Annotated in this window: 87 protein-coding genes and 1 pseudogene (1 of these 88 cut by a window edge); 43 read left to right on the top strand and 45 right to left on the bottom strand. The window is 70.1% G+C overall.

All coding sequences use genetic code 11. The features are described 5' to 3' along the window. Positions 1–208: 208 nt before the first annotated feature. Entirely contained in the window at positions 209–775 is a 567-nt protein-coding gene (locus AC068D_RS27550; protein WP_478825769.1) for a DUF3152 domain-containing protein, read from the bottom strand. A gap of 839 nt (positions 776–1,614) precedes the next feature. Here AC068D_RS27550 and AC068D_RS27545 point away from each other — a divergent pair. Beyond that, positions 1,615–2,304, top strand: coding sequence for an HAD family hydrolase (locus tag AC068D_RS27545; protein ID WP_478825768.1), 690 nt, complete (start codon positions 1,615–1,617; stop codon positions 2,302–2,304). A 215-nt stretch (positions 2,305–2,519) separates the two neighbouring features. On the opposite strand, the gene AC068D_RS27540 is transcribed toward AC068D_RS27545, so the two are convergent. Next, positions 2,520–3,029, bottom strand: a complete 510-nt coding sequence (locus AC068D_RS27540) for a DUF5954 family protein (protein WP_478825767.1) — start codon at positions 3,027–3,029, stop codon at positions 2,520–2,522. A gap of 357 nt (positions 3,030–3,386) precedes the next feature. Between AC068D_RS27540 and AC068D_RS27535 the strand changes: the two genes are divergently transcribed. After that, positions 3,387–3,845 carry a transglycosylase SLT domain-containing protein gene (locus AC068D_RS27535; protein WP_478825766.1) on the top strand — a complete coding sequence of 153 codons (459 nt, stop codon included), beginning with the start codon at positions 3,387–3,389 and terminating at the stop codon, positions 3,843–3,845. Positions 3,846–3,932: 87 nt separating this feature from the next. Here the strand turns inward: AC068D_RS27535 and AC068D_RS27530 are convergent, their stop codons facing one another. Next, the gene (locus AC068D_RS27530; protein WP_478825765.1) at positions 3,933–5,627 is read right to left on the bottom strand and encodes a ricin-type beta-trefoil lectin domain protein; all 1,695 of its coding nucleotides are present in this window, start codon (positions 5,625–5,627) and stop codon (positions 3,933–3,935) included. 299 nt (positions 5,628–5,926) lie between these two features. Between AC068D_RS27530 and AC068D_RS27525 the strand changes: the two genes are divergently transcribed. Together AC068D_RS27525 and AC068D_RS27520 are read left to right on the top strand one after the other, a co-directional pair. Further along, a complete protein-coding gene (locus tag AC068D_RS27525; RefSeq protein ID WP_478825764.1) occupies positions 5,927–7,135 on the top strand; it encodes an MFS transporter in 1,209 nt (402 codons plus the stop codon). Between the two features lie 246 nt (positions 7,136–7,381). After that, positions 7,382–9,469 (top strand): neutral/alkaline ceramidase, encoded by a 2,088-nt coding sequence (locus AC068D_RS27520; RefSeq protein ID WP_478825763.1) that lies wholly within the window; start codon positions 7,382–7,384, stop codon positions 9,467–9,469. Positions 9,470–9,552: 83 nt separating this feature from the next. Here the strand turns inward: AC068D_RS27520 and AC068D_RS27515 are convergent, their stop codons facing one another. Continuing rightward, on the bottom strand, positions 9,553–10,332 hold the full coding sequence (locus tag AC068D_RS27515) for a DUF817 domain-containing protein (protein WP_478825762.1): 780 nt from the start codon (positions 10,330–10,332) through the stop codon (positions 9,553–9,555). Between the two features lie 159 nt (positions 10,333–10,491). On the opposite strand from AC068D_RS27515, the gene AC068D_RS27510 reads away from it, so the two are divergent. Beyond that, entirely contained in the window at positions 10,492–11,400 is a 909-nt protein-coding gene (locus tag AC068D_RS27510; RefSeq protein WP_478825761.1) for an oxidoreductase, read from the top strand. 94 nt (positions 11,401–11,494) lie between these two features. Here AC068D_RS27510 and AC068D_RS27505 read toward each other — a convergent pair whose 3' ends face one another. The 3 genes from AC068D_RS27505 to AC068D_RS27495 form a co-directional block, all read right to left on the bottom strand. Further along, the gene (locus AC068D_RS27505; protein ID WP_478825760.1) at positions 11,495–12,106 is read right to left on the bottom strand and encodes a gamma carbonic anhydrase family protein; all 612 of its coding nucleotides are present in this window, start codon (positions 12,104–12,106) and stop codon (positions 11,495–11,497) included. A gap of 79 nt (positions 12,107–12,185) precedes the next feature. Further along, positions 12,186–13,076, bottom strand: coding sequence for an endonuclease/exonuclease/phosphatase family protein (locus AC068D_RS27500; protein WP_478825759.1), 891 nt, complete (start codon positions 13,074–13,076; stop codon positions 12,186–12,188). 439 nt (positions 13,077–13,515) lie between these two features. Further along, positions 13,516–13,683: a hypothetical protein gene (locus AC068D_RS27495; protein WP_478825758.1), complete on the bottom strand. Its 168-nt coding sequence runs from the start codon at positions 13,681–13,683 to the stop codon at positions 13,516–13,518. On the opposite strand from AC068D_RS27495, the gene AC068D_RS27490 reads away from it, so the two are divergent. After that, positions 13,676–14,020: a hypothetical protein gene (locus tag AC068D_RS27490; RefSeq protein WP_478825757.1), complete on the top strand. Its 345-nt coding sequence runs from the start codon at positions 13,676–13,678 to the stop codon at positions 14,018–14,020. The genes AC068D_RS27495 and AC068D_RS27490 overlap by 8 nt on opposite strands. Positions 14,021–14,078: 58 nt before the next feature. Here the strand turns inward: AC068D_RS27490 and AC068D_RS27485 are convergent, their stop codons facing one another. Beyond that, positions 14,079–15,062: an ArsR/SmtB family transcription factor gene (locus tag AC068D_RS27485; RefSeq protein ID WP_478825756.1), complete on the bottom strand. Its 984-nt coding sequence runs from the start codon at positions 15,060–15,062 to the stop codon at positions 14,079–14,081. Positions 15,063–15,217: 155 nt separating this feature from the next. Here AC068D_RS27485 and AC068D_RS27480 point away from each other — a divergent pair, with 155 nt between their 5' ends. Further along, positions 15,218–16,555: an alpha/beta hydrolase family protein gene (locus AC068D_RS27480; protein ID WP_478825755.1), complete on the top strand. Its 1,338-nt coding sequence runs from the start codon at positions 15,218–15,220 to the stop codon at positions 16,553–16,555. 183 nt (positions 16,556–16,738) lie between these two features. On the opposite strand, the gene AC068D_RS27475 is transcribed toward AC068D_RS27480, so the two are convergent. The 3 genes from AC068D_RS27475 to AC068D_RS27465 form a co-directional block, all read right to left on the bottom strand. Further along, positions 16,739–19,174: a SpoIIE family protein phosphatase gene (locus AC068D_RS27475; protein WP_478825754.1), complete on the bottom strand. Its 2,436-nt coding sequence runs from the start codon at positions 19,172–19,174 to the stop codon at positions 16,739–16,741. 85 nt (positions 19,175–19,259) lie between these two features. Continuing rightward, positions 19,260–20,483: a PP2C family protein-serine/threonine phosphatase gene (locus AC068D_RS27470; protein WP_478825753.1), complete on the bottom strand. Its 1,224-nt coding sequence runs from the start codon at positions 20,481–20,483 to the stop codon at positions 19,260–19,262. A 328-nt stretch (positions 20,484–20,811) separates the two neighbouring features. Continuing rightward, positions 20,812–22,056: a saccharopine dehydrogenase family protein gene (locus tag AC068D_RS27465; protein WP_478825752.1), complete on the bottom strand. Its 1,245-nt coding sequence runs from the start codon at positions 22,054–22,056 to the stop codon at positions 20,812–20,814. A gap of 135 nt (positions 22,057–22,191) precedes the next feature. Here AC068D_RS27465 and AC068D_RS27460 point away from each other — a divergent pair, with 135 nt between their 5' ends. Next, positions 22,192–22,893 carry a TetR/AcrR family transcriptional regulator gene (locus tag AC068D_RS27460; RefSeq protein WP_478825751.1) on the top strand — a complete coding sequence of 234 codons (702 nt, stop codon included), beginning with the start codon at positions 22,192–22,194 and terminating at the stop codon, positions 22,891–22,893. Here the strand turns inward: AC068D_RS27460 and AC068D_RS27455 are convergent. After that, positions 22,880–23,251, bottom strand: a complete 372-nt coding sequence (locus AC068D_RS27455; protein WP_478825750.1) for an HGxxPAAW family protein — start codon at positions 23,249–23,251, stop codon at positions 22,880–22,882. The genes AC068D_RS27460 and AC068D_RS27455 overlap by 14 nt on opposite strands. A gap of 90 nt (positions 23,252–23,341) precedes the next feature. Here AC068D_RS27455 and AC068D_RS27450 point away from each other — a divergent pair, with 90 nt between their 5' ends. From AC068D_RS27450 to AC068D_RS27440, 3 genes are all read left to right on the top strand, one after another. Further along, entirely contained in the window at positions 23,342–23,830 is a 489-nt protein-coding gene (locus tag AC068D_RS27450; RefSeq protein ID WP_478825749.1) for a MarR family transcriptional regulator, read from the top strand. Between the two features lie 76 nt (positions 23,831–23,906). Continuing rightward, a complete protein-coding gene (locus tag AC068D_RS27445; protein ID WP_478825748.1) occupies positions 23,907–24,737 on the top strand; it encodes an SDR family NAD(P)-dependent oxidoreductase in 831 nt (276 codons plus the stop codon). A gap of 80 nt (positions 24,738–24,817) precedes the next feature. Beyond that, positions 24,818–25,387 (top strand): DUF3574 domain-containing protein, encoded by a 570-nt coding sequence (locus AC068D_RS27440; protein ID WP_478825747.1) that lies wholly within the window; start codon positions 24,818–24,820, stop codon positions 25,385–25,387. A 406-nt stretch (positions 25,388–25,793) separates the two neighbouring features. On the opposite strand, the gene AC068D_RS27435 is transcribed toward AC068D_RS27440, so the two are convergent. Together AC068D_RS27435 and AC068D_RS27430 are read right to left on the bottom strand one after the other, a co-directional pair. Further along, complete coding sequence (locus AC068D_RS27435; protein ID WP_478825746.1) at positions 25,794–27,341, bottom strand: ATP-dependent DNA ligase; 1,548 nt, start codon at positions 27,339–27,341, stop codon at positions 25,794–25,796. Between the two features lie 720 nt (positions 27,342–28,061). Then, positions 28,062–28,679 (bottom strand): TetR/AcrR family transcriptional regulator, encoded by a 618-nt coding sequence (locus AC068D_RS27430; RefSeq protein ID WP_478825745.1) that lies wholly within the window; start codon positions 28,677–28,679, stop codon positions 28,062–28,064. Between the two features lie 95 nt (positions 28,680–28,774). Here AC068D_RS27430 and AC068D_RS27425 point away from each other — a divergent pair, with 95 nt between their 5' ends. The 3 genes and pseudogenes from AC068D_RS27425 to AC068D_RS27415 all read left to right on the top strand — a co-directional run. Continuing rightward, on the top strand, positions 28,775–29,293 hold the full coding sequence (locus AC068D_RS27425) for a PH domain-containing protein (RefSeq protein ID WP_478825744.1): 519 nt from the start codon (positions 28,775–28,777) through the stop codon (positions 29,291–29,293). Continuing rightward, on the top strand, positions 29,290–30,801 hold the full coding sequence (locus AC068D_RS27420) for a PH domain-containing protein (RefSeq protein WP_478825743.1): 1,512 nt from the start codon (positions 29,290–29,292) through the stop codon (positions 30,799–30,801). Before AC068D_RS27425 ends, AC068D_RS27420 begins: the two co-directional genes overlap by 4 nt. 150 nt (positions 30,802–30,951) lie before the next feature. Further along, a pseudogene (locus AC068D_RS27415) lies at positions 30,952–31,503 on the top strand (PI-PLC domain-containing protein); the annotation flags it as partial. A gap of 152 nt (positions 31,504–31,655) precedes the next feature. Here the strand turns inward: AC068D_RS27415 and AC068D_RS27410 are convergent. The 3 genes from AC068D_RS27410 to AC068D_RS27400 all read right to left on the bottom strand — a co-directional run bounded on the left by AC068D_RS27410 (position 31,656) and on the right by AC068D_RS27400 (position 35,871). Further along, complete coding sequence (locus AC068D_RS27410; RefSeq protein ID WP_478825742.1) at positions 31,656–34,118, bottom strand: SpoIIE family protein phosphatase; 2,463 nt, start codon at positions 34,116–34,118, stop codon at positions 31,656–31,658. A 13-nt stretch (positions 34,119–34,131) separates the two neighbouring features. After that, positions 34,132–35,238 carry a DUF6397 family protein gene (locus AC068D_RS27405; RefSeq protein WP_478825741.1) on the bottom strand — a complete coding sequence of 369 codons (1,107 nt, stop codon included), beginning with the start codon at positions 35,236–35,238 and terminating at the stop codon, positions 34,132–34,134. A 219-nt stretch (positions 35,239–35,457) separates the two neighbouring features. Then, positions 35,458–35,871, bottom strand: coding sequence for a roadblock/LC7 domain-containing protein (locus tag AC068D_RS27400; protein WP_478825740.1), 414 nt, complete (start codon positions 35,869–35,871; stop codon positions 35,458–35,460). A gap of 148 nt (positions 35,872–36,019) precedes the next feature. Here AC068D_RS27400 and AC068D_RS27395 point away from each other — a divergent pair, with 148 nt between their 5' ends. From AC068D_RS27395 to AC068D_RS27385, 3 genes are all read left to right on the top strand, one after another. Next, positions 36,020–36,448 (top strand): PPOX class F420-dependent oxidoreductase, encoded by a 429-nt coding sequence (locus tag AC068D_RS27395; protein ID WP_478825739.1) that lies wholly within the window; start codon positions 36,020–36,022, stop codon positions 36,446–36,448. Positions 36,449–36,930: 482 nt separating this feature from the next. Next, positions 36,931–37,281 (top strand): DoxX family protein, encoded by a 351-nt coding sequence (locus AC068D_RS27390; RefSeq protein WP_478825738.1) that lies wholly within the window; start codon positions 36,931–36,933, stop codon positions 37,279–37,281. Between the two features lie 125 nt (positions 37,282–37,406). Continuing rightward, positions 37,407–38,546 carry a winged helix DNA-binding domain-containing protein gene (locus tag AC068D_RS27385; protein ID WP_478825737.1) on the top strand — a complete coding sequence of 380 codons (1,140 nt, stop codon included), beginning with the start codon at positions 37,407–37,409 and terminating at the stop codon, positions 38,544–38,546. A gap of 191 nt (positions 38,547–38,737) precedes the next feature. Here AC068D_RS27385 and AC068D_RS27380 read toward each other — a convergent pair whose 3' ends face one another. The 3 genes from AC068D_RS27380 to AC068D_RS27370 form a co-directional block, all read right to left on the bottom strand. Next, positions 38,738–39,256, bottom strand: coding sequence for a DUF2716 domain-containing protein (locus AC068D_RS27380; RefSeq protein ID WP_478825736.1), 519 nt, complete (start codon positions 39,254–39,256; stop codon positions 38,738–38,740). A gap of 216 nt (positions 39,257–39,472) precedes the next feature. Further along, positions 39,473–42,166: a WD40 repeat domain-containing protein gene (locus AC068D_RS27375; protein WP_478825735.1), complete on the bottom strand. Its 2,694-nt coding sequence runs from the start codon at positions 42,164–42,166 to the stop codon at positions 39,473–39,475. Positions 42,167–42,267: 101 nt separating this feature from the next. After that, positions 42,268–42,876 (bottom strand): GTP-binding protein, encoded by a 609-nt coding sequence (locus AC068D_RS27370; protein ID WP_478825734.1) that lies wholly within the window; start codon positions 42,874–42,876, stop codon positions 42,268–42,270. Between the two features lie 389 nt (positions 42,877–43,265). Here AC068D_RS27370 and AC068D_RS27365 point away from each other — a divergent pair, with 389 nt between their 5' ends. Both AC068D_RS27365 and AC068D_RS27360 read left to right on the top strand, forming a co-directional pair. Continuing rightward, entirely contained in the window at positions 43,266–44,708 is a 1,443-nt protein-coding gene (locus AC068D_RS27365; protein ID WP_478825733.1) for an NAD(P)/FAD-dependent oxidoreductase, read from the top strand. A gap of 1 nt (position 44,709) precedes the next feature. Beyond that, positions 44,710–46,551 carry a transketolase gene (locus tag AC068D_RS27360; RefSeq protein WP_478825732.1) on the top strand — a complete coding sequence of 614 codons (1,842 nt, stop codon included), beginning with the start codon at positions 44,710–44,712 and terminating at the stop codon, positions 46,549–46,551. Between the two features lie 255 nt (positions 46,552–46,806). On the opposite strand, the gene AC068D_RS27355 is transcribed toward AC068D_RS27360, so the two are convergent. From AC068D_RS27355 to AC068D_RS27325, 7 genes are all read right to left on the bottom strand, one after another. Next, the gene (locus AC068D_RS27355) at positions 46,807–47,364 is read right to left on the bottom strand and encodes a type 1 glutamine amidotransferase domain-containing protein (RefSeq protein WP_478825731.1); all 558 of its coding nucleotides are present in this window, start codon (positions 47,362–47,364) and stop codon (positions 46,807–46,809) included. 369 nt (positions 47,365–47,733) lie between these two features. After that, complete coding sequence (locus AC068D_RS27350) at positions 47,734–48,525, bottom strand: pentapeptide repeat-containing protein (RefSeq protein WP_478825787.1); 792 nt, start codon at positions 48,523–48,525, stop codon at positions 47,734–47,736. Positions 48,526–48,780: 255 nt separating this feature from the next. Further along, positions 48,781–49,725 carry a nucleoside hydrolase gene (locus tag AC068D_RS27345; RefSeq protein WP_478825730.1) on the bottom strand — a complete coding sequence of 315 codons (945 nt, stop codon included), beginning with the start codon at positions 49,723–49,725 and terminating at the stop codon, positions 48,781–48,783. 99 nt (positions 49,726–49,824) lie between these two features. Next, positions 49,825–50,238 (bottom strand): DUF742 domain-containing protein, encoded by a 414-nt coding sequence (locus tag AC068D_RS27340; RefSeq protein ID WP_478825729.1) that lies wholly within the window; start codon positions 50,236–50,238, stop codon positions 49,825–49,827. Between the two features lie 22 nt (positions 50,239–50,260). Further along, entirely contained in the window at positions 50,261–50,698 is a 438-nt protein-coding gene (locus tag AC068D_RS27335) for a roadblock/LC7 domain-containing protein (protein WP_478825728.1), read from the bottom strand. Next, positions 50,695–53,394, bottom strand: a complete 2,700-nt coding sequence (locus AC068D_RS27330; protein ID WP_478825727.1) for a sensor histidine kinase — start codon at positions 53,392–53,394, stop codon at positions 50,695–50,697. Before AC068D_RS27330 ends, AC068D_RS27335 begins: the two co-directional genes overlap by 4 nt. Positions 53,395–53,446: 52 nt before the next feature. Then, positions 53,447–54,232 (bottom strand): MHYT domain-containing protein, encoded by a 786-nt coding sequence (locus AC068D_RS27325; RefSeq protein ID WP_478825726.1) that lies wholly within the window; start codon positions 54,230–54,232, stop codon positions 53,447–53,449. A gap of 147 nt (positions 54,233–54,379) precedes the next feature. Between AC068D_RS27325 and AC068D_RS27320 the strand changes: the two genes are divergently transcribed. The 4 genes from AC068D_RS27320 to AC068D_RS27305 all read left to right on the top strand — a co-directional run bounded on the left by AC068D_RS27320 (position 54,380) and on the right by AC068D_RS27305 (position 56,511). Beyond that, positions 54,380–54,979, top strand: coding sequence for a class I SAM-dependent methyltransferase (locus AC068D_RS27320; protein WP_478825725.1), 600 nt, complete (start codon positions 54,380–54,382; stop codon positions 54,977–54,979). An 83-nt stretch (positions 54,980–55,062) separates the two neighbouring features. Next, positions 55,063–55,230 (top strand): hypothetical protein, encoded by a 168-nt coding sequence (locus tag AC068D_RS27315; RefSeq protein ID WP_478825724.1) that lies wholly within the window; start codon positions 55,063–55,065, stop codon positions 55,228–55,230. 36 nt (positions 55,231–55,266) lie between these two features. Beyond that, complete coding sequence (locus AC068D_RS27310; RefSeq protein WP_478825786.1) at positions 55,267–55,566, top strand: hypothetical protein; 300 nt, start codon at positions 55,267–55,269, stop codon at positions 55,564–55,566. Between the two features lie 132 nt (positions 55,567–55,698). Next, the gene (locus tag AC068D_RS27305) at positions 55,699–56,511 is read left to right on the top strand and encodes a hypothetical protein (RefSeq protein ID WP_478825723.1); all 813 of its coding nucleotides are present in this window, start codon (positions 55,699–55,701) and stop codon (positions 56,509–56,511) included. 162 nt (positions 56,512–56,673) lie between these two features. Here the strand turns inward: AC068D_RS27305 and AC068D_RS27300 are convergent, their stop codons facing one another. Further along, entirely contained in the window at positions 56,674–56,856 is a 183-nt protein-coding gene (locus AC068D_RS27300) for a hypothetical protein (protein ID WP_478825722.1), read from the bottom strand. Between the two features lie 87 nt (positions 56,857–56,943). Next, positions 56,944–58,044 (bottom strand): acyl-CoA desaturase, encoded by a 1,101-nt coding sequence (locus AC068D_RS27295; protein ID WP_478825721.1) that lies wholly within the window; start codon positions 58,042–58,044, stop codon positions 56,944–56,946. A 274-nt stretch (positions 58,045–58,318) separates the two neighbouring features. Between AC068D_RS27295 and AC068D_RS27290 the strand changes: the two genes are divergently transcribed. After that, positions 58,319–61,264, top strand: coding sequence for a DEAD/DEAH box helicase (locus AC068D_RS27290; protein WP_478825720.1), 2,946 nt, complete (start codon positions 58,319–58,321; stop codon positions 61,262–61,264). After that, the gene (locus AC068D_RS27285) at positions 61,261–62,571 is read left to right on the top strand and encodes an SWIM zinc finger family protein (protein ID WP_478825719.1); all 1,311 of its coding nucleotides are present in this window, start codon (positions 61,261–61,263) and stop codon (positions 62,569–62,571) included. Before AC068D_RS27290 ends, AC068D_RS27285 begins: the two co-directional genes overlap by 4 nt. A 342-nt stretch (positions 62,572–62,913) precedes the next feature. On the opposite strand, the gene xylA is transcribed toward AC068D_RS27285, so the two are convergent. After that, positions 62,914–64,080, bottom strand: a complete 1,167-nt coding sequence (gene xylA, locus AC068D_RS27280) for a xylose isomerase (protein WP_478825718.1) — start codon at positions 64,078–64,080, stop codon at positions 62,914–62,916. 174 nt (positions 64,081–64,254) lie between these two features. On the opposite strand from xylA, the gene xylB reads away from it, so the two are divergent. The 5 genes from xylB to exaC all read left to right on the top strand — a co-directional run bounded on the left by xylB (position 64,255) and on the right by exaC (position 70,424). After that, positions 64,255–65,700 (top strand): xylulokinase, encoded by a 1,446-nt coding sequence (gene xylB, locus AC068D_RS27275; protein WP_478825717.1) that lies wholly within the window; start codon positions 64,255–64,257, stop codon positions 65,698–65,700. Beyond that, positions 65,697–66,899, top strand: coding sequence for an ROK family protein (locus AC068D_RS27270; RefSeq protein ID WP_478825716.1), 1,203 nt, complete (start codon positions 65,697–65,699; stop codon positions 66,897–66,899). Before xylB ends, AC068D_RS27270 begins: the two co-directional genes overlap by 4 nt. A 69-nt stretch (positions 66,900–66,968) precedes the next feature. Then, positions 66,969–67,472 carry a metallophosphoesterase family protein gene (locus AC068D_RS27265; protein ID WP_478825715.1) on the top strand — a complete coding sequence of 168 codons (504 nt, stop codon included), beginning with the start codon at positions 66,969–66,971 and terminating at the stop codon, positions 67,470–67,472. A 93-nt stretch (positions 67,473–67,565) separates the two neighbouring features. Next, entirely contained in the window at positions 67,566–68,846 is a 1,281-nt protein-coding gene (locus tag AC068D_RS27260; protein WP_478825714.1) for a GAF domain-containing protein, read from the top strand. A 54-nt stretch (positions 68,847–68,900) separates the two neighbouring features. Beyond that, on the top strand, positions 68,901–70,424 hold the full coding sequence (exaC, locus tag AC068D_RS27255) for an acetaldehyde dehydrogenase ExaC (RefSeq protein WP_478825713.1): 1,524 nt from the start codon (positions 68,901–68,903) through the stop codon (positions 70,422–70,424). A gap of 807 nt (positions 70,425–71,231) precedes the next feature. On the opposite strand, the gene AC068D_RS27250 is transcribed toward exaC, so the two are convergent. After that, positions 71,232–71,375 carry a hypothetical protein gene (locus AC068D_RS27250; protein WP_478825712.1) on the bottom strand — a complete coding sequence of 48 codons (144 nt, stop codon included), beginning with the start codon at positions 71,373–71,375 and terminating at the stop codon, positions 71,232–71,234. A 231-nt stretch (positions 71,376–71,606) separates the two neighbouring features. Between AC068D_RS27250 and AC068D_RS27245 the strand changes: the two genes are divergently transcribed. Then, the gene (locus AC068D_RS27245) at positions 71,607–72,449 is read left to right on the top strand and encodes a crotonase/enoyl-CoA hydratase family protein (RefSeq protein ID WP_478825711.1); all 843 of its coding nucleotides are present in this window, start codon (positions 71,607–71,609) and stop codon (positions 72,447–72,449) included. Between the two features lie 142 nt (positions 72,450–72,591). Here AC068D_RS27245 and AC068D_RS27240 read toward each other — a convergent pair whose 3' ends face one another. From AC068D_RS27240 to AC068D_RS27215, 6 genes are all read right to left on the bottom strand, one after another. Beyond that, positions 72,592–73,602 carry an ABC transporter substrate-binding protein gene (locus tag AC068D_RS27240; RefSeq protein WP_478825710.1) on the bottom strand — a complete coding sequence of 337 codons (1,011 nt, stop codon included), beginning with the start codon at positions 73,600–73,602 and terminating at the stop codon, positions 72,592–72,594. Positions 73,603–73,618: 16 nt separating this feature from the next. After that, positions 73,619–74,392 carry an ABC transporter ATP-binding protein gene (locus AC068D_RS27235; RefSeq protein ID WP_478825709.1) on the bottom strand — a complete coding sequence of 258 codons (774 nt, stop codon included), beginning with the start codon at positions 74,390–74,392 and terminating at the stop codon, positions 73,619–73,621. Position 74,393: 1 nt separating this feature from the next. Continuing rightward, positions 74,394–75,413: a FecCD family ABC transporter permease gene (locus AC068D_RS27230; protein ID WP_478825785.1), complete on the bottom strand. Its 1,020-nt coding sequence runs from the start codon at positions 75,411–75,413 to the stop codon at positions 74,394–74,396. 232 nt (positions 75,414–75,645) lie between these two features. Next, entirely contained in the window at positions 75,646–76,923 is a 1,278-nt protein-coding gene (locus AC068D_RS27225; RefSeq protein ID WP_478825708.1) for an MFS transporter, read from the bottom strand. Then, complete coding sequence (locus tag AC068D_RS27220) at positions 76,920–77,765, bottom strand: Rossmann-like domain-containing protein (RefSeq protein ID WP_478825707.1); 846 nt, start codon at positions 77,763–77,765, stop codon at positions 76,920–76,922. Before AC068D_RS27220 ends, AC068D_RS27225 begins: the two co-directional genes overlap by 4 nt. Positions 77,766–77,852: 87 nt before the next feature. Continuing rightward, on the bottom strand, positions 77,853–78,860 hold the full coding sequence (locus AC068D_RS27215; protein WP_478825706.1) for a pyridoxal-phosphate dependent enzyme: 1,008 nt from the start codon (positions 78,858–78,860) through the stop codon (positions 77,853–77,855). Between the two features lie 466 nt (positions 78,861–79,326). On the opposite strand from AC068D_RS27215, the gene AC068D_RS27210 reads away from it, so the two are divergent. From AC068D_RS27210 to AC068D_RS27180, 7 genes are all read left to right on the top strand, one after another. Next, positions 79,327–80,286, top strand: a complete 960-nt coding sequence (locus AC068D_RS27210; protein ID WP_478825705.1) for a GHMP family kinase ATP-binding protein — start codon at positions 79,327–79,329, stop codon at positions 80,284–80,286. Between the two features lie 340 nt (positions 80,287–80,626). Further along, positions 80,627–81,271, top strand: a complete 645-nt coding sequence (locus AC068D_RS27205) for a DNA alkylation repair protein (RefSeq protein ID WP_478825784.1) — start codon at positions 80,627–80,629, stop codon at positions 81,269–81,271. A gap of 460 nt (positions 81,272–81,731) precedes the next feature. Continuing rightward, entirely contained in the window at positions 81,732–82,127 is a 396-nt protein-coding gene (locus AC068D_RS27200) for a TOBE domain-containing protein (RefSeq protein ID WP_478825704.1), read from the top strand. 102 nt (positions 82,128–82,229) lie between these two features. Next, a complete protein-coding gene (modA, locus tag AC068D_RS27195; RefSeq protein ID WP_478825703.1) occupies positions 82,230–83,039 on the top strand; it encodes a molybdate ABC transporter substrate-binding protein in 810 nt (269 codons plus the stop codon). A gap of 87 nt (positions 83,040–83,126) precedes the next feature. Then, complete coding sequence (locus tag AC068D_RS27190) at positions 83,127–85,067, top strand: ABC transporter permease (protein ID WP_478825702.1); 1,941 nt, start codon at positions 83,127–83,129, stop codon at positions 85,065–85,067. Between the two features lie 336 nt (positions 85,068–85,403). Next, complete coding sequence (locus AC068D_RS27185) at positions 85,404–85,595, top strand: hypothetical protein (RefSeq protein ID WP_478825701.1); 192 nt, start codon at positions 85,404–85,406, stop codon at positions 85,593–85,595. A 78-nt stretch (positions 85,596–85,673) separates the two neighbouring features. Continuing rightward, positions 85,674–86,729 carry a DUF4344 domain-containing metallopeptidase gene (locus AC068D_RS27180; RefSeq protein WP_478825700.1) on the top strand — a complete coding sequence of 352 codons (1,056 nt, stop codon included), beginning with the start codon at positions 85,674–85,676 and terminating at the stop codon, positions 86,727–86,729. A gap of 245 nt (positions 86,730–86,974) precedes the next feature. Here the strand turns inward: AC068D_RS27180 and AC068D_RS27175 are convergent, their stop codons facing one another. Further along, positions 86,975–87,742: an NPP1 family protein gene (locus tag AC068D_RS27175; RefSeq protein WP_478825699.1), complete on the bottom strand. Its 768-nt coding sequence runs from the start codon at positions 87,740–87,742 to the stop codon at positions 86,975–86,977. A 704-nt stretch (positions 87,743–88,446) separates the two neighbouring features. Here AC068D_RS27175 and AC068D_RS27170 point away from each other — a divergent pair. Beyond that, positions 88,447–89,094 (top strand): GOLPH3/VPS74 family protein, encoded by a 648-nt coding sequence (locus tag AC068D_RS27170; protein ID WP_478825698.1) that lies wholly within the window; start codon positions 88,447–88,449, stop codon positions 89,092–89,094. A gap of 216 nt (positions 89,095–89,310) precedes the next feature. Here the strand turns inward: AC068D_RS27170 and AC068D_RS27165 are convergent, their stop codons facing one another. Beyond that, positions 89,311–90,084 (bottom strand): hypothetical protein, encoded by a 774-nt coding sequence (locus tag AC068D_RS27165; protein WP_478825697.1) that lies wholly within the window; start codon positions 90,082–90,084, stop codon positions 89,311–89,313. A 147-nt stretch (positions 90,085–90,231) separates the two neighbouring features. On the opposite strand from AC068D_RS27165, the gene AC068D_RS27160 reads away from it, so the two are divergent. The 4 genes from AC068D_RS27160 to AC068D_RS27145 all read left to right on the top strand — a co-directional run bounded on the left by AC068D_RS27160 (position 90,232) and on the right by AC068D_RS27145 (position 103,198). After that, positions 90,232–92,175: a CHAT domain-containing protein gene (locus AC068D_RS27160; RefSeq protein WP_478825696.1), complete on the top strand. Its 1,944-nt coding sequence runs from the start codon at positions 90,232–90,234 to the stop codon at positions 92,173–92,175. 94 nt (positions 92,176–92,269) lie between these two features. Further along, positions 92,270–96,265, top strand: coding sequence for a hypothetical protein (locus AC068D_RS27155; RefSeq protein WP_478825695.1), 3,996 nt, complete (start codon positions 92,270–92,272; stop codon positions 96,263–96,265). Between the two features lie 265 nt (positions 96,266–96,530). Then, the gene (locus AC068D_RS27150) at positions 96,531–98,333 is read left to right on the top strand and encodes a hypothetical protein (RefSeq protein ID WP_478825694.1); all 1,803 of its coding nucleotides are present in this window, start codon (positions 96,531–96,533) and stop codon (positions 98,331–98,333) included. Further along, complete coding sequence (locus AC068D_RS27145) at positions 98,330–103,198, top strand: hypothetical protein (RefSeq protein ID WP_478825693.1); 4,869 nt, start codon at positions 98,330–98,332, stop codon at positions 103,196–103,198. Before AC068D_RS27150 ends, AC068D_RS27145 begins: the two co-directional genes overlap by 4 nt. Position 103,199: 1 nt before the next feature. Here AC068D_RS27145 and AC068D_RS27140 read toward each other — a convergent pair whose 3' ends face one another. From AC068D_RS27140 to AC068D_RS27115, 6 genes are all read right to left on the bottom strand, one after another. Then, the gene (locus AC068D_RS27140; RefSeq protein ID WP_478825692.1) at positions 103,200–105,638 is read right to left on the bottom strand and encodes a hypothetical protein; all 2,439 of its coding nucleotides are present in this window, start codon (positions 105,636–105,638) and stop codon (positions 103,200–103,202) included. A gap of 9 nt (positions 105,639–105,647) precedes the next feature. Further along, on the bottom strand, positions 105,648–106,802 hold the full coding sequence (locus AC068D_RS27135; RefSeq protein WP_478825691.1) for a TRAFAC clade GTPase domain-containing protein: 1,155 nt from the start codon (positions 106,800–106,802) through the stop codon (positions 105,648–105,650). Between the two features lie 3 nt (positions 106,803–106,805). After that, entirely contained in the window at positions 106,806–107,840 is a 1,035-nt protein-coding gene (locus AC068D_RS27130) for a protein kinase domain-containing protein (protein ID WP_478825690.1), read from the bottom strand. 29 nt (positions 107,841–107,869) lie between these two features. After that, entirely contained in the window at positions 107,870–110,434 is a 2,565-nt protein-coding gene (locus AC068D_RS27125; protein ID WP_478825689.1) for a hypothetical protein, read from the bottom strand. 5 nt (positions 110,435–110,439) lie between these two features. Further along, a complete protein-coding gene (locus AC068D_RS27120; protein ID WP_478825688.1) occupies positions 110,440–113,688 on the bottom strand; it encodes a tubulin-like doman-containing protein in 3,249 nt (1,082 codons plus the stop codon). A gap of 81 nt (positions 113,689–113,769) precedes the next feature. After that, positions 113,770–115,343, bottom strand: partial view of a VWA domain-containing protein gene (locus AC068D_RS27115; RefSeq protein WP_478825687.1) — the 3' portion only. 844 nt of this gene lie beyond the right edge of the window; 1,574 of the gene's 2,418 nt are visible here — the last part of the coding sequence; the start codon falls outside the window, past its right edge; the stop codon is at positions 113,770–113,772.

The following is a 115,343-nucleotide window of genomic DNA, read 5'->3' as shown; positions in this document are numbered from 1 at the left end:
GGCAAGTGCGCCCGCCCCGCGGGCGGCTCCGCGACCACTCCTGCGCCGACAGCGCCGCCCGTCCCGGCCGGGGTGATCACCGGCCGTGCGGGTTCGGCCGGGTCGCCACCCGGCGTGCGACAGGTACGCCGGAACAGCAGCGGATCCGGCCTTTCCATGTGGTGCTCGCAGGCGCGCGCCCGCGGAGAGGCAGCCGTCCACACACATCTCACCCCACGTTCGGGCCCGTGATGTAGGTTCCCTTCCTGTCATACGGCCAGGCGTTGGACAGACAGCCCTTCAGGCCCTTGATCTGCTGCATCATGACCGGTGCGGGCCGTCCTCGGCCCACACAGCCCATGTGCGTGCGGATACCGATTGCGTGGCCGATCTCATGATTGATGATCAGATGCCGGTACTCGGCGGTCGTCCCGGCGAACTTCGGTGAACCCAGCATCCAGCGCCGCAGGTTCACCACGACGCCCTCGGAGGTCTCGCAGTTGAGCTCGCCGCGGGTGTCGAGGCCCTGGGTGAGACAGAGCTGGTCGGCGGTGGCAGGGGTGGCGATTCGGATGACGAAGTCGGCTCCGGAGGAGACCAGTTGGAAGGAGCCGCGTCCATGGGCCGCCCAACTGCGCTCATCCGCGAGTATCGTTTGGATCTCGGAAGCCGCGTCCTCGGCCTTGATGTCGATGCCGTCCTCGATCTGGACACTGAAGCGACGCAGCGGCCCGGAACCGACCGCACGGCCGGATGCCTTGGCCGTGACGAACCTACCCGTCCCGGCTGCAGGCACTTTGGGCTGCTTCGCGGACTCGGAGGGCTTCGCGGGTTCAGGCGATTCCGGCGATTCCGGCGGCGGGGCCGCCGGGTGCCTGGGACTCTGCGCAGGTGCCGGACGATCAGGGTCGGGAGTGGTCGCTTCCGACGGCGCCGCCGGCCGAACACCCTCGCCCGCCGTGCCGGACGCACGCCCCTCGTCCCCGTACCAGCGGACGAGGACAGTACCACCGAGGATCGAGCCTGCAAGCGCCACGCCAAGTGTGAAGCGGGTGAGCCTTTCGTGGCTGAAGACTCCCCGATGCCTTCTGCGCCTTCCCCGGCCGGCGGCACGTCTACCCATGACAGAGCCCCTTGCTGCAGGGGGGAATCGGCAAGGAGCACCGGGCAGGCACAACGCGGGCCGTCTGCAGGTCCCATTGCCTGCGTCTCCTGCGCACAGAGGCGTGCGAGGAGCCGCTGCGGCTGCGGTGCGGGGGCGTCGAAGGCGTCGGATGGTGCACGGTCATGGGCGCCGATGCTGCGTTTGCCATGTGATCGCACCTGGCCCGAACTGTCACAAAACAGTAACCACCGACGGTCTGCGACACATCGATCCGGGCACCTGCCGTCGCCGCAGCGGGTGGACTGCCGCAGTGCCGCCGGCGCTGTCACCACGGCTGCACACCGCTCCTCCCTCCCTGTCCACGCATGTCAACGGGAGGCAGCCTCTGCCGCACTCCACCTGCCCGCCTCGGCCAACCGGTGAAGCCCTGCGTTTACAGGAGTGGGATGGGGCATCGAAGTTCTGATCGTCGACTGGGGAGCGGACCGACGGGGCGCCGGCAAGGGAACGGGGGCTGGCATGATCGCCGTGTGACGAGACACGGTGTTACGAAACGACCCGTTCGCCCCGGCGCGAGGCGGTGCGTCCTCTTCGACGTCGACGGCACTTTGATCGACGCTCTGGACAATCAACGCCGGGTCTGGGGAACGTGGGCGGAGCGGTACGGGCTGGATCCGCATGCCGTCTACCAGGTGGCGCTGCGGACGAGGCCGATGGAGACTTTCGCCGCGGTCGCTCCGCATCACGATCCGCAGGAGTGCCTGGCCGCTCTGCACGAGTTGGAGGACGAGGACGTCCAGTCCGGTGTGTACGGGGCCTACGAGGGCGCGAAGGAACTGCTCGAGGCGCTGGCACCCGAGTCGTGGGCGCTGGTGACCTCGAACTACGAGCACCGCGTTCGCGGTCGCTTCGCTCGGACCGGCCTGCCCGTCCCCCCACTCGTCGTGGATGCCGGCGCGGTGGAGGAGGGCAAGCCGTCGCCGGTGCCCTATCTGCTGGCCGCGCAGCGGCTCGGCGCCGAGCCGGAGGACTGTCTCGTCATCGAGGACGCCCCGGCCGGCGTGGAGTCGGGCCTGAGAGCCGGCATGACGGTGTGGGGCGTGAACGGGCCGACCGCGGTGGGTGGCGTGCATCGTCACTTCGAGAGCCTCCGTGCCGCCGTGCCCCACATCCTCGCCTTCGCCGGCCGGTTTCGAACGGAGAGGGCTGCGGTCCACTGAGCGCCGGTCCCGGCCGGTGCACGGAAACGGAATCCGTTGCCGGGAAGACCCGTTCCGGAATTCAGGGGCCAGGAGATGGCCAAGGCAGCGGCGCTCAGGGCGGCATGCGGCACCGTGCGGGCGGACCGCCGATGCTCACGGGCGGATGCCGGGACGAACGCCCCGGCATCCGCGGCCACTTGTACGCCCCGGGCGGCTCGCCCGCGAGGCTCGCGTCAGGCCCAGTAGCGATTGTCGAGCGCGGCGTCGAAGAAACGGTCGTCCGGGCAGGGCGGGCGCGGACCGGTTTCCTGCATGTCGATGACCTGCTCGATCCGTACCACGCGGTACAGACAGCCTCCGTGCATGATCTGGAGCTCGCCCGCCTCCGCTCTCGCCGCGAGCCTGCTGAGCTCCGCGACGGTATGGGGTCTCCCGTCGATGTCGGCGGATTCGGCACGGGCTCCTGCCCGGAAGACGTCGGCGAGACCGGCGCAGGCTTCCTCGACGGTCCGCACTGCGGGGAAGAGCTGCCGCCAGCCCCCGTGCTCGCACACCATCGCGGAATACGCCACGCACAGTGTTTGGTACATCGACCCGAACGGAGCCCCCTGCACCAAGGGGTAGCGGCGGCGCAGCATCTCCTCGCGCTCGCCCAGTCTCAGCATCCGGGTCAGTTCCTCATCCCCAGGCTCCGTGCCGCTCGTCGACTCGTCGTGTCCGCCGCTCTGCCCTTCTTCCACCATGGACCGGAGCCTTGCGCGTGCGTGCGGGCTCGCGCAGCAGAACGTTCAACACCGGCTCGATATCGACCGGTTGCGATGGAAGGCGATCGCCTGCGCGATGGTTTCCGTTCACCACGGGCCGGCCACACGATCCGACACGGCCCATCCGACGGGAGTATCGACCTTCAGACAGGGTTCCGTATATACCTGGCAAATCGGGCACGACCTATTTGATGCACTTGTGGTGGCAATCACAAAAAAGACACTTGCCGCAGAAGCGCCCCACTCGGATCCTGGGAAACCCCGGCGGAAATTCCCATTCCCTGATGAACCGCCTTGCATGGGATCACCATCAAAATTCACAGGAAAGGGCGACTCATGCGAGTTTCCATCCTCCCGAAGCAGGCGAAGTCGAAGATCTTCAGGCGGCTCGCCGGCGGCACCGCCACCGCGGCCGTCCTGCTCGGAGTGACGACGGCGGCCCTCCCCACCCCGGCCGCGGCGGCTCCGGCCAGCCCGCAGCGACTCGACGTCTGGATCAAGCACGCACTGCTGGTGATGAAGGCCGAGGGGATCCCCGGAAGCTACGACGGCATCCACCGGAACCTCATGCGCGAGTCGAGCGGTGATGTGTTCGCCATCAACCTGTGGGACTCGAACGCGAAGGCAGGCATTCCGTCGAAGGGGCTCATGCAGGTCATTGACCCCACATTTCGGACATACCACGTGGACGGCACATCATGGGACATCTATGACCCAATTGCCAACATCACGGCAGCCTGCAATTACGCAGCCAAGCGCTACGGATCCATCGACAACGTCAACGGACCCTATTAAATAGATACGGGCACTAAACCATAAAACGGACATAAACCGTTTTCCTGTCTTGCGCGTCAGTGGCCGCGGGATCACCGGCCGGGCCAGTCAGCCCCGCGTTCCGGTGCCCGCCGTCCAGCGTTGGTCCCTGTCCCCGTCGGCCGGGTCGAAGTCGAGAGAACTGCCTTCGGAGCGTCCTCGGGGTTCGAGGGCGAAGTCCGGCGCGATCCTCGGACGGATGACGCCCGATGCATCGACCGTGAAGAGCAGGTTCAGACCGTTCCTGCCGTTCACGGAGTCGCAGGTCCAGATGCCGACACCACGGTCGGTGTCACCCCGCGAGTCCAGGCAGTAGTCGGGATCGGCGTCACTGCGCAGAAGGCCGATGGCATCCAGGCTCCACTGCTGGGTCCGGGCGCCGGTGCAGAGGGCTGTGATGACGTCGGTCCGGTTCTCCATCACCCCGTTCTCGATGTCCAGACACAATCCGGACTCCGAGTTGACGACCGGGGCGAAACCGCCTCCCGCGACGATGGGCACGGGCCTGGGCGGTTCGCTCTTCGACGGAGTGGGCGCCGGCGCGCTGGAGGGCGGAGGCGATGGTTCCCGGCTCGGCGACCGGGAGGGCCGTTGCGACGGCGTTCCGGTGGGGCTCGGCGATGGGGTGGGAACGGTCGCGGATACGGTCGCGGTGGGCCGGACGGCCTGGGACGGCGACGACTCGATGCGCTCACGGGCCGGGGCCGGGTCTCCGGACGCGGTTGCCAGCGCAGTGGCCGCGACGACGGTGCCCGCGACGGCCGTGGCGACCAGGACGACGGACCGCGACGACCGCAGCCTTCCCTTCAGTGGCCCCTCCCCCTTCGACGGACCGCCGTGGGCGAAGAACCCCGACATCCGGGCCGTTCGCGTCGGCCGGTCGGGCTCGGCCGGTGGGGGCTCGAGAGGCGCCCGCCCCGCATCACGGGTCGCATAGGCTCTTCCGCCCCACCCGAGCAGGCCCTCGGCGAACACCGGCCGGGGGTTGTCGGCCATGCGCGTGAGCTCTGCCACCAGTCGTGCGCATCCCGGACACTCCGCCAGATGGAACGTCAGGTCCGCGCTGCTGCGCCGGTCCCCCGGACGCGCCGCCGCCTCGATGATGCGGCGGTACCCCAGGCACTTCGGGTCCCCTGCACGCTCCAGAAAGGCCTGGAGATAGGCCTGGCGCATGGCGTTCTGCGCCTTGTCCCGCAGCTCGGGGACGAGGGCGGGATGGATGTCGAGGAAAACGGCGACCGTGTCGTCGGGCTCCTCGTCCACCACGGAGTACCACAGGACGCCCCGAGTCAGGGCCGGCAGCCGGTAGAAGCCCGTGAGCATGGCGGACGAATCCTCGAACCGATGGCGCCGGGGTTCGGACAGGCCGGGTGCGCGGAAGTCGTCGGTGTCGTCGATCCAGGCGACGAAGTCGGGCTGGAGCCGATCACGGCGGCTGCCGGCTGCCCAGGTGAGCGCCACCCGCTGAACGAGCATCAGCAGATGATGCCGCCAGTTTCCCCGGGGCTCGATGCCCCGGCACGCCTCCTGGGCCGCCAGGCCGAAAGCCTGGACGGCCAGTTGGTTCCCGGCGACCTGATTGCGTCCGCAGAGCCGGGCATAGGACAGCACGGCAGGCAGATGGCGGCGCTTGAGCTCCTGGGTGGCGGGATACGCCGGTGGGGCGCCGGCCCGGATGCGTTCGGTGAGCTCCGCGTCCGACAACGCGGCGTGGACCGCTGTCTCGTCCGAGGGATCCGGACCGACATGGTGGAGCTCTGGCACCCTCTTGACTCCTCATTCACTGCGGCACGGACGGCACGACGGCACGACCGACGTGCCCGTCGTCGCAGACGCGCCGGGAGTTACCTGCTGGAAACAAGAGCCCATGGTGAAGCAGCGGGACCTGCGGGGAAAGATGTTTCCGTGGGTAAGTCGTCAACTGACTCCATCCACTCGCGGAGTAGGGCTTCCCTGTGGTCCGCCGGGACGGGTCAGGAGCCGCACACACCTGCACCTTCGACGCGGCGCGCCCCACTCGTGCCGGGCGGTACCCACGGCCCTGCGCTCATAGGGTGACCTGTGTGACTGTTCGCAAGTGCACGGCGAGTGCCGGCGGAGTCCGGCGTCCGGGCTATCCGGCAGCAGCCGTGGTGTTCGCCATCGGGATGGCCGGGACGACCCTGCCTACACCGCTGTACGGCCTCTACCAGGAACAGATCGGCTTCTCCGAACTGATGGTGACCGTCGTCTTCGCCGTCTATGCCGTCGCGGTCATCACCGTACTGCTGGTGGCGGGAAACTATTCCGACGAAGTCGGGCGCAGACCGGTGCTGATGTGCGCGATGGCCTCGTCGGCCGCCAGTGCCGGGTGTTTCCTGCTGCAGCACGGTCTGCCCCTGCTCTTCGCGGGGCGGCTGCTGTCGGGCTTCGCCGCCGGTCTGCTGAGCGGCACGGCGACAGCAGCCATCATCGAACTGGCCGGTCCTGGGCAGAAGGCTCGGGCCGCTTTCGCCGCGACCGCCGCGAACATGGGAGGCCTGGGGTGCGGACCACTGCTCTCCGGGCTGCTCGCACAGTACGGGAACGCACCGCTGCTACTGCCTTTCTGGGTCCATCTGGGGCTGGTGGTCGTGGCCGGCGGCATCGTCTGGTTGCTGCCGGAAACGGTGGACAAACCCAAGCGGTGGCCGCCTCTGCAGCCGCAGGGTGTCACGGTGCCGCCGGAGGTGAAGGGGGTGTTCGCGCCCGCCGCGGTGGCCGCCTTCGCCGGATTCGCGCTACTGGGGCTGTTCACCGCGGTCGCGCCGAGTTTCGCCTCGCAGACACTGGGCGTGCACAATCTGGCGGTCTCGGGTGCGGTGGCATTCTCGGTGTTCCTCGCCTCGACGGCAGGGCAGTCACTGACGCAACGCATCGGCGCGCGCCGATCGCTCCCCGTGGGATGCGCCGTTCTGGTCCTGGGTCTGCTGTTCGTCGCCTCGTCGCTGATCGCCGAGTCACTGCTGCTGCTCGTCATCGGCGCCCTGTGCGGGGGTACCGGTCAGGGACTGTCCTTCCGCGCGGCACTCACCCTGGTCAGCAACGCCGCCCCGGAACGACAACGGGGCGGCACCATCTCGGCGTTCTTCGTGGTCGCCTACACCGGAATCTCGTTGCCGGTCGTCGGCGTGGGCGCTATGGCCATGTGGCTGGGTCTGCGCGAAGCCGGACTGGTGTTCACCGGGTGCGTGATGCTGTTGGCGGCGTGCGCGGGGACCTACTCCGCGCTCAGGCCCCCCGTGGAGACGTAGGACCTCTCGTTTGGATATTGCCGGGCGCGCGTGCCCGGCACGCCGATCCAGCCCGATCCAAACGAAAGACCCCAGGGCAGGGCGTCCGTGAACCTCACCGGGAACGTTGCTCTTACGGATTTGACTACTCATCGGTAAGAACCATTGCGGCCTGCGCTTCCCGGCCCTACCTTCGGGACACCCCCGGGAGGTGAGCCGCCGACCGGGACCGGACCTCGTGCTTTCATCCCCCACACAGGAGGTTCCATGGCTCCCGCCCGCCGAAGGTACCCACGTGGACTCCGCCTCGTCCCGATCATCACGGTTCTGGGTCTGGCGTCGACCGGCGTACCGTCCTCCGCCTTCGCCTCGGAGCCCGCCGCCGTGTCCGCCGCAGCCGGGGCCGACGGCGCGGGCAACTACCTCGTCGGGCTCGGCATCTCGGACGTGACCGGTGAGGCCGCGGAAACCGGCATGATGGGCTACTCCAGCTTCGACCAGAAGACTTCCGGCATCCACCAGCGGCAGCGGTCCCGCGCCTTCGTCGTCGTCGACCGGGCGAGCGGCAGACGCGTGGTGTACGTCAACGCCGATCTCGCCATGATCTTCCAGTCCGTGCAGCAGGGCGTCGTCTCCCGTCTCAAGGCACGGTACGGCGCTCTGTACGACGACGAGAACGTGCTGCTCTCTGCCACGCACACGCACTCCGGGCCGGGCGGCTACTCGCACCATCTCGCCTACAACCTCTCCGTCCTCGGTTTCCAGAACGGCACCTACCAGGCGATCATCGACGGAATCGTCGAGTCCGTGGTCAAGGCCCACGAGGACCTCAAGCCCGGCACCATCAGCCTCGGCACCGGCACGCTCGGCGACGCCAGCGTGAACCGGTCCCGTACGGCGTTCGACAGGAACCCCGTTGCGGACCGTGCTGCGTTCCCCGGTGCGATCGACCCGGCGATGACCGTACTGCGTTTCCGTCAGGGCGAGCGCGACGCCGGGGCGATCAGCTGGTTCGCGACCCACAACACTTCGATCACCAACAAGAACACGCTGATCAGCCCCGACAACAAGGGCTACGCCTCGTACAGGTGGGAGCACGACCACGAGGGCGTCAGATATCTCGACAGCACACCGGGATTCGTCGCCGCCTTTCCCAACACCAATGCCGGTGACATGTCGCCGAACCTCAACCTGAGGCCGGGATCGGGGCCCACCGAGGACGAATTCGAGAACATGCGCATCATCGGTGAGCGCCAGTTCTCCAAGGCCCGTGAGACATTCAGGAACGCGGGCACTCCTCTCGCGGGCAGCATCGACGCCCGCCTGATGTACGTCGACATGGAAAACGTGACCGTGAGCGGCGCCTACACCCCGGACGGCAAGGAACACCGCACCTGCCCGGCCGTCGTCGGTGCGGCCACCCTGGCGGGCAGCGTGGAGGACGGTCCGGCGATCCCCGGATTCACCGAGGGCATGCGCAATCCGGTCTCCCACATCATCGACGCACTGCGCGTGGACACCCCGTCCTGGCTCGCGAGCTGTCAGTACCCCAAGGCAAGCCTGGTTCCCACCGGCATTCTCAGCGGCCTGTATCCCGTGACCCCCAGGATCCTCCCACTGCAGATCGTCAAGATCGGGCAGCTGCATCTCGTCGCGGGCCCGGGTGAGTTCACCATCGCGTCGGGTCTGCGCATCCGCCGCACCGTGGCGGATCAGCTCGGTGTCCCGCTCGATCGGGTACTGCTGCAGGGATACGCCAACTCCTACAGTCAGTACGTGACGACACCGGAGGAGTACGACGCCCAGCAGTACGAGGGCGGCTCCACCCTCTACGGCCGGTACACGCTGCCTGCCTACCAGCAGGAGTACGCCAGGCTCGCCGCATCCCTGCGTGACGGCACCCCGGCCGGACGAGGGTCCGCCCCGCCCGATGAGTCCGGCCGCCAGTTCACTCTGCAGACCGGCGTCGTGTACGACAATCCGCCGCTGGGCAGTGCGTTCGGCGCAGTCCTGGCCCGGCCTGCGGCCTCGTATGCGCGAGGCGAGACGGCAACCGTCGAATTCGCCACCGGCCACCCGAAGAACAATCTGCGGCGGGGCGGCACGTTCCTGGAAGTGCAGCGGCTCGTCGACGGAAAGTGGACACGGGTGCTCGACGACGGTGACTGGCAGACCACCTATCGGTGGACACGGACGAACGGCCTCACCGGCACGTCGAAGGCCACCGTCACCTGGTCCATCGAGCCGGACACCGCACCGGGCACATACCGGTTGGTCCACTTCGGGGACGCGAAGAACATCTTCGGCAGAATCACTTCGTTCACGGGAACGTCGCCCACGTTCACGGTGCGCTGAGCGGGCATCGTCGATGCACTGCCGAGGACGACCGGCCCCGCCGGGCCGGCGCCCGGGCACATCGCACGGTCCTGGCCGCGGTCTCACGCCGCCGTTCGGGGCAGATTGCCCGCCTTCGCCCGCTCGGTGAGGACGAAGGTGATGCTGATGAGCAGGGACCAGGCGCCGAATTTGGTGAGTGGCACCGGCTGCCAGGCCTCCAACTGGTGGGGGTAGCTCCAGGCACCGACGTAGGTCGCGGCGTTCTCCGCGACCCACAGGAAGAAGCCGATCAGGACGAAGGAGACCGCGAGCGGCATGCGGTACTGGCGCTCGCCGACGGTGAAGCCGACCCAGGCGCCGGCGGTGACGGCCACCATCGCGGCCGCGAGTGGCCAGCGGGCGTCGGGCAGCCAGTGGTGGGTGAAGAAGTTGAGGTACACGGCCGCCGACACCAAGGCGGTCGCGGTGACGCGGTAGCCGCTGAACCTCAGGTCGAAAAGATGCCAGGCGCGGCAGACATAACTGCCCACAGCCGCGTACATGAATCCGCCGTACAGCGGCACGCCGGCGATCTTCGTCACCGCGTCCTCCGGGTAGATCCACGACCCGAGCTGGACCTTGACCAGTTCGAACAGCAGCCCAACGGCATGGCATGCGGCGATCACCAGCGTGTCCCGCCCGCTTTCCCAGCCCACCCGCCGTGCGACGACCGTGAGCAGCACACCGTAGGCGAGCACCAGGTCATAGCGCGCGACGGGCAGTTCCGGCAGCATCCGGGAAACGGCGATGCCTCCGACCAGCATCACCGCGAAGGCGCAGCACCGCGCCTGCAGTACCGCGAACCTGACCAGCTGACGTGTCCCGCCGAGGATCTTGCTCATACCGGAAGGACGCCAGTGAGGCTCAAATGGTTTTCCGTGGATGTGAGCCTGTGCCGGGGCAGACCGTCGCGGGGACGGGCCTCCCGGCCCGAGGGCCCGCCGGTCGCGAGTGCGCTGTCCGCAATGCGGCTTCGGAAGACCGCATGAAAGACTCCGATCATGACCTCTGAGACGATAACGGCGGCAGCCGCCGGCACCTGGAAGCTCGGCGACCTGACCGTCAACCGGATGGGATTCGGTGCGATGCGTCTGACGGGCAGTGCCGCATTCGATCTCGGAGTGCCGAGCGATCGGGAACGGTCGATCGGTGTCCTCCGACGCGCGGTCGAGCTCGGCGTCAACCACATCGACACCGCTGCGTTCTACTTCTCCTCGCTTCGCTCCGCCAACGAGCTGATCAACCGGGCACTGGCCCCGTATCCCGATGATCTGGTCATCGCCACCAAGGTCGGGCCCGGCAGAGATCCTTCGGGTGACTGGCTGTGGGCCGCGCCCGGGCAGTTGCGCGGGCAGGTGGAGGAGAACCTACGCCAGCTCGGCCGCGACCACCTCGACCTGGTGAATCTGCGGGTCGCACCGAGCCTGAAGGACGGCTCCATCGCCGACTTGTTCGGCGCGCTGGCCGAGCTGCGGGAGGCCGGGCTCATCCGGCATCTGGGCATCTCCAACGTCACCCCCGAGCATCTCGCCGAGGCTCGGGCCATCGCACCGGTGGTGTGTGTGCAGAATCGCTACGGTCTCGACTCGTACCGCGAGGACGACGGCTTCCTGCAGATGTGCGGCGATCAGGGGGTCGCGTTCGTGCCGTTCTTCGCGATGGCCGGAACGGGCCGCGAGGCAGGGATGGTGGGTGTCGCGAGCGACGAACTGCGCGCGGTCGCACGCGCCCACGGGGCGACGCCCGCCCAGGTGCGTCTGGCGTGGACGCTCCAGCGCGGCCCGCACGTATTGGCCATTCCCGGCACTGGCAACCCCGACCACCTGGCCGAGAATGTGGCCGCCTGCGGGCTGCGGCTGTCGCAGGACGAGTTGACCCGACTCGAATCGCTGCGCCCGCTCGACGCGTGAGCTTCAGCACCGAGCCGGCGCAGCCTCCCGGGCGTACCGGCGCGGGGACCGGCCGTGCAAGCCGTCGGCGGCTCGGCTTTCAGCGATCGGCGGATCATCTGCCGTCGGGTGCCTCGTCGAGCCGCTGATCGTGTGCATGGGCCCCGTAGTACCGTGCCTGACGCGCCATGAGGGTCCGCATCGGGGTACCCCGGGGGACACCGTGGACCGTGCCGGGAAAGTCGAGACCACGCTGTGTCTCCCACAGTTCGGCATGCCTGTCGGGCGAGAACAGTTCGGCGGGATCCCCTGCGGCGATCCATCCGATGGGGACGACCGTCTCCGGCTCGAGCCGCGAGTTGACGTGCAGCACACTGTTGATCCGCAGTTCGCTGCGTGCCCCTGCGAGGGCACCGGGGAACATCGACACCCCCGTGGCCACGAAGACCTCGTCCTCGATGACCGCCCCGTTGACGTGGGTGTGCGGACCGATCAGGACCGCGTCTCCCACGAGCGCCGGGTGCCCGGACCGGCCGCGGATCAGCGCATGCTCCATCACCACCACATCGGCACCGGTACGGACCTCGCCGTCCTCGGCGGTGAGCACCGCCCCGTGGAGGACGCATGCCCGCTCGCCGAGGACGACCGCACCGCACAGCACCGCCGAGGGAGCGACATACGCGGACTCGGGAACCACGGGCGACTTCCCACGATGCTCGAGCAACATGCCCTGGAGCGTACGCATGTCTCCCGGCACCCGGACCTGCCGTGGGGACGTGTCGGCCGTGCAGTCGGGTGACGGGCGGTCACAGTCTGATGTGCGCAACAAGGGGCAAGTGGTCGCTCCCGGTCGCCGGCAGCGACCGGATGTCGGTGACGGTCGCCGACCTGGTCAGGATCTGATCGATCCGCGCCAGGGGAAACGCTGCGGGCCAGGTGAACGCGAACCTCGAATCCGCGGTGTCCAACTGCGCACTGACCGGGGCCAGTCCGCGGTCGTCCATCGTGCTGTTGAGGTCCCCCGCCAGAATCACCGTGTCCAGTGGCTCGGCCGCCAGCGCGGCTCCGAGCAGCACCGCGCTCTCGTCCCGCCGGGCCGAGCTGAATCCCGTCGTCGCACCGAGGCGCACGGAAGGAAGGTGCACGACATAGACGGCAACGTCGGCCAGCGGTGTCCGCGCGGTGGCCCTGAGTCCGCGGCTCCAGTCGTCCGCGATCCCCTCCGGCCTGATGTCCACCGGACGCACATCGGTGAGCGGGTACTTCGACCAGAGCCCGACCGTGCCCACCACCGCATGGTGCGGATGGTGCCGGGCCAGCGCCGCCGAGAAGGCTGGCACGGCTGAGGATGTCAGCTCCTCCAGGGCGATGAGGTCCGCCCCGGCCTCCTTCAGAGCACTGGCCGTGCCTGCTCGATCGGAGTTCTCGTCACTGACGTTGTGCTGGACGACCGTGATGTCGTGCGTCGGACTCCGGCCGGGCAGCAGTGGTCCGCCGAAGAGGCCCGTCCAGGTGAGAGCGGGAAGCAGCAGAGCGATCAGTGCCACTGCCGAACGGCGTTTCAGAGCGGAACCGGCCAGGACCGGAACGGCAAGCCCCAGCCAGGGGAGAAACGTCTCCAGGAGGCTGCCCAACCGACCGACGGTATTGGGCACAGCGGGGTGGAAGGCCAACAGGCAGGCATCGAGCACGGCCATCAGTGCCAGCGCACGCCCGCGTGTCCATCGGGACGGTGCCGGTCCCTGCCCTTCGTCCGCTCGACCGCTCCGGCCGGCCCGCAGCCTCCGGAACATCACAGCGGGTGTGCCCATGGCCGCAGCCTTCTTCGCTTTCCCTCGCGACGGATCCCCCGCGGACGGGGACGCAGGGCGCAGAGATCCGGTTCCGGGACCCGGCCGGGAGCCCCGGAACCGGTTTCGGCAGGATCATCTGCCGGCCGGACGGCACCACGCCCCCATCATCTGCAGGCCCGACGGCACCACGCCCCCTCCCCTGTCGGCGCACGCTCGGGCATCCTCAAAGGGACGAGCGGCGAGCGCCCTCGGCGGGGTCAGGATGACGGGTGGGGCAAATGAGACGGTTCTCGGGTGCCATCGTGCTGCTGGCCGCGGCTCTGCTCGTATCGGGGTGCACCGGTCAGGGCACCGGGGGATCCGGCGAATCCACACGCAGCGTGCCCGCCACGCGCGCATCGTCGTCCCCGCCGTCGACTCCGGCGACTTCGTCGGCGCCCGCGTCGAGTGCCGGAGCGACGCGGGGCGAACCGACGAGCAGCTCGCCCGCTGCCCCGACCGGTGTGCCCACCGGTAAGGACGAACAGCTGGTCGCAGCGACGATGACGGGCGGCATCGACGGACGCCACGAGAGCGTCATCGTCAGCGGCGACGGAACCTACAGGCGTGTGGAGCGCGGTCGGTCTGACGAAACGGGCCGTATGAAGGCGTCCGAGCTCGATCTGCTCCGCAAGGCTCTCGCGGAGGCGGATTTCCCGAGCCTCCCCCGGAGGTCGATGGGCGAGCCGATCCCCGACGGGCGTGTGTACGCGATCATCTTTGCCGGCCACGAGGTCGTGACCGGTGATCCGGCCCCACCGCCCGCACTGGCCGGCGTGATAGCCGCGCTCCCCTTCTCACCCCGCTGATCCGGGCCGAACGCTTTCCGTCGTCGCCGGCAGCAGGGGGCGTCGACCGGCTGCGGCGTCAAGCCACCGTGCGCGGCGTTCCGTTGCGCCGCTGGACGAGCAGGTCGGCCATCGCGGTGCGCCGGTGCAGGACCGACCGGCCGGCTCGGACCGTGGTGATCAGGCCGGCGCCGCGCAACGCGGTCGCATGAGCAGAGGCGGTGGCGTTGCTCACCCCCAGCCGCCGCGCGAGGCGACTGGTGCTGTGCTCGTCGGCGAGCAGGAGCAGGATGTCGAGGCGCGTCCGTCCGAGCACCGCGGCAAGTGCGCTCTCCGTGCTGTCGACCACGGCCGGCAGGAGGGGCATGCCCGGACCGGCCGGATAGGTCAGGAAGAGGGGGCGCCCGGGCAGATCGGCGACGAGGGGACGGCCCGTCCAGTGGAAGGTGGGCTGGAGCACCAGCCCTCGGCCACGCAGCTCGATGTCACGCTCGCCCGGCTCCTCCCACGCCCAGATGTCGTTGTGCAGCCGGGTGCCCGGGACGAGGACGGTCAGCGCGGCGCCGATGCCGTGTTCGGCCACGGTGAGCGCATGCCGGGTGAACTCGGTCCGGTGCAGGTCCTGCACCAGGGGCCACACGGGGCGCAGCACGGTGTCGAACGCCGCTTGCTGCGCACGGCGCAGAAGCTGCCAGGCGCCGCTGTCCCCGCGGTGCAGATCGCGGATCCACTGTGGTGCCGGCGCCCGAGTCCCGGCGTACACGCGTTCCATCTCGGACCGGACGAGGTCCGGGCATGCACGCACGGTGTCCAGCCCTTCGTCCAGGCTGTCGCTGAACACGTCGATGAACCCGGGGGCCTTCTCGGCGGGAACCAGGTCCCTCAGCGCCCCGACCGCGGCAGGCAGCGACCGGAACAGCCGCCGTCTCCAACGGCCGAAGAGCAGTGCGTCGTCGTCGTGGAACATCTTCATGAACGCCGTGTTCAGCTCCTGCAGCGGAGCGGGCCTGGGCGCGAACCTGACCCTGGCGAAGTCGGAAGCCGTGAAATGAATCCGGATCACTACTCTCCCCTGCTCTTCCGCGCCATCGTTTCGGGCTGGGCCTGAACCATCGCCCGGCCACCCCACCCGGCGCCAGCATGCACGTCATGCCCCGCATTCACGCAGGGCCGCCGGAAGGCGCAACGACCGAGATCACAAGGACTCGAGGGGGAACCATGTTCCGCAGGACGATGGGTGACGGTGAGCGCATCGGCGCGCAGGGACCGGGTGGCGGTCCGCAGAACGGTTCCGAGGGCGAGACCCCCGTCGGGGGGCGTACCACCGGAGTGGACCGGCGAACGTTCACCAAGTCGGCTGTGGCGACTGCTGCGATGGTGATCAGCGGCGGCCTCGCCCCCATGCCGGCACGAGCAGCTGACGATGTCGCCCTGCGGCTGCCCGCGCCGAGCGGACCGCACCGGATCGGACTCACCACGCTCTGTCTGGCCGACCGTTCCAGGCGCGATCCGTGGGACCCCGAACTGCCCGTACGGGAAGTGATGGTGACGGTGTTCTACCCGGCCCGCTCCGTCCGCGGTTACCCGGTCGCACCCCAGATGACACGGGATGCTGCGGAGCTGTTCGGACAGCTCGACGTCAACCTCCCCCACCGGCAGCTCCCCAGGGCGGGTGTGAACTGGGCGGCCACGTTGACGCATGCACATCAGGGGGCGCCCGCGCAGCCGGTGCGGCGGCCGGTGGTGCTGTACAGCCCGGGAGGTGGCGACCCGCGGACCCTGGGAACCGGCGTCGCCGAGGAGCTGGCCGGCCGCGGCTTCGTGGTGGTGACCGTCGACCACCCCGGAGATGCGGGGGAGGTCGAGTTCCCCGGCACGACGACGTACCGGAAAGAGAACATCCGCCCCACCGTCTTCCGGAAGGACCCCCGTACCGATCCGAGCCTCTTCCGTACCGCGATCGGCGCCCGGGTGGCGGACATCCGGTTCGTGCTGGACCAGTTGGGGGAACTGGCGGCAGGCCGGAATCCCGATGCGTTCGGTCGCGCAGTACCGGAGGACCTCGGCCGCGCCCTGGACCTGCGGCACATCGGCGTCTACGGACACTCGGCAGGGGGCACCACCGCGGCGGAGGTGATGTACGAGGACCACCGCATCGGCGCGGCGATCAATCTGGAGGGCTATCTGGACCATCCGTCGACGACGCCCGGCCGGGAGGGCGAACTGTTCCCGGTCGCCCGGCACGGGGTGGACAGGCCACTGCTCCTGGTGGACACCGACGGGTTCACACATCGCCCAGAGCTGGAGCGTTCCTGGTCGGCGATGATGTCGCATCCGCGTGGATGCTCTCGCAGGCAGCGGCTGTACGGCGCCACGCACTGGGTGTTCACCGACTTCGCCTCCATGGCGCCGCAGCTTCAGGCCGCCGGACTCATCACCGCAGCCGACCGGAACAGCCTGACGGGCACCATCGATCCGGCACGGTCGGTGCCCCTGGTGCGCAACCACGTGGTCGCGTTCTTCGCCCGGCACCTCCAGTGCTCGCCCTCACGCTGACGGGCCGAGGAACACGAAGGTCGTCCCGGCAGCGACGCCGATGTCCGTCCTGTGGACAGCCGCTCCCCCGGTCGGCCGTGCACAGCTGTGTGGGTGACATCATGTCACCATCGGGGGAGGCGACGGTACGGCCTGCCGGGCCACGTGTGCGTGCGTGCCCAGCCCCGCCCTGCGGACAGGGGCTCACACCGGAAGGGCCGCTGGGTCATCGGGCCGCGGCAGCGCCTGTTCCGTCCAGATGGTCTTGCCCGAGGGGCTGTAACGCGTCCCCCATCGCTGGACGAGCTGAGCGACGATGAACAGTCCGCGCCCGCCTTCGTCGTCGTCCGCGGCGTGGTGGAGGTGGGGGGAGGTGTGGCCTCCGTCCGAGACCTCGCAGACAAGGGTGCTGTCATGGATGAGGCGGAGGTTCAGCGGGCCTTCGGCGTGCTTCACGGCGTTGGTGACCAGTTCGCTGACGATCAGTTCGGTGGAGAACACCAGTTCCTCGAGTCCCCAGTCGCGCAACCTTCCGGCGGCCAGCTCCCGGCCGTTGCTCGCTGCGACGGGTTCGACCGGCAGGTTCCAGGTGGCGACCCTGTTCCTGTCGAGCTCACGCGTGCGCACGAGCAGCAGGGCGGTGTCGTCGGTGGTCGTGCCGCCGGGCAGCAGATCGGAGACGAGGCGGTCGCACAGGTCCTCGAGGGAGCCCCGGTCGTCACCGAGGACGGTACGCAGAGCCTCCAGCCCCTCGTCGATCTCCCTGTCCCGGGACTCCACCAGACCGTCGGTGAACAACGCCACCAGGCTGCCCACCGGAAGCTCGATCTCCACGGACTCGAACGGCAGCCCGCCCAGTCCGAGCGGCGGACCGGGGGGCAGGTCGGGGAAGGTGACACGACCGTCGGGGAACACGATCGCGGGCGGCACATGGCCGGCGCGGGCCATGGTGCAGCCCCGCGACGTCGGGTCGTAGACGACATACAGACAGGTGGAGCCGGTGGCCACGTCGTCGCCGTCGCCGTCGCCGCAGGGGGCGCCCTCGCGGTCCTCCGCCGCCTGCCCCACCAGGTCGTCGAGGCGCTTGAGCAACTCGTCCGGAGGTATGTCCATGGGCGCGAGAGCTCGCACGGTCGTGCGCAGGCGGCCCATGGTGGCGGCGGCGTGGAGGCCGTGGCCGACGACATCCCCGACCACGAGCCCGACGCGCGTGCCGGACAGGGGGATGACGTCGTACCAGTCTCCCCCCACACCGGTCACGTCGTCCGTCGGCAGATAGCGATGGGCCATGTCCACCGCCGAGTTCGGCGGAAGGTGCCGGGGAAGGAGCTGACGCTGGAGGGCCAGTGCCGCCGCGCTCTCGCGAGTGAACCTCCGGGCGTTGTCGATGCACACCGCTGCCCGCGCCACCAGCTCGTCCGCCAGTGCGACGGCTCCGCTGTCGAAGATTCCCGGCCTGTTGCCGCGCACGAAGGTGACCAGACCCAGGGCGTTGCCCCCGGCCCGCAACGGCACGACCAGGGTGTCCTCGTCCCGGACGAGGCCCCCGGAGGACAAGCTGCGGTACTGGGGGGAGCCGGGCGGGTAGACGACGGGACGCGACGGATGAAACCGCGGTCCGGCCGCCTCTGCCCTCCCGTCACCCGTCGCCCAGCGGCCCGCAGTGCGGATCAGTTCGGTGCCTGCCGTTCCGGGGGCGCCGGGTGCTTCCCCCTCCAGCACCGCGGCGGCGACGTCGACCTCGACGATGTCGGCGAACCGGGGGACGGCCACCTCGGCCAGTTCCTCGGTGGTGACGATGACGTCCAGCGTGGTGCCGACCTGACGCCCGGCTTCCACCAGCAGGTTCAGTTGCCGCTGTGCCTCGTAGCGCTCGGAGATGTCGAAGGCGTCCTCGCAGATGCCGAAGACATAACCGTCGGGGTCCTGCAACCGGTAGTAGGAACAGGACCACAGGTGCTCGGTTCCTGGGTCACTGGGCTGCTCTCCCCGGAAGTGCAGGTCGAGGAAGGGTTCACCGGTCTCCAGTACATGCCTCAGGACGGCGTCGAGGGTCTGCGGGTATCCCGGTGTCACAAACCTGCCCTCGGGATACAGCTCCGAGCCCCGCTTGCCGCGGAACGCGTCGAACGGCAGCCCGATCTCTTCCTCGTATGCAGCATTGCACCAGGTCAGGCGAAGGTCGGTGTCATGGATGGCAAGGCCGACGGGAGACTGCGTGGCCAGACCGTGCAGCATGGCGAGCCGGGACTCCCACAGGATGAGCCCTTCGCGCTCCGCCGCCACGAGGACACGTTCGGCGGGTCCCTGGCCGGACAGCGGACAGACGACGGTCACGAGCTCCAGGCGGTGGCCGTCCCGGTGCTCGGCGATGCGTACGTCGCTCCCCTCCAGCGGTGACGAGGGCGGCGGGCCCGAGGGACCGACGAGTGCGGGTGCGGGCGAAGGCTCAGGTGCGGGTCTCAGAATAGTGCCGAGAGGCCGTCCGATGATCTCGTGCGGCCGGTAACCGAGCAGACTCTGCGCCCCGGCACTCCAGCCGATGACGGCGTCCCGGCTGTCGAGCACCACCGTGGCGGCCCTGGTGACGTCCAGGGGGCCCCGGAAATCGCCGTTCCCGGCTGTCTTCCCTGCGCTCATGGCGCCCCACCGGCCCACTTCATCACGTCCAGAATCCGCCTGCCGTCAGACGCGCGCAACAGCGGGAGCACCGCCGCGGGGCACGTCACAGACGCACGATGACAAGGGCGATGTCGTCGTGGGCGCCGCTGCTGACGCCCAGTTCCGCCAGCACCGAGTCCGCGAGCCTTTCCGCACCCAGCCGGTGGTGCACCGACAGGGCGGCGGTGAGTCGGGCGAGACCGGTGTCGATGTCCTCGCCCCGGCGTTCGATGAGTCCGTCGGTGTAGAGGACCAGCGCCGCGTCCGCGGTGTAGGGGCGGCTGATCTGCGGGCGGGGCACATGGGCGGGCCGTGCACCGAGCGGTGGATCGGTGGCCTGGTCCAGGAGCTCCCAGGTCCCGTCGCGGTGCAGCAGGACGGGCGGTGGGTGGCCGGCACTGCTGTAGGTGATCAGATGCCGGCTGGTGTCGACCACCACCTGGGCCGCGGTGGCGGCCAACGCGCCTTCCACGGATCGTGCGTACAGACCCAGGACCTCGAGCGCCTGCGCCGGCCCTTCCACCGCGCGTGTCGCAGCGCTCAGGGCGCTGCGCAGCATCCCCATGACGGTTGCCGCCTCGAGCCCATGGCCCACGACGTCGCCGACCGCCACCGCGAAGCGCCCGTCGGGGAGGTCGGCGATGTCGTACCAGTCGCCGCAGACGTTCAGTGATCCGATGGCGGGCAGATAGCGCACCGCGATGTCCTGGTGCTTGACCAGGTCCGGTGCATGGAGCATCGCTTCCTGGAGAGTGAGCGCCACCTGGCGTTCGCGGGCATGGGCGTGGCGCAGTTCCTCGTTGAGCCGCTGAAGCTCACGTGCCCGCGCATAGAGCTCGGCCTCCATCTCCACCTCCCGCTCGCTGGGGCTCGTGCCCTGGTGGCGGGCCAGGATGAAAGCGGTCACGTCCTCGACCCGGTGGATGATCCATGCGATGTCACCGTCCGCTGCGACGACCGGGGTGTTGATCGTGGACCACCACCGCTCCTCGAAAGCACCGGGCCGGTCCACGAGGGGAATGTCGTACCTCTGCAGCGCCATCGAGTCGGGCTTGCGCGTGTCCAGGACCCGATGCAGCGAGACGTCGAGATTCGAAACCCCGTCGGCCTCGGGATCGGCGGGATTGTCCGGGAAGGCGTCGAAGACGAACTGCCCGATGAGGTCCTCTCGCGTACGCAGGGTCGCATCGAGGTAGGCACGGTTGACATCAACGATCACGAAACGTGTGTCCAGGACCAGATAGGGACTGGGCGTGGCGGCGAACAGCGTTGCGTAGTCGATAGTCATGCCATCACGCGCCTGCCGTTCCCATGGTCCTTTCCCCGTTGTCTGATCAATCTACGAGGCTTCCGGCGCGCCCGCGCCACGACGGCGCGGACGCGGCGGCACGTGCGGGTGCGGCGGCACGTGCGGGTGCGGCGGCACGTGCGAGTGCGGTGCGGTGCCCCCGCCGCGGCGGCCTCCGTCTCCGGCGCACTCCGACCGGTGGCACGAAGGAGATGCAGGACGCCGCCGGCCGGCGCCGACCACGGCGGGCGCGCACCGACCGACGGACGACCGAGGTCGTCGTGGTCGGCACACGCCCGCTGCATGCCCGGACGGCTGACGCGACCGGTCAGCCCTCGCGCATCCCCCACGGAGAGCCGTACTCCGTGAGGAGGTCGAGGAACGGCTGGGGTTCGAAGGCTTCCGGGCCCAGCACCCCCGCGCCCGTCCAGTCCCCGCGCGCGACGAGTTCCAGGGCGACGACAGGGTTCACTGCGGTCTGCCAGACCACGGCCTGGGAGTCGTACTCCTTCATCGACCACTCGTTGTCGACGACGTGGTACAGGTACACCTCGCGGGGCTTGCCGTCCTTGCTCCCCTTGATCCAGGTACCCGCGCAGGTCTTGCCGTGCATCCGGTCGCCCAGCATGGCGGGGTCGGGCAGACAGGCCGCGACGACATCGCGGGGCGAGACCTGCACCGGTCCTTCGGGACCGGGAACGGTGACGGGATCGGTGCGGTCCAGGCCCACCTGGTGCAGGACGCGCAGCGTGTTGATGAAGTCCCCGCCCAGTCCGTACTTGAAGGTGACGCGATCCGCGTCGACCCAGCGCGGGATCAGCAGGACTTCCTCGTGCTCGACGTTGACGCACTCGACCGGGCCGATGCCTTCGGGGAAGTCGAACACCTCCGGCTCGGTGAAGGGCGGTGTGGTGAACCAGCCGCGGTCCTTCTCGAAGATCACCGGTGGATTGAGGCATTCCTCGATCGTGGTCCAGATGTTGAACGAGGGCGCGAAGTCGTAGCCCTCGACGGTGAGGTTGGCGCCGTCGCGGACCCCGATCTCCTCGATGGAGTCGAAGAGCCGGTCGGCGGCGTACCGCGCGAAGACGTCGGAGAGGCCCGGTTCCACGCCCATGCCGACGAGGGCGAGCCGACCGGACTTCTCCCACTGGTCCGCCAGGGCGAACTGCTCGTCTCCCAGCTTGACCCCGCATTCCTCGTAGGGCCGCTCGGCATGCGGCCGGGACAGGGACATGGCCATGTCGAGGTAGTGGGCGCCGGCGGCGAGCGCGGCACGGAAGAGCGGCATGACGAAGCGCGGGTCGGTCGCATTGACCAGCACGTCGCAGCGTTCGCGCAGGAGGAGTTCCCTGACCGCCGATTCGTCCGATGCGTCGATACGGGCAGCGGCGAACCGGTCCTCGCCCTGGGGGCGTGCTTCCTCCTCAGCGGTGGTGACGGCGGTCACGGCTGCTTGGGCACGTGACTCGTTGTAGTCGGCAACGATCATCCGTTCGAAGAATCCGCGGCGGGCGGCGATACGGGTGATGGCCGTGCCCACCCCACCGGCGCCGATCAGCAATACGCGCATAGCCAGGTCCTTTCCCTCTGCCCGAAGTCTGCCCGAGGCATCGCCCCGGGCCTCGATGAAACGCAGGGGGCGCTGATACGGTCAATGGCGTTGGCATAAGGGTGACCGAGGGTGAGGGCAAGGAGGGGTGGATCGATGCCGAAGAAGGTGGTGCGCGAGCACCAGCGGCGCCGCCGCCGTCCGACCAAGGGCGGCGTGGTGCTCTCGGAGCAGCTGATCGTGGAGACGGCGCTGCGCATGCTGCGCGAGCACGGCGGTGCCGGCCTCACCGCGCGTCGCCTCGGGACGGCGCTGGGCGCCGACCCGAGTACGCTCTACCGGTACTTCCGGGGTATGGACGAACTGACGCTTGCCGTCGGGGACGAACTGATCGGCCGGGCGCTGCGGGGCTGGTCCGCGTCGCAGGACTGGCAGGCCGACCTGCGAGAACTGGGCCTGCGCATTCACGCCGCGTATCTCGCTCATCCGCAGGCCGCGGTGCTGACGGCGAGCCGCGTCTCCGGACGGGCCCATGAGATAGCGTCGGACGAGACCATCCTGGGAATGCTGCACCGGGCGGGGTTTCCCACGCCCGAAGCGGTGCGCGTCTATCACTGCTTCATCGACCAGACACTGGCCTTCGCCGCACTCGATGCGGCCGCTCTGGCGTTGCCCGAGGCGGCCCGACGGGCGGACGAGGCCGTATGGCAGGCCACCTATGCCCGGTTGCCCGCAACCACGCATCCCCATATCGCGCCCGCCGCACCCCACTTGGTCGCGGAGATGAATGTCAGTGCTTATCCGGCGGCACTCGACATGCTCATCCGCAGCGCCGCGGCGCAGCTCATGACGTTGTGACGGGCGCGGCGACGGGCTCGGCGCGGCCCACCGGTGCGGGAGCGGCGACCTCGACGGGGCGCCTGCCCGCCATTCGGCAGCCGAGGCAGTCGGCATGCCCCCGCCTCGCGGAGTGGTCGCGCACCCGCCACGGCCATTCGGCCCGCGGGCGCGGCCCGCTCGGCTTGCCCCAGCCGGCCAGGTGCAGTGCCCATGTGGTGAGCCCCGCCAGGGCGACGACGGCCGCGCCGAGCAGGGCGAGCGGGAGCGAGACCGCGATGACGGACATACCCATGACACCCAGGCCTACGAGCGAGATCGCGGTGCCGGTCCATCCCGCCACGGTGTGGCCGAGGTCGACGTCCCCGTGTGCGCTCATGACTCTCCTTTCCACGAGCCGGAGATAGGCTCGAGCCAGAGAATTCTTATCTCACGAACTAAGTAACTTAGACAGTAAGGGAAACTCTCGGTGGATGGCAAGGCGCGCCCCCGCGCCACCGCGGAGCAGGCGCATGCCCAGATGGATCACCTCATCGCGCTGGGCATCGTCGCCCAGCACGACGTCGCCCAGCGATTGGGACTGAACGTCACCGATCTGACCTGCCTCGGCTTCATCCTGGAGGCGGAGGCGGGGCAGGAAACCCTCACCGCGGGCGACCTGGCCCAGCGGGCGAACCTCACCACAGGCGCGATCACAGGGGTCATCACCCGGCTCGAACGCGCGGGCTACGCCCACCGTCGCAGCGACCCGAGCGATCGCAGGCGGGTACGTGTCGTCGCCGATGTGAGCGCCGCGGGCCGCCTGTTCGAGGTCTACGAGGCCAACTATCTGCGAATCGCAGCGCTGTTCGCGGACTACTCCCCCGACGAGATCGCCGTGCTCTCGGACTGGTTCACCCGTGCGACCGGCATCATGCGTACGTCACTGGAGGAGGTCCGCAGAGGCGGGGCGGACTGAACTCCTCCCCCGCTCCCGGGTCCTGGTGCATAGGCTCGCACTTCATGTACCCGATCACTTCGGAGGCACAACCACCGTGGCGGACCAGGGAGTTTTCATCATCACCGGCGGAGGAACGGGCATCGGGGCCGCCACCGCACGGCTACTGCGCGCGGAGGGCCACCACGTGGTGGTCTCAGGGCGACGCCCCGAGCCGCTCCATGCGGTCGCCCGGGAGACCGGGGCACTCGCCCACCCCGCCGACACCACCGACCCCGGGGCGGTCCAGGGCCTCGTCGACACGGCCGTGACCGCCTACGGGCGGCTCGACGGACTGGTGCTCAATGCCGGTGTCGCACGAGCGGGTGCCGTCGGGGAGCTGTCGGACGAGGACTGGGACACCGTGATGCTCACCAACGTCAGGGGCCCGTTCCTCCTGCTGCGTGCCGCGCTGCCGCAGCTGCTGCGCACGGGTGGTTCCGTCGTGGCGGTCGCGTCCGTCTCCGCGCTGCGCAACGGGCAGGCCAACGCTGCCTACGCGACGTCGAAGGCAGCGCTGCTCCAGCTGTGCCGTTCGGTGGCGGTGGACTACGGCGGGCAGGGTGTGCGGGCCAATACGGTGTGCCCGAGCTGGATCAGGACCGAGATGGCCGACCGGCGCATGGCACGTTTCGCCGAGGAGGCGGGGCTCGGGAACGGTGCCACGGACGCCAAGGATGCGGCGTACGAAGAGGCAACACGGCTCATCCCCGCACGGCGGCCAGGGCAGCCGCGCGAGGTCGCCGAGGCGATCGCCTGGCTGCTCTCGCCCGCTGCGTCGTTCGTCAATGGCGCGGCGCTCACCGTCGACGGCGGAGTGACGGCCCTGGATCCCGGCACCCTGCCGTTCGGCTATCGCATCGAGTCCCGTGCCACCGACGGGAGTTGAACGCTCCGCGGAGACCGCAGAGCCGGGCCGTCCGGCCCGGCCCGGCCACCGATGCCCTCGCGACGTCGACCCCACCGGGAGTGGAGAACGATCACCTGATCGAAGGAAACCTCCGGTCGCCTCCGGCGATCACGGAAGCGCAGGGTGGCGCACTGCGAGAGTGGGCGCTCTTCCCGCAACACATCCCCGAGGAGTCCCCCGTGCCGGCCATGCCCTCCCGCACTCATCTCGCCGTCGCCGCCGTCGCCGTCGTCCTCGCCGGAGGCGCGCCCAGCGCCCACGCGGCCCTGGAAAGCGAGCCGGCCGTCATCGCGCAGCCGAGCGAGCGGTACGTGGAGACGCGACTGCTCTTCGGCACGGAGCGGCCCGGCGGCGGGCCTGCGGTCACCGACCGGCAGTTCGGGGCATTCATCGACCGGTATGTCACACCCGCCTTCCCCGAAGGACTCACCGTGCAGGAGGGGCAGGGGCAGTGGCGCGATGCCGCCGGCACGATCGAGCGGGAGCGGTCCTTCGAGCTGATCCTGCTGTACCCCGCGGCCGGCGGTGGTCGCGACCGGAGCATCGAGCAGATCCGCACCGCATACCGGAAGCTCTACGGTCAGGAGTCCGTCGCCCGGCTCGACGGGACCGTTCGGGCCGACTTCTGACGTCAGGTCAAAGTCCTGCCGGAGGCTGCGCGAAGGACGGACGCCTCACGATCTCGAGCGGCTCACGACGATGGAGCCGCGCCGACGCCCGGCCGTCGGCCGCGGCGCCGCAGCGCCGCACTCGTCCCGTTCAGCTCGACTCCCCCGGACCACCATCTCGCATACCGGTGAAGTCCGTCCCATTGGACGGACGCGACGTCGGCCCGCTCGAAGGGACACCCACGGGCGGCTCACCGAAACCGTCCCAGATGGTTTATCGTTCATCTAGACATGTGTGCGACATGGGCACTGTCGTGCGCATGCACTCACCCAGAGCTGCCCCGGCCGGACTCCCCCGACCGGCCGGGGCCTTCCGCCGCCCGTGCCGCTGCATCCCGCCCGACGGCCCGGGATCGTGCTGCACCCCTCAGGATGCCGCGCCCCGCGCAGAAGCCAGGACCTGCTCGATCGTGTCCGCCTGCCCCGCGGTCTTGTCCGGGCGGTATCGCACCACCCGCGCGAAGCGCAGGGCGACACCCGCCGGGTAGCGGGTGGAGCGCTGGAGGCCGTCGTACGCGATCTCGACGACCAGCACCGGCCGCACACGAACGACGAAACCGTCGTCGGAGACGGCCAGCTCGCCCAGTCGATCGGTCTGCCAGCGCAGCATCGCGTCCGTGAGCCCCTTGAACGTCTTGCCCAGCATCACGAACGTGCCGTCGGCCGCACGGGCGCCGAGATGGAGGTTGGACAGCAGACCGGTTCGGCGCCCATGACCCCATTCGACGGCCAGCACCACGAGGTCGAGGGTGTGGACGGGCTTCACCTTCAGCCATGAGCGGCCGCGGCGCCCGGCGACATAGGACGCGTCCAGCGCCTTGACCATGACGCCTTCATGGCCGCGCTCCAGGGTGGTCGACAGAAACGCCTCGGCGGCACGCAGCTGCGCTTCGGATCCGGGATCCTCGACGACGACCCGGCGTACCCGCATGGGCTCCGGGACAAGGCCGGAGAGGACGGCGTGCCGGTCACGGCCCGGGAGATCGAGCAGGTCCTCGGCGTCCGCGGCAAGGATGTCGAAGAACACCGGCGAGAGCGGCAGGGCGGCGGTGGCCGCGGCCACATCGGTACGGGAACCCACCCGTGATGCGGTGTCCTGGAACGGCAGGGGCCTGCCGGACGGGTCCAGCGCAATCACCTCGCCGTCGAGGATGAACCCGTCTCCCGGCAGATCCCTCACGACCTCGACGACGTCGGGCAGCCGCCCGGTGATGTCGTCGAGGGAACGGGTGTGGATGCGGACCTCGTCGCCGCTGCGGTGGACCTGGATGCGGACGCCGTCGAGTTTCTCCTCGACGCAGCAGGCGCCGAGCGCCAGAACGGCATCGGCGACCGACGTGGCGGTGTGCGCAAGCATCGGCTGCACCGGGCGGCCGACCTGGAGCCGAAAGGCCGTGAGGACGCCCGGCCCCTCGGCGAGCAGGGCCTGCGCCACGCGCGGCAGGGAGCCGTCGAGCATGACCGCACGCCGCACCTCGCCTGCGGGCGCGCCCGCCGCTCGGGCCACACCTTCGAGCGCGACCGCGTCCAGGGCTCCTTGACGCACCTCCCCCGTCAGCAGCCGGAGCAGAAACTCCTGCTCCGGCTCGGTCGCAGCGCCCATCAGCTCCCCGACCAGGCGCTTGCGTTCGGCCTGGGCGCCGGCTCCCCCGACCTGGGCGAGCGCGGTGAGCGCCTCGTCCGTTTCGGCCACGGTCAGGGCAGGCTCCGCGGCCGGCCGCACCCGCTCCTTGAGGACGCTCCAGCCGACGCCCAGCCGCCCTTGCGGGAGCCGTCCGGAGAGATAGGAGATGACGACAGCGGCCTCCTGGGGCCGGGCGTCCGCGAACAGCGACGCGAGCGCTGCGATCTTGCGGGTACGGGACGGCTCGGCGGCAACCTGCCGGGACACGTCTGCGATGCGGGCCAGCAGCATGCCGCCATCGTCCCCGGCCCGCTCGCGCCGCGCACGCGAAGGGCCGGAGCGAAGGGCCGGAGCGAGGGGCCGGGAGGCACGCTGCCCGAAGGCACGACCACGGACGGGACCACCACCGAGCCGCCTTCGGGGGAGTCGTTGCCCCGGGCGGGGCGCCGCCGCATGAACAGCCGCCGCAGACAGCGTCGCCTCCGTCGCAGGAGCCGCGGACACAGTCCCTTGCGCCGGAGTCCGAACCCGCAGCGGAATCCTGGGCTCTTCGGTCCCGGTCACCCGAACCGCCGGCGGCCCCGCCGATGTGCCGCACGCCACTCCGGCACCATCGGCCCCGGGGCCGGCCCAGTCGTTCGCGCACCTGGGTCCGGCGGTCGATGAGGACGCCCCGCCCATGCTGCCGGGAAGCCCGCGCAGCCGGGCGCATGGAGCCCCGGGCCGCCGTGGGCAGTGCGGGCACTCCTCCGGCTCCGCCGGGCGTGCCCCCAGCCGACCGGGAGCCGGGGCGACCGCCTTCGTGCAAACGGGGGTGCCTCCCAGGCGTGGCTCCAGGGGCGAGCACTCGGGTGACTCCCACAACACAGGCATGGAGTAACTTCCCGGCAGTGGACGGGGTGAGCGCCGCCCACACGAGTGGTGCACCCCTCCCCTCACCGCACCGGCGGCCGAGGGCGGGGGCCGGCCGCGCCGGGGCACGGGCACGCCTTCGGACGCCGGTGCCCAACCTCAGAGGCCGGTGCCGAACAGTCGGTCCAGGTGGCGATCCAGCAGCCGCAGGGCCTCCTCGGGCGACTGGACGTTCAGCAGCGTGTACGCCGTCAGCCCGTCGACCAGGCTGATGAGGATCATCGCCTCGTCGTCGGCGTTCAGGCCAGGGGGCAATTCGCCGCGTTCGGCGGCCCTGCGCAGCAGTCCCGCGAAGAAGTCACGTAGCCCCGGGATGCCGTCCTGCGCCTCGGAGCTGAGCCGTTCGTCGTGAACGGCTCGCGCGAAGTAGGCCGTGGCGACGAGTTGGCCGACGCGGCTCTTTTCGTCCAGGGGAAGCATTCCCGCCAGGGACTCGCGCAGCACGAAGCGGGGTGGGGGCTCCTCCGTCAGGCCCGCGGCGGCCAGCGTGATGCGTTCCCTGATACGGCGGTCGGCGAGACGACTGATCTGCCGGAGCGCAAAGACGAGCATCTCGTCCTTGGACCGGAAGTAGTGCTGCAGCCTTCCCAGGGAGATACCGGCCTCGGCAGCGACGTCGCGCAGGCTGACTCCGTCGAGGCCCCGTGTGCTCGCGATGCGCCAGAGCGCGTCCGAGATCTCCTGGCGTCTCTCCTCGTGATCCACCTTCTTCGGCATGCCGATTCCACTCCCCGGGTCGGTTTTGCAAGTCACTCGTACCGTTGTAACCTATCGCCATCCAATACAGTTGACTTGGAAACGGGGATCAGCCCATGCCCATGCCCACGGCACCGCTCCTGCGACCACCCCGCTTCGGGGTCGATCCGCGCGCCCGGCGCTGGTGGACGGTGCAGGCACTGATTTCGGTGAGCGGTCCTCTGCTGCTCCTCGCACTGACGCTCGCGACGCTCTGTGTGCTCTTCTTCGCCGGAGCACTGCCGTGGCTCGGGCCACTGCTGACAGTCACCCTCGTCGCACCCGCGCTCGCTTACGCCACGGTCATGCCGCGCCTGCGCTGCGCGGTGCACGGGTGGGAACTCGGCACGCACGCGATCCATTCGGCCCAGGGCTGGCTGTGGCAGAAGCACCGGATAGCGCCCCTGTCCCGGGTGCAGACCGTCGACACCGTGCGCGGTCCGATCCAGAGGCGGTACGGACTCGTCACGCTCACGGTCACCACCGCCTCCACCGCAGGGGACATCAGGATCTCCGGCCTCTCCGAGGCCGATGCCGGGCTGTTGGCGCGCCGTATCGGCGAGGCGGCCCAGGCGGTTCCGGGAGATGCCGCGTGAAGGCCCGTAGAGAGGCGGGGACCGCGACCGGTCCCTGGATCCGGCTCGATGCACGCACCCTGCTGGTGCAGTGCGGCTGGCTGGCGGCGCCCCTCTGCTCGGCCGGGCTCACGGCGCTCGCCACCGGCGGGCGGATCGGCGCCGGCGGGTGGATCACACTCGCCGCCGTCGCCATGGCTTTCGGTGTGGTCACAGTCTGCGGGGGCGTCAGATGGGGCCGTACGCACTACCGCATCACCGGAAACGCGCTCGTCCTGCGCACCGGAGTGTTCAGCCGACGACTGCGTACCGTGCCGCTGGAGCGCATCCGCAGCGTCGATCTGACCGCCCCACCGCTGCACCGCCTTCTCGGCCTCATGGTCGTCCGCGCGGGCACCACCACCTCGCACGGGGGTCGAGGTGACATCGCCCTGAACGCGGTTTCCCGGGACGAGGCCCAGCGGCTGCGCACGGCACTGCTCGCAGTCACCGCTGCCGGGAATCCCGTCGGGGATCCGGTCCTGGCCCGGTTCGACCCACGGTGGCTTCGGTACGCCCCGCTCACCTTCTGGGTGATCGGCGGGGTCGGGGTGGCAGCGGGGACGGTCCAGCGGATCCTGGACGCGGCCGGAATCGAGCTGTGGCGCATGGGGTTCGTCCGGCGCGCCTTCGACGAGTTCGGCAGCAGCGCGCTGTGGCTGACCGTTCCTGCCGCCACGCTGGTGGTTGTCGCCATCGGTTCTCTCGGGGCGGTCGCGCTGTACACCGAGAACTGGTGGAACCTGCGGACCGAATGGCGCGACGACCGCACGCTGGCCGTGCGGCGCGGACTGTTCACGACACGCTCGGTGGCCATCGAACGCGCCCGTCTGCCCGGGGTGATCCTCCGTGAACCGTTGCTGCTGCGCGCGGCAGGCGGAGCCGGCGTGCACGCCGTGGCGGGCGGACTCGGCGACAGTGAGGAGGCCGGCAAGCGCAGCGCGCTGCTGCCGCCCGCGCCCCGTGCGCAGGCGCTGCGGGTCGTGGCGGGCACGCTGCGCACCGCGCGACCACCGTTCGAGAACCTGGAGTTCACGGCTCACCCTCGAGTGGCGCTGCGCCGTCGGATGATGCGCGGCATGTTGCTGTTCGTGATTCCGGTAGCGGCCGTACTGGCTCTTCTCGGCGTGCTGCTCACTCCTGTTCTGCTGCACTGCGCCTGGGTGTTCACGCTGGTCTCGGCTCCAGTGGTGTGGATGCTTGCGCGTGACGCCTACCGCAACCTCGGCCATGCACTGCGGGGCCGTCATCTGCTGGTGCGTTCCGGGACGTTCAGCAGGGACACCCTGGTGCTGGAGCGGGACGCGATCCTGGCGTGGACGTTCACGTCCTCCCCGTTCGCCCGCCGGGCCGGTCTGGTCACCGTCACCGCGGCCGTGGCAGCGGGTGATCACGGCTACCGCATACCGGACCTCGCAGCGCGGACCGCGACGTCCTTGGCCACCGCGGCTGCACCCGGGATCATCGAGGAATTCCTCGAGGACGTCTGAACCCTTCCCTCCGCTCACCCGACTTCCCTAACCTGCCGTCGATTTGCTCCACTCCCGACACAGCAGGCAGGGGACCATGAGGAAGCTTTCGCGTACGGCTGTGCCCACGGTCGCAGCAGCGTTACTGGGTGTCGTGCTCGCGCCGGCACAGGTTCTCACACCGACCTGGACACCGCCGTCCGGGCGCAGGGCTGGCCCGCCCGCTCAGACATGGCCGGGAAGTTCGTGGTCGAGCTGATCCCGGGCACCGTCGAGCAGGACAACCCGTTCGACACGCTGTGGACCGACCGTGAGTACGCCCAGCACCTCCGCAAACTCGCCGCGGCCGGCCGGCTGCGGGACGCAGGCGCCTTTCCGGCGGTGATCAAGGCACAGACGGGCGACCCTCGCGCGCGGTACTCGGACACCACCATCCGCCCCTGGTTCGTCATCTTCGACGGAGATGCCTCCACCTACGCGGGCGGCTCGATCGACACCGGCTGGTACGACCGGAACCACTACCTCGTGGTCATGACGAGCGCGGCGAGCGTACCGCCGGCCATCGACGGTACGAACCCCACCGAGGCACAGGCCCGCGACCGCGTCTCCATGCTGGCCGGACGGCATGCGAGCGTGGTCTCCGCGGACTGGTACCCACTGCCCTCGGCCCTGGGCACCGTCGTGACACGGGGGACGTCGTCCGCCACGACTGCACGGGACTGATGAGGCCGATCCGGGCCACCGCTCCGACCGGCCGACGCTCCTCCGGTCCGCTGGTCCGCACCGGACTCGACGCGCCCCTGGTGTGCGCCACTCGCGTCGCGCGCACCAGGGGTCGGTGGGCCCGGTGGCTTGCCGCACTCCGGAGCATGCAGTCAAAGCTCGTCGAAATCAGTGATCGGCGGGGGCTCGGCATCCGGGTGGAGCTGCTCGGCCCAGATGGTCTTTCCGGTGCGTGTCTGGCGTGTTCCCCAGCGCTGGGTCAGCTGCGCGACCAGCATCAGGCCACGCCCGCCCTCGTCAAGGGTCCTCGCACGACGCAGATGGGGAGCGGTGTTGCTTCCGTCGGCGACTTCGCAAATCAGGGTGCGGTCGTGGATGAGTCGCAGCTGGATGGGCTCCGACCCGTAGCGGATGGCATTGGTCACCAGCTCGCTGACGACCAGCTCGGTGGTGAACACGGCTTCGACGAGGCCCCACGCGGCAAGCTGGTCGGACGCCGCTTTACGGGCTCGGGCGACGATGGCGGGGTCCACGGGCAGGTCCCAGGTCGCCACTTGGCCGGAGTCCAGTGCGCGCGTACGCGCTATCAGCAAGGCGACGTCGTCCTCGGGAGGACCCGACAAGAGGGTCTCGAGCACCGTGTCGCAGATGTCCTCCAGTGAGGAGGACGAGCCGGCAAGGGCACGCGCCAGGGCGGCCTGCCGGCTGTCGACGTCGCGGTCGCGCACATCGATGAGCCCATTGGTGTACAGGCCCAGGAGACTTCCCTCGGGCAGCTCGATCTCCACCGCCTCGAAGGGGAACCCTCCCAGGCCCAGGGGAGGCCCGGGAGGGAGGTCGAGGAACTCGACCTGTCCGCCGGGAGTGACCAGTGCGGGCGCGGGGTGGCCGGCGCGAGCCAGGTTGCACAGGCGGGACACCGGATCGTAAACGGCGTACAAGCACGTTGCGCCGACGTCGCCGCCGACTTCGGCCACGCCGGCCTCCGTCTGCGTCTGGCGGTCCTCGGACACGCGTGTGACCAGGTCGTCGAGATGTGTGAGCAGCTCGTCGGGCGGCAGATCGATGTCTGCCAGGGTGCGCACGGCGGTGCGCAGTCTGCCCATGGTCGCGGACGCCTGCAGCCCATGACCGACCACGTCACCGACGACCAGGGCGACTCTCGCGCCGGACAGGGGGATCACATCGAACCAGTCCCCGCCGACTCCGGCCTTACCGCCTGCGGGCAGATAGCGGGAAGCGATGTCCACGGCGTTCTGGACGGGGGCCGCCTGCGGAAGCAGGCTGCGCTGCAGAGTGAGCGCGGTGGCGCGCTCCCGGGCGTAGCGACGGGCGTTGTCGATGCACACCGCTGCCCGTGCCGTGATCTCCTCGGCCAGGAGCAGGTCGTCCTGTGTGAACGGCTTGGGTCGCCGGTGGCGTGTGAAGGCCGCCACTCCCAGAGTCACGCCACGCGCCTGCAGGGGCACGAGCATGAGCGAGTGGGTCCCCACGGTCCGGATGCGTGCCGCCCGGAGCGGATCGTGGGCCGCCCATCGCGCCATGGCGGAATCGTTCAGCTCATAGATGGCCGACCGGCCCGCAGCCATGGACTCGGCCGGCGGCGAGTGCTCCGGATAGACCGCCTCGCCCCCCACCGGAACCACGACCTCGGGCATTTCTTCGAGAACGGACCGGTGCGCGGCACGGTACAGGGTGATCGAACCCGTGGGCGCGGTCGGTGGGGGTTCATCGCCGAGTTCGAGGAACGTGAGCAGATCGACGCTGACGAAGTCGGCAAGCTGCGGAACGGCGACGTCCGCCAGCTCTTGCGCCGTGACCCGGACATCAAGCGTGCTGCCGATCCGCCTGCTGGCTTCATTGGTGAGCTGAAGGCGCTGTCGTGCCTGGTACTCATCGGTCAGGTCGTGCGCTCTCATGCAGATGCCCTGCATGAGTCCGGAGCTGTCCTTCAGGGGCGCCAGGGAGACCGACCAGGCGTGCTTACGGGTCCTTCCCGGCACATCGAGCAGCGTGGTCAGATTCTCCGTCCTTCCGGTGCTCAAGGCGGTGCGCATGGCCTGCTCGGTCCGTTCACTCTCATTGCCGGGCAGGACCTCGGGCGCACGCAGCCCGCGGATCCAGTTCTGATCCAGGCCCAGAGCATGCTCCATGGCCTTGTTCACACAGACCAGGCGCAGGCCGGTGTCGTAGATCGCCAGAGGAGTCGGCAGTTCCATGAAGGCCAGCTCCCAGAGACCGTTGGCGTCCGGACGCCCCTTGGGCAGAACCGCCGACACGATGAACCACTCGGCGTCCCCTGCTGCGGTGGTCCGACGATGTGCCAGGAGTCGTACGAGCAGCTGACGCCCATTGCCGTGGCGCAGTGTCGCTGCCGCGTCCCAGCGCAGCTTTCCCTGGGTGAGACTCTCCCAGGCGTCATGCGTACCCGGCGGCTCGAGCAGCTCTACGACCGGCCGGCCCATCATTTCGCGTGAGGAGTAGCCGAGCAGGCGTTCAGCTTCCGGACTCCACCCCGTTACGGAGCCCTGCTCGTCCGTGGTGGCCGTAGCCGTGTAGGCATCGGCAAGCAGACCAGGCGCGCGGTCGCTGCGCGACGCATGCGGTCGTGTCACTTCAGCGAATCTATCACCGGTGGTAGGCATTAGCCCGATTTGCACTCTGGTTGCGGACGGACCACGGACGGCAGGGAGTCGGCGGGTACGACGGCTGCGCCGGTGCCGCTGACTCCACCTCGTCGAGCCGGCGTCGCCCCCGGTCCCCGTCCATGGACAGGGCGGGCCCCCTGCCGGCGGCGTCCCGGTCGGGGGGCGCGCCCAGACGCAGCCGGTGGTCACTGCCCCCGCTGGGTGCCGTGAGACCCGGTACGCCGTCCTGCGCCGGCTCCGCTGCCGCATGCGTGCCGGTGCCGGTGATCGGCGTCTCGGCCGAGGGGCCGGGACGGGGCAGCCGCCGCCACGCGCCGTCCGGTCGGGGAGCCGGGCCGGCCGCGCGGGCCTCGTCAAGGGCCAGGACAAGACTCATCCGGCGCCACAGAATCTCGTCCGGGTCGTCCGCAAGCAGCAGACGGTCCGTGATCTCACGGACCGCAAGCGACTCGGTGCGCCCGGAGGGCGGTTCGGGGCGGAGCCGATCCAGATGAGCCCGCTCGTACGGGTCCTCCACCACCTCGGCCACCTGGACCGCATCGAGCAGCGACGCGAACGCCGATGCGCGCGCCCAGGGCCCCGGGGCCTGCCGCAGCAGGACGCCGAGGCGGCGCCCTCGCCAGTTGCGGGCGCGCCAGTCCTCGCCGGCTTCGAGCCTGGCCCGAAGGTCCGCCGGAAGCTTCCCGGTGAGCAGGTCCTGATGTCCGTCGGCGAACCGTCTGATCTCCGCGGCGAGATAGAGCCAGACCACTGCTCGATAGCGGTTCAGGCAATACCTGACCGGCGTGAAGTGACCCGTCCTGGCCAGTCCGGTGAAGCGCCCGGGCGTGGTGGAGATGAGCCGTGCCGCGTCGGCGGTGCCGACGGTACGGACGCGCTCGCGCAGGGCATCCGGAAATCCGTCGACTGCGCGCAGTCGGTCGATCTCCTCCTTGGACACCCTGGCCCCACCCCGGGCCTTCGCCGCTGTCGTGCGGATGTGACCGAGCTGCACCGCAAGGTCGAACTCGCCCCGCTTGAGCTCCAGTGCCGTCGCCGCCCGCGCCGCGGCCATGGTCCCGGGCCTGCTCGTGCTGGTGTTGGACATGCCGGCTTCCCCCGTACTCCCCGTAGGTGATGAACACTCTCTGTAACGAGAGTAGAGGGGGCACGGCATCCTGCCCAGGCCTGTGGAAAACCCTGTAGGCCGGTATGTCGACGCAGGTCAGGCGTCTTGGAGGCCGGTGGGGTGGTGAGCCGGAGGGTGATTCGGTCGCGCCGGACACGGATTGGCGAACGGGACGGGGCTCAGGGCACCGGACACGAGTCAGAATCCCGAGAGCGTCGCACGGCCCGGCTGTCGTGCACCCACCGCGAGGTGTTCGCCCACACGGTTCACCAGCAGGGTCATCTCGTAGGCGACCTGGCCCACATCGGCCTCGGCCGCGCTCAGCACGCACAGACAGCTGCCGTCGCCGGCAGCCGTGACGAAGAGCATCGCGTCGTCGAATTCGACCATGGTCTGACGTGCTCTGCCGGCCCTGAAGTGCCGGCCCGAGCCCCTGGCGAGGCTGTGCAGTCCGGACGAGACGGCTGCGAGATGCTCGGCGTCCTCCCGTGCCAGGCCGGTGCTGGCACCGGTGACCAGACCGTCGTTGGAAAGCACGAGCGCATGCCGTATGTACTCGACCCGCTTCGTCAGGTCGTCCAGAAGCCAGTCGAGTCCCTTGTCCAGCGCCATTCCCGGTCCTCCCCGTTCAGGTGTTCCCGCTCCCCTTGCTTCGCGTAAGCCTTCCTCACCGGCCCGTTCCGGGCAAGGAGTCATCCGGGGCGCACAAGAGCGGGGAGCCTCCTTCTCCGAGAGGGCGTCGGCGCCGAAGATGGCGGACATGGTGAAAGCAATGACGCAGGAGGAATGGCGGGCGTTCGTCTCCGAAGGGACGCGCACCGGGAAACTCTCGACCGTACGGGTGGACGGCAGTCCGCACGTGGCACCCGTCTGGTTCGTCCTCGACGGCGACGACATCGTCCTGAACACGGCGAAGGAGAGCGTGAAGGGCCGCAATCTGGCACGGGACGGACGGGTGGCACTGTGCGTGGACGACGACCGGCCTCCCTATTCGTTCGTGGTGATCAGGGGACGGGCGGAACTGAACGAGGACCCGGCGGAGTTGCGCCACTGGGCGACGAGGATCGCTGCTCGTTACATGGGTGAGGAGCGTGCCGAGGAATTCGGCGCGCGCAACGGCGTTCCCGGAGAGCTGGTGGTGCGGGTGCGCATCGAGAAGGTCCTCGCCCAGGCGAATTTGGCCGGCTGACCGGCCGGTCGGCGCCATGGAGCAGTGCCCAGGGGACGGGCGCGGTGTGCGGGGCTCCTCCGTCGTCGGCCGGATCCTCGCCCGGGCGCACCGGTCCTGACACGGTGTCGGCCGGTATGTCGACTCCTCTCGCGTCCGGTCCCTTCCGGCCGACGGACAACGGCCGCTCCGCCTGCGCGCCCGGGCCGGACGAGGCTCATGCCCTTCCGGGGCCCCGCGAAGGGCGTCGATCCGAGCCGGGCGCCTCCGGTGTGTGATCCGCCCGGCCGGCACCGCTGGGAAACGATCACTGACTGCGCTCAGGGTCGGGCTCCCCTCCTCGACGGCGGCGAGCAGCACAACGGGCGGGGTGCCGCATCCATGCCATCGGGCTATGGAAGAAGGCATTGGACGCCGGATCGAGGCCTGGTCAGGCTTGTCCAAGGACAGCGAGAAAAGCAGCTCACCGACGCATCCCACGCGTCCGGTCAGGGGGAGGGCAGATGTTCACGGCCTACGGGATCGTCACCGTCGTCGCAATCGTGGCGACCGCCGCGAGTGCCATGGGGAACTTCGTACGAGCCTCGTTCATCGTCGCCAACATGGCTGAACTGGGAATCCCGCAGTCCTGGCTCCCCTGGCTGGGGGCGGTGAAGACCGCCGGGGCGGCGGGTCTGTTGCTCGGGTTGCTGGGTGTCAGATTCCTCGGCATCGCCGCCGGTGCGGGACTCGTGCTCTTCTTCATGGCCGCCGTCGCCGCGCACTTCCCCGGACGCGTCTACCGCCTCGTCGTATTCCCCGCGGGCTACCTGGGTCTGGCAGTGGCCGCCCTCGTCCTCGCCGTCGCGCAGTAGCCGTCCGCGGCGTGGCCGTGTCCGGGGGCCCATGGCCACGGAGGCGGTTCGCCGGGCCCGCTCCGAGGGGCAGGACCCGGCAGGCACTGGCGGCCGTGGGCCGGGCCACGGCACAATCCCCGGTCGTGGAGATCACTGCGCGCGAACTCAACCGGGCGACCCTCAGCCGCCAACTGCTCCTGCGACGCGAGCCGCTGAGCATCGTCGAAGCGGTCCGCCGTGTGGTCGCGTTGCAGGCACAGCAGCCCGCCTCACCGTATCTGGCGCTGTGGAACCGGCTCACGGGCTTCGCTCCGGCCGATCTGGACGCCGCCTTCACCGGCCGTGCAGTCGTCAAGGCCACACTGATGCGGATCACGCTCCATGCAATTGGTGCCGATGACTACCGGGTTTTCCGCGAAGCGATGCGGCCGACGCTGTACGCCTCCCGGCTCGGTTCCCGCTTCGCGGCGACGGGGCTCACCCCTGCGGATGCCGAAGCGCTGGTGCCCGGGCTCTTGACGTTCGCCGACCGACCGCGGACGGTCCCCGAGATGGGGGCATGGCTCGAAGAGCGGCTCGGCGCCGAGAAGAAGGCCGGCGCGTGGTGGGGACTGCGGTCGTACGCCCCGCTGCTGCACGCACCGACCGGCGGACCGTGGTCGTTCGGCACCAGACCGTCCTACGTCGCGGCACACGAGGGACCGGCGCCCGGGGGGCGGGAGACGGATCCCGAGGCACTGCGGACCCTCGTCGTGCGCTACCTCGAAGGGTTCGGGCCGGCGTCGGTGGCGGACGTGGCGCAGTTCGCCATGGTGCAGCGGGCGCCGGTCCGCGAGGCACTGCGCGCGCTCGACGGGGTCGTCGAGCAGCTCAAGGGGCCGGGCGGCACGACGCTGTTCGACGTCCTCGGCGCCGAGCGCCCGTCTGCGGACACCCCGGCACCGCCCCGGCTGATGGCCATGTGGGACAGCATTCTGCTGGCCTATGCCGACCGCAGCCGCGTGATCCCCAACGACTACCGCCCGCTGGTGATCCGCAACAACGGCGATGTGCTGCCGACGCTTCTGGTCGACGGCTACGTCGCCGGTGTATGGCGCCCGGTCGACGGCGGCGTCGAGGCGATGGCCTTTCATGACCTCGCGCCCGAGGCATGGGACGGACTCGCCGCAGAGGCACGGTCGTTGACGATGCTGCTGGCCGACCGTGATCCCCGGGCCTACGGCCGATACGACCACTGGTGGGCCAGGCTGCCCGACGCCCCGGTGAGGTTGCTCCCGGGCTGAGGGCCCGTCTCGGGACCTCAGCGCTGAAGGCTCTGCACGATGTGGAGGGACGGCCCCTTGGAGGGGCATGCGCTGCTCAACTCGTCGAAACCGGCCTCGTCGGGCACCGTGGTGGAGTTTCCGTTTCCGGCTGTCCGCCCCTGCACCCTCTCCGGACCGGATCCTCATCCGCTCATGACCGCGTCGTGGTGCTACGGACGCTGAACAGGGCGACCCGATCTGCGTATCGGCGTGCCCAGAATCTCGTCAACCTGCGCTGCTACGACGTCGAGTAGTCCCTGCCCGAACAGGCACAGCGACTCCTCCCACGGGTGCCCAAAGCTGCCCGTCAGAAAGTCCTCGGACAGGAAGATGTAGTAGTCGCCGTCGGGATACGGGCTTAAAGGCCACCGTTCCTGGCCAGGGCCTCCCACACGGTGCGGGGAGAACCGGAACGAAGCGTGCTGCCAGTCGAGCGCGAACAGCCTGCCCTGCGGAGGAACGCATGCCCTCAGTCCTTGCTCGACCACCAGGACCAGTCGGTCGAGCCGCTTGTCGTCCGGGCCGTCGTCCAACGACGCCAGACTCCATGTGACCGAGGCCGCGGGTTCCTTGACAGCCGGCCATGCCGATGGGGTCATGCCGGGACGGAAATCGAACTCCGCGTAGAAGCGGTCCCACACACGGCGGTGATCGGTTTCCGGAAGCTGGACCACGGCCTCGTTCGTCACAGGCAGAGCCTATCGATCGCTCCTGTCGGCCGGCATGCGAGGTACGCCGCTCCTGGAACCTCGGTCAGAGCGCCACCCCCGCTCCCCTCCACCGTCACCGTGTATCTGGACGCAGGCTACGACTCGCCGCAGCCACTACCTGGCTGCGGTCACCGTCGCGCACGGTCCGCCGCGGCCGTACCACCCACCGCCGGAATCAACCGTCCGAACCGCGGGTCAGCTGCGGGCCAGCACTGCGACCTCATGGCCGAAGCCCACCACCAGCCGACCTTCCGGGGCCGTGACCAGCGCATTGATCGGCAGCGGGAAGAAATAATCGGACACGACCTGGCCCCCTGTGGCCAGATCCCAGAACTGCACCGTCTGCTCCTGGCCGATGGCCACGAGAGGCCGGCCTTCCACGGTGGTGACAGCCACTGCTCGGCCCGAGTTCGTGGGGGGTGTCTGCGCACTGCCGGTTTGCCTCATGGCGGCGAGGTCCCACAGGCGCACTGTCCTGTCCCGGCTCCTGCTGACCGCGAAAGGCCGCCCGTCCATCACCGTGGTGGTCACGGATGTCACCCAGTCGGAGTGCCCGGTCAGGGGTTCGCCGATCTGCCGGCCGGTGGCGAGGTCCCACAGCCGCACGGACTTGTCCCAGCTTCCCGTCACCGCGACGGGCCGCCCCTCGAGCACGGCTGTGGCGATGGCGGTGACCCTGCCTGAGTGGCCGGTGAGAGGTTCGCCGACCTGCCGTCCGCTGCTGAGGTCCCACACACCCACTGTCCGGTCCGAGCCCGCCGTGACGGCGACGGGCCGACCGTCCAGAACGGCGCCGGCCATGGCCAGCACCTTGCTGTGGTGGCTGGGAAAGGGGTCGTGGAGGTGTTGGCCCCCGGCCAGGTCCCGAACGTGTATGTCGGCGTCCGGACCGGCCGTCACGACGACGGCTCGTCCGTCGACCACCCCCGTGGTCATGGCAGTCACCTCGCCATCCACGCCGATGAGGGAACCGGCGACCGGACGACCGCTGGTCAGATCCCAGGCGCGCACGGCTCGGTCGGCACCCGCCGTGACGGCGACGGGCTGCCCGTCGAGAACGGTCGTCGACATGGCCAGGACGGATCCGGCATGCCCTGGGCGGGGTTGGCCCGTTCCCTGGGTGCTGCCGAGGTCCCACATGCGGACCGTATGGTCCGCACCGGCGGTGACGGCAACGGGTACTCCGTCGAGGGCGACGGTGGCGACGTCCCATACCTGGCCCCTGTGGCCGGTGAGCGGTTCGCCCTCCTGCAGCCCCCCGGCGACGTCCCACACGCGTACCGTCTGGTCAAGACCAGCGGTCACTGCGAGAGCGCGATCGTCCGTCCCTACGGCGGCCACGGCCCACACTCGATCGGTATGGCCCTTCAGCGGTTGGCCCACCGGCAGCCCGGAGGCCGCGTCCCGTACCCCTACCGTCCCGTCCCGCTCCGCGGTCAGAACGACCCTCCGCCCATCCAGCATCGCAGTCTCCGCGGCTCCGTCCGCACCTGTCCGGACATCGCTGCCGGTGTGGGACCGGCCGTCCCTGCGACTGGTGATCAGATCCCAGAGGCCTGATTCCTCCATGTCGGTGGCGAGGGGGAGCGGTTGCCCGTTCGGGGCGATGCGCTGCATCACGCGCATGCCGTCCGTGCGCTGATGGTCCTCCGTCAGATCCCAGATGTGCAGTGTCCGGTCCGTACCGATGGTGAGGGCAACGCGACGCCCTCCCGTCACCGCGGTCCACTGCCCGCGTACGGAAGCACCGTTGGGGCGGGCGGTGGCCAGGTCCCCGACGAATTGCATCCCTTCGTGGTCGACGAGGACGGCGACGACCCGCCCGTCCACGACCGCCACGCTGGACACGTCCGCCTCCTCCTCACCATCCGGCAGCATCAGTTCGGCCGGGTCGGTCCGGGTGGTCTCGACCTGATGGCCGGTGGCCAAATCCCACAGACGCGGCACCTGACCCGGCTGGGAGGTGAGCGCGAGCGGGCGTCCACGCACCATGACGGTTCTCACCACCCGCAGGGATTCCCCGACCCGGCGCCCGGTTTCCAGGTCCCACACATCCACACTCCGGTCCGCTTCGCCGGTGAGGACGACGCGACGCCCGTCCAGCGTCGCGATGTCTGCGACCGAAGCGAATTCGCGGACCTGGTGGCCCGTGGCCAGATCCCATACCCGGAGCGCGTGGTCCGCTCCCACAGTGAGGACGACACAACGCCCGTCGAGCGTGGTGCTCTCCAGCACCCTGATGAATTCCGCGACCGGGCAACCGGTGAGCAGGTCCCACACCAGCACCGTCTCGTCGGTGTTCAGCGTGAACGCCATGGCCCGCCCGTCGGCCATCACGGTGGCCACCGACAGGACCTCCGCCGTTGTCGACGACGTGGGGTCGGTGCGGCCGGTCACCGGTTCATGGAGCTGCCTGCCCGCCGCCAAGTCCCATATGCGCACCGTCTTGTCCCGGCTGCCTGTGACCGCGACCGGCCTGCCGTCGACCACAGCCGTCGCCACCGCCATCACCGGGCCGCTGTGGCCGGTGAAGGAACGCAGCAGCCGACGGTCCACCAGTGAACCGCTGGCCCAGTCCACGACCCACGCGGAGTGCGGCTCCCCAGGCACATCCGCAGCCGCGAACCACGCGGCCAGATCCCGGTCCCCCAGCCGGGCCGCGTCCAACGCCAGCACCTGCCGGCGCAGGGCTGCCCCCACCGTCCGATGCACACCGGCAGATGCCCGGTAGACCGCCGCGACGATCCCGGCCCGGGCATCGGGCGCCCCGTCCAACTCCCTCAACACGCGCCCCGGGTCGGCCGAGACCAGAAGCCCCGGATCGGAAAGCCACTCGTCCACCCTGGCGGATTCGTCACCCGGGCCGCCGACTCGCAGTTCATCAGACATGATCCGACCGTATCCGTACCCACTGACACCCCGGCCGGGCCTGCGTGGCGGAGTGCACAGCCACACCGAACCCGACCGGACCGCCCCGGTCTGCAATCGGACTACTGACCGACCGAGTCGAGGAGCCGGGCCGTGTGCATCCGCCCTGCGTACTCGACGAGTCGGACGAGCACCTCCTTGCCCGAGTCCCGGTCGCGGGCGTCGCACAGCACCACCGGGGTTCCACGGTCCAGGTCAAGGGCACGGGAGACCTCGTGTGCACCGTATGTGCGGGCCCCCGGAAAGCAGTTGACGGCGACGACGAAGGGGATGCCGCGGTGCTCGAAGTAGTCGACGGCGGGGAAGCTGTCCTCCAGGCGGCGTGTGTCGGCGAGGACAACGGCTCCGAGCGCACCCTGGGAGAGCTCGTCCCACAGGAACCAGAAGCGGTCCTGGCCCGGTGTGCCGAAGAGGTAGAGGGACAGGCCCGAGCGGATGGTGATGCGGCCGAAGTCCATGGCCACGGTCGTCGTGGTCTTGCGCTCCACTCCCCCGGTGTCGTCCACCGACCGGCCGGCCGCGCTGAGCCGCTCCTCGGTGCGCAGTGGCCGGATCTCGCTGACCGCTCCGACGAGAGTGGTCTTGCCGACGCCGAATCCGCCGGCGACCAGTATTTTCATCGCAAGAGCGGAGGATTCTCCGCCGGTGCTGCCGGAGAGCTCGGGAGCCATGGATCACTTCTCTCATCGGATATGCGCCGCCAGGCGGAAACCCCAGGTCAGAGTCGTCCCCGGAGACTCAGGGGGCGGGCGGGGCATCAGCGAGGGTCCGACACCAGTACATCTGTTCTGTGTGGCGTGAGCAGTATGGCAATCCGAACCACGAACAGGGGCCTCAGATCATTTTTTGCGTGATGTGACTGTTCGATACCTGAAAACTGTCCGGATGAATTCGAAACTCGCATGGCCGCGACAGTTCGATGGAGGGACCCTGGTTTAGGGGGGTTGCGGACGGGCACCCGAATCGTCCCGTTCATCGCAGGCCCCTATCACGGTCACGCGGGAGGCGATTCACCGTGCGGTCCCATGGCACGCACTCCGAGAACGTGCAGTCCCGGAACATGCCGTCCCGTCCTGTGCAGGAAGGGCCTCGGTCCGCGAATGATCAGGGCCGAGGGCAGATCAGGGGCCCGGTCCCCCGGATCGTGATCGTCGGAGCCGGATTCGCCGGTCACCGGGCCGCAAGAACGCTCTCCAGGATTCTCGCCGGGAAGAGGGCGGAGATCGTTCTGCTCAATCCGACGGACTACTCCCTGTATCTGCCCCTGCTGCCACAGGTGGCCTCGGGAATCCTGGAGCCGAGGCGGATCACCGTGTCGCTGGTCCACACCCTTCCCCGGGTCCGGCTGGTGCTAGGTGAGGCATCACATGTCGATCTCGCGGGACGGCGCGTGGAGTACACGGATCCCGAGGGCGGGCACGGCGAGTTGATGTACGACCGCCTCGTGCTCGCGGTCGGGAGCGTGAACAAACTGCTGCCCGTACCCGGAGTCGCCGACTACGCGCACGGGTTCCGGGGGATGCCGGAGGCCCTCTACCTGCGGGACCACATCACACGGCAGACGGAGCTCGCCGCCAGCGCGGACGACGCCGGTGAAGCCTCGGCACGCTGCACCTTCGTGGTCGTGGGTGCGGGCTACACGGGGACCGAGGTCGCCGCGCAGGGCAAGCTCTTCACCGACGCGTTGCATGCGCAGCTGAACAGGCCGGGGGCACCCCACGGGGCCGGCCGGCGGCAACGGACGCAACCGCGCTGGCTGCTCCTCGACACCGCTCCCCGTGTCCTTCCCGAGCTCGACCGGCGGCTGTCCGACACCGCGGACCGCGTACTGCGCGGCCGGGGCGTGGAGGTGCGTCCCGGCACATCCGTCAAGGAAGCCACCCGGGCAGGGGTGTGGCTGGACGACGGCGAGTTCGTGGCGACCCGGACGCTCATCTGGTGCGTCGGGGTACGGCCCGATCCACTCGTCGCCGAAGTCGGCCTGCCCGTCGAGCGCGGCAGGCTGAGGGTCACACCCCGGCTGAACGTGCCCGGCCGTCCCGAGGTCTTCGCCTGCGGGGACGCCGCCGCCGTGCCCGACCTGACCCGGCCCCTTTCCGGAGACGGCCAGGGTGGGGGCTTCGAGCTGACCCCGATGACCGCGCAGCACGCCGGCCGTCAGGGGGACGTCGCGGCGCGGAATGTGGCCGCCTCGCTCGGCATCGGCGAAGCCCGCCCGTACCAACACCACGACCTCGGGTTCGCCGTGGACCTCGGAGGGGTGCAGGCAGCGGCGAATCCCCTGGGCATCCCGCTGTCGGGGCCACTGGCGGGTGCGGTCACCCGTGGGTACCACCTCGCGGCCATGCCGGGCAATCGCGTACGGGTGGCCGCCGACTGGCTGCTGGAAGCGGCGCTGCCGCGCCAGGCGGTCCAGCTCGGTCTGGTGCGCTCGTGGTCGGTGCCCCTGGACTCCGCCTCGCCCGAGCTCGCACGCATCCCGACTGTCCCGAACAAGGAGTGACATGCGGTACGAAGAACTGGCCGAGCTGGGACAGCAACTGAGGGTCGACGCGGTGCGGGCGGCCGACGCGGCGGGGTCGGGGCACCCGACGTCGTCGATGTCGGCTGCCGACATCGGGGCCGTACTCGTGGCGAACCACCTGCGCTACGACTTCGACAACCCCGGGCATCCCGGGAACGACCGTCTCGTCCTCTCGAAAGGGCATGCCTCGCCCCTGCTGTACGCGCTGTACAAGGCGGTGGGGGCGATCGACGACGAGGAACTGCTGACGTTCCGACGGCTCGGCAGCCGGTTCGAGGGGCATCCCACGCCGCGGCTGCCCTGGGTGGACGTCGCCACCGGCTCACTGGGCCAGGGTCTGCCGGTGGGCGTCGGCATGGCCCTCTCGGGCAAGTATCTGGACCGGATGCCGTACCGGGTGTGGGTGCTGTCCGGGGACAGCGAGATGGCCGAGGGGTCGGTCTGGGAGGCGGTCGAGCACGCCGCGTACGAACGGCTGGGCAATCTGACACTGATCATCGACGTCAACCGGCTCGGACAGCGCGGCCCCACCCGCCACGGACACGACCTCGACGCGTACGCCCACCGGCTGAAGGCCTTCGGCTGGCACACGATCGAGGTCGACGGCCATGACGTCGAAGCGGTCGACAAGGCCCTCACGGAGGCCGCCGCGTCCGACGAGCGCCCGACCGCGGTCATCGCCGCCACCCGCAAGGGGAAGGGCGTTGCCGCCGTCGAGGACCAGGAGGGCAAGCACGGCAAGCCGCTGCCGGACGCGGACGCCGCGATCGAGGAGCTCGGCGGACCGCGATTCATCCGCGCCGAGGTCCAGTCGCCGCCGCACGTGCGGGTCCCGAGCCGGCACATGGGCCACCCGGAGCTGCCGCGGTACGAACGCGGCACCGAGCAGGCCACCCGCACCGCGTACGGTCAGGCCCTGGCGGCCCTCGGCTCGGCGCGAGGCGACATCGTCGCCCTCGACGGTGAGGTCGGGGACTCGACACGTGCGGAGTACTTCAAGAAGGAGCATCCGGACCGGTTCTTCGAGTGCTACATCGCGGAGCAGCAGCTCGTTGCGGCCGCCGTCGGGCTGCAGACGCGCGGCTGGGTGCCGTACGCCTCGAGCTTCGCGGCGTTCCTGACCCGCGCCCATGACTTCGTGCGTATGGCGTCGGTGAGCCGGGCGGGTATCAATGTGGTCGGCTCGCACGCAGGCGTGACCATCGGCCAGGACGGCCCGTCCCAGATGGGGCTCGAGGATCTGGCCATGTTCCGTGCCGTGCACGGTTCGACGGTCCTCTATCCGTGCGACGCCAACCAGACGGCCAAGCTGGTGGCGGCCATGGCGGACATGGACGGAGTCCGTTATCTGCGGACCACGCGCGGCGAGACGCCCGTCATCTACGACCCCGACGAGGAGTTCCCGGTCGGCGGCAGCAAGGTGCTGCGCAGCAGCGACCACGACCGGGCCACGATCGTCGCCGTCGGTGCGACTGTCCACGAGGCGCTGCGCGCCGCGGACGCACTGGCCGAGGACGGCATCCCGGTCCGGGTCGTGGATCTGTACTCGGTGAAGCCCGTGGACACCGACACGCTCGACGAGGCCGCCGGGGCGACCGGGTGCCTTCTCACGGTCGAGGACCATCATCCGGAGGGCGGGATCGGCGACGCCGTCGCGGACGCGTTCGCGGACGGGCGTCCGGTGCCGCGGCTGGTGCGCCTGGCCGTGCGCAACATGCCGGCCTCGGCGACACCCGAGGAACAGATGCATGCTTCCGGCATCGATGCGGAAGCGATCTCGGCGGCGGTGAAGCTGCTGGTGGAGCGTGTCGTCGTACGCTGAGACGCGGAGCAGGCACAGGAGAATGCGCGGGCCGCGGGGCCGTTGCGCGGCGCCCGTACCCCTGCACGCTCTGCCCGGTCCCGCGAGAGGCCCGTCGTTGGCGCCGTCGAGACATGGCGGCTGGGTGAGGCAGAGGTGGGACGGCGTGCGGCGCAGGTGCGACGGTGCAGGATCCCAGATGTTCACGGCCACGTCGCCGTCGGGCGGGTGGCGCGGCACAGGGCGGGATCGCGGCGCCGCCCGCGTCGTGCAGCGTCAGTGTCCGGCGCCGGACCCGGCGAACACCTTGGCGAACTCGGCGGAGAACGCCGAGCAGAAGGCCTCGAGATCGTCCGGCCTGCGGCTGGTGATCAGTGTGTTCGGGCCTTCGTGGCACACGTGGACCGGCTCGTCGACCCAGATGCCTCCCGCGTTGCGAATGTCGGTCCGCAGACTGGGCCATGAGGTCAGCACCCTGCCGCGCAGGACATCTGCCTCGACGAGGGTCCATGGGGCATGGCAGATCGCGGCGACCGGCTTGCCCTCGTCGAAGAAGGCCCGGACGAACGCCACGGCCTTCTCGTCCATCCGCAGCGCGTCGGGGTTGGCCACGCCTCCGGGCAGCAGAAGACCGGCGTAGTCGGTCGCGGCGCGCGGGACGACCAGGTCGACAGGGAAGCTGTCGGCCTTGTCGAGATGGTTGAAGGCCTGGATACGGCCGGGCTTCGTAGACAGCAGCAAGGGGGTGTCACCGGCGTCGGCGACGGCCTGCCAGGGCCGGGTGAGCTCGATCTGCTCGACGCCCTCCGGCGCCATGAGGAAGGCGATGTTCATGGTGGTCTGCGCCCCTCTCCCCCCGCTTCGTGATGCCACTCCTGCCGACGGCCGGAGTGCAAACCGATACGGCTGCCACGTACCCCTGAATCGCGTGTCTATGCCCTTGGAGCTGGGACGACGTCAGGAGGAGCGGTCGACGGACGGCTCTCGGCCAGATCGATGGGGCCCAGGGGTCCGCGGCACCCGGGAGCGGCCTGGTACGTGATCTTCCTGGCCGCTCCGCCGTGGGCGGCGGAGCGGCCAGGAAAGCGAGAACGACAGCGACCCCGCGATTCGCGAAAGCCTCGGTCCCCGGCAGTGGCCGAGGCCCGTTCGCCCTGCCCGGACGACACCGGGCGTCGCGCCCGTGCATGCCTTCGGCGTGGCTCAGGACCAGTGCGCGGGACGGGTGAGTGTGCGCGGCAGCCTCGTCCTCCCGTCGCCCTTGGCCTGCTGGAGCTGCGGCTGGGTGAGGAAGATGCTTCCGGTGAGATCGGCGCCGCTGAGGTCCGCGTCCCGGAGGTCGGCGCCGAGAAGGTCGGACAGGCGCATATCGGCACCGGTGAGATCGGCCGCGATGAGACACGCACCGCGCAGATCGGCGCCCCGCAGGTCCGCTCCGGCGAGCCGGGCCCCCAGGAGGTCCGCGCCCCGTCGGTTCTTCCTGCGACCGGGCCCTGCCTCGGCGCGCACGAGCTCGCTCACACGGAGGAGCAGTTCGCCGACCTGCCCGCGATGGGCCGGCACATCCACCTGAAGGAGGGCGGTGGCGTCCTGGCCCGCAAGCGTTTCGGTCTCGTCGAGGAGGCGGAGCGTGCGGGATCGGAGAGGGGCCGCGGCGGGTAGCGCCAGGGCCTCCGTCAGATACCGGAGGAGTTCATGAAGTTGCCTCATCACCGGAAATACGTCGAACATCTGGTGCGCCGTCTCCGGGGCCTCCCGCCAGCTCCGCCCGCCGAAGGTGACCTGCGAGACCCTCTGGCCGGCGCCGAAGCAGTCGTACACGGTGCACCCGGAGAAACCGCGCTGCCTGAGCCGGGTGTGGATGCCACAGCGGAAGTCGTCCCCGAGGTTGGTGCAGGCACGGCCCGCGGGTTTGTCGACGGCGAAGTCGGCCGAGGCCGCAAAGGGCAGCGCGACGCAGCAGAGCCCGAAGCAGTTCGTGCAGTCGGCCCGCAGGCCGGACCGTTCCCGGGCGGGCGATCCGTGTGCACGGGAGTCATGTCTCCCATGTGTGGCGGGGCCTTCAGGGAGTTCGCGGTCCAGGGGCGTGTCGGGCACGGAGTGGTTCCTCGATCATGGTCGGGCAGGGTTCATGGGCGAGTATCTCGCACCCCGGCGGTCCTCGAGCCTGGATTTTGGGCAGGTCCGGGCCCGGCAGGAAGCCACGCCACCCACGGAGGTGAGGCGCCGGGTCGCCGGTGTCTCGCGCTCTCACGCCTCCCGTTCGCCGAGCGATCCGACGGCCGCGATGACCCGGTCCCAGTACTTCTCGGCGTCCAGACCGACCGCCACCCGGGCGTTGACGGGCCGGTCCAGATACTGGTGGAGATCCACGACCGTGGCTCCACGTGTGTACTGCCCGCGCAGTTCGACGGCCACGTTCGCATCGGCACAGGGCACGATCGAAGGGTCGGCGACACGTGCGACCGCGACCGGGTCGTGCAGCGGCGCGGCTTCGAAATCCCACAGCCTTCGATAAGTGGCCGAGAAATAGGTGAGCAGTTCGGCGCAGATGCGGCCGAGTTCGGTGCCGAGTTCCTCGAAGCGGGTGACGACATCGGTCGTGGCGAGCGCCTGGTGGGTGACGTTGAGCCCGCACATCGTCACCGGCAGGCCGCTGCGGAAGACGATGTCGGCAGCTTCGGGATCGGCGAACATGTTGAACTCGGCAGCCGGGGTGCGGTTTCCACGGCCCGTGGACCCGCCCATGAGAACGATCTCGCGAACGTGCGCGGCCACGTCGGGGTGGCGCGTGAGCAGCAGGGCGATGTTGGTCAGCGGGGCCGTCGGGACGAGGGTGACGGGTTCCGGATGCGCGGACAGGATCCGGTACATGAGGTCGACGGCATGTTCGGGAACGGCATCGACGGTGGGCTCGCCGAAGCTCGGACCGTCCATGCCCGAGTCGCCGTGCACATCGTCCGCGACGTACAGCGGCTGGACCAGGGGCTTCGCGCAGCCGGCGGCGATCGGGACGTCGGTGATACCGGCAGCAGTGCAGATCCGGCGGGCGTTCAGGGTGGTCTTCTCGACCACCTGGTTACCGGCGACCGTCGTGATCGCAAGCAGTTCGGTCGCCGGATCCCCGGCGGCGAGGAGAATCGCGATGGCGTCGTCGTGACCGGGGTCGCAGTCGATGATGATCGGAACAGGCACGGTGCTCCTCGACGTCGGCGTCCGGATCGGTCGTGTGCGGCGTCCGGATCGGTCGTGTGCTCATCAGTCTGCCCCGGCCCGGCCCCGGGTACGTTTCGGCTACAGCGCCCTCAGTCCGTCGATCACCTCCCGCAGGATCCTTGCGTCGGGCAGTTGTGCGGGCGGCACGGGCCGGCGGACGGTGACATAACCGGCCTCGACGAGGTCACCCAGAAGGACCCGGACGACGCCCACGGGCAGGTCCGCGCCCGCTGCGAGTTCGGCGACGGACTGGGGCTCGTCGTGGCAGAGCGCGAGCAGGGCCCGGTGCTCGGGGCCGAAGAGGGATTCCCCGGCGCGGTCCGCCGCGTCGGCGGCGACATCGACGAGTGCGATGAGATCGAAGGGCACGTGACCCGGACCCGGCTGCGTACGGCCTCCGGTCATCGCGTACGGGCGGACGAGAGGGCCCGCTTCGGAGTCGTACCAGCGGCTGCCCCGGACTTCCTGGCCTCCGTCGCCGGCATCGTTCATGGTGGTCGGGACTCCCCTCCGGTCAGCCGGCCGCAGGCGGGGTGGCGGAGGTACGCGGCGGAGTGCCGAGATGGTCCCCCACCCGCTTGACGAGGCGGGCCATCTCGTAGGCGATCAGACCGATGTCCCCGGTGACGGAGCTGAGGACGGCCAGGCACGACCCCTCTCCGGCGGCGGCCACAAAGAGGAAGCCGTCGTCCATCTCGACCATCGTCTGGCGGACCTCCCCGGTCCGGAAGTGGCGGCCCGCGCCCTTGGCAAGGCTGTGGAATCCGGAGGCCACGGCGGCGAGGTGCTCGGCGTCCTCGCGCGTCAGGCCACCCGAGCAGCCCACGGGCAGGCCGTCGTTGGAGAGGACGACGGCGTGCCGGACCTCGGTCGCCCGCAGCACCAGATCGTCGAGCAGCCAGTCGAGCTCTCCTGAACGGTGGTGCGGGGCGACCCTCTCGTGGTCGATCATGCGTGGTCTCCTTCGCTGCTGTGGGTGCTGCTGGGTGCACTGCCGGCCCCGGGGCGGCCGGGTGCGGCGCCGCCGCCCCGGGCCCAGCCCCCGCGGTATGCGGCCATGAGGTCCCTGACCCGTTCCGGGGTCCGGTCGAGGCTGTGGCGCGAAGGGGGGTCGGCCGTGTCCGGCGCCTCGGCACGCGGGGTCTCGCGCAGTTGCGGCACAAGGCTCGCCTGGCGGACCCGTCGCGGGAGCCCGCTCTCTTCTTCCGGGGTCGGGACGGGGGACGGTGGCCCGGGCGGCGCCGGGGGGACCGAGGGAGACGAGGAGGCGGAGTCCGGGGTCGTGGACGGATGGGGCCTCGACGGTCCCGGTTGCGGGCGGGTGCGCGGTTCGTCGTGCGCCCCGGACCGCTGCCCGGCATGCGGGCGCCCGTGCAGCCGCAGGGCGATCACTCCGGGCGGCGGCGCCTGGACGGCGTCCGGCCCGCCTTCGTCCGGGTCCGGACGGGCGCTCACGGGGGCCGACTCCTCGACGGCCGGGGTGTGGTGCGCGTGGAGCTGAGCCGTGCCGGCCGCGGTACTGCCGTGGGCGGCGGTCTCCGACGGAGCGTCCGCAGTGGGGAGCACGCTCTGGAGCAGTGCTTTGGGAATCAGGACGACGGCGGTGGTCCCCCCGTACGGCGAGGTCCGCAGCCGCACCCTGATGTCGTGGCGGGCGGAGAGCCTGCTCACCACGAAGAGCCCGAGCCGGTCGCTGTCGAAGAGATCGAGCGCCTCGGACTCCTCGATACGGCGGTTGGCCTTGGCGAGGGCTTCCTGGCTCATCCCGAGGCCGCGGTCCTCGATCTCGAGCGCATAGCCGTTGCCGACGGGTTCCCCGCTGACCCGGACCTTGGTGTGGGGCGGGGAGAACTGCGCGGCGTTCTCGACGAGCTCGGCGAGGAGGTGAGTGAGGTCGGCGACGGCCGCTCCGACGACGGCGCTCTCGGGGAGCCCGCGTATCTCCACGCGGGCGTAGTCCTCCACTTCGGACACGGCGGCGCGTACGACATTGGTGAGCGGTACGGGCATCCGCCAGGCCCTGCCCGGGGCGGCACCGGAGAGAATGATCAGGCTCTCGGCGTGGCGTCTCATGCGGGTGGTGAGGTGGTCGAGGCGGAAGAGGTCACCGAGTTCGCCGGGGTCCTCGGCGCGACGCTCCATGCCGTCGAGCAGTTTGAGCTGCCGGTGGACGAGGACCTGGCTGCGCCGGGCGAGGTTCACGAAGACTCCCGAGATGCCGCCGGCGAGTTCCGCTCGTTCGGCCGCGGCGCTGAGCGCGGCCCGATGGACGGTGGAGAGAGCCTCGCCGACCTCGGCGATCTCGTCCGTGGGGGCCGGGCCGGGCGGGGCCTCGGCGTCCACGTCGAGTTCTTCGCCGGAGCGGAGACGGTGCATGGCGCCGGGCAGTTTGTGCCGGGCGATCTCCAGGGCGGTGTTGCGGAGGGTGACGAGTTCGACGACGAGCGCGCGTCCGATGCGTACGGAGATGACGAGGGAGGCGCCGACTGCGGAGAGGCCGAGGAGCACGGCGGCGGCCGCGGCGGTGAGGAGGCCCTCGCCGAAGGGGTCGGCGCGGTCCGCTGCGCTGCGACGTGCACCCGTTTCGATGTCGTGCATCGCGGTGCGTACGGCGCTGTGGGCGGCCTCCCACGAGGTGGCGGGTACGGCCTCGGCGGCGCCGCGGCCTGACGGTGCGGAGAGGGTCCGGTCCTCGGCGGTCTGGAGTGCCTGGTGGGCACCCTGGCCGGTGAGCCCCTGCCAGGCGGCACGCTCGGGGGCGCGCAGATCGGCGACGGCGGATTCGGTGAGGGCGCGTCGGGCCCCGACGGCGCCGGTGAACAGCCTCAGCCGCTCCGCGCTGAAGGTCCCGGCCGTCCGGGCGGCGGAGAGCAAGGCGTCCTCCCGGGCGAGCATTTCGGCGGCGCGGCCGAATTCGAGAAGGACGCGTGCGTCGGATCCGGGGGCGTGGTCCTGGATGCCGGTGAGCCCGCCGCTGACGCCGAACGCCGAGGTGATGGCGGTCGTGTACCACTCGTACGTCCGGTCCCACCCGGCCCTGCCGTCGAGGACCGCGGTGCGCAGTGCGGGCAGTTCGCGGGCGGTTGAGACGAGGTGTCCGAGGCGGGTCGCCACCGCGGTGGGGAGGCCGCCCGCGTCGGCGACGGTGTGGGTGTCGTCGAGAGTGAGCCGGGCGAGTGCGGCGTCGGTCAGCTCGGCCTGCTGTTGGAGGTCGGCGGCACGCTCGGGGGTGGGTGCCGCGAGCCGACGCAGGGCGGCCCGGCGTTCGGCCTGGAGCGCGGTGACCGCCCGGCCGACGGGCTCACGGATGTTCTCCTCGATGTCCTGGAGCTGGCGCAGCCGGGCGACGTCCTGGGCGGTGGTGACGGTGGCGAAGCCCCAGAGGGCGAGGAGCGAGACGACGGGCACCATCAGCAGTGACACGATCTTGGCGCGCACGGTCCGGGGCCGCAGCTGCCGCCGGTCGCGGACTCGGCGGGCTTCGGAGCGGACCGTGGCGACGTGCTCCGCTGTCCGTCCGGGTTGTTCGTCCGCCGGTGGCCCGGCATGGGCACGCCGGCCGCGCGCCGCCGGCACTGTGGACCCGGAGGGAGCGGGGCCATGCGGTGGCGGTGGCTCGGTGCCGGGGGTGCTGCGAGGTGTGCGCATGGCCTCCTCGTTCCGGATACGGGGTGACGGGTGCGGCGCGGCCGTCGCGTGGTCAGGGCCGATGGGCCGTGGACGCCGGTTCGGTGGTCCGCGCGGCCGAGGCGTAGGCGGCACGCTCGCGGGCCGTCGGGGAGAGGGCCACGAAGGCGGAGGTCAGGAAGAGGTAGGACCCGAGGCCCACGGCGAGGGGGAAGATGAACTGCATCGCCGTGGCCCCGGGAAGTTCCGTGCCGGTGGGCTCGACCTGCACGCTGACGGCCAGCATGCCGGTGTAGTGCATGCTGCTGACCGCCGCGCCCATGACGAGGGATGCGACGGCGACCGCGAGGGGGGACTTGATGTTGAGTGCCGCCCAGAGCGCGGCCGTCGCCGCGACCACGGCGATGGCGACGGACAGGGCCACGAGCGGCAGCTCGTACCGCACATCGCCGTGGAGTCGCAGGGCCGCCATGCCGAGGTAGTGCATGCTGGCGACGCCGAGGCCGGTGGTGAGTCCGCCGAGCAGCAGGGCACGGGCACGGTCACGGCTGTGACCGACGGCGAACAGTCCTGCACCGACGACGACCATGGCGACGATCAGGCTCAGGATCGTCAACGGCACGTCGTAGCGGATGTCGGTGCCGGTCACGCCGAAGCCCAGCATCGCCACGAAGTGCATGGTCCAGATGCCGGTCCCGATGGCCGACGCGGCGGTGATGAGCCAGTTGCGGCGGGACCTGCCGGTCGTGTCGAGCGCGCGGACGGTGCAGCGCAGGCCGAGCGCAGCACCGATGCAGGCCATCGCATACGACAGCGCAGGGGTCAGCCAGCCGAATGTGGCGTGGTCCAGGTGTCCCATGGCTCAGGGACGCTAGTCCTGCCGGGGGCGGCGGACAGGGGGAGCGTTCGAAAGCTGACGGAAGATGACAGAGAGAGTTTGGTGAACGATCGTGCCGCGCTCGAACATGCGCACCGAACTTCTGCATGCCTGCGGGATCATGTGCTCATGACCGACGACCACACACATGTGCAGAAGTTCTTCGGCGCCCGTGCGGCGCGGTGGGACGTGCGCTTCCCGGACGACGGCCCCGCCTTCGTGGCCGGCGTGGCGGCGCTCGGTCTGCGCAGGGGGGACGCGGTGCTCGATGCGGGCTGCGGCACCGGACGCGCCCTGCCTGTGCTGCGGAAGGCCGTGGGCCCCACGGGCACGGTCATCGGGGCCGATCTGACCCCGGAGATGCTGGATGCCGCGGTCCTCGCCGGACGGGACGGGGCCGCGACACTGCTGCTCGCCGATGTGGCGCGGCTGCCCCTGCGCCCCGAGTCGCTCGACGCGGTGTTCGCGGCCGGGCTGATCGCTCATCTGCCTCACCCCGAGGCGGATCTGAGGGAGTTGGCGCGAGTGGTGCGCCCGGGCGGGCGACTCGCGCTCTTCCATCCCGTCGGGCGGGCCGCACTGGCCGCGCACCAGGGCCGGCGGCTCAGCGACGACGATCTGCGCGCCGAGCCCAACCTCGGCCCGCTGCTGAGCCGTTCGGGGTGGACGATGGCCTCGTACATCGATGAGGACGCGCGCTTCCTGGTCCTTGCGGTACGTCAGGACTGAGCGGCGGACACCGGGGCCGCCGCCGCGCCCGCGGCAGCTCCGGCGGAGGCAACCGCCTCCGCGAACGCTCCAGGGTGTCGAGCGTGCCGTTCTCCGGGGACGACCGGCCGCTGCGGGCCGAGGAGATCGACGATCCGTACCGCCCGGAAGTCCTCACCATGGGCCGGGCCACGAGCGAGGCGGAACTCACGTGGCTGAAGCCCCTGCTGCGGGAAGACTTGTCACACCGGCGCATTACGCCGGACGGGTGAATGCAACGGGAAGGGGCCGGCGTGAGCGGCAGGGTGATGGGGACGATACGAAAACTCTTCACGTCCGGCCGGGGTGGCGAGGAAAGGGCTGCCGCTCCGGGCACGCGGGGGCGTGCGCGGCAGCACAACATTTTCGAGGCGGCTGCGACGTATGTGTCCGCATGCGCCGAGGACGACCAGCAGGGCATCGACGAGGCGTCGAGCTGGGTGTCGCCCGAGGCCCTGACCTTCGGGGTGAACGAGCTGGCCTGCCGGGCGGTCATCGCGCTCGCGCGCGAGCGCGACGAGTCCCCTCAGTCCGTGGCGCGCAGCCTTCTGGGGCTGCCCGCTGCCTGACACGTGGGCCCCGCTCCCGGCCCGACCCGCGCGCGGCCGGTGGCCCTGACCACATTCCCTGCTGCGGACTCTCGACTCCGGGGATACCCACTGGTTAGGGTGCGCCGACGAACGATCGGATGGGAGGGCGCTGTGGCCGGGACGGACGAGGTCGCCGACGACGACACGCTCTTTGTGCTGACCGCCTTGCTGCTCACGCCCGCACAGTTCCCGAGTGTGCTCGGCGACGACTATCCGGCGGTGTGTGCGTCCCTCGGGCTCGAGCCCTATGCCGAGGGATACGGGCTGGTCCTGGGCCAGGACAGCGCCGGGGCCCGGTGGACGGTGGTGGTCGACGACGTCTCCCTCGTCGCCGTTGCGATCGCTTCCTGGGACTGCGGGATGGAGTACGACCTGTCCCCCAGCGACCGCTCCGTCGTCACCGCGCTGCCCGGCTGGCCACTGCAGGTGGCCACCGTCGCGCCGGGGGTGCCCGCACCCCATGATCCGGAGGACGGGGACGGCGACGGACCATGCCTCACCCCACCGGACACGGACACCTGGGGGCCCGCTCAGCGGAGACTGGGTGCGGACGAGATCGCCCTGCAGTGGGCGGCCTGGCGTGACCAGGTCGCCGACCAGGTGACGTTCGTCCAGCCCGGTGCGCAGGACGAGGACGGCGCCGAACCGGCTGATCCGCATGACGGCGTCCAGCGGGTGCTCAAGGAGCTGCACGGCTACGTGGACGAGGCGCCGCCGCCCGGACGGGTTCGGTCCAGCTTCGCCCCGGACGGGGCACGGATGCTGCGTGCCGACGGCCCGGGCTGGTCCCTCGTCGCCAGGACGGACGACATCGCCTTCGTCCTGCTCGACGACGAACCGGGCGAAGTGCTCCCGGTGGGACGCGGGCCCGAGCTGCCCGGCCTGCTGGAGGCTCTGGACAAGATGGCGGTACGTCCGTCCTGAAGGGCCCGCCGGGCCTCACACAGAAGGTCTTCCCATCGCGTCCGACCCGTGCCACGGCCCCCGCTGCCCGGGCGACTCGGCCGGATCCTCACCGGGGCACGTCTTCGTGCCCCGGGCCGCGGATGCCGACAACCTCGCACGCCGGCCCCTGGCCGTTCCCGGTCAGCGGCCGATCTGCTTGCGGTTGATCCGGCGGAGCCTACGGCGCTGAGAGGGGTCGAGCGCGAAGTAGGCCACGGCGGGCACTCCCACGATCACCAGCAGCGACATCCAGAAGCCGATCAGAGGGATGAGGATGAGGCCCAGGGCCACTCCCCCGATCGCGATCTTCGCACCTGTGGACATTTCCTGGCCTCCTCCGCAGCCCTGAGGCTGCTCCTTGCTGTGAGAACGCATCCACCGGACCTTCGGTTCCCCCGGTGCACCGGTTCCTCAGCGCCGCGCCGTCTCCTGCACCCGCAGGGCATCACCGACCCGACGCATATGGCCGAGGGCCTGGCGGTACGACTCGATCAGTCCGGTTTCCGCGTAGGGCATGCCGAGGTCGCGGCAGTGGGCGCGGACGAGCGGCTGGACACGGCGCAGATGGGGTCGGGGCATGCTCGGGAAGAGGTGGTGCTCGATCTGGTAATTGAGACCGCCGAGGAACCAGTCGGTGACCACACCGCCCCGTATGTTGCGGGAGGTCAGTACCTGCCGCTGCAGATGGCCCCAGCGCTCCCCGCTCCTCGGGTCGGGCATGTCCATGCCCTTGTGGTTCGGCGCGAAGGCCATGCCGAGGTGGAGACCGAGCAGCATCTGGTGGAGCAGGACGAAGGCAAGGGCCTGGAGGGGGGTGAGGACGGTGAGCAGCAGCACGAGATACCCGGCCGCATGGGCGACGAGGAGCCCGCCTTCCACGGCGCGCTCGCCTGCCGGGGGCCTGCGCTCCCCCGCCCGCGCGAACACATGCCGGAAGCCGTACACCTTCAGGGCCAGCCCCTCGAGGGTGGTCAGCGGGAAGAACAGCCAGGCCTGGTTGCGGGTGAGCCAGCCGCGGAAACCCGTACGGCCCACGGCGTGCTCCTCGCTGAAGACGAGGACGTCGGGAGCGACATCGGGGTCCTTGTCGACGTGGTTGGGATTGGCATGGTGGCGGTTGTGCTTGTCGTTCCACCAGTCCTGACTCATGCCGAGCAGCAGATTCCCGTGGAGGAGCTGAATGATCCGGCTGGTCCGGCGGTCGGCGGTGATCTGCGCATGCCCCGCGTCATGGGCGATGAAGGCCGTGCGCGCGGACAGCAGGGCCAGCGGCAGGGCGAGCGGCAGCACCCACCAGGACGGGCCGACGAGCACGATGCCCGTGACCACGGCGGCCAGCCAGAGGACGTTGACCGCGATGGTGCGTGCATACCAGCCGGTGCGGCGTTCGAGCAGGCCCTGCTCCCTGACGCTCCGAAGAAGCGGCGCGAAGTCGCTTCCGGCCGACCGGGGGGAGCGCCCGTCCGGCGGGGCCGGTTCGGCGACGAGGGCGGTGGCGGTGGCCTGGGACATGGTGGTCTCCGGTCTCTCGGCCGTCGCGCCGGCGTGGCGCGGTCGACTCGGTAGCTGCTCCGACCTGAAGAAACGTACGAATCCAGGCCCCTTGGCGACCATGGCGCCACCACCCGGACGCAGCGGGGGCCCTCCGGGTGCACCGGGGTGGTGCTGGCAGCACCCCGCCCGGGCGAGTGACGCGGCTCACCCTGCCGGCATGTCCGCCGGGAGCACATCGTCAGGTACCCTCGACCGCTCCGCAGTAGTCAAATTTGAGGAATGCATCATCGCCTTGCACACTCTCCCCGCGGCTACACCCTCCGAGATCTCCCGACTCACCCGCTGCACCTCGGTCTTCCTCCCCGGCGACCCCGCCCGCACGGGCCGCGTCGCGTTCTGGCACCCGGCCGCGGACGAGCCGCCGGTCGGCCCGGAGGACGCGCTCCAGGACCTGACCGTGGTTGCGGGCGGTCACGGCGGGGTGCATGCCTGCGCCGTACGGGCCCGGGTACTGCCGGTGCGGGACGCCCTGCCGGTCCTCACCCGGGCCCGGGTCTCCCCGGACGCGTCCCCCGCCACCGCGTTCTGGGGCGCAGCATCTGTACTCGCACTTCAACTCGTCTCCCGCGGAGTGCTGTTGCCCGGCATCACGGAGGGCGGCCACGACTCCTGGCGGATCGTCCCGCCGACCGGGGAGGACCTCGACCGGATCCGCACACTCGCCGCATCCATGCCGCCTTCCGCACACGCCGTGCCGCTCGACCCCACCGCCGAAGCTCTGCGGCTCCATGAGCCCCAACTGCTGCTCAGGGCATTTCTCGACGCGGTGGCCGACTGCCTGCCGCGCACATCGGCGGCATCGATCGCCACCGGTTCCGGCGCCTTCGCCGCCGACGAGCCGCAACGGCTGCCGCATGCCCGCGCCTGGGCGCGGGAGGTGGCGGCTGGTCATGACGCGGGCGTACGGCTGTCCCTGCGCGTGGAGGTGGCCGGCCTGGACGACTACCCGGCCGGGATCGTGTCCGTTTCCGGCACCGGCCGGCCCTCCTTCCGGGCCGTGCTGCAGATGCACGGCGTCGACGGTCCCGCTCTCGTCGCGGACGCCGCGGCGGTCTGGGCCGACGGACGGAACACCCCGTTCGGACCGAGCGCACGGATGGAGGCGCTGCTCGCACTGCGCCGGGCTGCACAGGCCTGGGCGCCACTCGCCCCGCTGCTCTCGGCGGCGGTGCCGGACGCGATCGACCTCGCCGACGACGAGGTCGCGGAACTGCTCGGCGAGGCCTCGCTGGCGCTCGCTGCGGCAGGCGTCCAGGTGCACTGGCCCAAGGCCCTCGCCCGCACCCTGACGGCCCGCGCGGTGATCGGCCCACCGCAGGACGCGGACGGGGCACCCGGCGAGACGCACACGGACGGGCGGACCGGAACGCAGTGGCCGTCGGCGGCGGAGGGAACCGACCGGGGCGACTCCGGACTGCCCTCGCTCCTGTCGGCGGACACCCTGCTCGGCTTCAGCTGGCGCTTTGCGCTGGGCGATCAGCGGCTGACCCGCGAGGAGCTGGACCGGCTCGCCGAGGCCGGCAGGCCCCTGGTCCGGCTGCGCGACCGGTGGGTGCTGATCGATCCCGAGGAGGCCCGTCGCATCCGGGCGCAGCAGAATCACGAAGTCACCCCGGTCGACGCGATCGGCGCCGTGCTGACCGGGTCCACCGAGGTGGGCGGGCAGCGTGTCGAGGTGGAGGCCTCGGGGTGGCTGGAGCAACTGCGTCTGCTTCTCGCCGATCCCGAAGGCGGGCCGCAGACCGTCGCTGCGCCCGCGGCGCTCGGCGCGACCCTGCGCGACTACCAGTTGCGGGGACTGAACTGGCTCCATCGGATGACGTCGCTCGGCCTCGGAGGCTGCCTCGCCGACGACATGGGTCTGGGCAAGACCATCACCCTCATCGCCCTTCATCTGCACCGGCAGACGGAGGAGACCACCGCCGGGCCGACTCTCGTCGTCTGCCCGACGTCTCTGATGGGCAACTGGCAGCGCGAGATCGAGAAGTTCGCGCCCGGCACACCGGTGCGCCGCTTCCACGGCGCGAGCCGTCATCTCGGCTCCCTGCAGGACGGGGAGTTCGTCCTCACCACCTACGGGACGATGCGGCTCGACACCAAGAGGCTCGCCGGGGTGGAGTGGGGCATGGTCGTCGCCGACGAGGCGCAGCACGTCAAGAATCCGTACGCGGAGACGGCGGGACAACTCCGCAGCCTCGGCGCTAAGGCGCGTGTCGCTCTCACCGGAACTCCGGTCGAGAACAATCTGTCCGAACTCTGGGCGATCCTCGACTGGACGACGCCGGGGCTGCTCGGCCGGCTCGGCACCTTCCGGTCGCGGTATGCCGATGCGGTGGAGGGCGGCGGGGATCCGGCGGCAGCCGAACGCCTCGCCGCACTCGTACGGCCGTTTCTGCTGCGCCGCCGCAAATCGGACCCGGGCATCGCGCCGGAGCTGCCGCCCAAGACAGAGACCGACCGGGCCGTCTCCCTCACTCCGGAACAGACCGGGCTGTACGAGGCGGTGGTGCGGGAAACCCTCGCAGCGGTTTCGGGGGCGGGCGGTATGGAGCGGCGGGGGCTCGTGATGAAGCTGCTGACCGCACTGAAGCAGATCTGCAACCATCCGGCGCAGTACCTGAAGGAGGAACGGCCACGGCTGCACGGCCGCTCCGGAAAGCTCGAGCTGCTGGACGAACTGCTCGACACCATCGTTTCCGAGGGGGCGAGTGTCCTCGTCTTCACGCAGTACGTGCAGATGGCACGGCTGCTCGAACAGCACCTGACGACGCGCGGAGTGGACACGCAACTGCTGCACGGCGGTACACCGGTTGCGGGGCGCGAGGCGATGGTCCGGCGCTTCCAGGACGGGGAAGTGCCGGTTCTTCTGTTGTCCCTGAAGGCGGCGGGCACCGGGCTGAACCTCACCAGGGCCGCCCATGTCGTGCACTACGACCGCTGGTGGAACCCCGCGGTCGAGGCCCAGGCGACGGACCGTGCGTACCGCATCGGCCAGACGCAGCCGGTGCAGGTGCACAGGCTGATCGCCGAGGGAACGATCGAGGACCGCATCGCGGCCATGCTGGAGCGCAAGCGGGAGCTCGCGGACGCGGTGCTCGGATCCGGGGAGGCCGCACTCACCGAACTGACGGACGCGGAACTGGCGGAGCTGGTGGAGTTGCGAGGGGGCGCACGATGACGGACGACGGGCACGGCGGGGACATGTTCCGGTACGGGCGGCGCGAGACCGAGTTGACGTTCGACGCACTGCCGCCCGCGCGGGGGCGGGGCTTTGCGCGGACGTGGTGGGGTCGGGCCTGGCTCCAGGCCCTGGAGGACACGGCGCTGGAGACGGAGCAGCTGAAGAAGGGGCGCAAGCAGGCACGGGAGGGATCGGTGGGTGCCGTGTCCGTCCGGCCCGGGCGGATCACCGCTGTGGTCAAGGGCAGGGACGGTACGGCGTATCGCAGCGATGTGCTGCTGCAGGAGCTGTCCGACGACGAGTGGGACCGCTTCCTCGAGATGGCCGTCGACCGGGCGGGGCACATCGCGGCCTTGCTGGACCGGGAGATGCCACCCCATCTGGTCGAGGACGCGGCGGACGCGGGGGTGGAACTCCTGCCGGGCATCGGGGACCTCGAGCCGGAGTGCACTTGCGACGCGTGGGACCTGTGTTCGCACACGTCGGCGCTCTGCTACCAGGTGGCACGCCTGCTGGACCAGGATCCGTTTGTGCTGCTGCTGTTGCGTGGACGCGGGGAGCACCGGTTGCTCGACGAATTGCAGGAACGGAGCGCGGCGCGTGCGGAGCCCGGTCTGCGGGACGCCGAGGCGCCGGAACAGGGAGTGCGTGCGGATGACGCCTTCGCGTGTGCGGACCTGCTCCCTCCGCTGCCGGGGGCTCCCCCGTTGCCGCCGGAGCCGGGAACTCCGCCGTCACTGACGACGGAGACGGCTCCCGTGGAAGGGGTGGACAGCGACGCGCTGGAGTTCCTCGCGGCGGACACGGCGCGGCGTGCGCACCGGATGCTGGTGGATGCGCTGGCGAGCGGGCATGAACAGCGTCCCGTCGAGGGGAACCTGACAGCTGCGCAGGACGCGGTGCGGCTGGCTGCCGCCCATGGGAAGGGCACTGTCCCGGCGGCGGTCATGGAGCGGCTTGCCGCAGGCTCGGGCAGGCAGTTCTCGGAGCTCGGCCTCGCCGTTCGCGCCTGGAGGTTCGGCGGAGCCGCGGCCCTCGCGGTACTGGACGGTGCCTGGACCCCGGACGAGGCAGCGCTCGCCCGGGCACGGGCCCAGTTGGCGGAGGACTGGGCAGCCGGTGAAAGCCCCCGGTTCGCGGCGGCGGGCGCCGGGTGCTGGACGGTCGTGGGCGCACAGGCGCAGCTCCGCCTGGGCCCGGGAGGACGGTGGTGGCCCTATCGGAAGGACCAGGGCCACTGGACTCCCGCGGGCCCCTCCTCGTCCGGCCCGGCATCGGCCCTGGCGACGGTGCTGGCGACATAGCGGAGAGACCGTCGTGTTCCTCGGGACCTGGTCGACCGCCGGTCGGCTCCATGTCCGCCGCACACCGTGACGCCACAGGAGCGAACATGCGGTCGCCGCACGGCCGCCCGCCCGGCCCACCCGGGGCCGGGCCGGCGAGAGGGGCGGAGTCGCGGATGGCGAGGGGTTCCGACGGGCTCACCCCCTATGACATGGAACGTGCGTCCGGCCGCGGCTGACCACACACTCCGCCCACGCGCCGGCGAGCCCGTGACGGCCGGGTTCGGCAGCGCGCCGGCTCGGCAGGCATCCGCCGGACCCCCCGCAGTCGGCATCTCCTCCGTCAGCGTCCCAGCCCGGCCCTCAGCCCCTGGCTGCGAGCAGATGGTCCATGGCCAACTGGTCGAGCCGCTCGAAGGCCATGCCCCGCTCGGCCGCCCCCGTCACGTCGAAATCCTCGAACGCCGCACGGTCGGCGAGCAGTTCGGCAAGCCCGCCCTCGGCCGTGGGGCGGGCGAGTTCGTCGAGGCGGGACGCGCGCAGGGCATCCGCGACCTCCGGGTCCGCACGGAAGGCCGCAGCGCGCTCCTTGAGGATCAGATAGTTACGCATGCAGCCCGCGGCCGACGCCCACACCCCCTCCAGGTCCTCGGTACGCGGCGGCTTGAAGTCGAAGTGCCGGGGACCGTCCCAGCCCGCGCTCTCCAGCAGGTCGACGAGCCAGAACGCGGCCCGCAGGTCGCCCGCCCCGAAGCGCAGATCCTGGTCGTACTTGATGCCGCTCTGCCCGTTGAGGTCGATGTGGAAGAGCTTTCCCGCCCACAGGGCCTGGGCGATGGCGTGCGGGAAGTTCAGGCCGGCCATCTGCTCATGGCCGACCTCCGGGTTGACGCCGTACAGCGCGGGCCGTTCCAGCCGCTCGATGAAGGCCAGTGCATGACCGACGGTGGGGAGCAGAATGTCCCCGCGCGGCTCGTTCGGCTTGGGCTCGATCGCGAACCGCAACGCGTACCCCTGCCGGGTGATGTACTCACCCAGCAGGTCGAAGGCCTCCTTCATACGGTCGAGGGCGGTGCGGACGTCCTTGGCGGCTCCTGACTCAGCGCCCTCGCGTCCTCCCCAGGCGACATACACATGCGCTCCGAGCTCTGCCGCCAGGTCGATGTTGCGGATGGTCTTGCGCAGCGCATACCTGCGCACATCGCGGTCGTTGGCGGTGAAGGCGCCGTCCTTGAAGACGGGGTGGGTGAAGAGGTTCGTCGTGGCCATCGGTACCACGAGGCCGGTCTCGTCCAGCGCCTGCCGGAATCGCTTGACGTGCTCCTCGCGCTCCGCCCCGCGCGCCCCGAAGGGGATCAGGTCGTCGTCGTGGAAGGTGACGCCGTAGGCCCCGAGTTCCGCGAGCCGCCGCACGGTCACGGCCGGGTCGAGAGCCGGCCTGGTGGCCTCACCGAACGGATCCCTGCCCTGCCATCCCACGGTCCAGAGCCCGAAGCTGAACCTGTCGTCGGGTGTCGGCCGGTAGCTCATGGAACATTCCCCGCTTTCTCTCGCCGCACCTATTTCGTCATGGCCCTTAACAAATTAATATCCCGAGACAGTGCTGGGAAGGCATGGTGCGGCACGGCGCGGATCCAGGAGTTCAACGACGCGACTCGCCCGGACCGCACGGAAGATCGGGACGGCTTGCGAACGGAGAGACCGGTGGGTGCACCCGAAGGGCCGCTCGTCGTCGGTGTCGACAGCTCGACCCAGTCGACGAAGGCGCTGGTCGTCGAGGTCGCCACGGGCCGCGTCGTGGCCTGCGGCCAGGCCCCGCACACGGTCACGGGCGAGGGCGGCGCCCGCGAGAGCGACCCGGAGGAGTGGTGGTCGGCGCTCGCGGCCGCGCTCGGCCGGTGCGGCCGGCCGGCCCGTCGCGCGGCCGCCGTTTCGGTCGCCGGCCAACAGCACGGGCTGGTCACCCTGGACGGTCAGGGCCGTCCCGTGCGTCCGGCCATGCTGTGGAACGACGTACGGTCCGCCGCGCAGAGCGAACGGATGATCGCGCGCCTCGGCGGCCCGCAGGCGTGGGCCGAGCGCACCGGAAGCGTCCCCGGCCCGGCTTTCACCGTCACCAAGTGGGCGTGGCTGTGTGAACGCGAGCCGGAGGCCGCCGCTGCTACGCGTGCGGTGCGGCTCCCGCACGACTTTCTGACCGAGCGGCTGACCGGCCGCGCCGTGACCGACCGTGCGGACGCCTCGGGCACGGGCTGGTGGACCCCGGCGACCGGGGCGTACGACGTGCAGATCCTCGGGCAGGCGGCTCTCTCCCCCGCACTGCTGCCCGAGGTGGTGGACCCGTTCGAGGCAGCGGGCACGGTCCGCGACCTTCCCGGGCTGCCGCTTCCGGCTGGTGCGCTGGTGGCGCCCGGCACCGGGGACAACGCGGCAGCCGCACTCGGGCTCGGCCTCACCGCCGGACAGCCCGTCCTGAGCCTGGGCACCTCCGGGACGGTGTACACGACGTCCTCCCGTCCGTCCGCCGACCCGAGCGGCACCGTGGCCGGATTCGCCGACGCCCGAGGCCGATGGCTGCCGCTCGCCTGCACGCTGAACTGCACTCAGGCCGTCGACCGGGTCGCCGCGTTGCTCGGCCGCGATCGCGATGCGGTGGAAACGGGTGGCCGCGAAGTACTGCTCCCCTTCCTGGACGGCGAGCGCACACCCCAACTCCCCCACTCCTCAGGTCTGTTGTACGGACTACGGCATGACACAACGCCGGGAAGGCTGCTGCAGGCCGCGTACGACGGTGCCGTGTACGCACTGCTCGACGCTCTCGACCGGGTGCTGGCAGGAACGCCAGGACGGGACGCCCCCCTGCTGCTCATCGGCGGAGGCGCACAGGGAGCGGCCTGGCGCGAGACGGTCCGCAGGCTCTCCGGACGGGCGGTTCAGGTGCCCACCGCCCGGGAGTTGGTCGCTCTCGGAGCCGCCGCCCAGGCCGCCGGCGTACTCACCGGTGAGGATCCCGCGCAGGTCGCCCGGCGCTGGGGTACGGCGCAGGGCCCCTCGTACGATCCGGTGCCCGTCGACCAGGCCGCGCTGGACCGTATCGCCTCCGTACTCGCGGACGGCAGCGCGCTGCTTCGCACGGAGGACCGGCCATGACCCCTCCTGCCTCGCCCGACGCACCCTCGGGGGTGCCCAACACCCAGCAGGGCATACGCCGGCGCAACCTCTCGCTCGTGCTGCACTCCGTTGCCGCCGAAGGCCCGCTGTCACGGGCCGCCGTCGCCGGCCGGATCGGGCTGACCAGGGCCGCCGTCTCCTCCCTCGTCGACGAACTGACCCGGTCCGGGCTGCTGGTGGAGCTGGGCCGTGAGCAGTCGGGCAGTGTCGGCCGCCCGGGCAGCGCCCTCACCCTGAGCGACCGTGGCCCAGCAGGCATCGGCGCCGAGGTCGGCGTCGACCATCTCGCCGTCGTCGCGGTCGACCTGCGCGGGAAGGTACGGGCGCGGGCGAGCACCGAGGCCGACAACCGCGGACGTCCACCCGAGCCGGTACTCAAGGAACTCGAGGCCCTCGTACGCCGGGTCACCGACACCGTACGCGGCGAGGGGCTGCGTCCCGCCGGTGTCGCCGTCGCGGTGCCGGGACTGGTGGCCCGCGACACCCATACCGTCGTCCGCGCCCCCAACCTGGGCTGGTCGGACGTCGATCTGGGCGCCCTTCTCCCGCTCGGTCCGCGGCTCACGGTCGACAACGAGGCCAATCTGGGCGCGCTCGCGGAGCTCTGGATCGGAGGTGACCCGGCGCCCCAGGACTTCGTCCATGTGTCGGCCGAGATCGGCATCGGAGCGGCCGTGGTGGTCGACGGCCGTCTGCTGCGCGGGACGCATGGGTACGCGGGCGAACTCGGTCATGTGCCGGTGCGGCCGGAGGGTCCCGTGTGCATGTGCGGGGGCCGCGGCTGCCTGGAGCAGTACGCCGGTGAGGAGGCCGTGCTCCGTGCCGCCGGGCTCGGCGCCTCGGACAGGGCGATCGAGTTGCTCGCCGAGCGGGCCGGCTCCGGGGACCGCGATGTGCGCCGCGCGCTGCGCGGCGCCGGAGCGGCGCTGGGGATCGCGCTTGCCGGGGCGGTCAATCTCCTCGACCCGCGGGCCGTGGTGCTCGGCGGCGCCATGGCCCGGCTCTCGCCGTGGCTGCTCCCCTCCCTGGAGAGGGAGTTGACACGTCGTACCGCAGATCCCGCACGACCGGTGCTGATGGTCTCCCGGCTCGGTTCGGAGGGCCCGCTGCTGGGCGCGGCGCATTCCGTGGTGAGGGCGGTTCTGGACGATCCTGTCTCGTACGCGACGGCGACCTGAGACGGACCGGGACCGGGCGGGACCGGGCGAACGTACGTCGCGTCGACCGACACGACCGGGAGGCTGCCCGTGCTGCTGGTGCTGACGTCCGACACCCATGTGCCCAGACGTGCCCGGCGGCTGCCGGAACAGCTGTTGGCCGAGATCGAACGGGCCGACGCCGTACTCCACGCGGGCGACTGGGTGGACGAGGCGACCGTCGATCTGTTCGAGGCACGGGCGAAGCGCCTCGTCGCCGTCTTCGGGAACAACGACGGCCCGGCACTCAGGGCGCGGCTGCCCGAGGTGGCACGCGCCGAACTGGGAGGTCTGCGCTTCGGTGTCGTGCATGAGACCGGACCCGCCCAGGGGCGCGAGCGGCGCTGTGCCGAACGCTTCCCGGATCTGGACGTCCTCGTATTCGGCCACAGCCACATCCCCTGGGACACGGCCCCGGCGGACGGCCCCCGTCTGCTCAACCCGGGTTCGCCGACGGACAGAAGGCGTCAGCCGTACTGCACGTACATGACCGTGGTGGTCTCACGGGGGCAGTTGACGCAGGTGCTGCTGCACCGGTTGCCGCCCAGGGCGTGACAGCAACGGATAGGGGTCCGCAAGGCTCTTGTCGGGCCTGCGGGACGGGGCGACGATGGCCCCGCTGGGCAGTCACCGGACCGGGAGGCCGAGTTGACCGACGCTTGGGTGGCGCTTGAGGCGGGGCACGATCCGGTGCGGCGCGGCAGTGAGCTGCGCCGGGCGTACGAACGGTTCGCGACAGCGGGCCGCCTGGAGCGGACCGTTCGGCCCGTCGTCGCGGAATCATGGCGGCGGTGTGCCCGCGCACGTGTCGCACCGGAGGGCGCGGCATGCGTGGAGCTGGGCGACGAGGAGCTCGGGGTGTACCGGGACGGCCATCCGCTGTCACGGGTGATGCCGGTCATCCGCGAACTCATGGGCGTGTATGCCGTGGACGGCGAGCATCTCGTCGCGGTGTGCGACGCCCAGGCGCGCCTGCTGTGGGTCGAGGGCCATCCGGACGCACGGCGGCGTGCCCGGCGGATGAACTTCGTGGAGGGCGCGCGCTGGGCCGAATCCGTGGCGGGGACGAACGCGCCGGGCACGGCGATCGCCGTGGACCGCCCCGTGCAGGTGTTCGCGGCCGAGCACTTCCGTCGGCCGGTGCAGGACTGGACCTGCGCGGCGGCTCCCGTCCACGATCCGCACAGCGGGCGCCTGCTGGGCGCGGTGGACATCACGGGCGGTGACCGGCTCGCCCATCCGCACAGTCTCGCCTTCGTCGGAGCGGTGGCACGGGCAGCCGAGTCACATCTGGCTCTGCTGGCACCGCCACCGGCCGACGGTGCGGTGCGGCTGACCGCGCTCGGCAGGGACGAGGCGCTGCTGGTGGCGGAGGGCCGCAAGCTACGGCTGAGCCGCCGCCACAGCGAGATCCTCGTCGTGCTCGCCCGGCACCCGGAGGGGCTGAGCGGCGACGAGCTGCTGCTGGAGGTGTACGAGGACGAGCATGTCACCCCGGTGACGCTGCGCGCCGAACTGTCCCGGCTGCGCGGGACACTCGGGCCTCGGCTCCTGTTGTCCCGTCCGTACCGGCTGGCCGGCCCGGCCGATGCGGACTTCGACACGGTGGCCCGCCGGCTCTCCTCGGGAGCGGTCGCGGCGGCGCTGAGCGGGTACACCGGTCCGCTGCTACCGGGTTCGCGGGCACCCGGTGTCGTGCGGCTGAGGCGCCGGCTGGCCGACCAGCTGCGGGCCGCGCTGATCGATCGGGCCGATCCGGGGCTGCTGTCGGACTGGGCCCACAGCCCATGGGGCGAGGAAGACCTTCCGGTGTGGCAGGCGCTCGCCTCCGCGCTGCCGCAGGGGCGACGGGCCGCCGTCCAGGCCCGGGTACGGGCGCTGGACGTGGAGTACGGCGCCGCAACGTGGTTGCAACACGAGGATCCCTAGGTTCGGCTCCGACGCCGTCCGAAGGCGGACGGCGAGGGTTCGGGGAGGTCCCAGATGACTCGTTTCGCTGCGCCTGGCACCGAGGGCGCGATCGTCTCCTACGCGTCCCGCTACGACCACTGGATCGGCGGCGAGTACGTCCCGTCGGCCCTCGGTGGGTACTTCGACAACCCGAGCCCGGTCAACGGGCAGCCGTTCACCGAGATCGCCCGCGGCACCGCGGAGGACGTCGAGCGGGCTCTCGACGCCGCCCATGCCGCCGCCCCCGCGTGGGGACGTACCGCGCCCGAGGCCCGGGCGAACATCCTGCTGAGGATCGCCGACCGGATGGAGTCGCATCTGGAGGAGCTCGCAGTCGCGGAGAGCTGGGAGAACGGCAAACCGGTGCGGGAGACCCTGGCCGCCGACATCCCGCTGGCCGTCGATCACTTCCGCTACTTCGCCGGGGTGCTGCGGGCGCAGGAGGGCTCTCTCAGCGAGCTGGACGACGACACGGTGGCGTACCACTTCCATGAGCCGCTCGGTGTCGTCGCACAGATCATCCCGTGGAACTTCCCGATCCTGATGGCGGTGTGGAAGCTGGCCCCCGCTCTGGCTGCCGGAAACGCAGTCGTGCTGAAGCCCGCCGAGCAGACCCCGGCCTCCATCCATGTCTGGATGCGCCTCGTCGCCGATCTGCTGCCCCCGGGGGTCGTGAACATCGTCAACGGCTTCGGTGCGGAGGCGGGCAAACCGCTCGCGTCCAGCGCACGTGTCGCCAAGGTCGCCTTCACCGGAGAGACCACGACGGGGCGGCTGATCATGCAGTACGCCTCGGAGAACATCAAGCCGGTGACCCTGGAGCTGGGCGGCAAGTCACCGAACATCTTCTTCGACGACATCTGGGCGGCCGACGACGAGCTGCGCGACAAGGCGTTGGAGGGCTTCACGATGTTCGCCCTCAACCAGGGCGAGGTGTGCACCTGCCCGTCACGGGCGCTGATCCAGCGCGGGCACTACAGCGAGTTCCTGGACGCCGCGATCACGCGAACCGAGGCCATCGTGCCGGGACACCCGCTGGACACCGACACGATGATCGGCGCACAGGCCTCCAACGACCAGCTGCAGAAGATCCTGTCCTATCTGGACATCGGCCAGCAGGAAGGAGCCAAGATCCTGACAGGTGGTCAGCAGATCGAGTACATCGGCGAGATGGCGGGTGGATACTACGTCCAGCCCACCGTCTTCGAGGGTGACAACAGGATGCGGATCTTCCAGGAGGAGATCTTCGGTCCGGTCGTCGCGGTGACATCGTTCTCCGACTTCGACGACGCCATCAGGACGGCGAACGACACCCTGTACGGCCTGGGTGCGGGCGTCTGGACCCGGGACATCACCCAGGCCTACCGCGCCGGGCGGGCCATCCAGGCGGGCCGGGTCTGGACCAACTGCTACCACGCCTATCCCGCGCATGCGGCCTTCGGCGGCTACAAGCAGTCCGGGATCGGGCGCGAGACCCACAAGATGATGCTCGACCACTACCAGCAGACGAAGAACCTGCTGGTGTCGTACGCGCCGAAGAAGCTGGGCTTCTTCTGAGGGCCGCCCGCCCCGTAGTCCCTGATGGATCAGCGCGCGGCGTCGGATGCGTGGGTCCTCCCCGGGCCCCGCCACGGCCCGGGGGGAAGCATCGCAAGGCTGTGGGGCACTCCCCTGGCGACGCCGGAGGATGTTGACCCTCGCGCTGGGTGTGTTCGGCCGATTCGACAACACAGTGTGGGGGTGCCTCCCAGCGGTGGCCGGTGGAGCGCCGTAGCTGTCGTCGTGCGCCAGCACGCGGACACCGGCCGATCGCACCGGGCCGACGTCCGGCTACGAAGGCTCGAGGGGGCCGTGCAGTTCCCGCTGCCACAGGGCTTCGCAGAGCAGGTCCAGGCCCTGACGCACGTGGCGACGGTAGGTGCCGTAAGGAAGGGTCCAGGTAGCGGGAGAGGAAGTAGCTGTCGATCGCCGCCTCGTAGTGCACCGGTGCGTGTTCCCTCAGCCATGCGAAGTACCGGTAGGGGACGGCGGCGAAGTCCTCGGACAGGACGCTGAAGCCTGGAGTGACCACGGGCATGACGGAGAACCTCTCACAGTGGGCGGGAACAGCGACAGGCAGGGGCGGGAGGCCGGGTCCATCTCACGGCGGGAAAGCTGAGGCCGCTGACGACGAGCGTGCAGGGCCCGTGACCACCGCGGTGCTGTCGCAGCCCTGTCGCCAACCGGAACCGGCCGACGGCGACACGGGGGGCGGGTGACGACCGTGTGTGGCTTATCGAACATCTTCCATGATCGGTGGAGCTTACGACCTTGGGAGCGATCGAGGCCAGGGTGTGCCGGCCTGGCGGGTCGGCTGATGGGTAATCAGCGGCCGACCGGTCGGGCGAGGAGCAGTTCCGTACTCGCGTTGCGGCGGGTCGCCCTGCGGGCAGCGCGGTCGGAGACCAGCCCGGCGAGCGCAAGATGGGTCTCGGGGTAGCTCTCGCGGCTTCCGGTGAATCGCTGCAACGTCCGCCACTGCCCGTACTCGGCATTGGCGTGCTCTGCGCAGATCCGCCGGGAGGACCGGCGGCGCTGCTGTTCGCGCGTCGCCCCGAACCGAAGAACCAGCGAGCCGACCGCCAGCGCAGAGGCAGGGCGCTGACCGGCGGGGACACGTCGGGGCTGTCGGTGTGGCCGGTGGTCGCTGTCGTCATCGTCCGTCTGGTCCTCGGGCTGCGGCCACGTGAGAATGCCGCCATGACCGATACCTCGGACAACCCGACCACCTCGGCTGCCCCGGCGACCGTGGCCCGGCAGGACACCGCCCCCACCCCCGCCGTCCGCGTCGAGCGGGCGGGGCCCGTGACCACCGTGGTGCTGTCGCGGCCCGCCGCCCGCAACGCCGTGGACGGGCCGACCGCCCGGCAACTGGCCGACGCCTTCAGGGCGTTCGAAGCAGACGACGAGACCTCGGTCGCGGTGCTGTGGGGCGAGGGCGGGACGTTCTGCGCGGGCGCCGACCTCAAGGCCATCGGCACCGAACGCGGCAACCGTGTGGAGCCCGACGGCGACGGCCCCATGGGGCCGACCCGGATGCGCCTGACCAAGCCGGTCATCGCCGCCGTCGCCGGCCACGCCGTGGCCGGCGGGCTGGAGCTGGCCCTGTGGTGCGATCTGCGTGTGGTCGAGGAGGACGCGGTCCTCGGGGTGTTCTGCCGACGGTGGGGGGTACCTCTGATCGACGGCGGCACGGTCCGGCTGCCGCGGCTGATCGGCGAGAGCCGCGCCATGGACCTGATCCTGACCGGCCGGCCGGTCCCGGCCGCCGAGGCGTTCGCGATCGGGCTCGCCAACCGCCTCGTACCGCCGGGGCAGGCCCGGCACGCGGCGGAGGAACTCGCCCGGGAGATCGCCGCGTTCCCACAGCTGTGCCTGCGCCACGACCGGCTCTCCGTACGGGAGCAGCACGGGCTGGCCGAGCCGGAGGCGCTGGCCGCCGAGCTCCAGCACGGCATGGTGCCGCTGTCGGCCGGCGAGACCGTCTCGGGCGCCGCGCGCTTCGCATCCGGATCCGGACGACACGGTTCCTTCACCGACTGACACGTCCGGCTCCCTGCCGGTTACCGACCGTCCCTTCACGGGACACCGGTCAGGGATCCGGCTGCATGCCTGTGCGGCCGATGGCCCCTCGGACACCAGAAGATCCGGGCAGCTCCGGTGACCTACGCCGGCTCGCACACGGTCAGCTGTCCAGCGTGCGCAGGTACTTCGCGAACTTCTCCAGACCGTCGATGTTGCGCGGACCGCTGATGCCCTCGTTGTAGTCGAGGATGAAGAAGTTGTTCTTCCTGACCGCGGGCAGTTCCTTCGTGTGAGGGGACTTCTTCAGAAAGTCGATCTTCTTCTCCGCGGGCAGGTCGCCGTAGTCGAGGATCATGATGACTTCGGGCTCGGCCTTGGCGACGGACTCCCAGTTCACCTGGGTCCACCGCTGGTCCAGGCCGTCGAAGATGTTCCTTCCCCCGGCGGTCCTGATGATGTCGTTGGGCGGCACCTGGTTGCCCGCGCTGAAGGGCTGGTCGGTGCCCGAGTCGTAGAGGAAGACCGGCACCGGGCCACCCCTCGGCGCCTGCGCCCTGACCGCCTTGACGCGCTGCTTCAGGCCACCGACGACGTCGTCCGCCTTGTCCTCGACCTTGAAGATCTTGCCGAGCCGGTCGAGGTCGGTGTAGAGGGCCTCGAACGGGGTGACCTTCTCCGGGTACGCGGGGTAGTTGAAGCAGCTCTCGGTGTGCATGAAGCTCTGGATGCCGAGCCTGTCCAGGATCTCGGGGGTGATGCCCCGCTCGTCCTTGAAGCCGGAGTTCCAGCCCGCCACGACGAAGTCGGACTTGGCTTCCACGACGAGTTCCTTGTTCAGAAGATCGTCGCTGAGCATCTTCACCTTGGCGTACTCGGAGGCCCACGGGGACTCGCTGACGGGCGGGTTCGCCGGCGGCATCACATAGCCGTACACGTGCTTCGTCAGACCGAGGCTGAACAGCTTGTCGGCGCTTCCGCCCTCGTACGCCACTGCGCGCTTCGGTGTCGTGTACGAGACCGGTTCGCCGCAGCGCTTGACGGTGACCTTGTCCGACGCCTTGGTGTCCGTGGGGACCTCGGCGCCGCAGCCGCCGAGCAGCAAGGTGGCGGCGAGCGTGGATGCGAGAGTGGTGCGGTGCCGCACCGAGCCGAGAGATCGGGTCATGCGCATGGGGTGGTATTGCCTTTCACAGGGAGGAGTCGAGCGAATACAACAGTTGGGGATCACCCGTCAGCGGGTGGGAAATGATGCTGGCCCTGACGCCGAAGACCTCGTCGATCAGTTCCGCGGTGAGGATGTGCGAGGGCGAACCGGCCGTCACCAGGCGGCCCTGGGAGAGGACTCCGAGGCGGTCGCAGGCGGCCGCGGCGAGGTTGAGGTCGTGGAGCACGACCAGGACGGTGAGTCCGGAACCGCGCAGGAGCGAGAGCAACTCGACCTGGTGGCGCACGTCGAGGTGGTTGGTCGGCTCGTCCAGTACCAGGATCCTCGGCTCCTGCACGAGGGCCCGTGCCAGCAGGACGCGTTGACGCTCCCCGCCCGACAGTGTGAGGACGCCGCGCCGGGCGAGATGGTGGATCCCGAGCCGTTCCATCGCGCGCTCGCACAGGTCCCGCTCCCGCCGGCTGAGTGCCTGGTTGCCCTGGAGGTGGGGCGTGCGCCCGAGCGCGATGACCTCTTCGACCGTGAAGTCGAGGTCGACGACCCCGTCCTGGGTCATGGCCGCGATGACCTGCGCGCTGCGGCGCGTCGTCAGGCGGGAAAGGTCGTCCTCGCCCACCCAGACGGTGCCGGCGCTGGGGCGAAGTGCCCGGTACACGCACCGCAGGGCGGTGGACTTCCCGCTTCCGTTCGGGCCGATGAGGCCCACGACCTGGCCGTTCGGCACCTGCAGGGACAGGTCGCGTACCAGGCTCGTGCCGTCGGTCACCACCGACAGACCGTCAAGCGTCAGATCCATCTCAACGGCCTCCGAACATGTAGCCCTTGCGGCGCATCAGGAGAAGGAACACCGGCACGCCGACGAGTGCGGTGATGACGCCCAGCGGCAGCTCACGCGGGGCCACCAGCGTCCGGGACACCAGATCGACCCACACCATGAAGATGGCTCCGGCCAGTGGCGCCACGGCCAGCACCCGGGTGTGCGTGGCCCCGACGACCATGCGCACCACGTGCGGCATGACCAGACCGACGAAGGCGATGGCACCGCTGACTGCGACCATCACACCCGTCACGAGGGAGACGAGCACGAGCAGGCCCTTGCGGTGCCGGTCCGGGCTGATGCCCAGGCTTGCGGCGGTCTCGTCCCCGAGCGCCATGACGTCCAGCGTCCGGCCGTACCGGTGGAGCACGGCCAGTCCGAGCAGCACGGCAACGGACACGACGGGCAGCGCGCCCCAGGTGGCAGCGCCGAAGCCGCCCATCGTCCAGTAGAGGACCGTACTGGTCGCCTCGCTGTTCGGCGCGAAGTAGACGATGACGCTCATGACCGCCTGGAAGCCAAGGGACAGGGCCACGCCCGTCAGGACCAGGCGCAGGGGTGAGAGTGCACCCCGGCTGGAGGACGCCACGTACACCATGAGCGACGCCACCAGTGCGCCGACGAAGGCGCCGGCGGAGACGGCGTAGATACCGAACGCCGCCAGGCCTCCGGTGACCGTGACGCCGACGGCGCCGACGGACGCCCCCGACGAGACGCCGAGAACGAAGGGGTCGGCAAGCACATTGCGCACCATGGCCTGGATGGCGACGCCGATCGCGCTCAGCCCCGCGCCCACCAGTGCCGCCAGCAGCACCCGCGGCGTACGGATCTGCCAGACGATCTGATACGTGGTCACCTCGTCCGCCGCGATGCTCCCGCCGCTGAGAGCCGCCCACAGGTACCGGGCGGTCTCCCCCGGCGCGATCACGGCGGACCCCAGGCCGATGGCCACGACGACGGAGGTGAGGAGAACGGCGAGCAGTACGGCGCAAGCCGCCACCAGACCTTTGCGGGAGGCGAGCCGGTCCTTCGCGCTCATGGCGGGTTCGGCGGGTGAGATGCCGGCTGACCCGGCCGCGCCGGTGTCGACCGGCGGTGTGGAGATCGCGGGCGGAGGCATGGAGCCGTCCTTTCGCTGTCGGTGATGGGGACCATGTGCAACAGCGGAATCGAGCGTGCCGCTGTGTGCCGGCCGCCCGCCGTGACGGGCGGCCGGCACGCGCCTTCGTCGACTACGCGGCGTCCTTCGCCTCTTGCTCCTGCTCCCCCGCACCGTGACGGGACACCAGGAAGACAGCGCCGAGTGCCACGAGTACGAGCGCACCGAAGACGGCCGCGATGCCCGGGTAGCCGGCCAGGCCGAGGCCGGCGCCGCCCAGGGCCGCACCGACGAAGACTCCGAGGCTCTGGCCCGCGGCGTTGAGGCTCAGGGCCGAGCCGCGCAGCGATCCGCAGCGTCGTACCAGGAGACTGACGGCGCATGCGGCCACGACCGCGTGGCTCGCCGCGTGCAGCGACGTCATCGCCAGCGCGAGTGGCAGCCAGGCGGTGAAGTAGAAGCCCACGACCGACGCCAGGGCAGCTACCAGGCCGATGGCCAGCATGCGCTCGGTGCCGATGCGGGGTTCGGCGGAGTTCGTGATCCGCCCGGTGAGGAGGTTGCTCACGAAGAACGACGCGCCGCTCAGCGTCCAGACGAACGCGAAGAGGCCGGGGTCGAGCCCGAAACGGTCGTCGTAGTAGGCCGCCAGGTAGGCGAGGTAGCCCATGAACACCGCGGTGCGGAGCAGGGAGACGAGAAGCAGTGGCACCGCCCCGCGCACTGCTCCCAGGGCCTTGAACGACGCGAGGTAGCTCAGGCGCCGCCCGTTCCCGGCATCCTCGGCATCCTTCCGCCCGGCCCGCACGAGGAAGACCAAGGCAAGGAGGACCGAGGCCGCGGTCACGGCGATGAAGTCTCCCTCCCAGCCCCAGAGGAGCGCGGGCAGGGCCACGACCGGCGCGGCGAGCATCGCGGTCATCGACTGCGTGGCCGTGACCAGGGTCGCGGCCCGGCCGGCCGCCTTGCCCGTGCCGAAGCGGTCAGCGGCAGCCGCGGTGAGGGCCGGGTTCAGCACGGACGTACTCGCGCCGACCAACAGACAGAACACGGCCAGCGGGACGAAGTCCCCGCTCGCGCCCAGCGCCGCCGAGGCTCCGAGCGCGGCGAGTCCGCCCGCGGCCGCCCACTCCTTGCGCACCCGGTCGAGGAAGGGAGCGAGCGCCGTGCCGACCAACAGGGCCGCCAGTCCTCCGAGTCCGCGCAGGCCGCCCATGGCGGCGACGCTGCTCCCGGCCTCGTCCGCGATCGGCACGAGGTAGGTGCTGAAGATGGTGAACGGCAGCAGGCCGACCGCCGAGGCGAGCAGGACCGGCCACAGGGCACGGGCCATCTTCAGGTCGCCGGGCAGCGCCTCCTCCGCCCCTGCCGCGTCGCGGTCCGTCGCGGAGCTCTTGGCAGAGGTGCTCACGAACCGTCCTCACTCGCGCGCACCGGCTCGGCGGCCCGGTAGCGGTACATGAGCGTCGTATCGGCGCTGAACTGCGAGAAGGGGAAGGGCTCGGCGTTCAGGGCGGTGACTCCGCAGGGCAGGAACGCACGGGCGACGGCGCTGCCGGTCTGCGCGTAGACGATCAGGGGAACTCCGTGCTCCCGGCAGTGTTCGAGGATGAGGTCGAATGTGCCGTTGCTCAGGGTCATGCCGGTGACCACGACGGCATCGGCTTGCTCGAGGACCTCGGTCATGTCGTCGGTGACCTGCTCGCCCCACTGGGTGGTGCGCAGGTTCAGGTCGCAGGGGAGGCAGACTCCGCCCCGGTCGCGTATCGCCGCGACCAGAGGGTTGACCACACCGATGAGTGCCACCTTCGCGCCCGGCTCGATGTCGAGGAGACTGGCGATGGAGGCGTCGCGGGCCCGGGCACGGACCTCCGGCGTCCCGGTCGGCAGCGCGACCGGCTCGGCATCGACGGCTTCCCGGTGTGGCTGCACCTGGGAGAGGTATGCGTCGAGAGCGGCGATACGGACCGGGATCGACCCGTGGCACAGCAGCGTGTCGAGGGTGTGGCCGGAGGCGTTCTCGCAGAACTCGGGGGCGAGCTCACCGGCTTCGAAGGAGCAGGCACCGAAGGACTGGCCGACCCGGAGCACGAGGTAGTGGTTGTGGTAGGTGGCCTCGCTCCCGGCGAGCCGGGTGGTGTGGTAGAGCCAGAACGCGCTGGTGACGGCCAGGTCCCTCGGATCGGGGCCGTAGGCGCCCGACAGTACGGCGTCGGTCAGGTCCGCGACCGTCTGCGGCTTGAGGTAGGGCATTTCGGATTCTCTCGTCGGAGTTGTGGGTGCTGCTGTCCCGGGGGTTCGATCAACCGCCGGTCTCAGTGGTGGAGTTGCCGGTGCTTCTCAGCTCTCGCCCGGAACACGGAGGTCGGACCAGGAGGTGGTCGACCAGGGATGTCTCAGCTCTTCGAGCGAGGTGACCTCGTGCGGCTTCAGGGTGTCGATGTCCTGGGCCTCCGTGTGCCTGGCGTAGGCGCTTTCGACGTATCGGTGGCCCGTGTCGGCCGCGATGAAGACGTATGTGCGGGAATCGTCTCTTCGGCGTTCCCAGTGAGTGGTGAGGTAGGCGGCGCCGGTCGACAGGCCGGCGAAGATGCCGCTGCTGCGGAGGAGTTCGACCGCGCCGGAGAGTGCGCAGTCGAAGTTGACCCAGTGGACCCTGTCGTAGAGCTGGTGCCGGACGTTCTGGAATTCGATGGCACTGCCGATCCCCGCGATGATCATGTCCGGGTCGGACACGTGCTCCGAGCCGAAGGTGACGCTGCCGAAAGGCTGTACGCCGACGAGTGACACGTCGTCCCGCCCCGCTTCGCGCAGATAGGTGGCGATGGCGCCGGTCGACGCGCCCGAGCCCACCCCGCCCACCAGCGTCAGGGGTCCTTCGTGCACCTCCTGGGCGATCGTGTCGGCCACGTCGCGGTAGCCGTGGTAGTGGATGCTGTCGTGGTACTGCCGCATCCAGTGGTACGAAGGGTTCGCCTTCAGGATCTCGGCGATGCGCCGCACCCGAAGCTCCTGGTCGAGGCGCAGGTCCTTCGACGGCCTGACCTGCTCCAGCGTGACGCCGAGGATTTCCAGCTGTGCGCGGAGGGTCCGGTCCACGGTCGTGGAACCCACGATGTGGCACTTCATTCCGTAGCGGTGACAGGCCAGTGCCAGCGCCTGTGCGTAGATTCCGCTGGAGCTGTCGATGAGCGTGTCACCGGGTTCGACGGCGCCGGACTCCAGGAGGTGTCGGACCGCCCCCAGGGCCGAGTAGATCTTCATCGTTTCGAACCGCAGACAGACCAGGTCCGGCTGCAGGGATATCAGATCGGGCTTCTTGATTGCTTCTGCTATGTGTGTGTACATGCCTGTCTTCCTGTCAGGCGGCCATGCTCCGGCGCAGCTTGAACAGGTGGGTCCGAACGCTGTCCGTGTCCCGGGTCGGCCGGTGGATGAGGCCGGGAGCGAAGAGCCGGGCGACAGCTCGAACAACCATCCGTTCGTACGCGAAGGTCCGGCGCGCTTGCAGTCCTGGGCTCGTTCGCGGCGAGAATCCCGTCCGCCAGGGAGGGTCCAGCCGGAACGCTCTCGCGGAGCGCCTCCGCGCCCACCGGCGGGGACGCCCGAATTGGCCACCCAACGGCCATGGTTCTGCCGACCTACGCCTTCCTCCTCGTCCGGGACGCCGATGGGATCGAGCCGAGAGCATCACACTAGATGAAAATGATTGTCAAGACCGATTACACGCATCGGCGTGGACTTGCCCTCCGATGTCAGACTCAGATAGAAACGATTATCACTTTCATCTGACGACCCGATGGGGAGGAGTACCGTGAGGCTGTCCCAGGAGCCCGGGCTACGACGTCGTCTGCCACGAGGGGAACCGGCGGGACCCGGAGTGGGCACCGCCTTCGGGACCTTCGGTGAGCTGCTCCAAGGCGTACTGCCGGAGAAGGACGGAGACTTCCTGGTCACCCTGCCCGTCGCCCGGTGGACCAGGGCGACCTTCCGACCGGACCCGGACATGAGCGAGTTGGTGGTTCGGCCCTTCCGGAAACAGAAGTCCCTCCGACTCGCACGCATGATCGTCGACTCGGCGCCGCAGCCGACCGCCGGGGTGCTGACCGTCAACAGCGTCATCCCGGAGGGCAAGGGGCTGGCCAGTTCATCGGCCGACCTGGTCGCGACCGCGCGGGCGATGGGGCAGGCTCTCGGTCTCGCGATGCCCGCCTCCCGGATCGAGCGGCTCCTGGCGCGCATCGAACCCACCGACGGCGTGCTCTACCCCGGCATCGTCGCCTTCCACCATCGCAGCGTTCGCCTGCGCGCGGTCCTGGGGTCCCTGCCGGCCATGACCGTGGTGGGGATCGACGAGGGCGGAGCGGTCGACACGGTCGACTTCAACCGCATTCCCAAGCCGTTCACAGCAGCCGACCGGCGCGAGTACGCGCGCCTGCTGGACCGGCTCGCCGCCGCCATACGCTCCCGTGACCTCGCGGAGGTGGGCCGGATCGCGACACGCAGCGCGCTGATGAACCAGCCCCTCCGGCACAAACGGTCCCTGGAGCGCATGCGTGAGATCTGCCGTGAGGTCGGTGGACTGGGCGTCGCCGTGGGTCACAGCGGCACGACGCTGGGAGTGCTGCTGGACACCACGGACCCCGCATGCCCGCATCGTGCCACCGCCGCGGCGCGCGCTTGCACGGAGCTGGCGGGAGGCGTGGCGGTCCACCGGACCCTCAGCTTCCCGAACACCCTCCACACGCAGCCGCGTCTCCCCGTACTCATGTGATTCCCGTTCACGGCGGGTCGCAGCCACGGTGGCGTGGCCGCGGGAGAGTTCACGACCCAGGACGGGCTCGCGGTGTCCGCTCATGGGCACGAGCGATCAGGGTCGGCGAACGAGACACCGACCGGGTGCTACGGCCAACGCACGGCCGCAAGGGGCACACCGGAGACCGCGAGAGTACTGCTGCACACTTGTGAAGACGCGGGATGTCAGTGTCGGCGGCTGCCGCCGGACCGGCGGTTACGGCAGCGGGCCGACGTCCGTCGCAGGACGTCCGTCGTAGGCTGAATCTCGCATGTGAGGGCAGGAGGCTGAGGTGGCCGAGACGACGTTCGGCGAGGTGATGGCCGAGCTCGCCGAGCTCGAGGACCCGAAGACACGCGCGGTCAACGAGAAACACGGTGACGATCACGGTGTGAACCTCGGCAAGCTGCGCGCGCTCGCGAAGCGGCTGAAGACACAGCAGCAACTCGCGTGCCGCCTCTGGGAGACGGATGACACCGCGGCGAGACTGCTGGCGATCCTGATCTGCCGCCCGAAGGCGTTCGAGCGTGACGAGTTGGACGTCATGGTGCGCGAGGCGCGCACACCCAAGGTGCACGACTGGCTCGTGAACTACGTGGTGAAGAAGAACCCGCACTCCGAAGAGCTGCGCCTGGCCTGGTCCGCCGATCCGGATCCCGTGGTCGCCAGCGCCGGCTGGGCGCTGACCACCGAACGCGTGACGAAGAAGCCCGAGGGTCTCGACCTCGCAGGACTGCTCGACGTCATCGAGGCGGAGATGAAGGACGCCCCGGATCGTCTGCAGTGGGCGATGAACCACTGCCTCGCTCAGATCGGGATCGATCACGCCGAGCACCGCACCCGTGCCATCGACATCGGTGAGCGCCTGGAGGTGCTCAAGGACTACCCGACCTCCCCGGGCTGCACGTCTCCTTTCGCGCCCATCTGGATCACCGAGATGGTGCGCCGGCAGCACGACGCGTAGGAGGGTTCGCGCTCACGCTCGGCCGCCGGGTCGTACGTCGTCGGGGTCGCCCGCGAGGAGTGACTCCAGGGTGGAGAGGTCCTCGACACCCGTGACGCGGGAAATTCCGCGGTGCCACGGTCCTGGCGGGGGCCGCCGCGTACCGCGCCTGGGTCAGGGCTTTGCCCAGGCCCGCTGTTGTCTCCGTGAGCGCACTGACGCCGGCGTGCAGCGCCGTGGCCGGGCTGCAGTCGTCGATCAGCAGCCGCTGCCGCCTGCCCGGCAGAGTCATGGACGCGCCAAGGAGTGAGCGAGTGCAGCAGCCCGCGGACGAGCACGTCTCCTTCGGACGCGGCCACCACTCCTGTGCGTCCGCAGTGCACCACCACCACTGGATATTCCTCCTAGAAAGCTGGCATCTGCAATGGATAATCACACCTGGAGTTGCAGATGCCAGATCTTTGGCTCTAGCGTGGCGCGTATGCAGTCCTACACCATCGGACAGGCGGCACGGTTGCTGGGCGTCAGCCCCGACACTGCACGCCGCTGGGCGGATGCCGGTCGGGTCGCGACCCATCGCGACGACAACGGTCGCCGCCTCATCGACGGCCGGGACCTGGCCGCTTTCTCCATCGAGGTCGCCCAGGGCGGCAGCAGCGAGGACGAACCCTCCTACACGTCTGCGCGCAACGCCTTCCCGGGCATCGTCACCGCGGTCAAGCTCGGCGATGTCGCGGCCCAGGTCGAGATCCAGGCGGGTCCGCACCGGCTCGTGTCCCTGTTGACCCGCGAGGCCGTGGAGGAACTGGGTCTTGAGGTCGGCATGGAGGCCACCGCCCGCGTGAAGTCGACCAGCGTGCACATCGACCGCACCTGACCTCTGGCACAACCGAGCGGCGTCGCCCGTCAACGGCGCGGCTCGTCACCGTCCGCTCGGGCGGCACCCAAGCCGGCCACGTCCCCAAGGAGTCCCACACCCATGTCCCACGCCTTCACCAGACGCCGCGCCGCCGCTGCCTTCCTGACCGCGGCCCTCCTCGTCCCGCTCGCCGCCTGCGGCAGCGACGACTCCAAGAAGGACGGCGGCGACGCAAAGACCCCCGGGTCCGCCGCAGGAGCACCCAAGGCCGACCTGACTGTGCTGGCGGCCGCTTCGCTGACCGACGTCTTCAAGACCGCCGGCGCCGCGTACGAGAAGAAGAATCCCGGCACGAAGATCACGTTCTCCTTCGCCGGGTCTCAGGAGCTGGTCGCACAGGTCAAGCAGGGCGCACCGGCCGACGCACTGGTCACCGCAGACACCAAGAGCATGGACAGCGTGAAGGCGGACACCGGCTCCCCGGCCGTCATCGCCAAGAACCGCCTCGTCATCGCCACGGTCGAGGGCAACCCTCACAAGGTCGACGAGCTCAAGGACCTCGCGGACACGAAGCTGAAGGTCGTCCTCGCCGCCCCCGAGGTGCCGGCCGGCAAGTACAGCAAGAAGATCCTCGACGCCCAGAAGATCACAGTGAAGCCGGTCTCCCAGGAGCCGAACGTCCGGGCCGTCCTGAGCAAGGTCGAACTGGGAGAGGCCGACGCGGGTCTCGTCTACAAGACCGACGCCGAGACCGCCACGGACAAGGTCGACGCGGTCGAGATCCCGGACGCACAGAACGCGATCGCCGAGTACCCGGCCGCGACGCTGAAGCAGTCCGAGAACGCCGAAGCCGCCGCCGCGTTCGTCGCCTGGCTGTCCAGTCCCGAGGCCCGGAAGATCCTCCAGGACGCGGGCTTCCAGCAGCCGTAGTCGCACGCGACTGCTCTGAGGGGGCTGCCCGTTCCACGGAGCGGGCAGCCCCTGCCCCGTCCCTCACCCGCGCTCAATGGATCACCGATGAAACGAACACACCGTCGCACACCGGGCCCCCGCGCCCCGGTCACCCTGGTGGTCCCCGCACTGCTCGCAGTGGCATTCCTGTTGCTGCCGCTCGTCGGGATCCTCGTACGGACGCAGTGGGGCGAACTCGCGAACCACCTCACGGCTCCCGGAACCGTCGAGGCGGTCCAGCTCTCGCTGCTGGTCTCCTTCTGGGCACTCGGCCTGTCGCTGGGCCTGGGGGTGCCACTGGCGTGGCTGCTGGCTCGCGTACCGTTCCCCGGCAAGGCGTTCGTACGTTCGCTCGTGCTGCTGCCGATGGTGCTGCCGCCCACCGTCGGCGGTGTCGCGCTGCTGCTGGCCTTCGGCCGCCGCGGGCTGCTCGGCCCCTGGCTGGAGAACACGTTCGGCATCACCCTGCCGTTCCACACCTCGGGCGCCGTCCTCGCCGCGACCTTTGTCGCCATGCCGTTCCTCGTCATCAGCCTCGAAGGCGCGCTGGGCGGCCTGAGGCCCCGTTACGAGGAGACCGCCGCGTCCCTCGGGGCCTCGCCGGTTCGGGTGTTCTTCACCGTGACGATGCCCATGGTCGCCCCGGGACTCATCGCGGGTGCCGCCCTCACCTGGGCCCGGGCGCTGGGAGAGTTCGGCGCCACCATCACCTTCGCCGGCAACCTGCCTGGCAGCACCCAGACCTTGCCCCTGCAGGTGTATCTGCTGCTCCAGGACGAGCCGGAAGCAGCGACCTCGGTCTCCCTGCTGCTGCTCGCCATCGCGATGCTGGTGCTCATCACGCTGCGAGGCCGCTGGACGCCCGCCGTCCGCCGGAACGCGCCCGTGCCCCCGGTGGACGGGGTCGAACCCGTCCTGGCGCCGGCACCCGTCCCCGAGTACGCAGCCGCACAGGCCTCGGCTCCGCAGGAGCGCTGGTCTCTCCATGCCGACGTCAGCGGCTTCACCAGACTCGCCCTGGACGCCGAACCGGGTACCACGATCGCCGTGGTCGGGCCCAACGGCGCAGGCAAGACCACCCTGCTGCGCGCCCTCCTGGGCCTCACCCCTCGCGCCCACGCCGAACTCCGGCTCGGCGACCACGATGTCACCGCGCTCCCTCCGCACCGCAAAGGCGTGGCCTGGGTCCCGCAGGACGGTGCGCTCTTCCCGCACATGAGCGCGCTGGCCAACACCGCATACGGACTTCGCGCTCACGGCGTCCCGCGCGCCGAGGCCCGTCGCAGCGCCGAGGACTGGCTCGACCGGCTGGGCGTCGGCCATCTCGCCCATCGCAAGCCTGCTCAGCTGTCCGGTGGTCAGGCCCAGCGTGTCGCGCTCGCCCGGGCACTGGCCGCCCGCCCCCGGCTCCTCCTGCTCGACGAGCCGCTTGCCGCCCTCGACCAGACCACCCGCGCGCAGGTCCGGCACACACTGCGCCGCCATCTCGACGGTTTCGGCGGCGTGTGCCTGATCGTCACGCATGACCCCGTCGAAGCCGTCGCGCTCGCCGACAGGGTCCTCGTTCTCGACGACGGCCGCGCCCTGCAGGACGCCCCGCCTACGGACGTCACCCGCCACCCCCGCTCCCCCTGGGTGGCTCGTATGCTCGGCCGCAACGCCTGGCCCGGCACCGCCACCGCCGACGGCATCCAACTCACCGGCGGAGGCACACTCATCGTCGCCGAACCGCTCCCGGCCGGCACGAACGCTCTCGCGATCATCGCTCCGGAAGCCGTCGCCGTGCACCCGGACAGGCCCACCGGCAGCCCCCGGAACGTGTGGCCCGGCACTGTCCGGGAGATCACCACCAGCGGAAGCCGGCTACGTGTCCTGATCACCTCCGACGAGGCTCCGGACCTCGTCGCCGAGATCACCCCGAACGCACTCGCCGAACTCGGCCTCGCCGACGGATCTGCCGTATGGACCAGCGTCAAAGCGACCGAGGCGGCCGTGGTGGCCCTCTGACCGGTCCCTTCGCGTGCGAACCGGACGGACGACGGACAACGACTCCTCGAAGGGCGTGGGACGAAACCGTGTCGCTGCGTCAGTTGGAGTACCTGGTCTCGCTCGCCTGGGAGCGGCGGCACTTGCTCGACCCGGCACGGCCGTCGGCGGGGCCTTGCAGGTACGACGGCGGCTCTCCGCCGATGCCGGGCTCCACCGCAAGTCCCCGCCCGTACCGAGCTTCGGCCCTGCAAGGAGTCGAGGCCATTCACCGATCCGTGGCGCTCCAACTCGGCGGGCAGAGAGGGCCCGTCGGGCAGGTCCCGCGAACGCCCCGACCAGAGAGACCCGTTGGTCGTGACCATCCAACTCGGGATGCGGGGGACGGAGCCGGTCGACGACACGTACGAGATCCTGGCACTCCTGCAGACCCCGGCCCAGTGGCTCATGTGCCCCCGGGTCTCGGCGTCGTCCGCTGCAGCCGTGGAAGCCGACGATGAGGCCCTCGATGGCCAGGCCAGGAACTCTGCGCCCGCACACGAGGCATGATTACCGGGCCGACCCAATGGCATGAAAACGCCACAAATGGGTTATTGCAGACATGTGGCCCGTCGATCATAATCCTCCGTGTCATGTTCGACTCCCGCCTCCAGCATCGGCAAGGCTCCGGAGAGCACGAAGAGTGCAACCTCCCACCTCAACGTCCAAGGAAATGAGCTGACCAGGGTGCTGGGCAACGGCGGGTACTCGGCCAGGTTCAGGACTGCCTTCGCAGGGGGACTGCTCGTCGCCGGCTTCGCAGTCGCCTCGTGTGACGGCGACGACAACAAGACCGAGGCGAACGGCAAGGTCACGATCGTCTACGAGGACGACACGATCAGGCCGCAGGACCGGCAGGCCGTGGCGGTGATCCGGAAGTCCCGCGTACTCGAGCAGCTCGCCGGCTGGGTGAACAGGTCGGTCGCCCTCCCGCACGACCTGGTCGTGAAGGTCACCGACAAGGTCCCACCAGGGGTGACCGATGCGGTCACCCAGCCCGACGGCAGGACGATCTTCGTGCCCCCGCCGTTCCTGACCCAGGTCGAGGGGGTCCTCAGCAAGGTGGTCAAGACCGTCGAGCGACCCGCCCTGTTCCCCAGCAAGGGGTACAACGCCGACGCCCTGACCGCACTGTCGACGCAGTTCATCTTCGGCCACGAGATGGGCCATGCTCTGCAACGTCAGCTTCTGCTTCCGAATCTCGGCCTCGAGGAGGACGCAGCCGACGGGTTCGCGTCGTTCTACACCGTCAACGAGGTGGGACCGGGCCCGTCGCTGGCAGCCGCGATCCTTTTCGACGAGCTGGCCCGCGAGGAGGGCGAGCTGACGCTGGAGGGGCTCTCGAGCGATCACCCCGTCACTCAGCAACGGGTCTTCAACTTCCTGTGCTACCTCGAGGGGAGCGACCCGAAGAAGTACTACGGGCCTCTGGTCGACGCGGGTTACCTGCCGAAGACCCGTGCCCCGCTGTGTCCACAGGCATGGGCCATGCTGGACTACGGCTGGTGGACCCAACTCCAGCCGCATTTCAGCGGGGCGTTCAAGGACCAGGGTGACACGACGCAGGAGAAGGCACGCGCCCACCTCATCGCGGAGACGAAGGCCTTCGCGGAGGAGCTCGACAAGTTCCGCAGTGGGCAGTGAGCATGCAGAGCCATCGGCCCGCCCCTGCGACAGTGGTCATCCCGTGCGGCCAGGGACTTCGCACGAGCGCCAGGCGCATGGCCAGCTGCGCCCCGCAGTCCAGGCAGGGGACTGCGGGGCGGTGCGGGGTGACCGGAACGAGCAGCTCGCTCGGCTGGTCGCCGCCAGGCCGGTTCACGGACATCCCGGCGGCGCACGGGCCGCTGCCGTGGGAGCGCCGGGGGAAGACTGACAGGAGCTACCTGTCACGCATTGGGGTCGAAGGGGATGCCGGCCGGTTTGGCCTCGGCGAGGTGGCCCGCGAAGCTGCCGTCCTTGAGCCCGAAGTGGGCGCTGCCGAAGTCGGCCTGGCTGAGCTTGTCGCGCAGGCCTGCCGGGTAGCCGTTCCAGCCAACGAGCTTGGGGAACTGCCAGGTGTGCTGGTGGTTCTCCGGCGGTTCGTCGTTGGAGTTGGCCGGTCGGAAGCAGTGGGTGCTCACACCGTCCTTGTGATACACGATCTTCGGGTGCGTGCCGTCCCAGCGGATCCGGTCGCGCGGGTAGATGTCGAAATCTCCGTGGGCAGACGTGGCGACGTACTTCGCCTGGTTGTTCTGCACCCAGACCACGACGTGCTCCCAGTCGTGGCGGTGCCCGCCGAGACTGATGCCGGGGATGGCCTGGTCCTTCTCGAAGTAGAGCCCGTAGATGATGGCGCACCAGCCGTTGTTGCACTTGGCGCGCGAGTACCCGTTGGTGTTGACGAGGTCCGACGCGTCCCGGCAGTTGCCGTTGAGGGCACCGGTGGGCTTCAGGCCGGGGTTGATGGCGCCGTCGGGACCGATGGCCGGCGTCGAGTAACAGCCGTCGGTGTCGTAGTCGTAGGCCGGCTGGAACGTCTGGTCCAGAGCGTCCGCGTTGGCCGGCAGGGCGGCCAACGGCGCGGCGAGGGCAGTGTTCGGGACGGCGAGCACCAGCGCGAACGCACCGGCGAGGACGAGCGAAGTTCTGCGGATTCTTGCGCTCTGCTGCACCAAGTCCTCCTGGAGACCGCGGCGTGGGGGTACACGATCCATTGACATGTCCGCCACAGCTTTCAGGTGTTTCGGCGGAATACCAAGAGGGGTGAGGCAACTATGCGATGAAAGGTGGACCAAGAACCGGACGCAGTCCGGCAGATCGCGCTTCTTGCGTTGCCTGCGCGGCCCCGGCCATGCCTCCGGTCCGGTCTCCGGCCGGTTGCTCCTGCCCGGCTTCTCCTCCGTCCGGAGCCGTGATCGTCGGATTGCTGAGCCCGAAGTCGTTGTCAGGCTCTCCAGCCATGCGGACGACAGTTCGGCGCCGGCATGCACGCCTCCCGCAGCCCGACGGCGCACGGGAACCAACAGCTGTTTCGCAGCGGCCCCGCGACCGTCCATCCGTCGGCCGACAGGGCGACCGGGTGGCCGGGCGACCGTCGGCTGATTCGGCGGCGGCCACCTCACACCCTGCGGACGTGGCGACTCCCTTGGGCGTTCACCGGCCGTTCCGCATCGACGAACGCGCGCACCCTTCCGCGATCGGGACAGGGCATGGACGTCGGGCGCACAACGAGGCGTGTCGTCGGTGGTGGAGGTCGCAGCCGCTCTGCTCACCGCTCCCCGTCCGGCAGCGGACGACGGACGCCGGGCCCGAGGATGCGCCACAAGCCCACGGCACCGAGGATGGAAGAACCCAGAGTCTCTCGAGGAGCTGAACCATGACCACTCCACGGGACCTGATGATCATCGCCATGGACGCGGTGCCCAGCCGCCCTGTCGGCCAGGGCGACCTGTCGCTCGCGCTCGCAGGAGCCGAGGTGATCGACCTCTTCGACGCCCGGGCCATCACCCTCGACGGCGATCGCATCGTTCCGGGCCACCGCCCGGCCATAGCCGATCCCCTGTTGGATCAGGCCGCATCGTCGCTCGTTCTCGAAGCGCCCTACGAATCGATCGACGACTGGCTGTGGCGCAGAGGTCGCGACCTGTCGGCATCGTATGTGGCCGCCCTCGAGGCCGATGGGCAGCTCATTCGGCAACATCGTCGCGGGATGCCCTTCGGAGCCGGTCGGATCGTCCCGGCCGATTCGCCCGACCGACGCCGGGCGGCAGAGCGCTGGGCATCGCGCGAGCCTGTCCTCGCCGCCCTTGCAGCGGCGGTCGGGGTCGACACCCGCGAGGAAAGCCCTGCGGACTCCCCGGGCGTGGACGAAGGGGCCATGAACAACGTGAACAACGCCGATACCTCGGACACCCTGGACACCGTGCTCGCCGCCCTCCAGGACGCACTGTTGGAACTGGAGGCCGTCCGGCAGCGGCGCACCATCGAGAATGCCGCCTTCGACAACATCTGGCGAGGCGCATGACAACCAGGGTCGGAGTGGGTCCCGCCTGCCCACAAGTGCGGCGGCCGGCCGCGTTGTTCGTGGAACACAGGTGTCCGGTGGCGACCAGCACGGTGTTGTACGCCCACGGTGGGAGGCCGGCCGGTCGAGGACTCCCCCGGCCCCCTAGTGGGTGACGAGCCGGCGATACGACCCGCCGCCTGCGGACCCGGTCCACCGATCGCGCCACCGCAGGAATCAGGAGGGGGCGGACTCCTCGGCGTAGGAGAGACTGCTGACATCTCCCAGGTAGGGAGAGCCGGGCGGGGTGTACTCGTCGTCCGGTTCGTGATCGTCCATGTAGCCGAAGTCGGCAGTTCCGAACGGCTTCTTCAGGATGCCCTTCACACGGTAGAGCGGTGTCAGATCCCCGGCCGCCAACTGCTTCGTGCTGACGCCGGCGCCGCCCACCCAGTGCAACCCCGCGTCGGCGGTGAGCAGATCGACCCCCGTGACGACCGATGGATCGACCGCCGCACGGAGCTCCGCATGTCCGTTCTTCTCGTCGGAGATCAGCACGGTGGTGCGCCGGGCGCTCACCACTGCGGTGATGACGACACGGTTCTTGGGCCACTTGCCATCCTCGAACTGCTCGAGGATCGCACTCCGCACCGCGGCGAAGTTCCCGATCTCCGTCCATCGGCAGCCGACCGCCCGGAAGAGGAAGCCGCCCGCCTTGTCGAAGCCGATCCGCAGGCGCGTGGCCGCGCCCACCGGGGCGACGGAGGCCCTCGCGTTGGCACCGAAGTCGACTGTCGCCGCACGCTGGTGCTCCCACACCGAACGGGCATCGGGCACGTCCGACGTGTCGAAGTCGATGCCGTAGTCGGCCAGCGTCCCCTGGGAGTCGAAGAGTCCGTTCTTGCGGTAGACCCCGACCTCACCCACCCGGCGCTTCTCGTCGGGGGCCCAGGTGGCCTCCAGATCGAGCTCCTCGAGCATGGCCGCCACGTACCGCTCACGCTGTTTCATACGATTTCCCCCTCGCCGAGTCACACTGTGCGGTTACTGTAGGTCAAGGATGGTGACGCCGTGCGAGGATCGCGCCGATTGGTGCGACGAGCGCACGATCCCGTGAAGTGACCGCACTCAGGAGGGTGAATGGAGCCGGCGGTCGCTTTGTCGATTCGCCGTTGGGAGTGCGATCCCCGCACCGGCGGGCCGCTGCGCTGGGTGTGGACACTCGTCCTGCCCACCGGCAGGGAGGTCTCGCACCCGGTCCTTCTGGACCGGACGGCCGACGGGATGGGAACACTTGATACGGTCCATGGCTTCTCGGGGCGCGTGCATGCCCTCTTCGCGAAGGGTGCGCCGCCGCACCGGGTCGAGAAGGAACTGCGCCGGGTGGGATGCCTCGTGACCACCGCGCTACTGGGGCGCATGGCAGGGGTTCTGGCGGAACTGGGGCCGGTCAGCGTCGAGTTGCGCATCCCGCGCGTGCTGGTGGAGCTCGACACCGTTCCCTGGGAGCTCGCCCTGGTGCACGGTGAGTCCCTCGGCCAACGGCACATCACCTTCATCAGAGGTCTGGGCCCTGCGCCCGACCGTTCGAACGGACCCGTGCTGCCGGCCGATCGGCCTCGCCCCGGGGACACGGCGCTGCGGATGCTGGCTCTCTTCAGCCTGCCCACGAACACGGGGCCGCTGGACCTCGGCGCGCATCGGGCCGATTTGCGTTCGCGCCTTCTCCTGAGCGCAAGCCGGCATGTCGACCTGGATCTGACCACCCGGCAGTTCGCAGTGGGGCGAAGTGACCTCCGCACACTGGCGGGACATCGGGAAGGCTGGGACGTCATCCACATCGTGGCGCACGGGAAACCGGGCGAACTGATCCTGTCGAAGCCGGACGGCTCCAAGGACCCTGTCTCCGCACAGGACTTACTGGAGCTGCTGGAGCCGGCGCGCGGACGACTGGCTCTGGTGGTCCTCACCGCGTGCTGGTCCGGGGCCGACGTCCCCGCGGCGGGTGACCGCGCGCCCGGTGCCGACGACGTCCGTACCGATGGCCGGCCGGGCGGCCTGGCCTCGGTCGCGTCGGCGCTCTCGGAGAACCTGCGCTGCGCGGTGCTGGCCATGCGGTTCCCGGTCCGCAACGACTTCGCCCGCTGTTTCGAGGACACGTTCTACGAGGCACTGCTGGAGGCGGGACATTCCCTTCCCGGGGCCTTCCGCACCGCGGTGGAGGCCGTCACCACGAAGGAGGGCCTCCTGGAGCAGGAGCTTCCGTCACTCGCGAGCAGTACGCCCATGCTGTTCGCATCCGAAGCGTACGACTGGAAGGTTCTGGGCACTCGACGGGGCGCCGGTCCGTCGAACCGTCCTCACGCCCGTACGGCCCTGCTGCCCGAGTTCCCGTCCCGGTTCATCGGGCGCACCGAGGAGTTGGTGGCGTCGAGTGCAGCCTTTGACGCAACGGCTCCGGAACCCGGTGCGGTGCTCCACGGGCCCGAAGGGTCGGGCACCAGTACCTGCGCATCGGTTCTGGCCCATGATCTGCGCGACGCCTTCGGCACGGTGCTGTGGCATCCGAGCCCCTCCCCGGCCGCCCGCGATCACCAGGGGCTCGCCGTCGGACTGCTGCACGATCTGCAGATCACCCTCGGCGGCTTCGACGACCTGGTGCGGGAGGCCCGTGGGACACCCTCATCGGCGTGGCCCGGCATTGCGGCGCGGCTCGCCGACCGGCTGGCCGGCCGGGGCCGGATCCTGATCGTCGTCGACGGTATGGAAGAGCTCCTCGCGCGTGACGCCGGATGGTGGATGCTGATCGACACACTCGCCCGGAACCGGGGCGAGTTGAAACTGATGCTCACGGCGGCGGCCGATCCCGCTCCGCTGGCGCCACTGCTTCGTCGCTGCCCGCTCCATTCACTGACGGATCGTCATATGGTGCGTCTGGCGGCCGGCCTGCCCCGACTGGGGGCACTTCTCGGGCGCGCCGATCTGGGCCGTGTACTGGCAGCGACCGCAGGACGGCCCGGGGCACTGCTCGCGGCGGAGGCGGCCGCCGTCAGCGAGGAAGCCCTTTACGCCTGGGCCGACTCCCGGGCTTCGGAACAATGACCTCGCAGGGCAACTCTGTGCGTTCCTGCTGCACGGAAGCGCCTCGAGCCTTAGCCTTCATATCTGCAAAATTCGGTTCCTAGGGGGCAGGAACATGGGGAGTCCCACTGCGCCGTGCGCAACAAACCCGGTCAGTCTGGCCGTGGAGGACTTCGGGCGAGACAGGAGCGGGGCGCCCGGCTGGCGATGGCGACTGAACCTGCCCGACGGCCGGGAGATCACGCACAGGGTGGATCTCCGGGACAAGGACGTCCATGGCTTCTGCCGTCGCCCCTACGAGTGGTACCAGCAGCTTCCGGGGGACCGGGCCCAGCGGGACGAGCGGTTGCGGCAGATGTGCGGCGTTGTGCGGGCCGAGGTTCTCGGCGAGCGGATCACGGATGCACTCGTCGAACAGGCTCGCCCCGAGGGACTGGTCGCGGTCGTCCTGCGTCTGCGGGACACCGACGCCATGGAGATCCTGTGGTATCCGCTCGCCCTGGCCGCCGCCACGGACGGAAGGCCTCTGGCCTTCCACAAGGTCGTCATGGTCCACGACATCCCGTCGACCACGGCCACCCCGCCCTGGTTCGCCAGCGGGGCGCCCTCCGAGGGGGACCCCGTCCATGTCATCGGAGCGTTCAGCCTCACTCCTGCCGGTGCACCTCTCGATCTCTACGCCGAGCAGATGAGCCTGCGGCAGAACCTGAAAGCCGTGTCCGGGGGCTTCGACGTCAGCGCACACGCGCTTTCGTACCGCGTCACCCACGCCGGATTACGCAGCAAGCTCAGGAACAACCGGCGCCGGGGCGGAGCGCATCAATGGCAACTGGTCCTCCACCTCGCGGGACGGGGGGCCACCGGGGGCTGGACCGCCTTCGACGCGGACGGAGAGGAGCAGGCGCTCACCGCCGACGAACTCATCAGCATGCTCCAGCCGGAGAACCACCGTCGCCTGCGGCTGGCGGTCATCACCTCCAGACCCCCCAGCGAGCCATCTCTCACCACCCGGATGCGGTACTTCGACATCGCCCCCGCCCCCGCCCCCGGGGCCGGCGACGCCGTGCCGCAGGAGCCACAGGACGCTCGTGCCGAGGGCTCCTGGTTGCCGGCAGAACTGTCGGGACGGCTCGGCTGTCCCGTGCTGGCCTTCCGGCACCCGATTGCCGACGACGCGGCGCTGCTCGTGCTCGGGTCCGTCTACGAGAACCTGCTGAGCTCGGGACTGAGCCTGCCTCAGGCACTGGCCCTTGCGATCAGCGACCACCGGGACAGCCTTTCCCTGCTGGATGTGGCAGCACCTGTGCTGTGTGGCGAGGCATCGCTGTCGCTGCGACTGCACCCACCGGAGCGGGAGGCCGGGGCCGGTGTCGGCCCCCTGGGAACACTGGCCCGCCCGGATCGACTGCTGGTGCGGGACGAGACCATGCGCAGAGCGATGGCCGTGCTGTCCTGGGACTCGGAATCCCGTCCCGGCAGGGCCGGACACGATGCCATGAACGGAGTGATCCTCCACGGTATGAAGGGAGTCGGGAAGAGCACCTGCGCTGCGGAACTGTTGCACGCCTCCCTCATCCCCGAGCGGCGCGTGGTGTGTTTTCCCGGTGAGGGGCGTTCCATGCCCGACGACGACACAGAGGCCCTCAAGGAGTTCCTCAAAGTGCTCGGCAAGCTCATCAAGAAGCCCTACGAGCAGGAACACGAGGTCGCCCTGCCCTCCCCCGAGGATCTCCTGCGCGATCTGGACAACAACGAGTCGTTCGAACGCTTCTGCCTCCACCTCACATCGAGCCTCGTGGCGAACGAGGGCGGGACCGACTACCTGATCTGTCTCGACGACGTCGAACCGCTCATCGAGACCGACATCGGTGCGGACGGCTCCGCCCACTCGCCCACGGGTCCCTGGAGACACAGCGGCTGGCACCGGATCGTGTCGGCACTGACCGCCACGGAGGCCAGGAACGGGTTCAGACTCCTCATCACCAGCCCCCATCCCCTTGACCTGGGGGACCGCATGATGAACCAGCTGGTGCCCCTGCTCGGCCTGCCCGAGTCTTTCGTCTACGCCTCGCATCTGCAGCATCTGGGCCCGCTCATCGACGAGGCCTGTGCCGACGTACGCACGGGGGACACCACCCGTTCGCTGGTCAAGGGTGCACTGCAGGCGACCCTGGGGCACCCGCAGTTGCTCAACCTCGCCGATGCGGCACTGGGCCGCGACCGGGCCGAGTTCGAGAGACTGATCCGCAACGACCGTCGGCTGACGGGCGAAGAGCACGACAATGCCTGGGCGAAGATCGTCACTTGGGCGGACCAGGCCATCACCCGTACTCCGTACGGACACCGCCGCAGGCTGCTTCTCGAAGTGCTGTGCTGCCTGGAGCCGGTGCACCGGGTCATGCACTCGGCCAGGGGCGCCGTCCGTCCCCCCTGGCTGCTGGCCGAGATCTGGTTCCATTTGGGCGAGCGCATCACAAGTGATCCCGAACCCCCCCATGAGGCGCCCGTCAGTGAGGACATCGCACCGCTGCTGGCCGAACTGAAACGGGATGCGCTCCTCGACCTCATCGAGGTACCCGGGGCCGAACGCACGGTGATCCGCGTGCATCCGGCCGTCGTCGAGGCGGTCCGGGCGTCGTGCTCCGCCGGGATTGCGGCGAACGTCGACCGCATCGCGGCCAGGTACACCGCGGGGCTGGTGGAGGAGGTGGACCGGCACCGCCGCTACGGCAGATCCGCGGAGTTGCCGCGACTGATCACCGAGGCTCTGCCCTATCTGGAGAGAAGCACCCAGTGGGACACCGTCCTGCGCTACACCTGGATCCTGTACCAGCGCGCGTCCAGTCAGCACCTTGTCGAGGCGGCCCTGGACCAGCTGATACGCATGTGCGGCTCGGTATCGAAGGAGTCCGCCCACCATGTTTTGGCCAACGGCCTGCTGGACGTGATCAGGACCGGTTCTCCACCGGACCTGTCCTCCCTGTGCCAGGAGTCGCAGCGGCACAGCGGCGGCAGTTCCCTGGCATCCGTCATCAGCGCGGACTACGTGCGCTCGCTGCGGGACGCCGGGCGCCTGCAGGAAGCCAGGAACGCGGCGGAGAAGCACCTGAGCGGAATGGGGCCCGAGATCAGCACGCTGGAGGCCTGTGCCGTCCGCACCGAGCTGCTGCGTGTGCTCGCCGACCTCGGTGACTGGGACCTCGCTCTGAGCGGTGTCAGTGAGGTCCTGTCGATGCTGGTGGACGTGCGGTTCCGGGATCTGTCCGACCGTCCGCTGCTGCAACGGGTCGACGGTGAGTCGATGCGCAGAAAGCTGTTCGCGATCCGGCGGGACTGCCGCGCCATGCTCGCTGTGGCGGCCGAAGCGGACTCGCCCGAACGTCAGTTGCATCTGCGCGGCGCCCGCGCCGACCACGCCGTACTGGACCGCTATCTCACGCGCGAGGACGCCCATGCCATCGACCGGCACCGCCTTGTGTACCGGGCGTGTCTGCTGGGCATCGAGCCGGAGAACCCGGGATCGGCCCTGTCGGTCCACGAGGTTCTGGCGCGGCCCAGGGACGACGCCGAGAATGAGGGCAACACCGCCCTGCTCGCGATGGAGCGATCCGCGCGGGCACTCGTCCTCGAGCACCGGGCAGTCCGTGCGGACGGCCAGGGGCAGAAACAGGCGGCGCACGGTCTGCGCAAGGACGCCTTCGACTGGGAGATGACCGCGTTGCGGGGGCACTACGCGGCGGGCACCCCGATGGACATCGGCGCGTGCCACCGGCGCATCGGGAACGTCCTCCTGGGCTGTGCGGACGAGAGGGGTCAGCTGCACCATCTGTTCGCGGATCTCATCGGGCGGTTGACGCAGGCGCACGAATTGCACCGCGACTCCGCGGCGATCCGGGCATCGGTTCGAGCCGCCGATGCCGTCGGCAGTCTGCCCGCCACCGCTGCGCAATTGTGCGCGCTCATTCGCACCACCCTCGGCGAGGGCCAGAACCGGCCCGGGTGTTCGCCGATAGACCCGTGGACGCGGCTGCGCGAGGTCTCCCCCGCAAGGAGCGGCGAACAGCACGACCGGCTCGACGAGGCGTGGCAGAGCATTACAGGAATGCTTTAGTCCTATTGCCTGCGAGAGCTGTCGGAACATGGCTACGGTGATCACACCGGGACGGCGGAATCAATGATTTCCCGGCCGTGGCCGAGAACGAGGAACGGTGCAGGGTACCAATGGGGGAAGGGGTGTCGATGCACACTGCTGTGCGTTGCGGTCATGGAGCGAACCGGGTCGGTGCCGCATGAGCACACCGCCGAAACCCTTACCGCCCACCGCCCATGTATGGCTGCGGAAGGACGCGGAAGCACAAGGGGGCTGCACCGCGGAAGTGACAGTGTTCCATGCCGGCCGTACTACCGGGCGCACAACTGCGTTTGACGGCGCGTCGCCCGCGCCCGCCGATGCGCTGTTCGATCTGTTGTTCACCGCCCTCTCGACGGACGGGAACAATGAGGGTACCGAGAAGGACGACAACGACGAGAAGAAGGAGGAAAAGGGTGATGCCTGGCTGGCAATTCTGCGGATCGACGACGATCTGCCGGAACTGCAGGCGGTCCCCTGGGAATCGCTGCCTCATCTGGTGACGGGTTCACGTGACGGTGACACGGTCAGAGTGGTCCGCAGTATGCGAGGACCGGACAACTTCCGGCCGGAAAGAGTCATGACGTTCGCCGATCTACCCGTCCGGGTAATGGTCGTGGGGGCGGGGTCCGAGGCGGAAACTCCATGGCATGAGGATGTCGCGGTACACAGCGCGCTCCGCGACCTCGTGACCCGATGGGAGGTGGACGTGCTCCCCGGACCTGTTACGCGCGACGAGCTGGAGCGCCGCCTGGAGGGCGTCCAGCCCCACATCCTCCATCTGACCGGCAATGCATCGGCCGACCTGCGCGAGAGCGGCCTCACCGACTTCGATGCCTTCAATCTGAGCCACGTACGCCTGGTGATCTCCAGCTGCACAGGCATCGACGGCGAGGAGATCCTGGCCTCGGCCCTGCGCCCGGATGCCCAGGACCCGGCACTGGGGACGGTGATGCTGCGACCCGAGGAGGGCTCGTGTCTCTGTGCACCGGTCCACGATCTGTACGCCGCCCTCGCCAGGGGGCTTTGCATCGACCGTGCGGTGGCGGACGCCACCCGCTCGCGACCGGGTGCCACGGCCAGGGTCACGGTCAACTGCCACCCGGACCGAATACTTCCGGTCGAGGCTCCCCCGCCGCCCCCGCACCAGGACGTCGAGGCGTCTCAGGCGTTCTACGGGAGGGTGCGCGGAGCAGCCGACCGGGTGGCCCAGCGTCGGGTGGCTCTGGACCGTCTGCGTTCCGGTGCCGACATCAGCCGGCTGCTCACACTGTTCGCCTCGGAAGCCGGCGAGGACAGGCCGGCCCCCGGTGGTAAAGCGGGTGTCACGTTCCTGCTGCTGTCGCTGCTCCGGGCCTGGGAAGCCGACGGAGGGCGGGCCCTCTACGTGGACTTCGAGCCTCTTGCCACCTCTCGCCATCCCGGCCCTCCCAACCTCGCAGCCGAAATGTGCGCGCTGCTCGCGGACAGCGCGCGAAAAGGCAAGGAACGCTACCGCGACTGGGACATCGACGACGAGCTGCGTCTGATCGACGAACGAGTGGCCGAACTGCGGCAGTACCAGGAAACGGGGTCGCAGAGGCGCAGCATGGTGGGAGTCCGCAGTGACATCATAGACACGGCCAAGGATTTGATCGTCAAACTGGCGCCACGGGATGCACACCTCGTACTGGCACTTGACCAGTGCTCGACCACCCGGACCGCGTCGGACGAAGAACTGCCTTTGCTGCTCACACTGATTCGTTCCGTCCGGCGTACCGGCGCGGCTGTCAGCACAGTGGTCACTACCCGTTCTTCCACGGTCGGCACCTGGGCGGACGGCCTGGAAATGGCCACCGACCGCATTCATCTGGAGCACTGGCCCAAAGCGGCCGCGGCACCTCTCCTGAGAGAAATCGGCGCGCGGCTGGGAATCGACTGGCATACGGCCGACAGATGGCGTGCCAAGGTTGCGGAATGCGTCGAGCTGGCCGCTGACGGCCTCGGGCCGGCGCTGCTCGACAAAGCTCTCCCGGTCGCGAAGCTCTACAGCCAAGGAGGGGCGCGATGACCGAACTCACGGCATCACGGCCGTCTACCACCGCACTCGCGCTGCACAGTGAGTGGCGCAGCCTTCATACCTATGTGCACGGCGCTGACGAGGCGGCCTATTCCACCTTGAAGCTGTGCGGTCTCCTGTCCCGGTTCAGTGCCGCTCTCTACGACGAGGCGGTCGGTACGGACGGGTACACGCTGGGTCAGGCGCAGGACCGAGGACTGGTGGAGCCGTGCCGGGCGGAGCCGAGCCACTACGAGGTCGCATCGGGCTTCCGGCGGGGGGCCTGGGGCGCCTGGTGGTTCGAGGGCGTGCAGAACCTCGAGCGCGTGGGCGATTGCGTTCCCCCGGCGCTGCGGGAGACCGCCTCACGGCTGGCCCGCTGGCTGGAGGACAAGGGGGACGACACCTCGGTGGTCGAGCGGCTGAAGCTGCTGGTACTGGCGGACCAACCGGACGACGCCGTTCGGCTGTTCGACGAGCGGTACGCCCGCGCGCAGAAGACCTACTCCTTCTCCGTGTGCCGGCGCCTGGCACAGACGCTGGTGCCCGCCGAACTGACCGAGCTCCGGGGCTCGGAGACCATCGACCGGCGACTGGTGGACCGCAGGACCAGGGCTCTCAACCGGCTCGGCATCCAGGAGATGCACGCCTCGCACTTCGACCAGACCCGGGACTACCTGGGCCGGCCCTATCTGGAAGCCCCGCTGGAGGACGCACTCCTCAACGATGAAGGTGCACGGGTCGTTCACCTGCACGGTCCGGGCGGCATGGGCAAGAGCACGCTGCTCGCCTGGCTGGTCGCCCGGCACGGCCTTCAACAGGACCCGCCTCTGTTCTGTGCGCTGAGGGATCTCGACACTCTGGAGCCGGGCCGGCTGCTGCAGTTCCCCGAAGCTCTCCTGGTCGAGTTCGCGCATCAACTGCTGCACCAGCTTCCCGCCTACCAGGACGAATCCCGTATCGCCGGTCTGCGTGCGTTCGTCACCGAGAACAACGGTCTGCGTGGCTGGCTCGACCGGCGGTTCATCAGTCCCAGCATCGAGTCCTCGTTCCGGCAGAGCGCCCCACCGATCCAGCGGGGCGATGTCCTGGAGCAGTTCCGTGATGCCGTCACCCAGGCGACCGTTCGCCCCGGCCGCCCTCCTTTCCAGGTCATTCTGTGTCTGGACACGGTGGAGGAACTCCTCCGCGCGACCGACGAGGAAGGCCTGCGCCCACTGTTGTCCAAGTTCGCCACGCTGCTGCGCGAGACGAGCCACATCCGGCTGGTGCTCTCGGGTCGTGCCGACCTCAACTGCCTCCGGCCGTTCCACGAGGAGTTCGGTTCCGGCCGGGGTGCGCTCCACGGGCTCTCCCTGCGGTTACAGCCCTTCACACGGGACGAGGCCACGCGCTACCTCTGCGAGGTCCAGGAGATCAGCCGGTCCACCACCGACGCGATAGTGGCCGCCTGCGCCGGCGACTTCGAGGGCGCACCCGGGTTCACCCCGTTCGTCCTTGCGCTGCTGGCCGAGAACGCCCGCAAGAACCCCGACGACCTGCCGACGGTGTCCGGGGAACCGCTGGAGCTGTACGCCCTGGAGCGGGAGCTGCGACGCATCGACAGTCCTCTCATGCGACTCGCACTGCGTTACAGCGCGGTCGCCTGGCACCCCACGCGCGAGTACTTCATGAAGGTGCTGGTGCCCCTGCTCCGAGCTCCTGTCGAGGGCGGCAAGGAAGGCTCCGATCACCAACAGGATCCTGAGTACGACATCGACGACCAGGACGCGATGGATCGTCTCTGGGGTGACCTGCTCGACTATGCACGGCGCTCGGCATGGATCAAGATCTCCGAGAGCGACAGGCTGGTCGTGCACGTCAACATGCGACGGGCGCTGAGCGGTTACACACGCAAGAACGTCGACGGAGTGGCTTCCGTCTGGTGGAGCCTTCACGACGGCGGCCGGGACATGTGCGCCCAGGCGGCCGCGGAGGAGCCCCTCGCCGACAAGAGGGCCCAGTGGATCGCGGGCATGGTCTACCACCAGCTGCATGCGTCCGCCGCCCCGAACAGCGCCGCGGGCGAGAGGGTCCGCGAGGGCGCCGCCGACCACTGGCGCGCATCCGTGGCCGACGCCTGGCGGCGCGGGTCCGCCAAGACCGTGGCGGACATGGCCGAACGTCTGCTCAGTGTGGACTTCGAGTCGGACACCGCGGAGACCGGACTGCCCGACACCGAGGTGATGCCGCTCCAGCTGTGGTACGACATCGCGCTGGAGCGGGCCTATGCCGAGTTGCATGCCGTTCTCTATCACGGCGAGCACACCTGGGCGGATCTGAAGCGCTTCTGGGAGCTGGCGCGCAGGCGAGAGCGGATGACGGTCGAAGGGCAGCCACCGGTCCGTGCGGATGTCGAAAGGATGCAGGTACTGACGGCCGCGCTCGCTCTGCACAAGGCGATCGCGCCCGAGACGTACAGTGGCCCCGGCATCTTGCGGGCCCATGAGATCGTCAGTGCGCTGCTGTTGCCCGGGGCCGAGGACCGTGGCGGCCCGGGCGGCGCCCGCGCACGGGAGATGCATGAGGCCCTGTGGCGAACGGACGCCCGCTTGCTGCGGGCCAGCAGTCTCACCCGGATCGAGCGTGACCGGACGAGCGGTACCACGGGCCGGGCAGCCGACCGGACGAGTTCCGCCGAGAGGGAGTTCCTCGACATCCGCGAGTCGGCCCGCCGGCGGAAGGACCCGCGAACGCTGCCGATCACGCTGTACGCCCTTCAGGAGTGGCATGCCCTGGACCGGCCGGACCTCGTGCTGCGCTGGCGGAAGAAGTACGACGAGGACGCCCGCGTCTGGCCGTTGCAGGCCGAGGCTGCGGCAGGGCGGGTCGCTGTGGTCGGTGTCGAAGCCCGGCTGCGCCTCGGTGTTCCCGCTGACAGCCGTGGACTGGAGGCCGTCTCGTCCGTCGGCGGAGCACCTCGGCGTGATGTCCTGGGAGCGCGGTCCCAGTTGCTGCGCGGCGATCCGCTCAGGGCGGTGGAGGACCTGCGCATCGCGCTCCGGCCCCAGTTCCTCGACCTGGGCTCACGCGCCGACCTGAGGCTGCTGCTGCAGGCCGAGCTTCTCAGCTTTCGTGCCCTTTCGGGTGTTCTGCGGCTGGAGCAGGCGGAGCGGCACGCCCTGGCCGCCATGGATCTCGCCCGCACCGACGAGGAGCGGCTTCAGGTGATGGCCGCACGTGCTGCCGCGGCGTTGTCCGACGCGGGTGATGTCACCAGGGCGTCCCATCTCGTGGCCTTCGCGTCGCCGTTGCGGGAAGAACGCCGCGGGCCTGCGAACAGTGCCATCGCCCGCGCCGAGTGCGTGGCCCTGTACCTCGGTGGCCAGGGTGACGAGGCCGTCGAAGCGCTGTCCCGCTGGGAGGCGGCGCTTCGGGAGCGGGCGGAACAGCAGTCGGCCGGCCCGCCCCCGCCGCTGCCCGCGGAGTGGCTGGTGTGCGCACTGCACGGCCTGGTGTGCGGCCGGAGCGACGACGCCGAACGCTATCTGGACTTGTTCTCGGCCGCACTGCGGGAGATCCCCGACAACGGCATGCGCCATCTGCTGCTGGCGGAGGAGATCGACCTGTACGGCCCGCTGGCCGGCGTCTTCGACCTGTCACCGCCGTTGCGGCGGAAGGTGGCACGGCTTCTGGCCGCCGGCCAGAAGGGCGAGTGGAACGCGGAAGGCAGCCTGGGAGCCGCGTTGACCTGCCTGCGCAAGGCCGTGGTGACCGCCCGGCTGCTCAATGAGCCCGCGCGAGCAGCGACGCTGCTGGCCGAAGCGGCCAAGCACCCGGAACTCGGCTGGAACAACATCGGCGTGCGGTCCGTATGGCTGCGACTGCACCGGGCCCTGCCCGGCGCTCGACCGCCCGAGCCCTGGCCCGAGCCGTCGCCCGAGGAGGAACAGCTGCCGGAGTTCCGAGCCGCCGATCTGCTGGCCCGGGCCCATCGCATGACCGCCAGGCACCGACGGCGCTCCGCCCGGGCCATGGTCGAGGAGGCAGCCGGACTGATGGGCAGGCAGGAGCGGATGCCCACGGTCTGGCAGCTGGCGGCGGCTGCTCCCAAGGACGCGGCCGCGCTCGAACAGAGGCTGCTCCGACCCGGGCCGACGCCACCACGCCTGCGGTATCGGGAAGCGGCGCTGCAGCGGCTCGGTTCCGCACTCCCGGGCGATGACGGCGGTCTTGGGCACCACCTGCCGGTACGTGTGACTCCTCGTCGGCTCCATCTGCTGGAGATCGACGGCCCCGTCCACACGGGGGCGCCCCCTGAGCAGCCGGGCCCACCGCCGTCGCCGGCGGAACAGGTCAAGGGGCGCACCGCACCGCCCGGAGGCACGGGCCCCCTGCTGCTGAGTGGGGGAGGTCAGGACCCGGACCTGACGGCCCCGGTGGATGTCATCGTGCTGCGTGGTGCGATGCGCATGGGCCGCGGCGTCACGCTCCAGCGCTCGGGAGGCTCTCGTCCCATCAGCACCGAGGACGTGAACGCCGCGATCGAGGAGGTCTGCCGTACACGTCGTCAGACCGCCCCGCTGGTCGTACTCGACGTCGAACCGCAGCGGGTGCCGTCCCAGCACCAGGCGGAGCTCCGGGACTTGTTCGCCTACAGCCTGTACCGGCTCGGCAGTGCACCGGCGGTTCTCGCCACCGGGCCGGTGGCGAAGGACGACGAACGTGAGTGGCTCGAGCGGCTCGACGGGGCGTTCCGTTTCGGCCGGACCCCCGCCGACGTCTGGGGGTCCCTGTGCGACTTCGAGGACCGCTGGAAGGAGAACTCCGCACGCCGGCCTCGCCTGATGTCCCACATCCCGCCGGACGAGATGTTCGGCCTGGGGCTGCTGGTGTGAGTCAGCGGAGCGCGTACCAGGAAGTGACGGCGACGACCAGCGCCATCACGAGCATCAGCAGCGCCATCCAGGAGCGAGTGACCCAATCCGGCCGGGCGTGCTGGGGCGCGCCCTCCGGCACCGCCGCGACCGTGCCGTGCCCCGCGGGCGGGCCGGGGGTGGGCTGGGGCGCAACCGGTGGTGGCGCGGCGTGTCCACGCACCCGGAACGCCCTGGGCACCGCCCACGAGCCGACGGTCACGTAGAAGACCGGGTGCACATCCGCCTCCGGTGCCAGGCACTCGTTCAACGCCTGGCACAAGGAGTCGGGAACCCCCGGGGGCCGGAACTCGAGCAGCAACGCGCCCCACATGCGCGCAGGTTCCTCCAGGTGCAGAACGGGCAGCACCAGATATCTGAAGAGCCAGAGAGGAAACGCGCCGCCCGGGGCGCGCCACGAAGCAACAGACCGCAGCCATCGCGCGCTGCTGGACGGCTCGGGCAACCCCAGTCTCATACGCAACACCAGAAGGCAGACCTCAACGGCCTCCTGTTCACTCCAGGTTCGGGAACGCCGGTAGAGATCAATCAGCAGTTCCTCCCTCTCGTGCGGCCGTCGCAGCTCGACGACTCTCTGTGCCAGATGGACGCTGCTGGGGACACGAAACTCCACCAGGGGCACGGCCGGGCTCGGGGACCACTCCGGCTCAGCGGAGTGCGCCGCCGCGCCCGAGGGCGGGCCGGGGGTGGTGGACCTTGCCCTCTTCAGTTTGGACCAGAAGCCACGCCGTCTGTCCGCCGGAGGGAGTTCCTTCGACGGAAGGGGCGCGGGAGGCCGGGGCGACGGTCCGGGGAAGTCGCCCCTGTCCGGCTTCTCCGGCCACTGATCGAGACGGTTTCCTACGGACGGCGGAAACGACCGGGTCGTCCTCTCGTACGGAGCCGGTGTCGACCGCTCGCGTGTTGTCTCCTCGCCCCGCGGCGAAGGCACTGCTGCGGGGCCGTCCGAGACCAGCCCTGACGTGCGTCCGCCGGTCCCCTGGGCGGGTGGTTCGGTGACGGGGTCGTCGAGGAAGGGAGTTCCGGACGGCATCTGCGGGTGCGGACGGACGCACGGGTCACACTCCGACGGATCCACTTCGTGCGGTGGCGCCGCGGCCAGGGACCCGTCCTGTGCGGCCCGTGGGCGCGGCGGCGAAGCAGGACGGTCGGCCTCGTCCGTACCCGATCGGAGGCCGGCCGCACTGGCCTCGGGCTCCTCGGCGGCAGGCTCCGGGACGGGCACCTGCGTGGTGGACAGGACGGACCGCTCCGTACGGGTCTCCTCGTCGGGGTCGCATTCCGCGGCGGGTGAAGCCGGTGGTGCGGACCGGTCCACGAGGGTCGACGGCGTGTGCGGGTCGCGCGAGCCGGCCGGGTGGGACGGCACCCGCGGATCGGACGGTGTCTGCGGGTCGTGCGAGCGGAGCGCCCCGGGCTGCGCCGGCAACGCCGACGGCCCGATGGGATCGGACGGCCCGTCCGATCCCATCGGGCCGAGCGGGTCGGACGGGTGGGACGGGGCCGGCTCGGCCGGTCCGGGCAGTTGGGCGGGCAGCTTGTCGAGCAGCCTCTGGACGCGCTCCTCCGTGTTCAGCGCGTGCCAGCGTTCGCGCTCGGCGCGCAGTGAATCGACGAACCTTCCCGGCTCGCCGTCCCCGTGGTTCAGGTAGTGGTCGAGCAGCCGTCGGCTCGCCTCCAGGAACCGCCCGTCCGGAGATCCGCGCAGCCGCTTGCGTCCGTGACTGGACCTACCCGGGATGGGCCAGTCCGCCAGGACGACGAGCCAGTACGCCCCCGACTCGTCCTGTTCCCCGGTCGAGTAGGTCCAGGAGCAGTCGACCAGTTGCTCGGCGATTTCCAGGACGCCCATCAGCACCGCTCGTGGCGCGGTGCCGAGATCTGCATCGACCGTGGTCACGGGCCGCCCGGGCGCGCTGAGGACCCATGCCAGCAGCCGGCCGATCCTCTCCCGGTGCTCCTCCACACCCCGTCGCAACTGATGCAGCCCCTGCACGGACGCCTCGTACAGAGGATCGCGCCGCAGTGGAGGGAGCCGGGTCCCGTGGGTGACGTCCTGCGGGAAGCAGTCCGCATGCCTCAGGCCGAGTGCGAGCAGCGGCGAGAAGAACGGCGAGTCGTTGTACAGGGCGTACGCCTCGGTGTTGCCACGTCTCATACTGTCCCGGCCGGAGAGCCGCCAGACCACCATCTCGTGGCCGGTCCGTTCCAGCACACCGTAGGCGAAGGACGTCCGGGGCTCGGACATGCCGCCCCCGGGACGCAGGACGAGTCTGCCCAGGTTGAAGTAGCTCACGGCCTCCCCGTCGGTACAGGAGTAGGCCAACGGGCCGAACCCCCCGGTTTCCGCCGTGTTCTCGGGGCCGTGCGCGCAGTACATCCAATGGACGTCGGCGTTCATGAGCGGGCCTCACACCTCCATGAGCCGTGGCGGCGCCGGCTCGGACAGCAGGCCGCACATGTCGAACACCGACAGCAGGGGCCCGAGGACGCGTCGCGGTCGGATGCCCCCGGGAAAGGCGGCGGGACCCGCGTACCCCGCGTCGGAGGCCGATGCCGGCGGAGCCGCCGACATTCCGGTGGCCGAGACGAAGTGCAGCGTGCAGCGCCGGGACTCCGCGAAGGGCCGCAGCCAGGAGGTGGCCCCGTGATGGGTCAGGAAGGCGTAGACGTCCCGGCTCTCGTGGTAGGTCTTCTCCGTGTCGAGCCGCCCGTCCCGGGGGGCGCCGTCGTCGCGCAGCCAGCGGTCGATCGGTGCCTCGAAGCGCAGGACGTCGCACTTGTTCACGACCAGCGCGACCGGGACGTCCGACAGTCCGCGGCCCGTGCGGGCCAGCCGGTCCAGGACGGTGGTGAACGTCGGGTCGGGCACTCCGGCCAGTTCCTGGCGGATGCCGGCGGCGTCCCGTGAGGCGTTCAGCTGACGAAGGCGGAGCGCCCGCATGGCGTCCACCACGAAGATCAGCGCGTCGACGCCCGAGAGGAACTGCGTCTCGCTCCCGCTCATGACGAGCGACTCGCCGGCGATGTCGAAGAAGGCGACCGGCCGCGTCCTGCCGTTCACGGTCACCAGCAGGGCGTCCGTGAACTCCACGAACGCCGCGGGAGCGGTCCCGGGCAGCATCTCTCCGGCTTCCAGTTTGTTGACCGCCTCCTTGAGGTAGTGGTGGTGCTGCCCACTGTTGACCGAGCGACAACGGATGTCGAAGGTGTCCAGGCCCCCTCGCCCGATCTCCGCCATCATCGCGGCGAACAGATGGGTCTTCCCCGCCCCCGACTGGCCGACGAACGCGACGGTGAGCGGGCGTCCGAAGCTGAGGTACGGCACGGGAAGGAAGTGTTCCGGGGCATTGGGGTTGGGGCACTTGAGGAACGCCCGGCTCATCTGGTCCTGCCGACGGACCGGGTTGGGCTCACTGTCGGGATCCCAGGGAGTGGGTTCCGAGGTCTCGGGGTCGTGGACGTACAGTCTGCGCACGTCGAGATACAAGTCCTCCAGACAGCTGGGGCAGGGCACGGTGTCGACCTGGTTCGCCGGTGCGTCGTTCAGAGGTACGTCGTTCATCGCTCAGCTCTCTCCCACCCGGCGCCCTGCGCCGCCACGGGCCCTGCGCCTGGGCCAGCCCATGCCCGCCACCCGGCCACCGGTTCCGGCGCGCGGCGGCTCCGCATCCCCGACCGGTGATTCCGTCGGAGAGTCCTGCGGCCGGGGAGGGGCGGGCCACCCGCCCGGCCCCTTCTTCGCGAGCAGGTCGTCGAACCTCCGGCGTCCTTCCGCCAACGGGTCCTCGATCTCACCGAGTTCCAGCCAGGGATCCTGGCCCGACATCCGCCTGATGACGGTGAGGGCGTCCGGCCGCTCGCCGGCGCTCGGTGCGAACACACGGTCAAGGAGGTCCGTGAGGGCCTGACCGGAGGTGGACGGGGGTCGGCCGCCGGTGGCGGCCCGGCCGGTCGTGACGAAGTACACCAACTGGCCGGCGCTCCAGACGTCGTCCCGCGGGTCGACCGTGCCCACTCCGTCGCGCTGCTCCGGCGATGCCCAGGGGTCGGCCCCCAGCCTTCGGCGCGGGTATCCGACGTGTTCTGCCGACCCGAAGTCGGTCAGCTGGATCCGCGCCCCGTCCCAGCGGACGGTGGCAGGACCGACGCTGCGGTGGACGATCTCCGCGCGTTCCAGCAGCCGCAGCGTGCGAAACAGGCTGTACTCGAACTTGCGCTGCTCCCGGAGCATCATCATCCGGCCGGCCAGCTCCGACAGGGGTTGCCCCGCGCGCAGTGGTTCCAGCAGCACGAAGGGCTCCGACACATCGACGGCGTAGCCGGCCAGCCGGGTGAGTTCCGGCGGATACGCAGCCGTCCGGAACGTCCGGATGAGTGCGAGGCCCGTACGGATCTCGGCCTCCACGACCTCGAGTTGGTCGGTCCTTGCCGCGTACTCCCCGATCAGCCGCCGCTGCAGCAGGGAGCGACCGTCCTCCAGCCGGAGTGTGCGTGTCCGGAAGCCGGACCCGGGGGCGTACGGCTCGTCCCTGCCCGTCTCCAGCAGCCGCACGCGCTCCGGCATGCCGGAGGCGTCGACGAAGGTCAAAGTGTCGTTCATGTGCCGCTGCCTTCCCCTGCCTGCCGGCACTACGGTGCTTCGCCGTTCGCGCCGCGGTGCTCGTCGTACCGCTGCTGCGGAACACGCGTCGCATCCGTCGTCCTCGCCGGCCGTTCCTCGTCCTCGGGCCATACCGTGGTGATGGCTCGTTCGGCCAGCGGCACCAGGGCGAGCAGTCCGGCGAACCGGCCGGATCCGGTCCAGACGATCTCCGGAAGGCTCTGGGCCCAGCGGGACTTCGGACTGCCGGCGGACGTCGTCTCCGGCGCTCCGGCACGCGCACCGGAGGCGGAGGACGGTCCCTGCTCCTCCCCCAGCGTCCGCCAGAAGGCGCCCTGCATGGCATGGGGGACGAACCCGAACGTCCGTGCCGAGGTGGGTGACCGGTCCAGCATCCGCAGCTGGTCCGGCGAACACAATTGCAGCGCCCCCGACTCGTCCCCGGGCCTGACGACCTCCACCACCCGCCGCAGGTCCAGACCGACCAGTGTGGCCGGATCAGGGCGCTCGGCGGGGATCCGGGCGAAGGGCGGAGCCGGAGCGGTGCCGACCTTCACCAGATGCCTCTGATAGGCGTGGATCAGCTCATGGGTCCGTGCCGCCACGGGCAGACCCGTGGCAGCACCCGGGTCCCGGAGGACCACCTGCCAGTACGGAGTGAACACCTCGGCCACCAGATCGGTCAGATCCCCCACGACAGTGTCCTGGAGGGCCTGTCCCGCCTGTCCCACGTGCTCCACCGCGAACACGGCGTCGGCGCGCCCCGTCGACGGCCCGGTCTGCCCCGGCTCCTGGGTGCCGGAAGTCCCGTTCCATGCCGGGCGGATACGGCGGGAGAGCTGCTCTGCGAAGCCGGCCATCGTCTCACTGGAGGTCTGCACCACGGAGGCCAGAGCGCGTGCCTGGTCGGAGACGACGGCGCGGGCATCGGCCAGGAGCCAGTACTTGAGAACGCCTTCCTCCAGTGCGTCCCCGAGCCGGTCGGTGGCATCGATCGCCTCGTCGAGCCGCAGCGTGTCCCCCCAGCGGGACATCGACCCGGTCCACAGCTCACCGGCGGCGCACACCGCGCCGGTCGCCGCCAGCACGTACAGCACCGGCGCAGCCCATCCGGGTACCGGTGTCAGCAGCCCCAGTGACCAGCCGGACGCGGTGCCCAGAGCCCAGACGGCCGTCAGGACGACACCGGGGTGCACCGGCATGCGGGACCCGTCGTCCGGGAAGTCCTCCTCCTTGTCGCCTCGTGGCGCAGCGCCGGTGGTCCAGGCCACGGCGCCGAGCAGCAACAGCAGCACCACGCCGGCCACCGGCAGCCCGGCGGGAGCCAACGCGGCGAGAAGCCCGGCAGCAGCAGCACAGAGGCCGGCCCGACGGGTCACCCCGAGGGCACAGGGGCCAGGGCGCATGAGGGACTCCACCAGCGCGTCGGGGCAGAGTTCGCTCAGCCGCTCCGTCTGGGTGGCGCTGCCGGACGGCACTGTGCGGTCCGCGAAGTCCCGGAGCCACGAGACGATTTCGGGCAGGGGGCGACGCCGGCGCAGCCGGTCCAGTACCTGCTCGCGAAGTGCTGCACCCGTCTCCTCCGGCCGGGTCCCGGGCACATGGGGCAGCCGGACGCCCATGTTGGCCAGATGGTCACGGCTGTCCTGGTCGAGACCCGCCCGCCCGTCCACCCAGCTGAAGACGTCCTCCAGTTCGTCACGGTGGCGGGCCAGCGTCCCACCGGCCGACCGGAGGTCCTCCAGCACCTCGGGGACCAACCGTGGCGCATCCAGGAATCCGCGCCAGCCGATCAGCCGACGGACGTTCTCGTCCGCACGGCGCACCAGTTCGGCCGTCTCCCATCGGGTGGCGCGCAGCGGGCTGTCCTCGGTCAGGCAGTCCTCCGCCGCCCAGTCGTCCGGCTCCGTGAGTCCGGCGAGCACCGCGAGGTTCCCCTTGGGCGGGGCGACCCGCACGTCGGCGGATGGACTGGTGCACTGGTCGAACGCCTGGACCTGCGTGCGCAGCAGGTCCTCTTCGGGTACTTCATGGACCAGGAGGCGCAGAGCAGGACTGGCGACCGCCGAGGGGAGCTGGCCGAGGGCGTGCACGGTCTCGTCGAAGACCTCGGGCACCTGCAGCAGCTCGATGAGGGGTTCCAGACCGCGCACGTCATCGGGAGCGATGCCCGAGCGTGTCAACGAAGGTGAGTGGCTCTGGCCGGGTTGCCAGGCGATTCCCCGTACGTCCCCGACCCAGAGGACGGGGGCGGGGGGCTGCCGCAGGGGGGCGGGCAATGCGAGCACGTACGGGTCTTCTCCGTCGGGCGTCGCGTCGACCCCGGAGGCGACCTGTCCTGCCACCGGGCCCACCGCGATGCAGAGCACCGCCGAGATCCCCGAGTGCGAGCAGAGGCGCTCATAGGCGTCCTGGTGGTCGACGAGTGCCGTCGTCGAGTCGATGACCACCACACGGGACACGTCCGCGGCACCGAACGAACTGCTGCCGATGGCTTCCCGCAGCCGGGCGTCCAGGGCCACCGCGGTGCTGGCCTCGTCGAGGCCGGCACCGTGCCGCAGATCGAGGCGTACCACGATCCTGTCGTCGCGCATGCCCTTCACTGCTCCTTCCCCTCCGGCGTCGAGGCGCCGCTCTGCCCGAAGTTCGGCAGGCTGTCACCGCGGCCATGCCCTCGTTCCCAGCGTTCCCCTTCGTAGGACCGCGCCGGGCCGGGGCCGCGGGGGGCGGGTGTGGCCGGCGGGTGGAAGGAGCGCTCCAGCCGGTCGAGGGTCCAGCCCGACAGCCGGTGTGCCCGGGGGAAGGGCAGGACGAGGGCGCCGGGGAAGGTCTGCGTCCAGAACTTCCGCAGTTCCTCGTAGCCGGCGATCCGCTCGGCCTCTTCTGCCGAGAGGTTGGCGAGCAGGGACTGCTGCTGCGGGGCGACCTGGTCCACCAGGACCCGGTACAGCGGCCCCGGTGCCACGGGGGCTCCCTCCAGGCCGTGCGGGACGGTGGACATCAGCTGTTCGCAGAAGGCGTTGCGGATGCCGCCGCCGTCCTCCGCCAAGGTCCACGACTCGTACACCCGTAGGAGGCTGCCCCAGCTGGACAGTCCGGAGCCCGCCGCTTCGAGGGCGCACACCATCGCCGCGGAACCGCGGTCCTGCAGCCCGATCCGGATGCGCTGGGGACTGGTGACGGTGCCGAACACCTGGACCTGGTCGTTCCACAGGGCGCACAGGAGCCGGTGCAGAATATGGCGGCGGTCCCGTTCCGTGCCCATGGCGAACTCGAAGTCGTAGCCCAGTCGTTGACGCCAGCGCAGATGGTCGCCCGGCTGCTCTGAGATCAGCGATTCGGCCCACAGGGTGAGTGTCGACCGCACCTCGGGCACCTCGGTCAGGCTCATGGAGCTTCGGAAGAGGACCACGGAAATGGATTCGGTGGCCACGGGCCGGAATTCGATCTGCCGCTCGTTCTCCCGGGGCAGCCGCAGCTCCCGCTCCAGAAACCTCCTGACAGCGGGATCTGCGGAGGTCGCGGGGTACACGATCAGCACCTTCAGGCGACCGCTGCCTTCGGGCGCGAAGCCCGAGGGCAGCAACGAGGCCAGTTTGTGCCGGCATTGTTCCAGGACGTCGTCCCCCACCTGCTGGCTGTCCCCCGCGGCCGCGGCGGTGAGCAGGGCGCCGAGCGACGGGAGAAGCGGTCGCTCACCCGAGTCGCCGCTCTCCACGAAGAGCCGCTTCACCCGGTGCTGCAAATGGTCCTTGATCAGTGACACGGCGCGCCGCGGAGCGGGCCTCGCCTCGGCGAACGCGGCCCGCCAGAGCTCGGGACCCACCAGCCGCGCCAGAAGGGCGGTCTCGTCGTCGGTGTCCCGCATGCCCTCGGCCGTCAGCAGGCGGTGCACCACGGCTTCGTAGAACGTGATGAGGTCGCTCTGCGGTGGCAGGAGGTACGAGACTCCGGTACGCGGCCGGTACAGCTTCCTCGTTCGCTGGACGAACGAGTCGTGTTCGTCGTCCGCCTGTTCGCGGAACGCGTCGACCAGGGCGTTCAGATCCCCCCGCAGCGCTTTCATCGCCCGGTCCCAGCGTGGGGCGTGTTCCGCCCAGTGGCGGTGCCAGATGCGCCGTGACTCCCATTGGAACCACAGGTCCTGTGCCTGGAGCGTCGCCGTCACATCCGCGTCGTTCCACCGTGCCTTCACCAGGCCGAGCTTGCGGTCCCTGATTGCATGCGGTTGCAGGGGAAGGGTCAGGCCGGGTGGACGTTCCGGTTCGCGGCGCCGGCTGTCGAGCAGGCCCGAGCAGCCCACGCGTTCCACCGGGTCCTGGGCGGTCGGCTCGCCGTTCACCGCCTTGTACACGTCCAGGAGATCACCGCGCCCGAGCAGCTCCCGGACTCCTCGGACCGGGTCGAACCCGGCCGCCAGTTCGGCGGACCGCTGGCGCAGCTGCCGGTCCAGGTCCCCGAGCGCATCCTCCATGGCCAGCTGACGCATCGTCAGTGCCTCGGTGATCGCCTTGGCCCCGGTGGCCGGCCTGGGTTCGGTGAAGGTCAGGCCGGTGCGGCTCCACAAGGGGTCGATGTTGGACGCGGTGAAGAACTCCCGGACCAGCTCACGGCGGTTCCCGCCACGCGAGCCGGCGGGTCGGTTGCGCAGTGCGGAGGCGAGCAGCCGGGCGGCCAGGATCTCGGCCAGTTCGTCCACCGGCACCGTCATGGCGGCCACCAGACTCGTGGACACACCCCGGTGGCCGATGCCGGTCGGAGCGACGGTGGCCCGTTCGACGTTGGCGTTGATGAAGCTGTCGGCGAACGACTGGTAGAGATGGTCGCTGGCCTGGACACGGCCGTCGTCGTCGCCCAGTTCGGTGCCCAGCAGCGACATCACCAGGGAGACCACCGAACGGTGCAGGTCGTCGCGTTCGATTCCGGACGTGCGGCTGAACAGGAAGGCGGTCTGAGTGGTGGAAGGCCGCATCTTTGCGGTGATCCCGCCGGGGTACTCGATGCGCAGCTGTCCGGAGGAGCCGACGTCGTCGAGATTGTCCTCCACATCGGGGGCGTTCTGGTCGTCGACCAGCCGGAACAGGTCCACGAGGGCGCGGCCGGCATTGAGCTGAGCCGCACGACCGCCACCACGGCCGTCGTCGAAGGCCGACGGCATGAGCACCAGTGGGTAGATTTTCACCCGGTAGCGGGCCTCTTCGAAGGCGTGGCTGATCAGATGCAGATAGTCGTAGAAAATCCCCGAACCCGTTCCCCCAGCCACGGAGAACGCGACGAACACGTCGCAACTGTCCGCCAGGGTGCCGCCGAGAGCCGCCAGGTCGCCGCCGGACTTGCTGATGAGCGCGATGGCATCGCGGAGCGGACCGAGCGCCGGCCCCAGCCCGCTGCGGAAGGTCTCGAAAAGCGCGGTTCTTCCAACGGTGGGCAGTTGACCGGCACCTCGGATGAGTGGGGACACCCGGGGTTCGCCCGTCCGTGGCGGCACCCAGTGGCACACCGGACCGGGAAGATTCGTCCGCAGGCTCCGGGCCACCTCCGGATAGGAGTCGAAGCGCGGCAGCAGGTCGAAGGTCGCTCGGGCCGTTCTGCTGTACGCGGCTTTGAGTGCGCCGTCCGCCCGCATGTGCGGAAGCCTGCCGAGTTCGGCCTCGTTGAGATCCGCGTAGACGAACTGCAGGCAGTCCGGCAGCTGGTAGGGCAGGAGGTGGCTTCCGCGCAGCGTGGTCGCAAGGGCCGTGCCGTCGGGGCCGCACAGTGCCTCCCGCAGGCTGCGTTCCAGCTCCGCACCGATCAGGCAGCCGGTGCCGCCGAGCCCGACAAACAACATCGGCTGGTAGATCTTCATGGAGTCCCTCTCACACTGCCCGGGGCCTCGGCCCCTGTCCGTTGTTCTCCGTGACGGCCCTCCGCGGAGAGCCGGGCGGGCTCAGAACGCGTCGTCATAGGGCGTCCGGGAGGGGCCCGGAGGACTCTTGGGCAGCTGCGTGACCGGCGAGTCCTCTCGACGCCGGACTCGTTGCGCACGGCTGCGATCCGGCCTCCGGGACGGGGGCTGCGCTCCGGGCCCGGTTCGGCCGCCGGCCCGCGAACGGCGCTCGGCCGGCGCCGGTTTCATCGGCCGGTGGTCGGTGAAGCCCAGCGAGAGGTCATCCGCCAGAGGTACGCGCTGCCCGCGGCCGAGCAGCAGACGTCCGCCGTTCGGGACTCGGACCACCAGCCCGTCCCGGGAGCGCCGTACCCGGTATCTGCTGCCGGCGCCCTCCAGCAGCAGGCGGGACGCGCCGGCGGCACTGCGGAGGGTGAATCCGAACTCCCGGCCCGCGCGACCGGGTGCGCGGAGTCGGCTCAACTCGCTGTCCCCCCGGTAGAGGATCAGCTGAATCGCCGAGGCGTCCCGGCTTCGGCGCCAGTCCTGCCAGCGCAGGGCCATCAGTGCCACCAGGGCGATCAGCGCCGCGGCGCACACCCCGATCCATGTCCCGTTGCGCTCCACGAAGTCCGGTCGCGCGACGACCTCCACGGGGACGAACGCCTGACTGATCGTCCGGCCGTCCTCGTCCCGCAGCCGCAGCGACCCCGGCAGGGGGCCCGTCGGCGCATCGGCGCTCACCTTCAGGCTCAGTTCGAGGTCCACGCCGGCACCCGCCGGCACCGTGACGCGCCGGGGGCTGACGACGGACGCCGCCCGGCCCTCTTCCGTATCGGTGAGCTCCAGCAGCAGGTTGTGCGCTTTCGTGTCGGAGTTCCGCACCCGCAACCGACCGCGCGCCGTCTCCCCCGGATGCACCCGATGGTCGTCGAAGAGCAGGGAACCGGTGAGGGGCGGTGCCTTTGCCGCGATGGCCGTCTCGTACGGGCGCTGATCACCGGCGATGCCCTCCCCGGTCATGACTCCGCGGAAGGACATCGCCCCGGACGCGGACTTCGGAACGGTGAGGCGGGCGGAGAACTCACCGTCGTGGGCCCGGGGGTCGGGCCCCTTGCCGTCGTCCGCGAGTTCCAGTTCCACGGGGTCGAAGCCGTCGCCGGTCAGTCTGCATGTCACCGCGATGCCGTCGAGCTGGTCGGGATCGCTCAGTTCCACACCCTGTCTGGTCTGCATGGCGACCCGCACGGTGGTCTTCTGTCCCGGTGCCGGGACGGGGGGATCGAGGATGATGTACGACCGCAGCACGCCCTGCCACACCACATTGGCGCTCACTCGCTGCGCCGGTGCACTGTCGATCCTCTGGACATGCACACGCCATCGACCGGGCAGTGGATCACGGATGCGCAGGGCCTCCACGGGACCGGCCTGACCGACGAGTTCGAACGACGAGCCGTACGCCTTGCCGTGCAGCGGGACTCGGCGGCCCTTGGGGTCGAAGTAGGAGATGGCGACCGCGCCCGCCGTCTCCTTCACCACGGTGATGGAGCCGTCGGTGGCGACCGGAGGAATGGTGACGCTCAGATCGGCGCTCCGGGTCACCGTGGCCTCGGAGGTCTGCTCTCCGGTGCGGG

The sequence above is a fragment of the Streptomyces sp. NPDC043861 genome, from assembly GCF_056435905.1.
The sequence above is the reverse complement of the archived record's forward strand: the minus strand, read 5'-3'. Positions and strand labels throughout refer to the sequence as shown.

Excerpts from the sequence above, each read along its gene's own strand:
- AC068D_RS27155 (WP_478825695.1), top strand. The coding sequence starts at position 92,270 with ATGGGGAGTCCCACTGCGCCGTGCGCAACAAACCCGGTCAGTCTGGCC.
- AC068D_RS27400 (WP_478825740.1), bottom strand. The coding sequence starts at position 35,871 with ATGGCGCTGGACAAGGGACTCGACTGGCTTCTGGACGACCTGACGAAG.
- AC068D_RS27540 (WP_478825767.1), bottom strand. The coding sequence starts at position 3,029 with ATGGTGGAAGAAGGGCAGAGCGGCGGACACGACGAGTCGACGAGCGGC.
- modA (WP_478825703.1), top strand. The coding sequence starts at position 82,230 with ATGTCCCACGCCTTCACCAGACGCCGCGCCGCCGCTGCCTTCCTGACC.
- AC068D_RS27460 (WP_478825751.1), top strand. The coding sequence starts at position 22,192 with ATGCCGAAGAAGGTGGTGCGCGAGCACCAGCGGCGCCGCCGCCGTCCG.
- AC068D_RS27375 (WP_478825735.1), bottom strand. The coding sequence starts at position 42,166 with ATGTCTGATGAACTGCGAGTCGGCGGCCCGGGTGACGAATCCGCCAGG.
- AC068D_RS27455 (WP_478825750.1), bottom strand. The coding sequence starts at position 23,251 with ATGAGCGCACACGGGGACGTCGACCTCGGCCACACCGTGGCGGGATGG.
- AC068D_RS27535 (WP_478825766.1), top strand. The coding sequence starts at position 3,387 with ATGCGAGTTTCCATCCTCCCGAAGCAGGCGAAGTCGAAGATCTTCAGG.
- AC068D_RS27130 (WP_478825690.1), bottom strand. The coding sequence starts at position 107,840 with ATGAACGACACTTTGACCTTCGTCGACGCCTCCGGCATGCCGGAGCGC.
- AC068D_RS27395 (WP_478825739.1), top strand. The coding sequence starts at position 36,020 with ATGGTGAAAGCAATGACGCAGGAGGAATGGCGGGCGTTCGTCTCCGAA.
- AC068D_RS27190 (WP_478825702.1), top strand. The coding sequence starts at position 83,127 with ATGAAACGAACACACCGTCGCACACCGGGCCCCCGCGCCCCGGTCACC.
- AC068D_RS27165 (WP_478825697.1), bottom strand. The coding sequence starts at position 90,084 with ATGAAACAGCGTGAGCGGTACGTGGCGGCCATGCTCGAGGAGCTCGAT.
- AC068D_RS27500 (WP_478825759.1), bottom strand. The coding sequence starts at position 13,076 with ATGGCCGTGCTCGATGCCTGCCTGTTGGCCTTCCACCCCGCTGTGCCC.
- AC068D_RS27505 (WP_478825760.1), bottom strand. The coding sequence starts at position 12,106 with ATGTTGCTCGAGCATCGTGGGAAGTCGCCCGTGGTTCCCGAGTCCGCG.
- AC068D_RS27245 (WP_478825711.1), top strand. The coding sequence starts at position 71,607 with ATGACCGATACCTCGGACAACCCGACCACCTCGGCTGCCCCGGCGACC.
- AC068D_RS27170 (WP_478825698.1), top strand. The coding sequence starts at position 88,447 with ATGACCACTCCACGGGACCTGATGATCATCGCCATGGACGCGGTGCCC.
- AC068D_RS27370 (WP_478825734.1), bottom strand. The coding sequence starts at position 42,876 with ATGGCTCCCGAGCTCTCCGGCAGCACCGGCGGAGAATCCTCCGCTCTT.
- AC068D_RS27470 (WP_478825753.1), bottom strand. The coding sequence starts at position 20,483 with ATGACTATCGACTACGCAACGCTGTTCGCCGCCACGCCCAGTCCCTAT.
- AC068D_RS27310 (WP_478825786.1), top strand. The coding sequence starts at position 55,267 with ATGGGGACGATACGAAAACTCTTCACGTCCGGCCGGGGTGGCGAGGAA.
- AC068D_RS27520 (WP_478825763.1), top strand. The coding sequence starts at position 7,382 with ATGGCTCCCGCCCGCCGAAGGTACCCACGTGGACTCCGCCTCGTCCCG.
- AC068D_RS27320 (WP_478825725.1), top strand. The coding sequence starts at position 54,380 with ATGACCGACGACCACACACATGTGCAGAAGTTCTTCGGCGCCCGTGCG.
- AC068D_RS27515 (WP_478825762.1), bottom strand. The coding sequence starts at position 10,332 with ATGAGCAAGATCCTCGGCGGGACACGTCAGCTGGTCAGGTTCGCGGTA.
- AC068D_RS27330 (WP_478825727.1), bottom strand. The coding sequence starts at position 53,394 with ATGCGCACACCTCGCAGCACCCCCGGCACCGAGCCACCGCCACCGCAT.
- AC068D_RS27510 (WP_478825761.1), top strand. The coding sequence starts at position 10,492 with ATGACCTCTGAGACGATAACGGCGGCAGCCGCCGGCACCTGGAAGCTC.
- AC068D_RS27205 (WP_478825784.1), top strand. The coding sequence starts at position 80,627 with ATGGCCGAGCTCGCCGAGCTCGAGGACCCGAAGACACGCGCGGTCAAC.
- AC068D_RS27340 (WP_478825729.1), bottom strand. The coding sequence starts at position 50,238 with ATGAACGATGCCGGCGACGGAGGCCAGGAAGTCCGGGGCAGCCGCTGG.
- AC068D_RS27480 (WP_478825755.1), top strand. The coding sequence starts at position 15,218 with ATGTTCCGCAGGACGATGGGTGACGGTGAGCGCATCGGCGCGCAGGGA.
- AC068D_RS27140 (WP_478825692.1), bottom strand. The coding sequence starts at position 105,638 with ATGAACGCCGACGTCCATTGGATGTACTGCGCGCACGGCCCCGAGAAC.
- xylA (WP_478825718.1), bottom strand. The coding sequence starts at position 64,080 with ATGAGCTACCGGCCGACACCCGACGACAGGTTCAGCTTCGGGCTCTGG.
- AC068D_RS27300 (WP_478825722.1), bottom strand. The coding sequence starts at position 56,856 with ATGTCCACAGGTGCGAAGATCGCGATCGGGGGAGTGGCCCTGGGCCTC.
- AC068D_RS27295 (WP_478825721.1), bottom strand. The coding sequence starts at position 58,044 with ATGTCCCAGGCCACCGCCACCGCCCTCGTCGCCGAACCGGCCCCGCCG.
- AC068D_RS27285 (WP_478825719.1), top strand. The coding sequence starts at position 61,261 with ATGACGGACGACGGGCACGGCGGGGACATGTTCCGGTACGGGCGGCGC.
- AC068D_RS27435 (WP_478825746.1), bottom strand. The coding sequence starts at position 27,341 with ATGCTGCTGGCCCGCATCGCAGACGTGTCCCGGCAGGTTGCCGCCGAG.
- AC068D_RS27240 (WP_478825710.1), bottom strand. The coding sequence starts at position 73,602 with ATGCGCATGACCCGATCTCTCGGCTCGGTGCGGCACCGCACCACTCTC.
- exaC (WP_478825713.1), top strand. The coding sequence starts at position 68,901 with ATGACTCGTTTCGCTGCGCCTGGCACCGAGGGCGCGATCGTCTCCTAC.
- AC068D_RS27215 (WP_478825706.1), bottom strand. The coding sequence starts at position 78,860 with ATGTACACACACATAGCAGAAGCAATCAAGAAGCCCGATCTGATATCC.
- AC068D_RS27355 (WP_478825731.1), bottom strand. The coding sequence starts at position 47,364 with ATGAACATCGCCTTCCTCATGGCGCCGGAGGGCGTCGAGCAGATCGAG.
- AC068D_RS27120 (WP_478825688.1), bottom strand. The coding sequence starts at position 113,688 with ATGAAGATCTACCAGCCGATGTTGTTTGTCGGGCTCGGCGGCACCGGC.
- AC068D_RS27405 (WP_478825741.1), bottom strand. The coding sequence starts at position 35,238 with ATGTCCAACACCAGCACGAGCAGGCCCGGGACCATGGCCGCGGCGCGG.
- AC068D_RS27365 (WP_478825733.1), top strand. The coding sequence starts at position 43,266 with ATGCCGTCCCGTCCTGTGCAGGAAGGGCCTCGGTCCGCGAATGATCAG.
- AC068D_RS27235 (WP_478825709.1), bottom strand. The coding sequence starts at position 74,392 with ATGGATCTGACGCTTGACGGTCTGTCGGTGGTGACCGACGGCACGAGC.
- AC068D_RS27200 (WP_478825704.1), top strand. The coding sequence starts at position 81,732 with ATGCAGTCCTACACCATCGGACAGGCGGCACGGTTGCTGGGCGTCAGC.
- AC068D_RS27135 (WP_478825691.1), bottom strand. The coding sequence starts at position 106,802 with ATGAACGACGTACCTCTGAACGACGCACCGGCGAACCAGGTCGACACC.
- AC068D_RS27425 (WP_478825744.1), top strand. The coding sequence starts at position 28,775 with ATGCCCATGCCCACGGCACCGCTCCTGCGACCACCCCGCTTCGGGGTC.
- AC068D_RS27360 (WP_478825732.1), top strand. The coding sequence starts at position 44,710 with ATGCGGTACGAAGAACTGGCCGAGCTGGGACAGCAACTGAGGGTCGAC.
- AC068D_RS27325 (WP_478825726.1), bottom strand. The coding sequence starts at position 54,232 with ATGGGACACCTGGACCACGCCACATTCGGCTGGCTGACCCCTGCGCTG.
- AC068D_RS27475 (WP_478825754.1), bottom strand. The coding sequence starts at position 19,174 with ATGAGCGCAGGGAAGACAGCCGGGAACGGCGATTTCCGGGGCCCCCTG.
- AC068D_RS27430 (WP_478825745.1), bottom strand. The coding sequence starts at position 28,679 with ATGCCGAAGAAGGTGGATCACGAGGAGAGACGCCAGGAGATCTCGGAC.
- AC068D_RS27125 (WP_478825689.1), bottom strand. The coding sequence starts at position 110,434 with ATGCGCGACGACAGGATCGTGGTACGCCTCGATCTGCGGCACGGTGCC.
- AC068D_RS27270 (WP_478825716.1), top strand. The coding sequence starts at position 65,697 with ATGACCCCTCCTGCCTCGCCCGACGCACCCTCGGGGGTGCCCAACACC.
- AC068D_RS27145 (WP_478825693.1), top strand. The coding sequence starts at position 98,330 with ATGACCGAACTCACGGCATCACGGCCGTCTACCACCGCACTCGCGCTG.
- AC068D_RS27390 (WP_478825738.1), top strand. The coding sequence starts at position 36,931 with ATGTTCACGGCCTACGGGATCGTCACCGTCGTCGCAATCGTGGCGACC.
- AC068D_RS27220 (WP_478825707.1), bottom strand. The coding sequence starts at position 77,765 with ATGCCCTACCTCAAGCCGCAGACGGTCGCGGACCTGACCGACGCCGTA.
- AC068D_RS27465 (WP_478825752.1), bottom strand. The coding sequence starts at position 22,056 with ATGCGCGTATTGCTGATCGGCGCCGGTGGGGTGGGCACGGCCATCACC.
- AC068D_RS27335 (WP_478825728.1), bottom strand. The coding sequence starts at position 50,698 with ATGATCGACCACGAGAGGGTCGCCCCGCACCACCGTTCAGGAGAGCTC.